The 84,513-nt window shown below is 39.4% G+C and carries 74 protein-coding genes and 1 tRNA gene; 41 read left to right on the top strand and 34 right to left on the bottom strand.

Annotated elements, in window-relative coordinates; genetic code table 11:
• Positions 1-688 precede the first annotated feature (688 nt).
• Positions 689-2,455: a S8 family peptidase gene (locus tag U859_RS0129795; protein ID WP_025146860.1), complete on the top strand. Its 1,767-nt coding sequence runs from the start codon at positions 689-691 to the stop codon at positions 2,453-2,455.
• Between the two features lie 109 nt (positions 2,456-2,564).
• Here the strand turns inward: U859_RS0129795 and U859_RS0129790 are convergent, their stop codons facing one another.
• The 3 genes from U859_RS0129790 to U859_RS0129780 are packed head-to-tail and all read right to left on the bottom strand — an operon-like array spanning position 2,565 to position 5,458.
• A complete protein-coding gene (locus tag U859_RS0129790) occupies positions 2,565-3,344 on the bottom strand; it encodes a polysaccharide deacetylase family protein (RefSeq protein WP_025146859.1) in 780 nt (259 codons plus the stop codon).
• Entirely contained in the window at positions 3,345-4,277 is a 933-nt protein-coding gene (locus tag U859_RS0129785) for a glycosyltransferase family 2 protein (RefSeq protein WP_025146858.1), read from the bottom strand.
• Positions 4,277-5,458, bottom strand: coding sequence for a glycosyltransferase family 87 protein (locus U859_RS0129780; protein ID WP_025146857.1), 1,182 nt, complete (start codon positions 5,456-5,458; stop codon positions 4,277-4,279). The genes U859_RS0129785 and U859_RS0129780 overlap by 1 nt, the downstream gene beginning before the upstream one ends.
• Positions 5,459-5,770: 312 nt before the next feature.
• Here U859_RS0129780 and U859_RS0129775 point away from each other — a divergent pair, with 312 nt between their 5' ends.
• A complete protein-coding gene (locus U859_RS0129775; protein WP_025146856.1) occupies positions 5,771-6,739 on the top strand; it encodes a phosphatidylinositol-specific phospholipase C in 969 nt (322 codons plus the stop codon).
• Between the two features lie 161 nt (positions 6,740-6,900).
• Positions 6,901-7,551, top strand: coding sequence for an HD domain-containing protein (locus U859_RS0129770; RefSeq protein WP_025146855.1), 651 nt, complete (start codon positions 6,901-6,903; stop codon positions 7,549-7,551).
• Positions 7,552-7,710: 159 nt separating this feature from the next.
• Here U859_RS0129770 and U859_RS0129765 read toward each other — a convergent pair whose 3' ends face one another.
• Both U859_RS0129765 and U859_RS0129760 read right to left on the bottom strand, forming a co-directional pair.
• Complete coding sequence (locus U859_RS0129765) at positions 7,711-8,571, bottom strand: helix-turn-helix domain-containing protein (protein WP_025146854.1); 861 nt, start codon at positions 8,569-8,571, stop codon at positions 7,711-7,713.
• 99 nt (positions 8,572-8,670) lie between these two features.
• Positions 8,671-9,297, bottom strand: a complete 627-nt coding sequence (locus U859_RS0129760) for a Crp/Fnr family transcriptional regulator (RefSeq protein WP_025146853.1) — start codon at positions 9,295-9,297, stop codon at positions 8,671-8,673.
• A gap of 354 nt (positions 9,298-9,651) precedes the next feature.
• On the opposite strand from U859_RS0129760, the gene U859_RS0129750 reads away from it, so the two are divergent.
• The 8 genes from U859_RS0129750 (at position 9,652) to U859_RS0129715 (ending at position 20,031) form a co-directional block, all read left to right on the top strand.
• Positions 9,652-10,257 carry an N-acetyltransferase gene (locus tag U859_RS0129750; RefSeq protein ID WP_025146852.1) on the top strand — a complete coding sequence of 202 codons (606 nt, stop codon included), beginning with the start codon at positions 9,652-9,654 and terminating at the stop codon, positions 10,255-10,257.
• 18 nt (positions 10,258-10,275) lie between these two features.
• The gene (locus U859_RS0129745; RefSeq protein ID WP_025146851.1) at positions 10,276-11,388 is read left to right on the top strand and encodes a M20/M25/M40 family metallo-hydrolase; all 1,113 of its coding nucleotides are present in this window, start codon (positions 10,276-10,278) and stop codon (positions 11,386-11,388) included.
• Between the two features lie 1,136 nt (positions 11,389-12,524).
• Entirely contained in the window at positions 12,525-12,602 is a 78-nt protein-coding gene (locus tag U859_RS31780) for a potassium-transporting ATPase subunit F (RefSeq protein WP_082035969.1), read from the top strand.
• A 39-nt stretch (positions 12,603-12,641) separates the two neighbouring features.
• A complete protein-coding gene (gene kdpA / locus U859_RS0129740) occupies positions 12,642-14,360 on the top strand; it encodes a potassium-transporting ATPase subunit KdpA (protein WP_025146850.1) in 1,719 nt (572 codons plus the stop codon).
• Positions 14,361-14,488: 128 nt separating this feature from the next.
• The gene (gene kdpB / locus U859_RS0129735) at positions 14,489-16,516 is read left to right on the top strand and encodes a potassium-transporting ATPase subunit KdpB (RefSeq protein ID WP_025146849.1); all 2,028 of its coding nucleotides are present in this window, start codon (positions 14,489-14,491) and stop codon (positions 16,514-16,516) included.
• A 134-nt stretch (positions 16,517-16,650) separates the two neighbouring features.
• On the top strand, positions 16,651-17,214 hold the full coding sequence (locus tag U859_RS0129730) for a K(+)-transporting ATPase subunit C (RefSeq protein ID WP_025146848.1): 564 nt from the start codon (positions 16,651-16,653) through the stop codon (positions 17,212-17,214).
• 212 nt (positions 17,215-17,426) lie between these two features.
• Positions 17,427-18,497, top strand: a complete 1,071-nt coding sequence (locus U859_RS0129725; protein ID WP_025146847.1) for a porin — start codon at positions 17,427-17,429, stop codon at positions 18,495-18,497.
• Positions 18,498-18,900: 403 nt separating this feature from the next.
• Positions 18,901-20,031 carry a histidine kinase gene (locus U859_RS0129715; RefSeq protein WP_025146845.1) on the top strand — a complete coding sequence of 377 codons (1,131 nt, stop codon included), beginning with the start codon at positions 18,901-18,903 and terminating at the stop codon, positions 20,029-20,031.
• A gap of 670 nt (positions 20,032-20,701) precedes the next feature.
• Here the strand turns inward: U859_RS0129715 and U859_RS0129710 are convergent.
• The gene (locus tag U859_RS0129710) at positions 20,702-21,496 is read right to left on the bottom strand and encodes an SDR family NAD(P)-dependent oxidoreductase (protein WP_025146844.1); all 795 of its coding nucleotides are present in this window, start codon (positions 21,494-21,496) and stop codon (positions 20,702-20,704) included.
• Between the two features lie 203 nt (positions 21,497-21,699).
• On the opposite strand from U859_RS0129710, the gene U859_RS0129705 reads away from it, so the two are divergent.
• Entirely contained in the window at positions 21,700-22,338 is a 639-nt protein-coding gene (locus tag U859_RS0129705) for a hypothetical protein (RefSeq protein ID WP_025146843.1), read from the top strand.
• Between the two features lie 70 nt (positions 22,339-22,408).
• Here the strand turns inward: U859_RS0129705 and U859_RS0129700 are convergent, their stop codons facing one another.
• Both U859_RS0129700 and U859_RS0129695 read right to left on the bottom strand, forming a co-directional pair.
• On the bottom strand, positions 22,409-22,777 hold the full coding sequence (locus U859_RS0129700; protein WP_025146842.1) for a PleD family two-component system response regulator: 369 nt from the start codon (positions 22,775-22,777) through the stop codon (positions 22,409-22,411).
• Positions 22,778-22,893: 116 nt separating this feature from the next.
• Positions 22,894-23,463, bottom strand: a complete 570-nt coding sequence (locus U859_RS0129695) for a Crp/Fnr family transcriptional regulator (protein ID WP_025146841.1) — start codon at positions 23,461-23,463, stop codon at positions 22,894-22,896.
• Positions 23,464-23,579: 116 nt separating this feature from the next.
• Here U859_RS0129695 and U859_RS0129690 point away from each other — a divergent pair, with 116 nt between their 5' ends.
• Positions 23,580-24,320: an SDR family oxidoreductase gene (locus tag U859_RS0129690; protein WP_025146840.1), complete on the top strand. Its 741-nt coding sequence runs from the start codon at positions 23,580-23,582 to the stop codon at positions 24,318-24,320.
• Between the two features lie 72 nt (positions 24,321-24,392).
• Here U859_RS0129690 and U859_RS0129685 read toward each other — a convergent pair whose 3' ends face one another.
• The 8 genes from U859_RS0129685 to U859_RS0129650 form a co-directional block, all read right to left on the bottom strand.
• The gene (locus U859_RS0129685) at positions 24,393-24,755 is read right to left on the bottom strand and encodes a hypothetical protein (RefSeq protein WP_025146839.1); all 363 of its coding nucleotides are present in this window, start codon (positions 24,753-24,755) and stop codon (positions 24,393-24,395) included.
• Between the two features lie 77 nt (positions 24,756-24,832).
• Entirely contained in the window at positions 24,833-27,322 is a 2,490-nt protein-coding gene (locus U859_RS0129680) for an outer membrane beta-barrel protein (RefSeq protein WP_025146838.1), read from the bottom strand.
• A gap of 3 nt (positions 27,323-27,325) precedes the next feature.
• A complete protein-coding gene (locus U859_RS0129675) occupies positions 27,326-28,456 on the bottom strand; it encodes a PepSY-associated TM helix domain-containing protein (RefSeq protein ID WP_037505971.1) in 1,131 nt (376 codons plus the stop codon).
• A gap of 10 nt (positions 28,457-28,466) precedes the next feature.
• Positions 28,467-29,666, bottom strand: coding sequence for a hypothetical protein (locus U859_RS0129670; RefSeq protein ID WP_162800093.1), 1,200 nt, complete (start codon positions 29,664-29,666; stop codon positions 28,467-28,469).
• 10 nt (positions 29,667-29,676) lie between these two features.
• Positions 29,677-32,061 (bottom strand): TonB-dependent receptor, encoded by a 2,385-nt coding sequence (locus tag U859_RS0129665; protein WP_029986297.1) that lies wholly within the window; start codon positions 32,059-32,061, stop codon positions 29,677-29,679.
• Positions 32,062-32,818: 757 nt separating this feature from the next.
• On the bottom strand, positions 32,819-34,036 hold the full coding sequence (locus U859_RS0129660; protein ID WP_025146834.1) for a DUF4374 domain-containing protein: 1,218 nt from the start codon (positions 34,034-34,036) through the stop codon (positions 32,819-32,821).
• 15 nt (positions 34,037-34,051) lie between these two features.
• Positions 34,052-34,702: a hypothetical protein gene (locus U859_RS0129655; protein WP_025146833.1), complete on the bottom strand. Its 651-nt coding sequence runs from the start codon at positions 34,700-34,702 to the stop codon at positions 34,052-34,054.
• Between the two features lie 112 nt (positions 34,703-34,814).
• A complete protein-coding gene (locus U859_RS0129650; RefSeq protein WP_025146832.1) occupies positions 34,815-35,351 on the bottom strand; it encodes a sigma-70 family RNA polymerase sigma factor in 537 nt (178 codons plus the stop codon).
• Between the two features lie 391 nt (positions 35,352-35,742).
• On the opposite strand from U859_RS0129650, the gene U859_RS0129645 reads away from it, so the two are divergent.
• From U859_RS0129645 to U859_RS0129615, 6 genes are all read left to right on the top strand, one after another.
• Positions 35,743-36,837, top strand: coding sequence for a hypothetical protein (locus U859_RS0129645; RefSeq protein ID WP_025146831.1), 1,095 nt, complete (start codon positions 35,743-35,745; stop codon positions 36,835-36,837).
• A gap of 123 nt (positions 36,838-36,960) precedes the next feature.
• Positions 36,961-37,545, top strand: a complete 585-nt coding sequence (locus tag U859_RS0129640; RefSeq protein WP_025146830.1) for an RNA polymerase sigma-70 factor — start codon at positions 36,961-36,963, stop codon at positions 37,543-37,545.
• A 13-nt stretch (positions 37,546-37,558) separates the two neighbouring features.
• A complete protein-coding gene (locus tag U859_RS0129635; protein WP_025146829.1) occupies positions 37,559-38,512 on the top strand; it encodes a FecR family protein in 954 nt (317 codons plus the stop codon).
• Positions 38,512-40,248: an STN and carboxypeptidase regulatory-like domain-containing protein gene (locus tag U859_RS0129630; RefSeq protein ID WP_025146828.1), complete on the top strand. Its 1,737-nt coding sequence runs from the start codon at positions 38,512-38,514 to the stop codon at positions 40,246-40,248. Before U859_RS0129635 ends, U859_RS0129630 begins: the two co-directional genes overlap by 1 nt.
• Before the next feature lie 1,178 nt (positions 40,249-41,426).
• Positions 41,427-41,588, top strand: coding sequence for a hypothetical protein (locus U859_RS32135; protein WP_162800092.1), 162 nt, complete (start codon positions 41,427-41,429; stop codon positions 41,586-41,588).
• Positions 41,589-41,606: 18 nt separating this feature from the next.
• Positions 41,607-42,113: a DinB family protein gene (locus U859_RS0129615; protein ID WP_025146826.1), complete on the top strand. Its 507-nt coding sequence runs from the start codon at positions 41,607-41,609 to the stop codon at positions 42,111-42,113.
• A 155-nt stretch (positions 42,114-42,268) separates the two neighbouring features.
• Here the strand turns inward: U859_RS0129615 and U859_RS0129610 are convergent, their stop codons facing one another.
• The 3 genes from U859_RS0129610 to U859_RS0129590 form a co-directional block, all read right to left on the bottom strand.
• On the bottom strand, positions 42,269-43,159 hold the full coding sequence (locus U859_RS0129610) for an SDR family oxidoreductase (RefSeq protein ID WP_025146825.1): 891 nt from the start codon (positions 43,157-43,159) through the stop codon (positions 42,269-42,271).
• A gap of 759 nt (positions 43,160-43,918) precedes the next feature.
• Positions 43,919-45,877 carry an ATP-binding protein gene (locus U859_RS31440; protein WP_025146824.1) on the bottom strand — a complete coding sequence of 653 codons (1,959 nt, stop codon included), beginning with the start codon at positions 45,875-45,877 and terminating at the stop codon, positions 43,919-43,921.
• Positions 45,878-45,978: 101 nt separating this feature from the next.
• A complete protein-coding gene (locus U859_RS0129590; protein ID WP_025146823.1) occupies positions 45,979-46,368 on the bottom strand; it encodes a winged helix-turn-helix transcriptional regulator in 390 nt (129 codons plus the stop codon).
• Between the two features lie 90 nt (positions 46,369-46,458).
• On the opposite strand from U859_RS0129590, the gene U859_RS0129585 reads away from it, so the two are divergent.
• The gene (locus tag U859_RS0129585; protein WP_025146822.1) at positions 46,459-47,199 is read left to right on the top strand and encodes an SDR family NAD(P)-dependent oxidoreductase; all 741 of its coding nucleotides are present in this window, start codon (positions 46,459-46,461) and stop codon (positions 47,197-47,199) included.
• Between the two features lie 159 nt (positions 47,200-47,358).
• Here the strand turns inward: U859_RS0129585 and U859_RS0129580 are convergent, their stop codons facing one another.
• The 5 genes from U859_RS0129580 to U859_RS32750 all read right to left on the bottom strand — a co-directional run bounded on the left by U859_RS0129580 (position 47,359) and on the right by U859_RS32750 (position 51,683).
• Positions 47,359-48,942 carry an FAD-dependent monooxygenase gene (locus U859_RS0129580; RefSeq protein WP_025146821.1) on the bottom strand — a complete coding sequence of 528 codons (1,584 nt, stop codon included), beginning with the start codon at positions 48,940-48,942 and terminating at the stop codon, positions 47,359-47,361.
• Between the two features lie 456 nt (positions 48,943-49,398).
• On the bottom strand, positions 49,399-49,848 hold the full coding sequence (locus tag U859_RS0129575) for a GyrI-like domain-containing protein (protein WP_025146820.1): 450 nt from the start codon (positions 49,846-49,848) through the stop codon (positions 49,399-49,401).
• Between the two features lie 79 nt (positions 49,849-49,927).
• Positions 49,928-50,767 (bottom strand): helix-turn-helix domain-containing protein, encoded by an 840-nt coding sequence (locus tag U859_RS0129570; protein WP_029986293.1) that lies wholly within the window; start codon positions 50,765-50,767, stop codon positions 49,928-49,930.
• A gap of 10 nt (positions 50,768-50,777) precedes the next feature.
• On the bottom strand, positions 50,778-51,269 hold the full coding sequence (locus U859_RS0129565; RefSeq protein WP_025146818.1) for a cupin domain-containing protein: 492 nt from the start codon (positions 51,267-51,269) through the stop codon (positions 50,778-50,780).
• Between the two features lie 237 nt (positions 51,270-51,506).
• Positions 51,507-51,683 carry a helix-turn-helix domain-containing protein gene (locus U859_RS32750; RefSeq protein WP_410477237.1) on the bottom strand — a complete coding sequence of 59 codons (177 nt, stop codon included), beginning with the start codon at positions 51,681-51,683 and terminating at the stop codon, positions 51,507-51,509.
• Between the two features lie 336 nt (positions 51,684-52,019).
• Here U859_RS32750 and U859_RS0129555 point away from each other — a divergent pair, with 336 nt between their 5' ends.
• From U859_RS0129555 to U859_RS0129545, 3 genes are read left to right on the top strand one after another with little or no spacing between them, the layout of a single operon-like run.
• Positions 52,020-52,424, top strand: coding sequence for a hypothetical protein (locus U859_RS0129555; protein WP_025146816.1), 405 nt, complete (start codon positions 52,020-52,022; stop codon positions 52,422-52,424).
• A 59-nt stretch (positions 52,425-52,483) separates the two neighbouring features.
• Positions 52,484-53,245 (top strand): GLPGLI family protein, encoded by a 762-nt coding sequence (locus tag U859_RS0129550; RefSeq protein ID WP_025146815.1) that lies wholly within the window; start codon positions 52,484-52,486, stop codon positions 53,243-53,245.
• Entirely contained in the window at positions 53,214-55,949 is a 2,736-nt protein-coding gene (locus tag U859_RS0129545) for a TonB-dependent receptor (RefSeq protein ID WP_162800091.1), read from the top strand. Before U859_RS0129550 ends, U859_RS0129545 begins: the two co-directional genes overlap by 32 nt.
• Before the next feature lie 65 nt (positions 55,950-56,014).
• Here U859_RS0129545 and U859_RS0129540 read toward each other — a convergent pair whose 3' ends face one another.
• On the bottom strand, positions 56,015-56,266 hold the full coding sequence (locus tag U859_RS0129540) for a hypothetical protein (protein WP_025146813.1): 252 nt from the start codon (positions 56,264-56,266) through the stop codon (positions 56,015-56,017).
• A gap of 499 nt (positions 56,267-56,765) precedes the next feature.
• On the opposite strand from U859_RS0129540, the gene U859_RS0129535 reads away from it, so the two are divergent.
• From U859_RS0129535 to U859_RS0129520, 4 genes are all read left to right on the top strand, one after another.
• On the top strand, positions 56,766-57,641 hold the full coding sequence (locus U859_RS0129535) for an alpha/beta fold hydrolase (RefSeq protein WP_025146812.1): 876 nt from the start codon (positions 56,766-56,768) through the stop codon (positions 57,639-57,641).
• 91 nt (positions 57,642-57,732) lie between these two features.
• On the top strand, positions 57,733-58,704 hold the full coding sequence (locus tag U859_RS0129530) for an aldo/keto reductase (RefSeq protein WP_025146811.1): 972 nt from the start codon (positions 57,733-57,735) through the stop codon (positions 58,702-58,704).
• Positions 58,705-59,538, top strand: coding sequence for a helix-turn-helix domain-containing protein (locus tag U859_RS0129525; protein WP_025146810.1), 834 nt, complete (start codon positions 58,705-58,707; stop codon positions 59,536-59,538). It begins immediately after the preceding gene.
• A 398-nt stretch (positions 59,539-59,936) separates the two neighbouring features.
• Positions 59,937-60,314 (top strand): hypothetical protein, encoded by a 378-nt coding sequence (locus U859_RS0129520; RefSeq protein WP_025146809.1) that lies wholly within the window; start codon positions 59,937-59,939, stop codon positions 60,312-60,314.
• Positions 60,315-60,763: 449 nt separating this feature from the next.
• Here the strand turns inward: U859_RS0129520 and U859_RS0129515 are convergent, their stop codons facing one another.
• Entirely contained in the window at positions 60,764-61,660 is an 897-nt protein-coding gene (locus U859_RS0129515; RefSeq protein WP_025146808.1) for a helix-turn-helix domain-containing protein, read from the bottom strand.
• Positions 61,661-61,821: 161 nt separating this feature from the next.
• Between U859_RS0129515 and U859_RS0129510 the strand changes: the two genes are divergently transcribed.
• The 7 genes from U859_RS0129510 (at position 61,822) to U859_RS0129480 (ending at position 67,199) form a co-directional block, all read left to right on the top strand.
• Positions 61,822-62,673 carry an aldo/keto reductase gene (locus U859_RS0129510; protein ID WP_025146807.1) on the top strand — a complete coding sequence of 284 codons (852 nt, stop codon included), beginning with the start codon at positions 61,822-61,824 and terminating at the stop codon, positions 62,671-62,673.
• A 56-nt stretch (positions 62,674-62,729) separates the two neighbouring features.
• Complete coding sequence (locus U859_RS0129505; RefSeq protein WP_025146806.1) at positions 62,730-63,182, top strand: nuclear transport factor 2 family protein; 453 nt, start codon at positions 62,730-62,732, stop codon at positions 63,180-63,182.
• A 9-nt stretch (positions 63,183-63,191) separates the two neighbouring features.
• Positions 63,192-64,259, top strand: a complete 1,068-nt coding sequence (locus U859_RS0129500) for an alpha/beta hydrolase (RefSeq protein WP_025146805.1) — start codon at positions 63,192-63,194, stop codon at positions 64,257-64,259.
• 13 nt (positions 64,260-64,272) lie between these two features.
• Complete coding sequence (locus U859_RS0129495) at positions 64,273-64,995, top strand: carboxymuconolactone decarboxylase family protein (RefSeq protein WP_025146804.1); 723 nt, start codon at positions 64,273-64,275, stop codon at positions 64,993-64,995.
• Positions 64,996-65,012: 17 nt separating this feature from the next.
• Positions 65,013-66,074 carry an alpha/beta hydrolase gene (locus U859_RS0129490; protein ID WP_025146803.1) on the top strand — a complete coding sequence of 354 codons (1,062 nt, stop codon included), beginning with the start codon at positions 65,013-65,015 and terminating at the stop codon, positions 66,072-66,074.
• A gap of 11 nt (positions 66,075-66,085) precedes the next feature.
• A complete protein-coding gene (locus U859_RS0129485) occupies positions 66,086-66,574 on the top strand; it encodes a cupin domain-containing protein (RefSeq protein ID WP_025146802.1) in 489 nt (162 codons plus the stop codon).
• A gap of 151 nt (positions 66,575-66,725) precedes the next feature.
• A complete protein-coding gene (locus tag U859_RS0129480) occupies positions 66,726-67,199 on the top strand; it encodes a DinB family protein (protein WP_025146801.1) in 474 nt (157 codons plus the stop codon).
• Positions 67,200-67,416: 217 nt separating this feature from the next.
• On the opposite strand, the gene U859_RS0129475 is transcribed toward U859_RS0129480, so the two are convergent.
• From U859_RS0129475 to U859_RS0129460, 4 genes are all read right to left on the bottom strand, one after another.
• Positions 67,417-67,752: a hypothetical protein gene (locus U859_RS0129475; protein ID WP_025146800.1), complete on the bottom strand. Its 336-nt coding sequence runs from the start codon at positions 67,750-67,752 to the stop codon at positions 67,417-67,419.
• A gap of 84 nt (positions 67,753-67,836) precedes the next feature.
• On the bottom strand, positions 67,837-68,589 hold the full coding sequence (locus U859_RS0129470; protein WP_025146799.1) for a glucose 1-dehydrogenase: 753 nt from the start codon (positions 68,587-68,589) through the stop codon (positions 67,837-67,839).
• A 92-nt stretch (positions 68,590-68,681) separates the two neighbouring features.
• Positions 68,682-69,269 carry a Crp/Fnr family transcriptional regulator gene (locus U859_RS0129465; protein ID WP_025146798.1) on the bottom strand — a complete coding sequence of 196 codons (588 nt, stop codon included), beginning with the start codon at positions 69,267-69,269 and terminating at the stop codon, positions 68,682-68,684.
• Between the two features lie 209 nt (positions 69,270-69,478).
• Positions 69,479-69,552, bottom strand: a tRNA-Met gene (locus U859_RS0129460).
• An 811-nt stretch (positions 69,553-70,363) separates the two neighbouring features.
• On the opposite strand from U859_RS0129460, the gene U859_RS0129455 reads away from it, so the two are divergent.
• From U859_RS0129455 to U859_RS0129445, 3 genes are all read left to right on the top strand, one after another.
• Entirely contained in the window at positions 70,364-70,744 is a 381-nt protein-coding gene (locus tag U859_RS0129455) for an START-like domain-containing protein (RefSeq protein ID WP_025146797.1), read from the top strand.
• Positions 70,745-70,774: 30 nt separating this feature from the next.
• Positions 70,775-72,199: an LptF/LptG family permease gene (locus U859_RS0129450; RefSeq protein ID WP_025146796.1), complete on the top strand. Its 1,425-nt coding sequence runs from the start codon at positions 70,775-70,777 to the stop codon at positions 72,197-72,199.
• Positions 72,200-72,339: 140 nt separating this feature from the next.
• A complete protein-coding gene (locus U859_RS0129445) occupies positions 72,340-73,551 on the top strand; it encodes a bifunctional 3,4-dihydroxy-2-butanone-4-phosphate synthase/GTP cyclohydrolase II (RefSeq protein WP_025146795.1) in 1,212 nt (403 codons plus the stop codon).
• A gap of 387 nt (positions 73,552-73,938) precedes the next feature.
• On the opposite strand, the gene U859_RS0129440 is transcribed toward U859_RS0129445, so the two are convergent.
• Positions 73,939-78,222, bottom strand: a complete 4,284-nt coding sequence (locus U859_RS0129440) for a translocation/assembly module TamB domain-containing protein (protein ID WP_240183117.1) — start codon at positions 78,220-78,222, stop codon at positions 73,939-73,941.
• Positions 78,223-78,443: 221 nt separating this feature from the next.
• Here U859_RS0129440 and tsaD point away from each other — a divergent pair, with 221 nt between their 5' ends.
• Positions 78,444-79,445 (top strand): tRNA (adenosine(37)-N6)-threonylcarbamoyltransferase complex transferase subunit TsaD, encoded by a 1,002-nt coding sequence (gene tsaD, locus U859_RS0129435; protein WP_025146793.1) that lies wholly within the window; start codon positions 78,444-78,446, stop codon positions 79,443-79,445.
• Between the two features lie 179 nt (positions 79,446-79,624).
• On the top strand, positions 79,625-79,822 hold the full coding sequence (locus U859_RS0129430) for a hypothetical protein (protein ID WP_025146792.1): 198 nt from the start codon (positions 79,625-79,627) through the stop codon (positions 79,820-79,822).
• A gap of 115 nt (positions 79,823-79,937) precedes the next feature.
• Here the strand turns inward: U859_RS0129430 and recA are convergent, their stop codons facing one another.
• From recA to U859_RS0129415, 3 genes are all read right to left on the bottom strand, one after another.
• Positions 79,938-80,951 (bottom strand): recombinase RecA, encoded by a 1,014-nt coding sequence (gene recA / locus U859_RS0129425; protein WP_025146791.1) that lies wholly within the window; start codon positions 80,949-80,951, stop codon positions 79,938-79,940.
• Between the two features lie 135 nt (positions 80,952-81,086).
• Entirely contained in the window at positions 81,087-81,752 is a 666-nt protein-coding gene (gene nth / locus U859_RS0129420; RefSeq protein ID WP_025146790.1) for an endonuclease III, read from the bottom strand.
• A 193-nt stretch (positions 81,753-81,945) separates the two neighbouring features.
• Positions 81,946-82,899, bottom strand: a complete 954-nt coding sequence (locus U859_RS0129415; protein WP_025146789.1) for a hypothetical protein — start codon at positions 82,897-82,899, stop codon at positions 81,946-81,948.
• Between the two features lie 206 nt (positions 82,900-83,105).
• Here U859_RS0129415 and U859_RS0129410 point away from each other — a divergent pair, with 206 nt between their 5' ends.
• Together U859_RS0129410 and U859_RS0129405 are read left to right on the top strand one after the other, a co-directional pair.
• A complete protein-coding gene (locus U859_RS0129410; protein WP_025146788.1) occupies positions 83,106-83,750 on the top strand; it encodes a hypothetical protein in 645 nt (214 codons plus the stop codon).
• Position 83,751: 1 nt separating this feature from the next.
• Complete coding sequence (locus U859_RS0129405; protein WP_025146787.1) at positions 83,752-84,297, top strand: hypothetical protein; 546 nt, start codon at positions 83,752-83,754, stop codon at positions 84,295-84,297.
• The last annotated feature ends 216 nt before the right edge of the window (positions 84,298-84,513 follow it).

The raw sequence follows: 84,513 nt of genomic DNA, 5'->3' as shown, positions 1-84,513 counted from the left end.
ATAAGAAACCCTTTAACAACACTGTTAAAGGGTTTTCTTTGTTTATGGGCTTTTTGTATCTTCACGGAACATGGTATCTCCAGTCATTAAAATCTATATAGAAGTTAAGTCCACCAGGGCCGATGGTATTGTCCCGAAACTTCGGGATGGGAGAGTAGGTCGGTGCCAAATATTATAAGAAACCCTTTAACAACTTTGTTAAAGGGTTTTCTTTGTTTATGGGCTTTTTTCATATTTCTTACCATTAAGAAGTTAAGAAAAGTTAAGCCCACAAGGGCTAAGGTGATTCCCAGCTTATATTTCTCAATGTCCTTAATTTCTTAATGGTAAAAAGATCTATGTGTTATTCCCCACCATTAAGGAGTTAAAAGTTAAGGGTTTGATCCCGCAGATGCCGCTGATCACCGCAGAGCTTATTCCATTATCCGTTTTACATCTTCCATATTTTTTTCTTCTGCCCAGGTTAAATAGCCCTGATGGCAGCGTTATCCCTTTTGGGCAAGGTGTATTTGTTTAACAGATAGGTTTTCCCAAAAGGATTAAGCGTACAGCAGGACAGAACTTTTAATGTCTGTACTGCCAATGCGCTCCAAAAAATGATAAATCTTCTCTTGTTAAAAAATGTAAAATCTTACATTCTCAAAGTAATAAAACCGTATTATTGTAGCATTACGTACATAATACTATGATGAACGCTAACCTGAAGAAATTAACTTTTCTTGTTTTTATTTTCTGTGTAAGCCTGAGTGCTTTTGCCCAGAATAAAAATGTACAGCTCCCTGCCAACTGGTTTAATTTAGATTTACTTGAAAACGGATATTTTGGTATCAGTACCGAAAAGGCTTACCGTGAGCTGCTAAAAGATAAAAAGCCTAAACAAAACATTATTGTGGCCGTAATTGATGGGGGAGTAGATACCAATCACCCTGATTTACAACAGGTTTTATGGACAAATAAGAGAGAAATTCCTGGGAATGGAATAGATGATGACGGTAATGGCTATATAGATGATATACATGGCTGGAATTTCATAGGATCTAAAAAAGGTAATCTGGAGTTTGATAATTTAGAATTAGTACGCTTATTAAGAATTTATACCCCAAAATATCAGTCTACAACTAATTTAACGCCATTAGATAGTACACAGAAGGAAGAGTTTAGGCTTTATAAAAAAATGGTTAGCGATTTTGGGAAGAAATATGAAGACGCCAGCAATACTTTTTCAGTGCTGATCGCAATCAACAAAGTTTTAGATTCGGTAAGTAAAATAAATAAAAAGGAAATCCCAACATTAGAAGACATCGATCGATATAAAGCCGATGATGAGACAGAGGAACAAGTAAAAACAATTATTAGAAAAGGTTCTAAAGAGGATGGCGGTTTTGATAAGTTTTACAAAAATATAAAGGAAGGGTATAAGCAATATGATGCCATGCTGAAATATAACCTGAATCCTAAATATGATATACGTGCTGAATTAGTGGGCGACGATTATAGCAATTCTTACCAGAAAGATTATGGGAATAATGATGTGAAAGGGCCTGATGCTTTCCACGGTACTCATGTATCAGGTATTATTGGTGCCGACCGTACAAATTCTGTTGGTATTTTAGGCGTAGCCAATAATGTAAGTATTATGGCTATTCGGGTTGTACCTACTGGCGACGAGCGGGACAAAGATGTAGCCAATGGCATCCGTTATGCGGTTGATAATGGCGCGAAAGTTATTAATATGAGTTTCGGTAAGAGCTATAAATGGGATAAAAAGGCTGTAGATTCTGCAGTTAAATATGCCGAAAGCAAAGGTGTATTATTGGTGCATGCCGCAGGGAACGATAACCAGAACAATGATATAGAAGAAAATTTCCCCAACAAGTTTTTTGATAGCAAAGAAGCTGAAGCATATAAAGAAGCCAACAAAAAGCCTGTTAAGCCTGATTTTACCCCGCCTCGCCCCATGGGGCAGAATAATGGAATGGGAATGCGGCCTCCTTTTGAACGGTCAACGCTGGTTAAACCTATTGTTGTAGATTCTGCTAAATTTAATCTTCCACACGCCAGTAATTGGATCGAAGTTGGGGCAAGTGCCTACAAAGATGACGATAACCTGAAAGCTGATTTTTCTAATTATGGCAAATATAGTGTTGATGTTTTTGCTCCGGGTTTTTTAATTAAATCTACAGTGCCAGATAATAAGTATGAAGAAGCTGATGGAACAAGTATGGCTTCGCCGGTTGTGGCTGGTTTAGCCGGACTGATTTTAAGCTATTATCCGGAATTGAAACCTGCTCAGGTAAGAGAGATCATCATGAAATCGGTTTCGAAAGTAGCGCATAAGGTTAAATACAAAAATGAAAAAGGTGAAAATGTTAGGGTGCTTTTTAGCGAAATATGTGTGAGTGGAGGAATTGTTAATGCCTATAATGCACTTAAATTAGCAGAGACGTACAAATAAAGGAGATTTTAGTTTTTTGGAGCACAAGGACATTACAGCTATTTAAGTTTGTTCCCGTGCTCCGGTAACTACCCTGAATACTAAACGAAAAAATACATTTATTAAAAACCTAAGCATCCAGGGTTTTAATAAACTCCTGAAAAGTCCCAAACGGATAGTTTTTCGCCTTCATCCACGAAATAAGGGCTTCCATACGTTCGATCATTTTTCTACCTGTATTTTTCCTCACATAACCTGGGAAACCAAAACGTTCAAAATCGCTTAAATCAGTGAATTCCCAAGGGTGGAAATAAATATTCAGATATTTATCCTTTTTATACGTCCAGTTGGCCAGTGTTTTATAAACACTCAGCGGTAAATTATGAAATGACAACCAAAATAGCGGAAACCTTACAATTGGACTTACTGATGCCGGAATCTGTAATACATTATCTTTAACAAAATGTGTTCTCGAGATGTTAAAATTATTGTACCGTCCAGGTAAATAGGTTGGGTTTATCGAAGTATTATAAGTATATCCTGCCTTTTCAATTTCTTTTTCATCAACAGGCATCATCCTTGCCATGCGGTAACCGGTAATTTCTTTACCAGAAAGTTCTTCTAATTTGAGTTTAGATTGAAGCAGGTGTTCGGGTTTAAAATCCGAATGATAATACCCGTGCGAAGCCAGTTCGTGCCCCGTCTCTGTGATTCGCTTAATAAGATCGGGAATGTTTTCGGCAAAAGTTACCGTACAAAAAAATGTAGCTTTTACGTTGTATTTATCTAAAATATCCAAAATGGCGATGGTACCAGCTCTCGAAATGGCAATCTGATCTTCAAAAGAAATATCTTTTCCATACTCAAAAGGCATATCAAATTCTTCGATATCAAAACTTAACAATACCATTTATTTTTGCTGAATATTAGTTGAACGGATGATGTAATTGGGACGGTTTTTAGACTGCATGAACATTTTGCCTACATAAATACCTATAATACCTAAAATAATAAGCTGTAGCCCCCCAAAAAAGACAATGGTCATAATTACCGATGCCCAGCCAGAAACTTCTACATGGTTTACAAAGGCATAAATAATGTAAGGTATATAAAGTACAGATGCAAATGAAAGGATGAAACCCAGGTAAACAGCAGAATACAGCGGTTTTATACTAAAAGAAGTTACACCATGTAATGCTAACCTTAACATCTTTTTAAAGGTGTATTTGCTCTGTCCCGAAAAACGTGCAGCCGGATTATACCTGATGGCAAATTGTTTAAAACCCAACCATTTTACCAAGCCGCGTAAAAAAGGTTCATTTTCGTGGAAATTCCTGAAAACACTTACCACTTTTTGATCCAGTAACCGGAAATCGGCAGCTCCTGGCTCTAAATCGATATCAGATAGCCAGTTTAAGGTTTTATAAAACAGGTTTGATGAGCTTCTTTTGCCTTTTGACAGATTTTTATCTTCTTCCCTTATGGTATACACCACTTCAAATCCTTCCTGCCATTTCTGAAGCATTTCAGGGATAAGTTCTGGTGGATGCTGCATATCGCAATCCATAGAAATCACACAGTCTCCAAAAGCATGGTCCATTCCAGCTTTTACAGCCAGTTGATGGCCGAAATTTTTAGAAAATTCGAGAAAGAAGATATTATCACCTGTTGCCGCATAATCCTTTATTTTCTCAAGGGTATGATCGGCACTTCCATCATCTACCAGGATAATTTCGTAACGGTAATCGATCGTCGAAAAAACCTGCTTAATACTTTCGGCAATTACGAAAATATTATCGGCTTCATTGTAGGCAGGGATTACTATAGAAACTAATTTATTCATCAATCGGCAATCAGATAAGACTTAAAATCTTCTTTCATCATTTGATATATAATGGTTAACCAAATAATGACGCAAGGTAGGGCTTTAAGCGAATATAGACGAATAAATTCTTTAACAGCCCTGGGGAAAATATCGGTCGGCGATAGGCTGGTTAATACAAAAGCAAAGATAAACAAGGCAATTATCCAGCCTTTTTTAGGGTTTTGCTGCACCATAAACCAGATGGCTACACCAGCAAAAGCAATGATATAAGTTGGCGATTCTGACCCGCTGCTAAATATAACGGTAAAAATCAATGTTGAGGCCAGCAGCATTAGCCTAAAACCTAAATGTTTGTATTGATTGATACGGGTATAAGGTAAACCGAACAATATTAATCCACCTAATAAAAATGGGATATTCGGAATGTTGATGTTACCTGTTATCCGTCTCGCCATTCCCATTAAAGAAATATCCTGAAAAGAAGTTAACGAAGCATTTAATTCATTTTTATGCGCTAAAGAGTGGTACCAGTCGCTATAAGATTGTATAACGAATGCTGGTGAGGAAATGACCATCGGCAAAGCAAACAATATAGCAAATGCAATAAAACAGCCTAAAATAAATTTTAACTTGTTTTTGGTGAAAAAGAAAAAGGCGAGTCCAACTATACCATAAAGTTTTACCAATGTGCCAAAGGCAATAAAAAAGGCAGATTGTACTTCCTTTTTCTTAACCAGGTAAGAGAAACTGAGCAATATAATCCCCGTTAAGGCAATATTAAACTGAAAACTAAAAAGTGCCGTTAATGCCTCGTGCGCACAGATCCAGGCGATGATTGTTCTTTTTTTAAGTGAAACTGGTAAACTGTAGATGCCCCAAAGCAATATGCTTACATTGGCAATGTTCCACAATATACAGCCTAAGCTATCGGGTAACAAGGCAAAAGGTGCTATAAAAACCGAAAACACAGGTCCATAATGGTTGCTATCCCGATATTCAGCATAATTATTATATAAATTCTGAAGATCTGTGGTATGCCAATACACATATTTAAAGATCAGATAATTATTATACGAATGGTGATGATATTGTTTGAAACCAGCAACAATGGCTAGTATGAGGTAAATAGCGACGACACATTGCTTTTTTAAAAGAAATGAGAATACTTTGTTCAAAACGGCTTTTTTTGAAATGTTCATTATGATTAGTGCCGCTAATATAACTATTTTAACAGCTTGTATAATCATCTATTCTAATTGAGAATTGGTTATTTAATTCATCAGTATCCAAATTAAAGCGTTCTTTTCTGGCCACATAAGGCATCAAAGAATATATAGGTTAGGCGGTGAATAATTATTTGTTTTACTAGCTAAGCAACCTGAGATCTCCATTAGTGTTAGCGGGTAAATTAAACAATTATTATAAAATTGTTAAGTGTATCGATTTAGTAAAACCTTTTACTAACTTTAAGACACTGAACCAAATAGATCATCAATCTTCCTTAAAAAACTATGAAGAAACTACAACTGCCACTTTTCGTGGCCTTGGTGCTCACCTTTAGCGCCTGTAAAAAAGAACAACAAGAGACTGAAAAATTTTCCGGGCCAAAACTTAAAGAAAATGTAAATCCAAATGCGGCATTATTAAGTTTTTCGCTCAATAACTGGATGAGCGTACTTGCTGATCAAAACAGCATTGCTACAATTTCTATCCCAGGTACACACGATTCGGGTGCTACAGTTGAACCTGTTGCTGGTACGGCTAAATGTCAGAATCTAAGTATTGCCGATCAGTTAAACGCAGGTGTGCGTTACCTTGATATTCGCTGCAGGCACATCGATAATGCTTTTGCCATCCACCACGGAGCCATTTACCAAAACCTTAATTTTAGTGATGTGCTTAATGCCTGCATTAACTTTTTAAACAGTCACCCAACCGAAGCCATTATTATGAGTGTTAAAGAAGAGCATACGCCATCGAACAATACCCGTTCGTTTGAGCAAACTTTTGACTCTTATGTGCAGCAAAACCCTGGTAAATGGGATTTAGGAAATAACATCCCTACATTAGGTAGTATTCGCGGAAAAATCAGGTTATTGAGAAGATTTTCTGGTTCTTCGCCAAAAGGGATTGATGCAACTGCATGGGCAGATAATACCACCTTCGATATCAATAATGCTGCTGCCAATTTAAAAGTGCAGGATTTTTACAACGTTAATGATGTAAATACAAAATGGACAAGAATAGAAACCTTGTTAAATGAAGCAAAAAATGATACATCGAATAAACTTTACCTTAATTACGCAAGTGGATATAAAGCAGGTATATTCAGTATTCCGAGCATTACTACGGTTTCTAATTCTGTCAATCCAAAAATCACAACCTTTTTTACCAATAACACGCATGGTAAATTCGGTATTATTCCACTTGATTTTGTTGATTCAGGCCGAAGCCAATTAATTATAAACACAAATTTCTAAACCTAAAACACTTGATTTATTGGTTCAGTATTGGCGGTACATCTAAAAGGATGTACCGTTTTGTTTTACCCATCACTGCATAAATTAACATGCACTCGTCGGTTTTTAACAATAACAGACTTTTTTAGCGGTCTACCTTTGAGGTATAAAATTTAAAAGATATGTCAGTTATTAAACCAAAATCAGTTGCCGGGATTTCCATTCCTGATAGTGCCATTGCCAGCCAGGCAACAGAACTTTTATTGGAGCATGGAACAGAATTTATTTATAATCACTCCTTGCGTGTTTTTCTTTTCTCTTCCTTAAACGGAAAAAGAAATAACCTTAAATACGATGCAGAACTATTGTACGTAAGTTCGGTGTTTCATGATCTGGGTTTAACCAAAAAATACAGTAGTGCCGATCTTCGTTTTGAGGTTGACGGAGCAAATGCGGCAAGAGATTTTTTAAAAAGTCATGGCTTGCCTGCAGCATCACTACAATTGGTTTGGGATACCATTGCCCTGCACACTACTATTGGTATTGCCGAACATAAAGAACCAGAGGTGGCCTTGATGTATAGTGGTGTTGGCCTGGATGTAATGGGTGAGGGGTACGAAAACCTTACTGAATCCGATCGGTTAGCTATTGTTGAAGCCTTTCCACGAAATGATTTTAAAAAACAGATTATCCCAACGTTTTTCAGCGGTTTTGAGCATAAAACAGAAACCACTTTTGGCAATATTAAAGCAGATGTGTGCGCTTACATGATTCCTGATTTTCACCGTAAAAACTTTTGCGATTGTATATTGCACTCGCCCTGGAGCGAATAAATAAGTGTTGCCATCTCGACCGGAGTTTTTTAAGCAGACCATCATCTCGACTGAAGCGTAGCGGAATGGAGAGATCTATCTCAAGGCAGATTTCTCGACTTCGTTACACCCGATAGCTATCGGGTTCGCTCGAAATGAAGATACCCGGAATTAACATTCTTAAATCCCAAGATTAACAAAGCGCATTCTGTAATCCTGGGGAGAAATGGTGGTGTTCTTTTTAAAAAAGTGGCTAAAGTGATCTGGTGAACTAAAATTAAGCTGATAGGCAATTTCTTTAATCGGTTTTGACGAAAATTGAAGAGATCGTTTAGCTTCTGCGATCAATTGACCATTGATAAGGTCTTTAGCGCCTTTGCCACAACACTTTTTAGAAAGTTCGGTCAATTTTCTGGCTGATATACCCATTAAATCAGCATAATCGCCAACCTCATGCGAAGTTTGGTAATGCTGGCTGATCAATTCGATAAAATTACGGTAAAGCTTATTATCGTGCTTATCAATCCCAGCTGTTAAGGCTGCACTGGCATTGGCAATTTTAATCATAATGATTTTTAGATATGCCGCCAATGCATCTAATTTATTCACATATGCTGAAGCAGAAAACTCATGATATAAACTGCCGAAGAGTGTGCTTAGTTGATCGTAGTCATTTACATTTAATAATAGCTGCTGATTGTTTGCTGCATTATTGAATAGTACAGCCTTACAGTTATTGGCACTGGAAGGGCTTCTTTCCCAAAAGCAATCTCCAAAGCTCAATTCAAATCCGGAAAATTTGGTGCCTCCTTTGAAATCGACAACCTGTCCTTTTGCAATCAAAAAGATCTCCTGACCATTGATCAGAAAAGCTTGGTCATCAATATAAATTTCTCCCGATCCCTGTGATAGAAGTAAAATCCGGTGGTAAGTTAATCGATATGCCGATGGTTCAATACAAAAATCTTCCTTAAAATAACATATGGAAAAAGAATCCTTTAAATCCTTTTCGGTTTTTGCTTTAAGTCCCGTTTTCCTCATTATTTATATAGGTTAATCTGCACCACGATATATGCGAAAAGCATTCCATTAAGTCCATATGGGTATACACCATGCAAAGATAAAAAACTTCGATTTTATTTATACAGCAACATTCTGCTCAGGCACTTTTTGAAGTTCTTTACTTCTGATCCTGCTTAAAGTTTCTAATCTCATACCTAAATAACTGGCCAGGTAGCGTAGCGGTATTTTGTTTAGGTCTATTTTTTTGCTTTCTTCCAGTTTCTGATATCTGCGCAATGCATTTGGAATCCGGGCCAGGATTGATCTTTCAGATGCAGCATAATAGTGCAGTGCCAAAAGTTTTCGGCCAACAATATTGGCTTCCTCGAAATTGGAATAAGCATACTCGATCAGGCTATAGGGGATGCGGATCAGTTCGCAATCTTCGAGTGCCTGCAAATATTCAACAGAATGGTAGGGTTGGAGATCTGGATGGCGGATGGCGCCAACAATATTGTTTCCAAAGCAGAACCAGGTGGTTATATCTTTATTACTATCTTTTATAAAACCCCGCACAATACCGCTTACCACGAAATAAAGGGCTGCATTACTATCAACCGGTGAAACAATGTGTTTATTTTTTTTAACGGTTAACCGTGTACACTGCGTGGCATAATGTGCGGCAAGAAGCGGAGAAATGGGGTGATATTGCTCCATATATTCGATAAGTGGCTTAACAAAGGAGCTGCTGTTGATATTTGGCATGATACCATAAAGTTTAGTTCAAATAAAGGGATCTACGACATATATAATGTACAAAAAAAATTAAATAATTAACACATCTCTGTTAATCGTAATTAATCTAATCAAGATATTCCTGTTAGGTGTAAATCAACATACGTTAAATAACAGGAGAAGGTTTTCTGTTTATTATCAACAAAATTACATTATGCTTTACCAAAATGGAATTTAGCCTTTCATTTTGGTAGGGTATGGACAGCGGGCTATAATTTTTTGAATAAAAATAAAAGCTAATGGATTGTTTAAACCACAATTGCGGCCATAAGATGATTTACGGTATTCGATTTGTAATAGGCGCGGCATGAAATTTTAATCATCATGGATAACCAGATCATTTTTGTACGTATCGCCAATCATAACGATGCACCTTACGCAGAAGAAATTATAACAGAAACAGAACAATCGGCCATAGCACGTGGCTCAGGGATCGCTAAAAGAACGGCAGCATCAGTTATTGAAAAAATGACAGCAGGCAAGGCTGTTATTGCCTTAACCAATACCGGAGAGTGGGTAGGATTTTCTTACCTCGAGACCTGGGAAGACGGCCGTTTCGTTTCTAACTCAGGATTAATTGTAGCCCCAAAATTCAGGAACTCTGGCGTAGCCAGATCAATAAAAGACAGGATCTTCAAAATGTCGAGAAGATTGTACCCCAATTCAAAAATCTTTAGCATTACCTCTGGTCCGGCCATTATGCGGATGAATGCCAAACTCGGTTTTCTGCCGGTAAGTTTTGCAGAGATCACTCACGATGAACATTTCTGGGAAGGTTGCAAAAGCTGTGTGAACTACGATATTTTAGAACGCAAAAAAAAATGCAACTGTTTGTGTACCGCTATGCTTTTTGATCCCGAATATTTTATCGAAGCGCAACCTGTAGTGTACCAGCAGACAGAAATTTACCAGGAAGTTGCCCATTCTTAATCACCTAATCAAAACATCATGAATACCATTAGTAAAATACACCTTACCGAAGGTCCTGATCTTAACCATTTATATCAGGAATCGGTCGAACTCCTTTCTACATTAATTAATATTCCTTCATTCAGCGGCGAGGAAACGCTAACAGCCGATCATATCGAATCTTTCTTAAATCTGCATGGCGTTAATACCATGAGAAAACACAACAATGTGTGGTGCTACAATAAATATATGGATGCATCAAAACCAACCATCCTTTTAAACTCTCATCACGATACGGTGAAACCGAACGGGCAGTACTTGCGTGACCCTTTTAGTCCAACTATTGAAAATGAAAAGCTATACGGATTAGGCAGCAATGATGCGGGAGGACCGTTAGTATCATTAATAGCCACTTTTTTGTATTTTTTTGAACGGAAAGATTTGTCTTTCAACCTTTGTTTAGCTGCTACAGCTGAAGAAGAAACCTCAGGCGAACTAGGTATCCGCGATATATTGGGTGATGTTAAAGAAATTTCTTTTGCCATAGTTGGTGAGCCAACCTGTATGCAGATGGCTATTGCCGAAAAAGGTTCGATGGTGATTGATTGTATTGCTAAAGGCCGATCCGGTCATGCAGCCCGCGAAGAGGGCGATAATGCCATTTATCATGCCTTAAAAGATATTGAATGGTTTAAAAGTTACCTGTTCCCGATTATGGATGGCGAGCCTCAGCCCGTAAAAATGACCGTGACCGAAATCAGGGCTGGTATTCAGCATAATATTGTACCTGGTGAATGTAGTTTTACAGTTGATATCCGTTTCGATCACAACTATACTGAGAGGGAAATTGTAAACACCATCATCAACCATACTTCATGCGATTTTACGCTCCGACCGAATGTTTTAAAACCATCTTATATCGATATTCTTCATCCATTGGTGGTGGCCGGGCTTTCACTGGGCAGGCAAACCTATCTCTCGCCAACAAGTTCAGATCAGGGCTGGTTAGATATGCCATCGGTTAAAATGGGGCCGGGTAATTCTGCCCGTTCACATACCGCTGATGAATTTATTGGTATTGAAGAGATTGAAGAAGGCATTGATATTTATATTAGTTTATTAGAGTCGTTGGAATTGGAGCAAGGTAAGTAGGCTTCATTCAACACCATCTGTCATTCTGAACGCAGTGAAGACCTGCGTAGCAAGCATGAATGCCTTTTAAATCTTAAACACAGCATGAATAATCCCTAACCGATGAAAAACTGAACCCAAATCACGCTACGTTCAAAGCGGTAGGTTCATTTAAGCAATTGTTAATGCAAAACAGATTCTTCACAGCGTTCAGAATGATAATTAACTAGTCTTAGCGTCTCGCTAAGACTAATTTTTTGCCACGGAAACTCAGAAACACGGAATTAAATGGTAGGTCTTAGCGAGACGCTAAGACCAGAATAAGTTTGTCATCCTGAGCGTAGTCGAAGGATCTCTAACCGATGAAACACAGTATCTAATTACCCTACGTTCAAAGCTATAGGGTAATTTAAGCAATTGCTCATGCAAAACAGATTCTTCACTGCGTTCAGAATGACAATTGACTAGTCTTACCTAGTCTTAGCGTCTCGCTATGGCTAATTTTTTGCCACGGAAACTCAGAAACACGGAATTAAATGGTAGGTCTTAGCGAGACGCTAAGACCAGAATAAGTTTGTCATCCTGAGCGTAGTCGAAGGATCCCTAGCCGATGAAAAACTGAACCCAAATCACGCTACGTTCAAAGCGGTAGGTTCATTTAAGCCATTGTTCATGCAAAACAAGATTCTTCACTGCGTTCAGAATGACAGTTACCTAGTCTTAGCGTCTCGCTAAGGCTAATTTTTTGCCACGGAAACTCCCTCCAAAAGCGCCGTCATCTCGACTGTAGCGTAGCGGAATGGAGAGATCTATCTCGAGATAGATTTCTCGACTACATTGCACCCGATAGCTATCGGGGCCGCTCGAAATGACGGAACGAGGGGAGCTACATAAGTACATACCATTTTTCCCCACTATGAAAAAAACCTTTCCAAAATGGAAGGGTTTTTTTATGCCTGATTTTTATAAAAAAAATTAAATATAGTTTAAATAATTGATAATGAGGTTATTGAGTGTGTTTTTTCTTTTATGGTACAAGAGTTGGCTAATGGCATTCAAAATCATTAGAATCATGACAATACTACATTTTTTAATCCTCGTCCTGCTCTGCTGGGCAACTTACAAATCAATCGACTGGTTCGAAAAAATCTAACATTATGATCGCATTATTCATTATCGCCATCGCCGTATTTATCTATATGATCTACGTGCTGATCAAACCCGAAAAATTTTAATCTTTTCTCCTAAGTGGAGAGCAATTAACAAATCAAAAAATGAACACTGAATTAACAGGCATTATCGCCACCTTCCTGCTTACCCTGGTTATCGCAATACCATTGGGTAAATACCTGGCCAAGGTTTTTGCAGGAGAAAAAGTCTGGACAGACTTTTTAAAGCCATTGGAAACTGGCATATATAAGCTTTCCGGAATTAATGTAAAAGAACAAATGAACTGGAAGCAGCAGATGAAAGCACTGCTTACCATTAATATATTATGGTTGTTCTATGGTTTTTTCGTTCTTATTTTTCAGGATAAACTTCCTTTCAATCCGGATGGAAACCCTGGGATGACACCCGATCTGGCCTTTAATACCATTATCAGCTTTGTTGCCAACTGTAACCTTCAGCATTATTCGGGCGAGAGCGGCGTTAGCTACCTCACTCAGCAATATGTACTGATGTTTCTTCAGTTTGTTAGTGCGGCTACAGGTATCGCTGCTGCAGTGGTGTTTTTTAAAGCTTTTAGAGATAAAACAACCACTCAACTGGGCAATTTCTGGGAGTTCTTTGTTAAAGCGATTACCCGTTTATTGTTGCCTTTATCCGTTATAGTGGCTCTGATATTAACTTTTAACGGTACGCCTGCAAGTTACGATGGGAAAGACAAATTTATTTCTTTGCAGGGTGATACCGTAAATGTTTCGAGAGGTCCGGCAGCACAAATGATTGCCATTAAACACTTAGGTACAAACGGCGGAGGTTATTTTGGCGCCAATTCGGCACATCCATTTGAAAACCCAAGCTACCTTACTGATATGGTTGAGCTGATTGCACAGGTAATTATCCCGATTGCCATGGTAATTGCTTTCGGTTATTTTATCCGAAGGAAAAAATTGGCCTGGACCATTTTTGGGGTAATGACCATCGGTTTGTTTATGCTGCTCATCCCGATGCTTAACTCAGAATTGGGAGGAAATCCTGCCTTAGCGAAAATGGGTATTTCACAGACTACGGGAGCAATGGAAGGAAAAGAAGTCCGCTTCGGTCCGGCTGCCTCTGCTTATTGGGCAACGGTAACTACTATTATTTCTACGGGTTCTGTAAACAGTATGCACGATAGTACCATGCCGATGTCGGGTACCTGGCAGTTATTGGGCATGATGATCAACTCGTTTTATGGTGGTTGTGGTGTAGGTATATTGAACTATTTCATCTACCTGATTGTTGCCGTATTTATTTCGGGATTGATGGTGGGCAGAACGCCCGAGTTTCTTGGACATAAAGTAGAAGCAAGGGAAATTAAAATTGCCGCAATCATTACATTGTTAAGTCCCTTTCTGATCCTTGCTGGTACAGCCATTGCAAGTTATATATTTACCAGTCATGGAGATGCTGCCTGGGCCGTTCAGCCTAAAAACTGGCTCAATAACCCAAGTTTCCATGGATTCTCTGAGATGCTTTATGAAATGACTTCATCCAATGCCAATAACGGTTCGGGATTTGAAGGACTGGGTGATAACAATATCTTCTGGAATTTATCTACCGGTATTGTGATTTTCCTCGGCCGTTTCTTACCGATTATCGGTCCTGTTGCCATCGCTGGATTATTAGGTGCCAAAAAATTCATTCCTGAATCGGCCGGTACACTTAAAACAGATACTAAAACCTTTGCCCTGATGACTTTTGCCGTGATCATTGTACTGAACGCATTATCTTATTTCCCTGCATTGGCACTAGGTCCATTGGCAGAATACTTCACCATGCTTAAATAAACGAGAATTGTCACATTGAGCTTGTCGAAATGAAGTTATCAAAGTTCCTTCGACAAGCTCAGGATGACAAACCACAACATAATCTGTGAAATCAATTAAATCTGTGAAATCACATAACAAATAAAAAAATGAAACCCAATAATAAATTGTTCGAACCTGCCTTGGTGCAGACCGCACTAAAACAATCTTTCATTAAGCTAGATCCAAGGGCGATGGTCCGCAACCCGGTAATGTTTACCGTAGAGATCGGAACGCTGGTAATGGCTTACGTTACGATATATTCTTTCAGCCATAGCGGACAGGGATCACCATTATATAATTTCTTTATCTTTTTGGTACTGTTGCTTACGGTATTGTTTGCAAATTTTGCCGAAGCCATTGCAGAGGCAAGAGGTAAAGCACAGGCCGATAGTTTACGTAAAACAAGGGAAGAAACACCAGCTAAAGTACTTTTAGCAAACGGAACCATTGAAATCCGCTCATCCAACCAATTAAAAAAAGGCGATGTGTTCGTTTGTGAAACAGGCGATACCATCCCAACCGATGGAGAAATTATCGAAGGGATTGCAACTATTGACGAATCAGCCATAACAGGAGAATCTGCTCCGGTAATCCGTGAATCGGGTGGTGATAAATCTTCGGTAACAGGCGGTACAAAAGTTTTATCTGATGAGATTAAAGTTCAGGTGAGCACTGCTCCCGGCGAAAGCTTTTTGGATAAAATGATTGCCCTGGTTGAAGGTGCATCACGTCAGAAAACACCAAACGAAATTGCCTTAACCATTTTATTGGCCAGTTTTACCCTGGTATTTATCATTGTATGCGTAACCTTGAAACCTTTTGCCGATTACGCCAATACACCGATCACTATTGCGGCATTAATCTCCCTGTTTGTATGTTTAATCCCTACCACCATCGGCGGACTTTTATCAGCCATCGGTATCGCAGGGATGGACAGGGCATTAAGAGCCAACGTAATTACCAAATCGGGTAAAGCAGTAGAAACTGCCGGAGATATTGATGTGTTGCTTTTAGATAAAACCGGAACCATCACCATTGGTAACCGTAAAGCCACCAATTTTTATCCAACAGCTGGTGTAAATATTAAAGCTTTTACCGATGCCTGTGTGTTAAGCTCATTGGCTGATGAAACCCCTGAAGGAAAATCGATCATCGAACTGGCTGCAGAACAAGGTTTCAAATCTGCCGGAACGCCAAAGGGGTCAACATTTATCAAGTTTACGGCCGAAACCCGTTCAAGTGGATTGGATACTGCCGATGGAAGAAGAATCAGAAAAGGGGCTTTCGATTCGATCAGGAATATTGTACAAAAAGCCGGAAATAATTTTCCTTCTGATATCGAAAATCATGTAAAAAACATCGCCACTAATGGCGGTACCCCTTTAGTAGTATCCGAAAACGAAAAAGCCCTTGGCGTGATCGAATTGCAGGATATCATTAAACCAGGTATTAGCGAACGTTTCGAACGTCTACGTAAAATGGGTGTAAAAACAGTAATGGTTACCGGTGATAACCCTTTAACAGCTAAATATATCGCAGAAAAAGCAGGTGTTGATGATTTTATTGCAGAGGCTAAACCTGAGGATAAAATGAACTACATTAAAGATGAGCAAGCACTTGGTAAGCTGGTAGCCATGATGGGCGACGGGACTAATGATGCCCCTGCCTTAGCACAGGCCGATGTTGGTGTAGCCATGAATAGTGGAACACAGGCAGCAAAAGAAGCAGGTAATATGGTGGATTTGGATAACGACCCAACCAAACTGATCGAGATTGTAGAAATCGGTAAACAATTGTTGATTACCCGCGGTACATTAACCACTTTTTCCATCGCGAATGATGTGGCCAAATATTTTGCAATCGTTCCTGCCTTGTTTATCGCATCAATTCCTGCGCTGCAAAGCCTGAATATTATGGGCCTGCACTCACCAGAATCAGCAATTATGTCGGCGGTGATTTTCAACGCGATCATTATCCCGATCCTGATCCCATTGGCTTTAAAAGGTGTAGCCTACAAACCTATTGGTGCAACTGCTTTATTACGCCGTAACCTGTTTATATACGGTATCGGCGGTGTGGTAGCTCCATTTATAGGGATTAAAATAATCGATTTATTGGTCGGATTATTTGTGTAAAGAAAAATGTCATTCTGAGCGCAGCGAAGAATCTGTAAGCGATAAGGAAGTATCTAAAATCTGGCAATGCCTAATAAGTTAGAAATGCTTCGTTCCTCAGCATGACAGCAATTAAAATTTAAAAAAATAAAAAAATGAAAAAGTACATCATTCAATCCATCCGCTTAACACTTGTATTATTGGTACTGTTATGCGTAATATATCCTGTTACTGTTGCCTTTATCGGTAAAATGTCTAAAGGAAATGGGGGAGGAGAAAAAATCACCAAAAACGGTAAAACAGTAGGTTATGCATTATTGGGTCAGTCGTTTACCAAACCACAATATTTCTGGGGAAGACCATCAGCTGTGGCCTACAATGCAGCAGGTTCTGCAGGTTCTAATAAAGGTCCATCAAACCCTGATTATTTAAAAGAAGTACAAACCCGTATTGATACTTTATTGAAATACAACCCGGGCATCAAAAAATCTGATATCCCTGCGGATATGGTTACTGCATCAGGAAGCGGGCTCGACCCGAATATTTCTGAGCAAGGTGCTGCTATTCAGATCCAGAGGGTTGCAACTGCCCGTAAAATCGATGTGAAAAAGGTAAAAGAACTGGTTGCTATGAATACGCTTAAACCTTTTATGGGTGTATTTGGCCCTTCATCAGTAAATGTACTGAAATTGAACCTTGCCCTTGATGAACTTAATTAGTGGCTATAAGAAGTGTCGTCATCTCGACCGTAGTGGAGAGATCTATGAGATTTCATTAAAGTAGATCTCTCCATTCCGTTACACTTCAGTCGAGATGACGACCGCTTATTAACAAAAAAATTCCCCAAAACAGTAACAACGGTAATGCTTTAAGGCCTGGTACAAACGAGCCCGGGCTTTAGGCTTTGCCCAATACAAAACAATCAGATAAAATGAAAAAATTACTATTACTTGCCGCTACACTTACAACAGGATTCTTCGCTAAAGCACAGGAAGAACCAAAAATTAAAGTAAGCGGTTACCTTGAAGCTTATTACGGATACGATTTTAACAAACCTGCTGACCATAACCGCCCTGGCTTTATTTATTCCCACAATCGTGCTAACGAAGTGAACCTGAACCTTGGTTTTATCAAGGCAGCTTATGATAGCGGAATGATCAGGGCTAATTTAGCAGTAATGGCCGGCACTTATGCCAATGCCAATCTTGCCGCGGAGCCAGGGGTTTTGAAAAATATCTTTGAGGCCAATGCTGGTGTGAAATTATCCAAAACAGAAAATCTTTGGATTGATGCCGGAATTTTTTCTTCGCACATCGGTTTCGAAAGTGCGGTTTCGAAAGATTGTTGGGTACTAACCAGAAATATTTCTTCAGAAAATACACCTTATTACGAATCGGGTGCGAAAATTACTTATGGTACCAAAGATGGCAAATTTACGGCTACTGCATTGTACTTAAACGGATGGCAGCGTATTACCCGCCAGAATGGAAACGATAAACCTGCCGGTGGGCTTCAGCTAACCTGGAAACCAACAGATAAAATTACCGTAAACTATAGCAATTATTTTGGAACAGAAGGTGCAGATTCTGTACGCGTAAACAGGTTTTACCACAATGTTTATGGGATTTTTCAGCTTACCGATAAATTTGGTGTAACCCTAGGTTTTGATTACGGAACCCAGCAAAAGCAAAAAGGCAGTAGCGATAAAAGCGAAGTCATTTCTCCGGTAGCCATTGCCCAATATAAATTTGCACCAAAATGGGCACTTGCGGGTAGGTTCGAATATTATGAAGATAAAAACGGAATTTTTATTGCCACCGGAACACCGCAAGGCTTTAAAACCAAAGGTTACTCTTTAAACCTTGATTACTCGCCAATCGCCAATGCTGTAGTAAGGTTGGAAGGAAAAGCCTACGATAGTAAAGACAAAATATTTGCCAGGGAAGGCGCTGCGGTTAATGCCAATGCAAGTTTAACAGCAAGTATTGCGGTATCGTTTTAAGTAAACGGCTCGTCATTCCCAACCCGATAGCTATCGGGTTGATTGGGAATCTTAATGCTAATGCATGATGCATTAAGATTCCCGCATGCGCGGGAATGACGGCCATTTTTAAAATGAAATTAACTTTTATAACAATTTCTTAAAAAACAATGCATCCCTACATAGAAATCATATTCAGCCTGTTCTTAGCGTTCTTAGGAATATTAATGATGCGAAAATTGAATTCTTTAAAAAGGAATAAAATAGGTGCAAAAAAAAGAAGTTATGCCACAGAAAAATACTTTAAGCTGCTTTATCATAAGATTTCCTTTAGATTTATAGTGGTATTATTTACGCTGGTTGTGATTATTGCAATTACTATACTGATCGAAAACGGTATCATGAGCGTTAACTGGTAAATATCATGGAAGAAGAACAAAAAGAAGAATCGGTAAGGCACTTTTTGGATCTGGTAAAGAAATCCAGGCGCGGAAAACTGAAAATCTACATTGGTATGAGTGCGGGTGTGGGTAAAACTTACCGGATGCTCCAGGAATCGCATGCTTTGCTGCGTAATGGGGTAGATGTTTGCATTGGTTATGTAGAAACTCATAAAAGGGCAGAAACTGAAGCGCTTGTTGCGGGTTTACCCATGGTTGCAAGGCGCAAAATCTTCTATCGTGGTAAAGAAATAGAAGAAATGGATCTTAACGGGATTTTGAACCGCCATCCCGAAATTGTAATTGTAGACGAACTTGCGCATACCAATGCCGAAGGCAGTAAGAACGGCAAACGCTGGCAGGATGTTTTCGATTTGCTCGAGGCTGGCATTAGCGTAATTTCGGCCGTAAACATCCAGCATTTAGAAAGCATTAACGAAGAAATCGAGCAGATTACTGGCATAGCAGTTACCGAACGCATCCCTGATAAAATACTGGAGCTTGCCGATGAAATCGTAAACATCGATCTTACTGCCGATGAACTGGTTACCCGTTTAAAGGAAGGGAAAATCTACGATCAATCGAAGATCGAAAGGGCACTGGGTAATTTTTTTCAGTCGGATAAAATCCTCCAGCTGCGTGAGCTGGCCCTTAAAGAGGTGGTGCACCAGGTAGAGCGGAAAATCCAGACCGAAATTCCCAAATCGATTAAACTCAGGCCCGAACGTTTTTTGGCCTGTATTTCGTCGAATGCAGAAACCGCAGGTGTGGTAATCCGCAAAACCGCCAGATTGGCTTCTTATTATCGTTCGCCATGGATGGTATTGTATGTGCAAAGCGATAGCGAAAGCATGGAGCGCATTAAACTGGATAAACAACGCCACCTGATCAATCATTTTAAACTGGCTACCGAATTGGGTGCAGAAGTGATCAAAATAAAAAGCAACGCCATAACCAAAACCATTATCGATATCGCTACTGAAAAAGAAGTTACCACGATATGCATCGGCAAACCACACCTCAATATTTTTCAGGTAATCTTGCGTACCGCAGTTTTTAACGGACTGTTAAAAAACCTGGCAATGAAAGATATTGATTTGGTGATACTTTCTTAAAGGAGAAATCGTCATTGCGAGAAGGCTTTTTCAGCCGACGAAGCAATCTTACTACTATGGGTTATAGCGATAGTTGTAAGATTGCTTCCCTGAGAAATCGGGACAAGCTGTCGTTCCTCCTCGCAATTGACGACTTTTCTTAGATATTAATCAACAAGAGCGCAATCGAAGGTATAGCGATTATTTTTAGCCACGGAAGCACTGAAAACACGGAAAATAATTCGAGCAATTATCATCCTTAGAGATAATTTATTGTATAAAATCAATATAAATAAAAGTTTTTTTGTGTTTTGGAGGCTACAAGGAATTATCATTTCCATAGGTCAATTATTTGTGATACAGGTATAGTCGGATCGTCATTTCGACCGCAGTAGAGAAATCTTTAAACTATGTTAAAAGATTTCTCCATTTCGCTGTGCTCCAGTCGAAATGACGACCATGCTATTCTAATAGTTTGTCATCCTGAGGGATAATTATTTCATAAAATCAATATAAAAGACAGATCTTTTTGGTAAAATGGGAGGCTGCGCGAGATCGTCATTCCCAACTTGATTGGGAATCGTAATGCTTTAGTATGGCTTGTAAATTGCATTAAGACTCCCGCCTGCGCGGGAATGACGGATCGTTTTAAAAGATTCTTCACTCCGTTCAGAATGACAATACAATCCCGCTATAATATCGATCTTATCAATCCTCCTTCTACCCTGATGGCTGCGCCATTTGTTCCAGAGGCTAAAGGACTTGAATAAAATGTTACTGCATTTGCAATTTCGCTTACATCCAAAAAGCGTTGTAATAATGAGGTAGGACGCATATTTTTAAAGAAATCTGTTTCTACTTCTGCTACGGTAATATTCCCTTTTTTTGCTAAATCTTCAATAAAAGCACCCACACCTTTTGATTTTGTAGGGCCAGGCAAAATGGAGTTAACGGTTACTTCTGTTCCTTTGCTTAGTTCGGCCAGGCCACGACTTACCGCCAATTGTGCTGTTTTAGTCATACCGTAGTGGATCATTTCATCAGGAATAAATACAGCCGATTCGCTCGAAATGAAGATAATGCGTCCCCAGTTTTTCTTTAGCATTTTCGGGAACAACTCTCGCGACAAACGAATGCCGCTCATTACATTTACTTCAAAAAACCTGAACCAGTCTTCATCACTGATTTCTTCAAAAGCTTTGGGTTCGAAAATACCTGCATTATTAATCAGGATATCTATTTCAGGAAGTTGAGCAATGAGCCTGCTTACTTCTTCCGCATTAGAAAAATCGGCGGCGATACCCGAAACAGTTCCACTCCCTCCAATATTTTTTAAATTTTTTACGGCCTCATCTATGCTGCCTTGTGATCGGCCATTGATGATTACATTTACACCTTCTTTTAATAAACTCTCGGCAATTGCGAATCCAATACCTGCGGTAGAACCACTTATAAAAGCTGTTTTATTCTTTAATTGTAAATCCATTTTTTGTTTTTTAAATCATGTTGAAGACCAAATACCCATTGCGCTATGGGATATACAAACTGAACAATTTTCTGATGAAAAAGTGTCATAAGAATATGCTAAAATCAATTATGGACGGTATAGAATCCGGGCATCATTTTTGAACAAACAGAGATCGGAAAACAAAAAATCATCCTAAAACGTAATCAACCCTAAAAGCCTCTATGAAAAAAACAGCAATTGCCCTCGTACTTGGAGTGGCCCTGGTTTCTTGTAACAACAAAGAAAAGAAAGCGGATGAAAATCCTAAAGACAGCATTTTAACCACAACTGTTGAGCAACCAAAAGCTAACGAAAGTGTTAACACTACAATTGTTGATTGGGAAAGCATTCCTGAAACAAAAGAAATAGGCAACTTTCCTTTTTTTAAACCTTCTAAAGAATTTAAAATTTTAGACGAAAAAGACGGCTTATCGGAAGTTTTTGAAAATGAAAAACTGGAGAACTATACCGGTAAAGATGTGTACACTACAGAAGGGAAACTTGGTGTACTGGTTTTTGAAAATGTAGATGGACAAAATTTCAGCCGAAGTTTATTCGAGAAAAATATTAACGATTATATCACCAAAATAGGTGCGAAGCAACTATACAAAGGAAATTATCCGGCTAATGAAACCGCTAACGAGGCCTTAAGGAATAAACTGAAAGAAAACTTATGGAACGGTAAACGCCGTACAATCGGTTTATCAGATGATGAACCTTTTTCCGTATATGCTTTTAAGAATAACGGTAAAAATTATGTGGTTAATGTGCAATTTAACTCTGCCCAAGGTTATATTTTTATTATGGAGCTGAAAGCTTAGGTAAATTCAGTATTAAATTTTTAATGGTCTGTGGAAACACAGGCCATAACAATGATTTATAAATCTGTTATTAATTGCCCTTACTTAACTGACGATCGACCTTTTTAAGCAAGTCGAAAATATCAAAAGGTTTGGCAATAAAATCTTCAGCCTTACAGTCCCGTCGCATTTCATTTAGTCCTGCATGAGCGCTCATCATCATAATCGGTATGCTTTTAGTGGCTTCATTGTTTTTCAGGTTGTCGCAAACGGCTAAACCATTACCATCAGGAAGCCTCACATCAAGTAAATATAAATCCTGTGATCCTTTATCTTCAAAGGCCATAAAATCCTTTACGTTAGAGAAGCCATATACTTCATATTGTTCATCGGTCAATATCATTTCGATAATCTCACGTATTCCCTCATCATCCTCCAATAAACATATTTTTTTCCCCATAGTACAAATTCCTTACCCATTAAGTGATTAGCAATAAAATTTAACACCAAAAGCGTGATAATGTTTTGTATTGTTGATGATTTACTAAATAAATAAAAATCCAGGGTTAATATCTGTTAAATCTGTTTTCTGATCCGGGACAAAGATTGTGGTGTTATGCCCAGGTATGATGCGGTATCTGTTAAGGAAACCCGTCGTGCAACATCAGCCTGTCGGTTCATAAATAAACGGTATCTATTGGCAGAATCCTGTCCTAAATAGATATTTCGGATATTGATTTTATCGATCAAAGCTTGTTGTGTAATCTGATCAATCAGCGTATGGAGATAGGGTACCTGCTTGTAAAGGTTTAAGAGTGCGTTTCTATTGACATATAATACTTCGCAATTACAGGCTGCCTGGATACATTCTTCTGCCGGTATCTGGTTATGAAAACTGTTTAGTATGGTACAAAACTGATTTTCTTTTAAAAAATAATGGGTTACTTCATTTCCTTTTTCATTCCGGATCATAATTCTGAGTATACCATTTACAATAAAAAAAAGTTCTTTATTGATACTGCCCGGAGCTGAGAGTTCTTCTCCTTCTTTAAAGGTTTTGGATATAAAAGCTGCTTCAATATATTTTTCTGCCGCGGCCGAAAATGGATGGTATTGGTTAAGGAAATAGGTGAGTGGATTAGACATTTGGGATTGTAATTCGTGGAATTGAATGGCACAAAAATATAAGCACTAATCGAATTTACCAATTGGTAAGTAGATTGGACACCGATATCCTAAAATTTGCATCAAATTACAACATCATGAAAATAAAAGCAAATGAATTTACACTGGAAGGCAAAACAGTGATCATATTGGGTGGAAGCTCAGGTTTAGGATTAGCAACAGCCCTGGCTGCGGCGCATGACGGCGCAAAAGTAATAATCGTTTCAGGTAATCAAAGTAGAATAGATGAGGCTATAGCATCATTACCTGAAAATTGCAGCGGTTTAACGGTTGACCTGAGTAAAGAGGAAAACATTAAAGATTTTTTTAATTCGATAGCGCCTTTCGATCATCTGGTGTATACCGCAGGCGAAAATCTGACTTTGCATACCATTGATGAAACCGATATTGAAACCGCCAGACAGTTTTTTAATTTAAGGTATTGGGGTGCTTTTGCTGCTGTTAAATATGGAGCGAAGAAAATTAAAGCAGGTGGTTCTATTAATTTAACAGGAGGAACGGCTAGTCCGAGGCCGGGAGCTGGCTGGGCTGTAGCAGCTAGTATCTGTGCAGCAATGGAAGGTTTTACACGTGCAATGGCCGTAGAACTGGCACCAGTAAGGGTAAACCTGGTAGCACCGGGTGTGGTTAAAACCAATTTATGGAACAGTATGAGCGAAGCGGACAGAAATAACCTGTATACCAATGTTGGCGAAAGCTTACCTGTAAAGCGTGTAGGCGAAGCGGGCGATATTGCGCAAACATTTTTATATACTATGAAGCAACAATATGGTACCGGGCAGGTAATTTATGTTGATGGTGGTTCGGTATTGGTTTAAATAAATGCGCATAGAAAAAATCTTCATTTCGATCCGATAGCGGATCAAAATGAAGATCTATTGCGATTTTAATTATCTGATCTGTTGTTTCACCGCTTTAAGCTGGGTAGCCAAAAGCACGCCTCCAAGTGCTGCGGTTAAAAATACCCCTTCAAAAATCCATAGGCGCTTTTTCTTTTTCAATCCGTTGTAAAAGGAATGTGCTGCAATAACACCAAGGCCAATAAATTCCATATTTCTTTGCGCCCGTTTTGAAGGATCTTTGCTTTTAATTAAAGCAATACGCAATAATTGATCAATTAAACTGAGGTTTTTAGAAACGCTTTTTCTAATTTGTTTTTTAGTTGCAGAAGCCCCTAATTTTTGAGCAGCGGTTTGTAGTCCGGTGGTGGTAATTTCATTAATTAAACGTGTTTTTGTTTCCCTTTTTTCCATACTTATTTTTCATTGGTTTCTATTATTTCAACTCAACTTAAGGGATATAGTTTTAACTAATGTAAGAAAATATTTGATTATCCACCACCCTTTATCCTGTTCTGGATATCATCATTGCCATTTTTTCGCTCCTTTATATTGAAGGGATTACCAAAGCGGTAAGAAAATGATAACATCACTCTTCTGCCATCAACATTTACGTGGCTGTTCATATCGATGTTCTGATAACGGGTAAACTGTTTGTACTGGCTCGATTGAAAAATGTCGTTTACCAACAGTTTAATACTGCCTTTATCTTTCAGCAGGTTTTTTTGAAATGCTGCAGATACAGCGTGATATGCTTTTTCTGTGGAGATGCCATAAACCGATTTCGAATTGAAATAGGCATTTAACTCAGCACTATAACCACCACCCAATTTAAATGAGTTCTGAGTGTTAATGGTAAAGCTAACCTGGCTGTTTTTAAACGTTCCCGATTCTTCGCCACCACGGTACACATTATTATAAATATTGGCGAAATTGGTTGCCGTCCACCAGCCGAAGTAATTGGTTTGTCCGGTAAAACTGATGCCATAATTCACCAGGCTTTTAAGGTTTTGCGGCCGCTCGTAAGTAGTGTTCAGGTTATCAATCTGGCCAGTTACCCAGGTAATTACATCAGTAGTACGACTATAGTTTAAAGAGGTGGTGTATTTACCTTTAAAAATGTGACTTAAAACAATGTTCTGAGTAAGTTCTGGTGTTAAATAAGGATTTCCTTCATAATATAAAAGCGGATCTCTGAATACCCTGAAAGGATTTAAATCGCCATAATCGGGCCGTTGGATCCTGCGGCTATAAGCCAGTTGAAACTGGTTGTTTTCTCCAGCACTTTTATTCAACGCCACATTAGGGAACAACTGAAAATAATCTCTTTTTATTACGGAACCTGTTGTTACCTGATTACCTAAAGTGTGGGTATATTCTCCCCTTAAACCCAATTGGATGGTAAAGGCTTTAAACTCACGGTTAAGGTTCAGGTAAGCCGCGTGGATCTGTTCTTCGTACTTGAAATAGTTACTGCTGGCAGGATCGTACACCCAGGCGCCTTCCGTTAAATTTTGATAAACGAGGTTGTTATCAGAAGTGATGAAAGAACTTTTTAAACCGCCATCTATTTTTATGACTTTACCCAATTGATCGGTATAATCTACCTTGGCCACATATACATTGGTTTTGGCAGGAACATAACCTTTTCTGTTGCTGGTTTGTACTGCGGCTGAGGCATTTGGCGCGGTATAAGTATCTAAATTTAATTTTGAAGTAAAGCTGTTGCTTGCAAAATCTACATCGGCACTGAGCGTTTGGGCTTCCTTTTTAAATTTGCGCAGGTAGTTAAGGTTGTAGGTGGTATTGCTCCAGTTTTGCTGATCGTAATTGGTCGTCGCCATTTCCGATTGAATCACGCCAGTTTGGTTCTGTAAGATATTGCTGGTTTTACTATCATGTAAATACTTGCCAATATTTCCGTTGATCAAAAATCCGATGATGTTTTTTTGATCTATATCCACATCCATCCCCACACGGAAATTGTTGGTATTTAAAGGTTCGTTGGTTTCGGTATGTTGATTGGAAATCCGGTCATAATTGCCTGCAACAATTCCATTGGTATAAAAACGCCTGCTAAAATCAAGGTATTCGGTTTCCCCACGGTAAGCATAATTGTAACTCCCGAAAACATTAAAACCTGCATTTTTATAGTTAAGGCTAAAACCCGAACCATACCTTGCTTTTCTGCCCGCACCACCATTAACACTAACCGAGCCATTCATGCCCTTCATCTGGTTTTTCTTCATCACGATGTTAATGATGCCCGCATTGCCCGCAGCGTCGTATTTGGCAGAGGGGTTGGCCATGATTTCTATTTTATATACTGATGCCGAATTTGTTCCCTTTAACAATACGCTGAGTTCTGCAGGCGAAAGGTAAGTGAGTTTTCCATTGATCATTACATTTACACCTGCTCTGCCTTTTAACGAAATCTTGCCTTCGTCATCAACCTTAACACCCGGTGCACGCTGTAACAATTCTAATGCGGTATTACCTTCTGATAATATACTGTTTTCTACATTAATAGTCATTTTATCGATACTTTGCTCAATCACTTTTTTCTGAACGGAAATATTAACCGAACCTAAGGTCTGGGCATCTTCCATTAGTTTTAATTTGCCCAAAAGTACTATTCTGTGCTGTGCAGTAACCTGGATAATATCGGTATGATGGGTAATATATCCCATATTCGAAATTTTAACACGGTATTTGCCATGTTGCAAGGCGGGGAAAGAAAAACGGCCCAAAGAATCGGTTAAGGTTCCTTTTATGCCTTTACCTTCTGCATCTTGCAGGGCTACGGAAGCAAATTCTACAGGGCTGCCATTTTCCATTACCACGATACCGTTAATTGCCGGATCGGACTGTGCGAAAACCTTCTTGCTGGATAAAAAGCAGAATAAAAGCAAAAAAATATAAGGCAATACTTTACTAACATCAGGTGTTTTACCTGAAGCAAAAAAATGGAATGTGTACATAAATTAAGCTTTTAAGGGGTTGAGAATGTTTTTACGCTTAGGTTTTTTCTTCTTTTTGCCCCACCAGATGTAAAATCCGGTAATGGGTAAACTGGCACAGATTAAGCTGGCAAAGAAGAAAACAACCTTGCTTGATAAACCGGCAAACGCACCTACGTGCAGGCTATAATTTAACTTCCTTACCTGATCGGCAAAGGCAAGTTGCGATAATGGTTTTCCGGCCGATTGCGTGAGCTGAAGGGTGGCAGGGTTAAAATATAAATCTCTCCAATATCCATTTATCATATCTGTACAGGCATAAATCGCTTCGTTAGCCTCATCAGGGAAAGAGACGATAATCTGATCTTTATTATAAAGTGCAATTGTATTCTGAACCTTTAGCCAAACCAGATCTACCTGCTGGAGCATGGTATTGGGTGCTGCATTAAAAACTTCGGTTTGTTGCTTACGCGGGTTACCAACACCGCCTGTTAACCAATAAATACCTTTGTTAAACCAGCTAAAACTCATAATCAGGCCAGTTATGGCCATTATTAATGCAAAAAGCAGGGAGTAAAAACCCAGTACATTGTGCAGGTCGTAATTAACCCTTTTAAAACGGGCCTTCCACTTTATTTTAAAACTTTGATCTTTCCCGGTTTTATTCCATTTTTTTGGCCACCACAAGATTAGTCCGGTGATTAATAAAATGAAGAATATAAAGGTAGACCAGCCGATTACCTGTTTGCCGATTTTATCTGGTAACCAGAGCCTCCGGTGACCATCGTCTATAAATTCAAAAAAATCCTCATGATGTACCATTGCAATTACTTTTGCCGTATATGGATTTACATAAACAGTAGAGTCCGAATTGATGGTAACCGCTGCCGATCTGTTTTCGCCGTGGTACCAAACAGAATGAATTTCTTTACCGGGCAACTGGTTTTTAACTGATCGGTAAATTTTAGAGGGTGGGAGTATAGCTCCCCCGGCCGGCTTTTCGGCAAACAACCAGGGAGAGCTTAAACTTTTTATTTCCTGCTCAAAAACCAATATGCAACCTGTAATTCCCAGGATAACGACTACAATGCCTGAGGCTAAACCAAGCCAGAGGTGAAGCCATGCATTTAATTTTTTGAGTGGTTTAATAATCATGATAAACTGACTATTTAAATTTAACCAACTTGCTTAATCCACTTACACCGTCTAGTTTAGTGCCTTTGGCAACAACTCCTGAGCTTAAGTTATAAGTGTAAACGTAATAACCTTCGGTAGTTAATACACCAATATAAGCTACATCACCATCTATTAATACGTTTGCTGAATAAGCATTTGGAGTACTTTTAGGAATATTAAGTTTTGTTTTTGTTTTATTCACTACATCGATTAAATAGTAGTCAGCAATGTATTTTCCACTATAGTCTTGCCAGGTAGAAATTTGTGATTTATCAAAAATCTTAACAATTGCTTTTCCGTTTCCGACATAAAATAAATCGGTTGCCTCTTCTTTTGTCCTATCTGTGAGTTCGTATTGATAATTTGGATCAATTACTGTTGCGCCATTTGCTACACGATAAATTGAAAATGAACCACCTGTTTCTCCTGCAATCCAGATTGTAGGCGCATTTATAAAATAAGCATAGTTACCATCGATAAATGTTCCCGGCGAATTTAGGGTATAATGTGCCGGTTGATTAAAACGGGTATCCTTGGTAATGGTAACTGCACTTACATTTGGAAAATCCATTGAGGCCAGGTAAACTTCGTTTAACGGAAGATTGGTATTCTCATTGGTAAGGTTATAACTGATGTAAAGTTTATTGCCCTGAAACACTGCAGAATTTCCCCAATAATAATATCCGGTAATTGGTTTTGGAATATTAATGTTCCCTGAAGCCGTGATGGTCATTGTTTCTACATTTAGTGTAGCATATTCGAACTGCAATGCTTCTTTCATGCTAAATAACACTAAGGTTTTATCATCTTTCCATGCATAAAAACTTGAATAATAGGCCCAGCTGATCTGCGTAAATGGGATTTCTTTTATGATCGTATTAACCTTGTTACTTGAAGTAAATTTAATCAGGTTTCCGGCATCATTTGTTCCATAAAAATATTCGCCGCGTTGAGTAATGATACTGGTAGTCGTTTCAGCACCGTTACCTGCAGTAGTTAATGTTCCTGAACCAAGTTGTGTGGTATTTAAGATATAGGTTGCTGCCGGTGTTCCCGCACGCACCACTAGTCCGTAATTTTTTTCGATAGGTTCCTCTGTTGGCGACGAACTTTTCTTGCATGATGAAAAAGCAATTATCGCGATCGCGACAAAAGATAATAAAGATTGTTTTTTACGTGTTGTAAGCATGATTGAAGATTTATTTAATGAAGTATCGAAGTTTGATAAAAGCTGAACGTCCGGGTTTTTGTAACCTGAAATTGTCATATAGCAGCTCATTAGTAAAGTTATTTACCTCCGCAGAGATGTTATACCGGCCATTTGCCATACTGTAGGCAAGTGCCACATTGTGAGAAAACTGGGTTGGAATCTGATTTTTGGATTCAATACTACCCCGGCTTTCCCAGTTTAGGTAAAACCAGTTTACAAATTGGCTCGAAAGACTAAGCTGTAAACGTGTTCCAGGTGCCCAAATATCATTTTGGCCGATTTCGAGATTTGCGTTAGCATATAACCAGGGCTGGTTTGGTACCCTGTCGCCATAAGTCATATCCGGCACGGTAGTATTTGGTTCGTAAAACTGTTGGCTTATGGCCTTTTGATAAGTGCCGTTTACACTAAAGTTCAATAATGTTGAATAACGATACCTCACCTCAAGCTCTACGCCATTAATTTTTGCTCCTGCGAGGTTATCGTAAACGGAATAAATGCCACCACTCGGAATAAAGTAAATAAAATCTTTTGCGTTTCGATAGAAATAAGAGCCTTCAATACCTACATGATGTTTTTCATTAATCTGGAAGTTATAATATGCTCCAAAATTGATATTATCACTGCTTTCGGGCTTAAGATTGATATTGGATGTGACATCTATTCCATTTCCGAATAATTCATCCCCTTCCTGCAAGCGATAAGCATGTTCGTAAGATAACTTTACACCTGCATTGTTGCTCATTCGGTATCTGCTCGCGATACCATATCCGAAATAGTTATTGGAAATTTCTGAATCGGTTTTAATATAAGTTTGGTTTTGCGAAAAAACTGCATTGCGGACCAGCGCATTCATGGCATAAAACTTACCAAATACGGACGTAGTTAACTGTTTATTGATGGCATTATTTTGATAAGCAAGTCCCACAACTTGTTTGGCTATGGTGTTCGGTTCATCAAAAGTATTTGTTTTTACTATTCCTAAATCTTCAGTTGCCTGCCTGGCGAAGTGGCTGTAGTTATAATTCAGATTTAAGCTGTTATTGGCATTGATTTCATAGCTAAAATTTGCCCTGGCCAAACCAGCGGTATTTCGATAGTGGTAAATGCTTTTTACACCATAAAGTTCTCCGGAAATGGGTTCGGCTCTTCCTCTTCCACTCCATGAGTATACATAATTTGCCGTATCAGGTACAGTAGATCTATTGATTGAGGTTGAAGCAAAAAAAGTTGCGGTTAAACCGTTTGTTAAAAAATTGCTTTTTTTGTATCTGATGGAAGGCATAAAAAATCTTTCGCGGTTTGTTACCTCTCCTATAACCTTATTTTGGTTTGCTCCGGTTTGTATTTCTTTGTACATGTCCGAATAAAGGAAGTTTACCTCAAACTGGTCGGCCCATGATTTATTGGCAACACCAATACCCACTTGCCCCATAGTGGAGCGATAAGCGCTGTGGAACCGCTTAACATCTTTTTCCACGAGTTCGTTGTTTTCAACCACTTTAATCGCAGCATCATACTTTGGATTACTTCTCATCAGATAATCATTATCTGATGAATTATGAAAGCCATTAAACGTAAATGTCAGGCCTGTTTTTTTATCTTTATATTTACCCGAAAGGGCAGCCCTTAAGGTATTGAATGAGCCATAACTTACACTGGCATCAAGATATTTTGATACAGACTGATTGGTAACGATGTTTACGGCACCTCCCAGCGCATCGGCTCCGAGCTCTACCGGAACTACGCCTTTATAAACCTCAATACGTTCAGCAAGATTCACCGGAATATTGTTTAACCCTATCGAACTTCCAAAAGATTCCATCGGTATACCGTCTATAAAAAAACGGATCTGGCGACCTGATAAGCCATTCAATGTAAAATTGAAATCAGATCCTAAGCCGCCCTGTTCTCTTACTTTAACACCTGTACTCTTGTTTAGGATTTGGTTAAGATCTGCACTGGTATTCTGAAACGCCTTCAGATCGATCACGTTTACGGTGAATCCTGATTGTTTAAGTTCTGTTACAGCAGTTCTGCCTTTTACTTCTACATTCTCTAAGTTGCTGTAATCGGGTTTAAGTGCAATTTTTAAAGTCAGGGGCTTTGTGGTAGTTAATGTAATTTCCTGACTGGCTTTTTGATAACCGACAAAAGATACCACGATGGTATAACGTCCAGGTTTGATAGCAGATATTTTAAAAAATCCGTTTGCATCTGTGGTTGCGCCCACCTTTGTACCCTTTAAAGAAATTGATGCACCACTTATGGCTGTTGTACTATCTGTTACATAACCATTTATTTCGGTGTTTTGCTGTGCGAAAACTGTTGTGGAAAGGACCAGTAAAAAGAGTAAAAAATTTAATCGATACATTATTTTAATATTGTGCATTTATAAGGGAGTAGCACAACTTTCATTTTCCCGAAGGTGGAAATGAAAAAAAATAAAATAAAAAGGGGGATGGAAAATGGAAAAGGTAAAATGGAATAGGGGTTCCCGCAGATCCAAGAAGAAACTGCAGATTAATATTTAGTTATTGTCAGTCTGAGCGTAGTTGAAAACCTGTTTGGTTAAAAATAGATTGCCACAGAGGCACAGATTTACACGGATTTGATTCAATCCTTTTGACATCACGTAGTGAAGAATCTTTAGTGATGGAAAATGGAAAAGGTAAAATGGAATAGGGGTTCCCGCAGATCTAAGAAGAAACCGCAGATTAATATTTAGTTATTGTCAGTCTGAGCGTAGTTGAAGACCTGTTTGGTTAAAAATAGATTGCCACGGAGGCACAGATTTACACGGATTTGATTCAATCCTTTTGACATCACGTAGTGAAGAATCTTTAGTGATGGAAAATGTAAGCGATAAAATGGAATAGGGGTTCCCGCAGATCCAAGAAGAAACCGCAGATCAATATTTAGTTATTGTCAGGCTGATGTTTAATTTGTTTTATGAAAATTAATATAAATGACAGGTTTTTTTGGCGAATAATAGGTTGCGAGGAATCGTAATGCAAGCGCTTTAAGATTCCCGCCTGCGCGGGAATGACGACAATACAACTGGACTATGTGAATGGTCGCTTAATCGAAGACCCAGTTTTGCATCCTTCTATTTGCGGTTAAAAATAGCCTTAATCCTTCAACCTATCTATCCGCATAATGAAATCGGTATCTCCACCAAGCTGAAGTCCTTTTTTTAGTGCGCCTGTTTTAATATTATACAGCCAGATGTAATTGCCTTCTCTGGTAGAATTAACAGAAATATAAGCGGTATTGCCCTCAACAATTACACATTCTCTTCTTGTTCCTTTATCTAAGGGGAGATTAAGTTTGGTAACCGATTGTGATAGCAGATCGAGCACATAAAATTCAAAATGTGCGGTACTGTAATGATCGCCCAGGCCTTTAAACAAATCTTTTCTCTCTGAACGGATGATGGCTTTATTACCGCCTAAATACCACATTCCATAAGCATGGTTCTGTATTTTTGAGGCAGAAATGTTAAAAAAATATTTCGGATCGATCTTTTTTTCACCTGCTTCAATCTTAAATATACCGGTTGGCAGATCAGGGTGATTACCTAAGGCAATGCCCGGGCACGATTGAAAGTAATAATCACCTTTTTCATCTTTAAAATTATAAGATTGAATGGTGTTGATTCCGCCCGGATAAGTAGAGCGGGTATCTTTTTGCGTGCCGATCAGTTTCATTTGCGGGTAACTGAGCTCCGAAACATATAACGTATCGCTGGTTAAATAATTAGAAACACCCTGCGCCAGGTGATAGGTATAACCAACCAGGAGTGTATTACCTTTTTTTTCTACAAAACCGATAGAAAGTGTTGTGTATTTACCTGATGGTGCGGGAATTTCCATATCACCCTGTGTTATGGTTTCCATTTTAGTGGTATTGATGAAACCGTATTTGCTATGATTATAACCCGAAAGATTTAATCCGGTTAGCAATAAACTATCTTTACCGATCCAGTTAAAATTTTCGATGCTAAAATCTTTAATGTCTACAAAACCAGCTGTGATCAATTTTCCGTTTTCCAGTTTAAATTTAGAGAAACGGTTGCTTTTGCGGTTAAGGTGATAAAAGAAGCCGTCTTTTACAAAAACATCCCTATCCATATCCTTTGGATCTAAGTATACGCCTGATATTTCCGGTTTCAATTCGCCACTATCCAATGTATTGCTGGTTAGCAGGTATTCCTTTCCATCTTTGGCCAGGATATACAAACTGTATTTAGCATCTTTTTGATTTGCAGATTTTCTTTCCTTGCAGCCAAAAAAGCAAAATGCAAAAATTGCAATGATGGAAAATTTAATGATACTATTGAAGTTCATGGCAGGGTGGAGCGGTTAAATATCAAACTGGGTAGAAAGCTGTTTCTGCATTACCGGGGGCAAATCCATTAAATTCCTTTCGCTGATTACGATGATACTTTTAACACCCGTTTTATTTTTAAGGATAATATAGGTTTGGCCTTTTAACAAGGTTACTTTCTTATCTGTTCCTTCGAAAACGAGGCTGATATCTTTCTTTGGTGAAATCATGATACTCCCTGTCAAATCAATCATGCCATCAATGTTATTTATTTTGGCCGTGGTATTTGGACCGAGGGCTACATCATATCCGGTGGCATCAATATATTTTACATGCAGTGCAGAAGGATTATTTAGCGCTAAATAATCAGCTTGTGCCACAGGCTTACTGGCAAATACGAAATAAACAATTGTACCGGCTATAGTGATGAGTACAGCAGCAGCAATGGCTCCTTTCCACATCAGGTAAGCATTGCTTCTTTTGGGTAATGGCTTAACTGCCTGTGGTAAAACTGTTTCAATTTCCTGCCAAATTTCTTGCTTAATGCTATTTTTATCCTGGGTAAGGATTGTGGTATCCAGATCACCAACATCAGTATTGAATAACCATTCTTCTACCATTCTGCGCTCTTCGGCAGTACAGGTATTTAAATGGTATTTTTCTAAAAGTTCGTTACTGATGTTCATTTTGGATAAATTGGTGCTAACAAGAATGCCCTACCTGCAAACTTAATAAATTATTGCTTTTAAATAGAAGTAGCTTAAACACCGGTTTTCCGTAAGTGTTAACAATAAAAATTTAATAATTGGCCAAACCCACTTTAAGCTTGCTCATGGCTTTGGTAATGTGGTATTCTACGGCACGTTCTGAAATATATAGCATATTGGCAATTTCTTTATTGCTCATTCCCTGTTCGCGGCTCATTTTGTAAACCCTTTTGCACTGGCAGGGCAAAGTATCAACCAGGAGGTTTACTTTTTCTTTTAAATTATTAAAAAGTACCTGTTCTTCGGTGCAGTTGCTTGATATCGAACAATCCATTACCTGAAACTCATTGTGTTTTTGCCGGTTTACCTTGTTGCGGATGTATTCGAAGGTTTTGAATTTAGCTGACCTGATGAGGTAATGTTCAATTTTTTCAATTTCAAGTTCGGCCCGGCGTTCCCAGAGCGATTTAAAAATCTCCTGAACCATGCCTTTCGCAGGCTCAACCTCTTTGATATTGTTATAGCAAACCGCAAATACCTTTTCCCAATATAACTCATAGGCCATTTCGAACGATTGTTTGTCGATTTTAATTAACCCGCCCGAGAAAGGATGACCTGTAGCTTCCAAATACTAATTTGATGATTGGTTGCAAATATAGCTATTTAGATCAATTAAAAATAAGAGGGTTTTGAATTTTATAATTGTAGACAGGAGCAGGGGGCATAGAGTTGAAAATATAGCAAGAGTGACGGCTTCTACCTACGCTTATCACCAGACTTCGTTCTCCCGACTTTCGAACTTCACTTATATTTTCTATGTTTTTTTAACCACAGAGCGTACAGAGGGTACCGGGCTAGGCGTGTAGTAACAGAATAATTGTTTGTGCTTATGCCACCTTATCATCAGACTTCGGTCTTCCGACTTTCGGACTTATTCCATCTTCCATCTAAAAAATATTTTTTCTTCCTGCGTAGGGGTAAGTCCATACTTCGCTGTCTCAGTTTAAAATTAGAAAGAAATGAACACATCTTTAACAAACATTAAAGAGGGCTTAAATGCCCATATCAACTTAAAAAAAGCGTTGCAGGCAACCTTATTGGGCCTGGCAATATTTTTAGGCACGGGTTTAAATGGTTTTGCACAGGAAGCCAGAAAGGATAAAGTAAATATTGGTATCGTATATCCTATAAGTACAAACGGAACACATGCCCTGCTCGATACCAATGTATTTTCTTTTAATCTGCTGGCCGGCGTTTCGGCTGCAGAAAAAGGACTTTCATTTGCCGGAATATCTAATATTGTACGTAAAGATGCAAGGGGTGCGCAGTTTGCAGGCTTTTCTAACCATATTGGCGGCAAAGCACAAGGAGCACAACTTGCGGGTTTTATCAATACTTATGGAAGTGGAAACGGAGTTGCAATAGCCGGTTTTACCAATATTGCGAAAGAAAACAGCGGTACGCAGGTATCCGGTTTTTTAAACTGGAGTGGTAAAAATGTTTCTGCATTACAGCTCAGTGGTTTTATGAACAAAGCTGCAAATGTAAAGGGATCGCAAATTGCAGGGTTTATCAATATTGCAAAAAAGGTTAAGGGCATTCAGCTTTCAGGCTTTATTAACGTGGCAGATAGCAGCGATTACCCTATTGGAATCATCAACATCGTAAAAAATGGCGAAAAGAGCATTGCTTTAACCACAAACCAGAACTTAACCACTATGGCCACTTTCCGTTCGGGCGGTAAAGTATTGTATGGCATTATCGGTGCCGGTTACAACTTTAAAAATAAAGATGAAGTTTATGCCTTCGAAGCAGGTTTAGGGGCACATTTTTTCCAATCAGAACATTTCAGGCTAAATGCTGAGCTTACCTCGGGCACTTTACAAAACTTTAAACGTGGCAATTATTTTAAATCCACCTTCCAGTTAATGCCTTCGTTAAGGATAGGCCCTCATTTGGAAATATTCGCAGGTCCGTCATTTAATTTCATATCAACCGATACTGAAGAGGGTAAAACCTTACAAAAACATTATGTAAAAACCTGGGATAGAAAAGATAACACCCTGCACGGCATGTTCTTTGGTTATACAGGCGGTTTGGCAATTAGTTTTTAAAGAAATGATTGAATGAGAAAATGAATGAATTAGTGAATGATGTATCCTCTCATTCAATCATTCTCTCAATCAAAACTCAGTCCTTCTCTCAATCAATCATTATATTTGACTACAATTAAACGAGTGGAATTAACAGCAGTAGCTTCCGGAAACAGACATCAGTATAATGATGAAACATCATTTGAGCAGTTGTTCAAAACGCATTATAATGCCCTGCATGCCTATGCCCAGGTAATTTTAAAAGATGAGGATGTTGCAGAAGAAATTGTACAGGGGATGTTTTTAAAGTTTTGGGAAAAAAGGGAAAGCCTGCAAATACAATCTGTTAAAGCCTACCTCTATAAATGTGTTTATAATGATAGCATCAATTACCTTAAGCAGGAAAAAACCAAAAGCAAATACCAGGAATTTACCGTACACACCATGAATACCGAACATGAGCCCGCAGCTGCAAAAGTAGAACTTAAAGAGTTGCAAAAGCATTTAAGGGAAGCCTTGAACCAACTGCCGGAGCAATGCCGTACCATTTTCCAGATGAGTAGGTTCGATGAGCTGAAATACCGTGAAATTGCCGATCAGTTGGGCCTATCCATTAAAACCGTAGAAAACCAGATGGGTAAGGCGTTAAAAATATTGAGGTTGAAACTCGCTGATTTCCTCGTGTTTGTTTTGCTTGGATTGTGGCATTATAAAGATTTTTTTAATTAGAAGAAGAAAGCGCATGAGTGATGAATTATTGATCAAATTTCTTCTAAAAGAAAGTACTGAGGAAGAAAACGAACAGGTAAGAAACTGGCTAAATGCTGATGAAGCCAATCAAAAATATTTTATACAGTTAGAAACCATCTGGCAGCTAAGCAACACCCTGAAAAATGAAAATAAAAGGGATGAGGAGAAGGCGTGGGAAAGTTTTAAAGCGAGAAGGGAAAATTTACAGGTTGATAGCATAAAAACCCTGAAAACCAGGGCAATTTGGTTAAGGGTGGCTGCGGTATTGTTTATTGCAGTTGGTGGCTGGCTGCTGTACAATTTATACTCAACCGGACATTACACCGAACTGATTGCCCGTAACGAGGTGCGTACCGAAAACTTGCCAGATGGATCGGAGCTGATCCTAAATAAGCACAGCAAGATTAGCTATGCGGGTAATTTTAAAAATAACAGAAAGCTGAAAATGGAAGAAGGCGATGTATTTTTTGAAGTGGCCAAAGATAAAACCCATCCCTTTATCATCGATATCGACCAGATAAGTGTAGAAGTAGTGGGTACTTCGTTTAACATCAGGCACCATAAAAAGGATACTGAGGTAAATGTAGAAACAGGCATTGTAAAAGTGCGGATCGCCAATGAAGAAATCAGGCTTTATAAAGGCGAGAAAATCCTCATCACAGGTAATACCGATAAACTGGTAAAAGAACAAAGTACCGATCAGTTGTATAATTATTATCGTACCAACCTGTTCCAGGCCAACAATATTGCCCTATCAAAATTGGTTAAAACTTTAAACGAAGCTTATGATACCAACATCATTTTAGACGAAAAAGTTAAGGGATTAACGATCAGCACTACGTTAAAATGGGGCTCTGTTAACGAAAATTTACAGATTATCTGCGAAACCTTAAATTTAAAATTATCGCGTAACAGCAACAACATTTTGCTGTCTTATAAAGATTAATGAAGACACAACTGGTTATTTTACTACTCTTTATTTCAGGTTTCTGTGCGGCTCAGGTTAGTACAGTAGATTATCGGCGGAATTTATCAAAAAGTATAACCTTAAACGTTAGGAAGGAGCGTGTGAGCAATGTTTTGCAGCTGATAAGCAAGGCAGGTGGATTCTATTTTTCTTACAATGGTGTTTTATTTCGGCAGGATAGTCTGGTAAGCCTGAATGTGAAAAATGTTCCGGTCCGGGAAGTTTTAGATCAGATTTTCGAAGGCAAGGTAGATTATAAAGAAAATGCGGAATACATTATACTGCGTTATGCAGTAAACCACCTGACTATTGAGGCCGAGCACATTGCAAACGGAGACAATGAATATGCCATAAGCGGTTATGTGATCGATACCCGAACGGGCGCTAAGGTTAAGCAAGCCAGTGTTTATGAAAAACGGTTGCTTCAGGCGGCACTTACCGATAACAATGGATATTTTACATTGCGCTTTAGGGGCGAGCACATTAGCGTAATTTTAACGGCAAGTAAAGAAACCTACCGGGATACTTCATTGGTTTTTTTGGCTGATGTAAATATAAAACCTGGAAAATATGAGGATCCGGATAAAGAACGGGGTGCTTTTTTCTCAAATACTTTTGGGGGTAGGGGTATCTGGCGCTTTTTGCTCTCTTCAAAACAAAGGATCCAGAACCTGAATATCCCCGATTTTTTTGCACAAACTCCTTTTCAAGTTTCGTTTATACCCGGTTTAAGTTCACATGGGAGCATGAGTTCGAGCGTCGTAAACAAAGTATCTTTAAATATCGTTGGAGGTTATACTGCCGGAACCGACGGTGTGGAATTTGCCAGTGTATTTAACTTAACCAAAGGTGATATCAAAAAGTTTCAGGCGGCAGGTGGCTTCAATGTAGTGGGTGGATCGGTAAAAGGCACGCAATTTTCGGGCATTTATAATGATGTAAACAGGAATATGGATGGTTTACAGGCGGCAGGTCTTTTAAATCGGGTAACAGAAAACGTAAGGGGTGTTCAATTGGCCGGGATGGGTAATATTGCTGGTAAGGATGTGAAAGGCGTACAGGTAGCAGGTTTGATCAACACCGGTAAAAACATTAGCGGGGTACAGGTGGCAGGAGTATTTAATAAAAGTGCAAGCCATTTAAAAGGCATGCAAATCTCAGGATTGATTAATTATGCCAAAAAGATGGATGGTTTTCAGTTTGGGTTGATCAACCTGGCCGATTCATCATCTGGAGTGAGTATCGGTTTAATTAATCTATCTAATAATGGCTACCGCAAAATAAGTGTTTATACCAACGAGGTAGCCAATACCAATATTGCCTTCAAAACAGGGAATGCTAAGTTATACACCTTGTTAATTGCAGGTAAAAACTTTTCAGAGAATGCTCAGGTATTTACTTATGGTTTAGGCCTTGGTCATGATTTTATATTGAATACACGTTTCGCTATTGCAGCAGAAGGAACCATCCAATCGATATATTTAGGTTCTTTTGAAGACGCAAATAAACTATACAGATTGCAGAGCCTGCTCCAGGTAAAAGCCTTGCCTCGGCTTAGCATTTTTGCGGGACCGGCTTATAATTATTATATAAAAAGGTTGTTTAGCCCAGCCAATCATTATAAAAAGGAACTGGCACCAAAGCAGCATCATAATTTTAGCAATGGCGCACAAGGATGGCTGGGCTGGAATTTGGGTGTTACAGTTTCGTTGTAGTGTGTGATCTAACCACAGAGCGCACAGAGAGAAGGGCGCAAAGGGCACAGAGCTGGGAGCATAGTTTGTATTAGTCGCATGGCTATTTGCACCTTATCTTCGGATCTCCGACCTCTGACTTTTGGACTTTCTTCCATTTTTAACCACAGAGCGCACAAAGAGAAAGGCGCAAAGGGCACAGAGCTGGAAAGCATAGTTTGTATTAGTTGCATGGCTATTTTCACCTTATCTTCGGACCTCCGACCTCTGACTTTTCGGACTTCTTCCATTTTTAACCACAGAGCGCACAAAGAGAAAGGCGCAAAACGCACAGAGCTGGGAGCATAGTTTGTATTAGCCGCGTGGCTATTTGCACCTTATCTTCGGACCTCCGACCTCTGACTTTTCGGACTTCTTCCATTTTTAACCACAGAGCGCACAAAGAGAAGGCGCAGAGTGCACAGAGCTGGGAGCATAGCAATTATTATAAGCGCTTGCCTATTGCACCTTATCTTCGGACCTCCGACCTCTGACTTTTCGGACTTCTTCCATTTTAACCACAGAGCGCACAAAGAGAAAGGCGCAAAGGGCACAGAGCTGGGAGCATAGCAATTATTATAAGCGCTTGCCTATTGCACCTTATCTTCGGACCTCCGACCTCTGACTTTTCGGACTTCTTCCATTTTAACCACAGAGCGCACAAAGAGAAAGGCGCAGAGAGAACAGAGCTGGGAGCATAGTTTGTATTAGTCGCATGGCTATTTGCCTTATCTTCGGACCTCCGACCTCTGACTTTTCGGACTTCTTCCATTTTTAACCACAGAGCGCAGGGAGCATAGTTTGTATTAGTCGCATGGCTATTTGCACCTTATCTTCGGACCTCCGACTTCTGACTTTTGGACTTTCTTCCATTTTAACCACAGAGCGCACAAAGAGAAAGGCGCAAAGCGCACAGAGCTGGGAGCATAGTTTGTATTAGTCGCATGGCTATTTGCACCTTATCTTCGGACCTCCGACTTCTGACTTTTCGGACTTCTTCCATTTTTAACCACAGAGCGCACAAAGAGAAAGGCGCAAAGGGCACAGAGCTGGGAGCATAGTTCGTATTAGTCGCATGGCTATTTGCACCTTATCTTCGGACCTCTGACTTCTGACTTTTCGGACTATTTAATTATATTTGATTACCAATCTCTAATACTATGTTGTTATTTGCAGTTCCACTATATTTTATTGTCTTTTTTAGCTGGATTATTTATGCCGCTTTTGTAAAGAAAAACCTTAAGCAGAATATGCCCATGGTTTATTTTGGCGGTGTATTTAGCCTGATCTGGGTGGTGATTGTAACGATTGCTTATCTTTAATTTATCGGCAATTCGAATATGTCGCAAAAATTGGAAGTTTGGCAAAGAGGACCAATACCTGATGTTGATCCGTTGTTACAACCAGTGGCTCATGCACTTTTACAGGCTCGGGAAGAAATTAATGAATACATGCATGAATTTCCGATAGCACTACTTTGGGAACGCCCTGCAGGCATGGCATCTACAGGTTTTCACCTTCAGCATTTAAGTGGAGTACTCGATCGGGTATTTACTTATGCCAGGGCTGAAGGATTATCCGAATTTCAGTTTTCACAACTGGCAGAAGAAGGCTCCGATAGTGCTGAAGGATATGCTGTAGCCGATCTGGTAGGTCGTTTTAATCGCCAGGTAGATTTTGCTTTACAACAATTAAAAAATACAGATATAAACACACTGTCTGATTTTAGGGGCATCGGTCGCGCCAAACTTCCTTCAACAGTTATTGGCCTGCTCTTCCATGCTGCAGAACATACCATGCGCCACGTAGGTCAGCTGATGGTTACTGCTGCGGTGGTAAGAAAATGATGAGTTTTAACCATAGAGCACGCGAAGAGAAAGGCGCAGAGGTCACAGAGCGGGTGGCCGAGTAAAAAATTAATACTCTTTATCTTACCACCTTATCTTCTAACCTCCGACCTCCGACTTTTCGGACTTACTCCATCATCCTTACATTTTATATCTTATTTAAAATAATGTCCTTTTTCCATATCTGCAATCAAATTTATCTGAGTTGGCTGCCAGTTTAAACTTTCGCGGGTAATTTTATTCGATGCCGGACAATCTATGCAGGCAAAACCGCTAAGCCATCCAAAATGTTCAGCTGCCTCTGCTGCGGGTACTGATACCACTGGAATATTAAGCTGTTTGCCAATGGTTTCAGCAATGGTTTTAAAGGTAATCGCTTCTTCGGCCACACCATGATACCTGGCGCGTGGTGTCGCATTTTCTAAAGCCAGCCTGTAAAGTACGGCTGCATCTAAACGGTGTACCGCTGTCCAGCAGTTAAGGCCTTCGCCGATGTAGGCCGAAATGCCTTTTTCGCGGGCAATGTTTATCAGCATAGGCACAAAACCATAATCTCCTTCATCATGCACTGATGGCGATAAACGTACCACGGCCGAACGCACCCCAAGCGTTGCAACAGCGTCGGCAGTTTGTTCTGATACACGGGGGTGGACCGAGGCGCCTGGAGCGGGAATAATAGCTTCGGTAGCCAATTTCCCCGGACTTACTAAAGCGGTACCTGAAGTTACAATAAAAGGACGGTTGGAACCAGCCAACTCCGCTCCAATAGCTTCGATGGCAAGTTTATCAACCTCGCACATTTCTTTATAACGGGTAAAATCGTGGATAAAACCCGTATGGATTACGCCATCAGTAGCCGCTGCTCCACTGCGCAGGCTATTTAAATCGGTAAGGTCGCCGCGATGTACCTCCGCGCCAGCCGCAATTAACGCATTGGCTGAGGCATCTGAGCGGGCTAAACCTAAAACCTGATGGCCAGCATTGATTAATTCTTTAACGATTGCGGAACCTACAAAACCTGTGGCTCCTGTTACAAATACACGCATGATTGAATTTTTATTTAAACAATAATTTAACTTTTTGATGAAGCAAATATCGGGGGAGTGCAGAAGATTGATTTAGCCAAATCAGTTGATGTTGTAGCCAAAAACCATAGACAGAACTACTTTAAGCTTTAGTTTTTATGCTTTTTTTGGGAAATCAATAACAGAAGCTTTTAGGAGATTGCAGTCCCGCTTTGAGCAGTTTTAGGTGGCACGGTTGCAAAATGTAGAAGAAATTATTATTGGGCATTATGCTATTCAATAGCAGCAGAAACCTAACTACTTAAACCTGATTGCAGTGGTAGCTCCCGATTTTTTTAATCGGGACTACAAGCGCAAAGCAGGACTAACATTAAAAAGAACTACTGTTCCTGCTTTCCAAACCGAAGGAAATGTATCCTTTAGTTTCTGTTGCTTTTTTTTGAAAATCAATAACAGAAGCTTTTAGTGAATTGGAGCCCCCGCTCCCGTTTCTGCTCCCCGATTTAGAAAAAATCGGTGGCATCTCACTTTGATCGGGTTTAGATGGCAGAGTAAGTGGTACTATTTAGGGTTGCATTGTGCAGATTGAAGATTTAATCACACCATGCCAGGTAACCCCTAATAGCAGCATAGACCTTAATTTACAACCTGATTTAAATGAAAGCCCGCAAGCGAGGCATGCCGATTTACAGGAACGGGCTTATAATGAAAAGCAGGACTAACATTAAAAAGAACTACTGTTCCTGCTTTCCAAATCAAATGAAACATTATTTATTTTTGTCATCCTAACGGAACAGAAAAAATAAATGTAGAACCCTCATTCAGGCTACTATTTACCTCGATGGTACCGTGGTGTCTTTTTACAATTTCGGCGCTGAGATAGAGGCCTATGCCAAAGCCCGAAATGGTTTTGGTATTCCTGTTATCGGCCCTGAAAAAGCGTTCAAAAAGCCTTTGAGTATCTTCCTTTTTTATCCCTATCCCTTCATCTTTGATACTTACAGTTGCCATATTGCCCTCTTTTGCACAACGGATTTCAATTTTACTCCCTGATGGCGAGTATTTAATGGCATTGCCGATGAGGTTGGTAATTACCGAGCCCAGTTTATCCCTATCCGCCTTAACTTCAAAAGCTGTGCAGGGATGGTGAATGATCTGATGGGTGGCCATTAACATTTCAAAATCTGCGATCATTTCATCAATCAGATCGGAGAGGACAAAATGGCTCATCTCAAGCGAAATTTTACCGGATTCTAAACGCGAAACATCCAGAAAACCATTAATAAGTGTAGACATTTTCCTGATCTGGCTTTCTACCTTGGTGATGATCGTTTTGGCTACCCCAATATCCTGTATTTTAAGCGGTAGGAGTTGCATGTAGGCTTTAAGCGAGGTAAGTGGGGTTTTAAGCTCGTGACTCACCATGCCGATAAAATCATTTTTCCTCAGCTCATCATGTTTTTGCTCCGTAATATCCAATACCGAACCGATAAAACGGATCGGTTTGGCTTCGGCATCAAAATAGGCCTTTCCCTGCGCTTTTACCCATCTGATCTGGCCATCTTCTGCGCCTACCGTACGGTATTCGATATCATAATCGCCATTGGTTTTTGCTTTGTTATATACGTCTTTGATACACTCAATAACCCGTTCACGGTCATCTGGATAAAGACCCCGCAAGAAATCGTGTTCGTAAGAAACAGTATTGTGGTGGCTAATGCCAAAAAGTATGCGGCAGCGTTCATCCCATTCTAAAGTACCTAGTTTGAGGTCCATATCAAATGTGCCCATTTTGGCCGCCATTTTTGAGAGGCGCGCCTGTTCGAGGGCAAGTTCCAAGCGGTGGTTACTATCCTTTACTTCCGATAATGCATTGTGTTCTCCGGTAATATCCTGTAAAGTGCCACTAAAGCGGGTAACCTGTCTGTTTTCGTTAAAAAGGGCTTTTCCTTTGGCCCTTACCAGCCTGGATTGATCATCTTTAGGGTTAATGATATGGTACTCTATAGAATAGTGCCCTCCTGAGTCGTAATCCATTGCCTTTGCAATGGCATCAAGCACCTTTTGGCGGTCATGATCGGCAATTACATCAGTAGCTTTAGAAAGGTCGATTTCGGCAGCTGCATCTAAACCAAACCACGATTTAAGCCTGTCGTTACCAATAAATTTACGGGTAAGCGGATTGAGGTCCCAGGTGCCTAGTTCGGCCGCTTCGATAGCGAAATCAAGCTCTGCTTTGGCCTCGCTAATGCTATTGATGGCTTTAACCTGTGCAGTTGTTTCTTTGCAGATTACCAGAATACCTTCTGCAATACCCTTACTGCTTTTGATAGGGCTATAAGAAAAATCGAAGTAACACTGCTCAATATAACCGTTGCGGTTTAAGGGAACAATAAAGTTGGGAAAGCCATAAGTTTCGCCCTTTCTTACTTTTTTAAACATAGGCCCAATGGTATCCCATATTTCGGCATATGTATCTTTTGCGCTTCCACCTAAAGCCTGTGGATGTTTGTTTGTGCCGTTTATCGGTCTGAAAGCATCATTATAAAGCTGTATATATTCAGTTCCCCAGCAGATCAGGATAGGGAAATGCGTACTAAGCATCATGCTCACCATCGACTTTAATGCCGAATCCCATTGGTCAGGATTTCCTAAGGGACTGCTCTCCCAGTTATATGCCCTAATCAGGCTGCCCATTTCTCCACCGCCCTGCAAAAAGTCTGTTTGATCTCTGTTCATAGGTATAATTAAGCCATCAAAGCCAGGTATTTATTTGAAAGCCGTTGTTAAAGGTAGTAAAATGCAATATTTTATATTAGCCCGGTCATCAATTAAATGAGCTAATCGATAGTTGTTTCAGCCAGTTCTTTCTGGCTTTGGTTGATGTGATTACGATACATGTTCCCCCAATCAGACATGGTGCTGAGCATGGTTTTCATGGTGCGGCCCAAATCGGTTAACTGATATTCTACCCTCGGCGGTACTTCAGGGAAAACCATGCGGGTAATGATCTGGTCTTTCTCCAATTCTCTTAATTGTGCTACCAGCATGCGTTCCGATATTCCTTCAATATCCTTTTTAAGTTCACCATAGCGCATGGTGCCGTAAGATAGGCGGCACAATATGGCGGGCTTCCATCTTCCGCCAATTACCGCAAGTGACGACGACATGCCACAACTGTCGATCATCTTTTTTTCGTTCAATGCATTGGTTGATGTTTCTTTTCTCATTTCTAACTTTTTTGTTAGTACCTAACAATTTGTTGCTTACTCCCAAATGTACAGCATCTGTTTTAATTTAGCAGAAAATTTAGAAATCAGATGAAAAAATTAACAGATAAAATAGCCCTGGTAACCGGAGGAAGCAGGGGTATAGGTGCCGCAATTGTGAAAAAACTGGCTGCCGAAGGTGCAAAAGTTGTATTTACTTATGCCAGTTCGCCCGAAAAGGCGCAGGCAGTTGTAGCCGATGTTGAAGCAGCTGGCGGTGCAGCCCTTGCTTTAAAAGCCAATAGTGCCGTACCTGCTGAAGTAACCGCAGCAGTAGCCAAAACCATTGCCGATTTTGGCCGTATTGATATCCTGATCAACAACGCTGGGATCTACATCGGTAAGGCTTTCGAAGAGCATACGCTTGAAGATTATAACAACATTATGGCTATTAACGTTCAAGCGGTTTTTGTAGCGGCTTTGGCTGCGGTAAAAGGCATGCCAGAAGGTGGCCGGATTATTACTATCGGTAGTAATATGGGCGATAACGCTGTTGGACCTGAAACCACCTTATATACCATGAGCAAATCGGCACTCCAAGGTTTTACCCGTGGTTTGGCCCGCGACCTGGGTGCGCGTAAGATAACAGTAAACCTGGTTCAGCCTGGACCAACCAATACGGATATGAACCCGGCAGATGCACCTTTGGCAGATTTCTTAAGAACACGTATGGCATTGCCGGAATATGGTACGGTAGAGGATATCGCAGCTTTTGTAAATTTTATAGCAAGTGATGAAGCTAAATACATTACCGGTTCGTTTTTAACCATTGATGGTGGATTGAACGCTTAAGTTAATAGAAGTTAGGGACTGAAGAGAAAAGTCGTCATTACGAGGAGGAACGACAGCCAACCCCGGCTTTTCGGGGAAGCAATTTTAATGCGCACGCTAGTAGCGATCGTTTTAAGATTGCTTCGTACCTCGCAATGACGATTCCTCGGAACTTAGGAATTAAAACGATCCCTTTACCGAAACGGATATTTGTTCGCTCGACACAAACCATTTATCTGCTTCTTCCTGAAGTTTATTATAATCTGCTTCACTTTCCGAAACCCAGGCAACAATACCATCGGGGCGTATCAACAGTGCGTTTAAGCCCAAACTGTTTTTTACATTTCCAGAAGTGTACTTTAACTGATCGTACTTTGCAGCAAAATTCTTAAGTGTGGCATTGTTCTCAAAATCAAGCAAAATACCTTTACCATCGTGCATCAAATCGCCAATGGTATTACCGTTTTCAAATTCGAAATTGGGCACGCTATAACCTAATAAGGGATGATGATCGCCAAGATCATAATGTGTAGAAATGCCCCAAACCCTTTCAGCCATATAGGTGGCGCCATCACGGGTGTTCATTAAGTCGCTTACAATGGCATGCAGTGCCTTGGCCTGTGGCGTAGGTTTCATAATTTCTACCTGTGCCCGCGACCAATCTAGCACCTTTATGCCGATGGGATGTCTTTCAGTACAATAACTATCGAGCAAACCTTCAGGTGCTGTGTTATTAATGGTGGCGGCAAGTTTCCAGCCCAGGTTCATGGCATCGCCCAGGCCGAGGTTTAAGCCTTGGCCGCCCAAAGGTGCGTGAATGTGCGCCGCATCGCCAGCTAAAAGTACACGCCCGTTACGGTAGGTAGTGGCCTGCCTTGCCCTATCGGTCCAGGTGGTGGCAATATGTAACTTGGTAAGGGTTACGTCAGTTCCTGAAACACGGCGCAATACTTCTTGTACATGTTCGAGCGTAATGGGTTGCTCCGAACCATGAAAAGCACCACCATCAAAATCCTGTATGGCCATATAACCCGGTTGCGATTGCATATACATGCCTTTTTCGGTTACATTACGGCCGGGGCGGAGTTTTTCGGGATCTAAAATATCCACTTTGGCGGTATAACCGGTAAATTCCGGCTCGGTACCGGCAAATTCGAAACCACCAACTTTACGCACTGCGCTGCGGGCACCATCGCAACCCACCAACCATTTGGCAGTAAAAGTTTCACCACCCGATTGAACGGTTACGTCATCAGCATGTTGATCGAAGTGACTAATGGCATCACCACGTTTAATGGTTACGCCCAAAGTTTCGGCACGGCGCGAAAGTATGTTTTCCAGTTCAGCCATTTCAGAGATCAAACTGGTTTCAGTGGAGCTGGGCAAACGGTATTTCCATTGTGACCTGTCGATATTGCCTTCTAAAAATGGAATGCCGGCAAAATGGCCCGCTTGTCTTTGTGCACCTTGTTTATGAGTTTGATGCTGATGTGGATTTTTTAGCTGTTTGTGTATTTCGAGTTCATGGAACATCCCACGACGGTAAAGTGCCTCAATAGAAGGTGCTGAAAGTCCGCGGATACCAAAAGGAAGTTGTTTTAGCACGGAGTGTGGGTCTGTTGCTTTTTCGAGGATCAATACTGAGCATTTTGCTAAGGTCAGTTCGCAGGCGAGAAATAGCCCCACAGGTCCTGCACCGGATATGATAACATCGTAATTGGTATTATTTTGTGCGGAATTTCCGCTTTTAATTGTCGTATTCATAATTGAAATGATTATGATACAAAATTCAGCAATGAAGCTAAGTTAGGCTTGTATAAACACGACAATCTTTGTGTAACTCGATTTGAAACATTAATTGATAATCCTCATTGAAACGAAAATGATGAAATTTATTACCTTGAAAAATAAATTAACTTTGAAATCTCCCTTCCCTAATCTACATTAAATCATGAGGATTATGAAACCTTCCTGCTATGGGCAGCACAGAATCATGAAAGTCATTAAACATTACTGCCATTAGTTTTATGGTAAATCATATGGCATTTTGGATGTTGAGCTTTAATGATCTTCAATGTCTTATATGGTTTATAAACTTGGATGATAGTGTATAGATTTCTCGGCTGCGTTGCACTCCACTCGAAATGACGTAACTTGAGGGAAGATATATAAATTAATTGCTGTTATTTATGCAGTAAATTAAAACTCGAAATAACGGATCTATTTTATTGCTATAAAAATCTCCACCTCTGCATTTTCACCATCCTGCGATTTCTCTCCATAAATTTCCAGATCGTAAGTATATTTTCTGTTCAGTTCGACATCGCGATTCCAGATATCCATCCATGTATTTACCACGGCATTGGGCATTGCTCCCTTTGCGGTGAACTTTTGGAAATTTTCAGCCTCAAATTCACGGCCGATCATTCCATCAGGAATTTGATCAAGTGCAGAAACCGGAACACCAATAATGGTGGTGTAAGCATCAGTATAATTGCTTACATAATCCGTATAAATGGTAATGATATCATTGGAAACCTTGTTTGGGATTTTGTCGAAAATGCCTTCTGTGTAAAATTGCGACCAGAGTTTGCCTAAATCTTCTGCTGATTGATTGTTTTGGTTGGTGGTGCGGGTAGCAATACCAATAATTTTGAAAGCCTTTGTCATAAAACAGGTGTTGGTTTTAGATATTTATCCAGGCCAAAATTAATAAGGAATTGCACTATCTTTTATGAAACAGGCGTTTTTATTTTTTATCCGTTTTGGCAAAGGCAAGTACATCACGAGCGGCAGCTTGTTTGCCTTTTTTGGCGTTGCGGGCAAATGCAGCAGGAGTAGTGCCGCTATAGCGTTTAAATTCCCTGCTGAGGTGCGGTTGATCGGTATAGCCCATCTCATGAGCTAAACCAGTCAGGTTCACATCAGGCTCAGTCCATAAGCGGTTACGCACCTGTTCAAAGCGCATCAGGCCCGATACATCTTTAACGGTATAACCAGATGATTGCTTAAAGTTTCTTTCAAGTGTACGTACTGTGGCATGGGCCGCTTCGGCTACCTGTCTTACAGGAAGATTGCCTTTTGCTTTCTGCATGGCAATACCTGCTTTATGCAACATGCTATCGGTAGCAACACCCGAACGTGCATCAAGGAAATATTGTTTTACTTCTGCAATTGCTTCTTCTATGTTACCTGCACTAATTAATTGATTCAGATTGGTTTGTAGTTTTGCGATGGGATGTTCGAATACCTGTACACCCGATTTACCAGCAGGTAAACCCAGCAGATCAAAAACTGTCCAGGGGAAACACCTGATGCCAATAATTTCCAATTGGCCATTGGTGTAAAAATGAACCGGCTGGTTGAGCAGACCCATCATAAAAGGGGAAGGTAAAGGTTGCAGGTTCGCACCTTGTTCCATAGAGATATTCCCAAAATAAAAGATAATCTCTGCATAACCATCGGGAATCACCTCATAGCTGGATGGAGTTTCACCAGATATTCTTTTGTTATACCAAAAACACTTGATGGTATCCCGAAGGTCTTCGGGAGCATCAAATTCCTGGTGCAACATGTTAAGTGGTGGCATAATAAAAGGTTTATCCCAAAAAGTTTGGCGGATATGTTTTTTGATTGTATTTCAGGTCCATTTCTTTTAAAAATGCCTTTCGCTCCTCTGTTAACTCAGGAACTGCGGGCATTTCGCCCGGATGAACAGGGATACCTATTTCCTGAAAGAGGTTTTCGAGGCCGGCCGGCACTACGGTACAGAGCAAACGTGCATTTTTTTCGGAGGTATTCTTAAAACAATGGATCGCTCCACCAAGAGGGATGTTTACAAAGCCATCTTTTGTAACGGTTTGTTTGCCCGCTTCTGTTTTAAATTCAACTTCCCCCTCTAATATATGGAACATCTCTTGCGTATCGGGGTGGGCATGTGGTGGTGGGCCACCTCCCGGCGGAACCGTCATTTCAATAACGGCGTAATTGCCATTGGTCTGCTCACCAGAGATGATGATCCGGTAATTACCTCCTGCTATACCTAATAACTCGCCTTCGTTTTCGTTGATGATACTGATGTTGGATTCCATATTATGTTTAATGTCCACTGAATACCTTTTTTGTAAATTTCAACTGATGCATGGTGTTATAAATAATACTTCTTCACCATGTTTAAAGGTATGAAATGTTTGATTAACATAAATGAAATCAATATTGGACTGAGTCTTTTTAAGACAATTTGAACATCAAAAATAAATCGATTTATTCTTTAACTGGCCATTAATGATAATTTTATCATAACGGTTTATCAGCATACAACCATAGCGCTAATGTTCAAGTAATTGGGAAATAGACATTTCAAGGATTTCTGCAATCCGGAAAACTCGTCCGAGAGGAACATTTTGAATATCACGCTCATTCTTAGAATATACATTTTGAGATATACCTAATAATTTGGCCATGTTTTCTTGGCTAAAGCCATATTCCGATCTGCGTGCACGCATCCTTTTACTTATCAAAGTAAACTTTTTATTATTATGATCCATAAGCAACTAAATAAAAAAATATTGCAGTTAGGGATCATCGCAACATTGTTTGTAATACAATAATATGTAATAGTTTTCATTTAAACAATCTGAAATATTACGTATAAATACAGTAAAGGAACAACTACAATTAACATGGTTACTCATATTAAACATATAAAGGATATTTTAAGCTTCTCGCCTATAATTTAAACATATAGTGGTTAGGGATTTTCGTTATCATGCAGTATTTTACATTGCGTAAGTATATAATAACAAATAAATTCTTTAACTATAGACTAACAACAAAACAACATGAAAAAATTTTTTTTAGCGCTTCCATTTATTTTTAGCCTGCCAGCTGTGGCCGCTGTGACTTTAGAAAGTCCAATTTTGACCAAAGGGACTGATTGTACAATGAGCTATACCAGTTCGGCAACTTCTTTTTTAATTTGTGCAAATGGAGAAAGAATGAGCACCACAGTTACCATTACAAGTACCGCTACAGCCGGAGATTGTGAAACAGCAAAGACTATAGCAGCAGTAATATCCAGCTTAAAAGCAGATGCGGTTTCTAAACAGGCAATGCCAATTATGGCCGCAGCTTGTGATCCTAAACCACATGGAGAAGAGTTGCCTGTAATATTACTAGGTGGTGATGAGCCTGCAATTCCAGGTGATGATGCTCCAATTCCTGTGCCTGTACCAGTGCAGCCATAATTACCAAATCATTTAAGATTGAGGATCAAATTTTAAACACCAGAATAAGTTAGTTTATAATGAAAATAATATTTATCGTTATAGCGGCAGTGCTGCTACCTTTTTATTCAATCTCTCAAACATTCGAAGCTCAATATAAGGTAAGCGAAGATATATATGCTAATTTAGGTAATGGAGAGTTAAAAAAAGCACTCACTCTGGATTATACTGGTTACTTTTATCGCAAAGGTGGCCGGTATATTTACTTTGAAAAGCCCAATTACCTTAACACTTATCCTAGCGGGAAGTTTGAGTTTAATACATCGGAATATAGTGTTTTTGGAATTTCTCTTGCAATGGATACGCTTCAGAGCTTGAGTTCCCGAGATATGGACAGTCTTATTTTCAGGATGAGACCCCATATGAGTGGAAAAGGGCAGGTTAGCTATAATTATATGCAGAAATTTGATAGCAACTTTTTCCAATGGGATTTATTTCCCGAAACAAAAATTGTAAATGGGCTTAAATGCCAAAAGGCAACACTTACCCTCAGGGGGAAGCCTCAATGGTCTGTATGGTTCACTTCGGATATACCGATGCAGGCAGGAATTGATGCAATAATGGGATTGCCTGGTTTGGTTGTTGAAGCAGACTGTATTCCACTAAAAAAACATTATTCCTTAGTGAAGTATTCCGCAAATACGCCAATTGCCGATAAGGTATTCTGGCCTGCAGAATTTAACCAACGCTTCGAGAAACTTAGTGATATGAAAGCTGCAGTACCATCAGGCCCGGTAAAAAAAACGAAGCTTGAACAACAGACTGAACTATCCAACCAGTAATATTTTGCGTTCCTGTTTAACAATTGCCTTTCTCTTTTTTGTATTGTTTGCATACGGCCAGCAATCAACAATACGCGTAGTTGGAGAAATATTAGATAAAGAGGGGATAGGCGTCATAAATTGTTCAGTAAAGATTTCGGGTACTAATGGTATTGTACTTAACTATTTTAGTACAGGAGATAAAAATTCATTTAATGCCAATGTTGGCATTTCGGGAATAGACTCTGTCGAAATTACAGTTTCTAATATAGCTTACGCTAATTTTCAGATACGCAAGTCTCTTGCTGGTAATAATGGGGTGTTGAAGCTTGACATTACCATGTCACCCAAATCAAATCAGTTGAATGCTGTGGATATAAAAGCTCCGGCGATTTGGACAAGAGGGGATACGACATTCTATCAAACTGATGCATTTAAGGATGGCGACGAAAAAAAATTAAAAGATATTATCGTTAAGGTTCCCAATTTTGAAATTGATGATAAGGGATTGCTTCTTTATAAAAAAAGGCCAGTAGATAAAATAACCATTGATGGGCAGGAGTTATTTACCGATAAGCTTGATCTTATCCTCAATAATTTCCCAACTCATGTGCTGAGCACTATACAGGCTATAGAAAACCAGAGCCAGAACCGTTTGTTAAAGGGGATTGGTGGTGAACAAAAGATTTTTGTAAACCTCGGCCTCAAAAAGAATGCGAAATTAAAGGCCGCTTTTGGTGATGGTGAAGTTGGTTTAGGAAGTCAATGGCGTTATAATTTTAATCCCGTTATTTTCTCCCTATACGGAAAACTGAAAATGGGACTTATTGCGAATTGGAATGCTATTGGAAACGGTGTAACATTCCAACTGGAGAACGAGCTTAAGAATGTTCCTGAACGTACGGTTTCCGGAATATTAATGCAAACTAATCAGTTGGCACTGATTAATAATTTCGATAACAGCAGGTACATCAAGAACCGTCAATGGGATAACAGATTGCAGATCAATTCATCTTACAATAAGAAGCTGACTAGCCAGACTGAAATCGCTTACATCTTAGATCGCCAAAACCAGCAAACATTTTACAATTCTTCTATTTACGATGGCGAGCAATATAGAAGTAGGATTGCCTCAAATCATAATCAGTACACCCCTAAAATTATTAATGTTAGGCAATTATACACATGGGCGCCGGATAGCCTCAGTGAGCTTAAATTTGAGCTTAAATTTTATAAAGATATGTCATCTGGTGTACAAGAATCCAGCTACCAGGGCTTTGGCATTAAAAGTGGCTTGCGAAAGCATACAACAGCAGATTGGAACAGCTACACCGTAAAGGCAGATTATACGCATAGGCTATCACCAAACAGCGCTAATGTATGGCAGTTACAGTATAATAGCGAAAATATAGCGCAGCAAAGTGTAGGCGTTTCAGGAGACTTTGCATTTAACTTTATTGCTCCTGATTCAGATTATACATTTTTAAAAAACCAGTATGGCCTGAAGTACGATCAGTTGCTAACAAGCTGGAGGCATCTGAAAAAATTAAAGAGTGGAGAGTTACTTAGCTTAGGCATTTATTATGGCTATTCACATCTCCCTTTAACGAACAGTACTACACTTTCCAATGAACAGGAAAATGTACCCCCAGTATATCCATTAAATTCACTGAGACAATATAATGAGCTTTCGCAACATAGGTTTGGCATTAGCATAAATAAAAGTTTTAAATTTATATTGAAGCAGTCTTTTACTGCTAGTATGGATTTGGGTTGGGTAAATAGCTCCACAAGAAATCAACAAGATAGTATTTCCTTTAGTACGCCAACCTTAAATATCAATTTGGTTCAGTCACACAAGCTTTTGAAAATCTTTACAGGGAGATTAGAAGCTTCTTTTATCCAATCGCCGTTACAACCAGAGGATTTTTATCAAGAGTATTTTCCATCTTCTCTCACTTCATTTCAGAAGAATGTGAACATAAATAAGTCTGTTAAAAGAATCAACTTCAATTATGGCCTCGCATGGAGATGGTCGGGAGATTTGAGCTTTGGCTCATTTTATGGATATGCATCCCGACAGGTAGGCAATAATCTCATAACAAACAGGTATGTTGGATTAATTTCTTATTCCATTGACAGTATGAGTAATAGAGGAATAAATACCATCGGGGTTTTACTAGACAGCCAAATACCTTCTCTTTTACTCGGTGCACTCATCAACATTGGGGCAGGATACCACCAATACACAACACTCCTTGTGTCAAAAGGAAATGTTAATGTTATCGACAATAGTTTTTTATCGTTCGATTTTTCTATCAAAAAGAACTGGAATAAAAAATACTTTATTAAACTAAACTCTAGCTTAATCGGCTACGGATCTAGACTGCCTGGTAACATCAGTGGTTCAGCAAATAGTAAGGTAGCATATATATTGTATAGGTTTAATCAACGTTTCGTTTTCAATGAACAACTAAACTTAGCGGCTAATCTAAATTTTTATCAAAATGATTTTTTTGGTGTTAGTAATGAAAACATCTTGCTATGCGACCTTGAAGGGAACTACAAGTTTGGGAAACATCCTATTTTCCTAACTTTAAAAGTTGATAATATAACAAATGAAAAAACGTATTTTCGTTTTAATCGGGGTAATCAATCGCAGAGCTTTGATGCGATTCCTTTAATTAAAAGAAATGTTTTTATAAGTTTGCGGTATAATTTCTAGTAGGTAAGCATATAGTAAAGAATCGATTGAGGATCAATTTGCTTTTCTAATCAATGCTACGTTTTCTATCTCAAATTTCTTTCTTTTAAAAGATCTTCCAATTCCTGATTATTATATTTCGAGCTATTAATCAGTTTGTAGGCAAAAAATAAAGGAATAAGTGTCAGAAATCCGAAACTGCTTTTCATTACACTATAAAATATCACACCAATCAGAAATCCTATGATTGCAGCATTCATAATCTTCGCTGATTTCATTTTTTTGGCTTCCTGCAGTAATTCTTCATTTGTTAATTGCGCTAATTCTTTTTGGTTCATTTGTCCGGGTTTTTGAAAATAATGGATTTGTCAATATCCAAATATATGCAATAGCCACTTTACTAAAAACCGTAAATGGTGTTTAATGATTTGAACAGGCTGATTGATCTTAACTTAATCAGGAAAGAAAAAAAGCCCATCTATTGATGAGCCTGGTGGAAATTATGATTTGTCAATGCTTTTCCGGATTCTGCTTAACGACGACTGGGTGATGCCGATAAAAGAGGCGAGGTAAGATAGCGGGATCCTGTTGGCCAGGGAGGGGAAATTGGTCAGGAATTTTAAGTAACGTTCTTTTGCATCGCTAGACAAAGGTCAGCGAACGCGTCAAAATAACATTTGTCATTTGCCAAAAAGTGAATGCTTGTTTTGTAGAAGAATTGGTGAATTTTTAATGTCGCAATTTGCCGCTAAAGTTGTCGTTTTTACGCCGTCTCAAATCCTGAAATGAACGTCATATTTGTATGGTCAATACAGATCAAAAAAACTAAATCGCCTGATGAAAAATTTATTCAAAACGGGAAATTCCCTTAAATCAATACTGGTTATGGTAATCATGTTATTTGCTACAGCTCAATCAAAAGGGCAACAGCTTAAACCTGCACAGAGTGGTTATGCACCTGTTAAGGATACTAAAGTTTATTATGAAGTGTATGGTGAGGGCAAACCGCTTGTATTATTGCACGGTGCTTTTATGACCATTGAAACGAACTGGGGACAATTAATACCTGAACTATCTAAAACAAGAAAAGTAATTGCCATTGAATTGCAGGGACACGGACACACACCATATTCAGACCGAAAATTAAACCTGACTACCCTGGCAAGTGATGTGGAAGCTGTAATGAATTATTTAAAAATAGATAGTGCTGATGTTGCAGGATATAGCATGGGTGGTTCTGTGGCTTATCAACTGATTGTACAAAGCCCTAAGCGGGTAAAAAAATTAGTGATCATTTCTTCTACTTATAAAACAAGTGGCTGGATGCCTGCCGTTAGCAATGCGTTTAAAGGAATGAAACCTGAATTTTTGGAGAATACACCAATGAAAACGGCATATGACGCCATAGCACCCGACAAAACCAAATGGACTTCGTTTTTAACCCAGATGATTGATTTTATTAAGGTACCATTCGACATGGGAGATGCCAATATTGCGAAAATTACTTCGCCGGTATTGCTTATTGCAGGCGACAATGATGGCCTGGATAAAACAGAGCTGATTAAAACCTACCAGCTGTTGGGCGGCGCTGTATTTGCTGATATGGGCAAGATGCCAAAATCGCAATTGGCCGTTGTGCCTGCGCAGGGGCATGTAAGCCTGATGATGCAGTCCAAAACCATATTGGGTTATCTGGATGGCTTTTTAAAGTAAAAAACGATATCAGTTAATGTTGAGCCGTACAGACAAAATATTTGAGCCGTAGAAGAAAGTCCTGACTGTTTGGATTGCTCATCTTTGTATCATGGAAAACATCACAAAAATTCAGTTAGGCCAAAATGGCCCGCTCGTATCTAAACTTGGTTTAGGCTGTATGCGCATGTCGTCTGTTTGGGGCAGTCCTACACCCAACGAAACGGAAAGCATTGCGACCATCCACGAAGCCTTAGATAACGGCATTAATTTTTTAAACACAGGCGACTTTTATGGTGCCGGTCATAACGAAATGCTCATTGGCAAAGCCATTAAAGACAGGAGGGATGATGCCTTCATCAGCGTAAAATTCGGAGCCATCTTCCACAACGGTCAGTGGCTGGGATTGGATCTTCGGCCCATCGCCATCAAGAATTTTATCAATTACTCGCTCACCCGTTTGGGTATCGAAACCATTGATCTTTACCAGCCTAGTCGCATGGATGGAAGTGTACCGGTAGAAGACATCATCGGAACCGTTGCCGACCTGATTCAAGAAGGTAAAGTACGTCACATCGGTGTATCCGAAATTACGGCCGATCAGCTTCGTCAGGCCAATAGCATTCACCCGATAAGCGCACTGGAGATTGGTTATTCGCTGGCCGATCGACAAATAGAAAATGATCTTTTGCCAGTCGCAAAAGAATTGGGCATTGCCGTAGTGGCCTTCGCCAATACTGCTGAAGGTTTATTAACCGGCGAAATGAAAGCCCCGCTTGCAGCAAATGATTACCATAACCATTTCTCCCGTTTTCAGGGCGAAAACCTCATTCACAACCTCGAAAAAGTAGAAGTATTAAAGCAATTGGCCCATAATAAAGGCTGTACACCTACGCAGGTGGCCATTGCCTGGGTAAAAGAGCAAGGCGATCATATTATGCCATTGGTAAGTATGAGCCGTAGATCGCGTCTGCCTGAAAATATGAAAGCGCTCGATATTGTGTTTACGCCCGAAGAAATGAACACTTTAAATACTACTTTTGCAATAGGTGCTATACGTGGTGGCACTTATTTACAACGCTAAATGACCAGTCCAGCAGAAATTCTCCCCGGTGTAATCTTTTATTCTTACCTCTCTACTGAGCGTAAAGAGAAAGTGTGTTTCTGGAACCACCATACCCTGGTGTTGCAGGTTTCGGGACAGTTTATCTTAGAAACCTCCGGACAAAACGTTTCGATGACCGGAGGAGAATTGTTGTTGATTGGCAAAAACCAACTGGGTACGCTCACCAAAACACCGCTACCCGGAGGAAACTATGAAACCATCGTAATATCCCTGCAAGAAGACCTTTTGCGCAAGATTGTATTGGAAGAAAAACTCGAAGCAGACCGGAAATATATTGGTCCGCCGAATATTTTGATTCCTTCAAACGAATTTTTGCAGGGATATTTTCAATCGATTATTCCATACGCCCGAAGCTCGGGTGCGAGCATGACAGACGAAATGGGCATTTTAAAAGTGAAAGAAGGCATTAAATTACTGTTATTGGCCATGCCTTCACTGCGTAACTTTCTGTTCGACTTTTCAGAACCTTATAAAATCGATCTGGAAAAGTTTATGCTCAGCAACTTCCATTTCAACGTTCCTATTGAAAAATTTGCGCAGCTCACCGGTCGTAGCCTGGCGGGTTTTAAACGCGATTTCCTGAAAACATTCGGTGCGCCACCCCGTCATTGGTTGCAGGATAAACGACTGACTGAAGCTAAACACCTTATCGAAACCAAACATCAAAAGCCTTCTTCCATTTATCTCGACCTGGGCTTCGAAAGCCTGTCGCATTTCTCCCATTCTTTTAAGAAAAAGTTCGGCATGGCACCGACTACGTTAAATGACGGACTTTCTTCCAAGCCTCACTAGTGTAAGTTTCTATAGAAGCTCTTTTCTTCAAAGCATTTTAGTAATTCATAGAGAAAGTATGCCCATTTATGGAGTTAATGTTGCTTTCTGCATAATAATAAACTTTTAGTTACACAATCAAATATATTTGTTATTGTAGTGGTTATGTAAATATAGCTAGTATAAAAGGTCTGTCCCGCCTAATAATATTGACCCATTCCTTGGCTTATTACAAATGTAAACTATACTAATTCTCTTTACAGCTATGGGATGATCTTCGCTTTTGTATCTTGCTAAAAATCAACATCTTGCTTAATACGCCAAGACCTTTTGGTCAAGTGCTAAGGAAAATGCCCGGAGTTGATGTAAATATTAAAAAGGGAATATTTGGAAAAGGTGCTTGTAATTAATAAACTGATATGAAAAACTTGAATATTAGATTGCTTTTAATAATTATGATATTATTAAGTTTCTTTTCTGGATTTCCACTCAATGGAGGCTGGAATTTGGTATATCGATTTGAATTCCAGGGTTATCCGGAAATAATAAAAAGCTATCCAATAGTGTATAGAGACGTTTTTTTTTGGGGAATAATTGTTTTATCCCATATTGGAATTGTACTGCTTCCTTTTGTTGTTGAACAAAAATATTTCAAAAAAATGCTTTTGTGTTGCCCTTTGACCTACTTACTTGGTTATATCGTTTTGGTTACTCCATATTTTATTATTTTAATTCCATTTATGATTATTTGGATTGTTACGATGTCTGTAACAAAAAAGCGAATGCTAAGAGAATGAAAAATCAGGCATAAGATTATACCACAAATGTAAATATAGCAAGAGTGGAAGTATTGGGATATTTAAGTTTGAATAGTTGCGGATTTTGGATCAAATTAAAGTTATGAAACATATCGAAGTTACCCACTTTATCTGGCAAATCTTGGCATTAAAGATCTTGCTCTCTATTGTTCTTATCATTATCATATATTTTGTGATAAAAGCCTTGAAAAGATATTTGAGAGGCTAAAAATCTTGATAGTAGAATCGGACAATCTCGCTAAGACCAAAAGCCAAACAAATTACAGAACAAATCTAGAATAAAAATGCCCATCTTTTAATTAGTAGCCTTAAGGAAATAATTTCCAAACGATTTTGTCGAAGATTTGCGCCATCTGGCTAATATGAGTAGGATTTCCGATGATTCGTAATTCTTCGAAAAGTTATTAATTTATCAGGTGAACTACTTGTCAGTTCATACTGCGGTATTCATTGGGCGTACTCCCAACCCTTTTTTTAAATAACCGGATAAAATGTTGTGGATATTTAAAACCAAGCTCGTAAGCGATCTCACTCACCGTTTTACTGCTGTCGAAGATTTTATTTTTAGCTACATCAATAATTTTGGCCTGGATAAATTCCTGGGCTGATTTTCCGGTTTCCTTTTTGATCAGGTCTCCAAAATAATTTGCCGAAAAATGAAGTTCCTCTGCACAGTAGGCAACCGAAGGGAGTCCAATCGAATAAGGCTTTTCTGATCTGAAATAACCATTGAGCAATTCTTCAAAGTTCTCCAGCACGCCTTTGTTTACAGCATCACGCGTAATAAACTGGCGGTCGTAAAAACGGTCGCAGTAATTCAGGAGTAGTTCAATATTAGAAGCAATGAGCTTTTTGCTGTGTTTGTCAATTGATTGCTGAAGTTCCGTATCAATTTTGGCAAACAGATCCAGTACCAGTTGCCTTTCCTTGCCTGACAGATGCAAAGCTTCACTGGCATTATAGCTAAAGAAGTTGTACTCACTTAAGGTTTTTCCCAATGAAGTTCCACGGATCAGATCGGGATGAAATACCAGGCCATGCCCCACAGGCTGGTAGTAGTCTGTTTTATTTTCCACATCAATGGTTTGTCCCGGAGAAATGAAAACCAAAGTTCCAGCCTGATAGTCGTAATTGTGACGCCCATACTTTAAGTCACCACATTTTACGTCCTTCAGGAAAACGCAATAAAGTTCAAAGTTCATTTTGGAGCCTGTGCGTTCGTGAGCTTTTGAAAAGTCGAGTACGCTCACCAATGGGTGAAACGTTTCGTGGTTATTAAAAGCATTGTATTCACTGATCGTATCAAAATTAAATTCCTTTTCCATAGCGTTATGTCTTTGCTTATACAAACTTAATCAATTCGGTGGGCTTGCAAACCTATCTGTCATGTGATCAGTAATATTGGTAGTAAAAGCAGGAATCTGTCTACTCAGGTCTTGGATATAGAGCGGATATTTGTAATACAATCAGAGGAGATCATCAAGATATGGAAACAGTTAAATTAAATAACGGCATAGAAATGCCATTACTAGGTTTCGGGGTATTTCAGGTAACCGATCTGAAAGAATGCGAACGCAGTGTATCCGATGCAATTGATACCGGATACCGTTTAATTGATACTGCAGCTTCTTATATGAATGAAGAAGCAGTAGGTAAGGCGATTAAAAATAGTCATATAGCACGGGAAGAGCTGTTTATTACCACTAAACTTTGGATACAATCAGAAGGGTATGCCGGTACAAAAAGGGCTTTTGAAGCATCACTAAAGAAGTTGCAACTGGATTACCTAGATCTTTACCTCATCCACCAGCCTTTTGGTGATATTTATGGAGAATGGCGGGCTATAGAAGAACTGTATAAAGAAGGCAGGGTAAGGGCAATTGGTGTCAGTAATTTTCATCCAGACCGGCTCATGGACCTGATCGTTCATCATGAAGTCGTTCCGGCGGTTAATCAGGTAGAAACGCATCCCTTTCATCAGCAACTGGAGGCGCAACGCTTCTTAAATGAAAACAAGGTGCAGATCGAATCCTGGGGACCTTTTGCGGAAGGAAAGAACAATATTTTTAAAGATGAGCTGTTGCAGGCCATTGGTACACAATACAACAAATCTGTGGCTCAGGTTGTGCTTCGCTGGCTCATTCAGCGCGGCGTAGTGGCTATTCCAAAGTCGGTTCGTAAAGAACGCATGGCTGAAAACCTCGATATTTTTGATTTTAAGCTCAGCGATGAGGATATGAACTCCATCAAGAGCATGGATACGCTTACCAGCAGCTTTTTTGATCACCGCGACCCGGCCATGGTAAAATGGCTTGGAGAAAGAAAACTGGAGCTGTAACCAGGTATAATCAGCATGTAAATCAGATAAAAAACATAAACCCTAAAAACAAGATTATGAAAACCTCAATTATCGGACTATTCTTCTTCATCATGAGTATCGCATCGGTGAACGCACAAACAAGTACGCCTACAAAAGTGGAACAGGAAATCATCAAGCTATCTAAAACCAAATGGGATTGGATGGCCGACAAAAATGTTGATTCTTTAAGCGTATTATTTGACGAAAAAGCGGTTTTCGTGCACATGGGTGGAAGCTGGGGAAAAGAAAGGGAAATAGCGGTGATAAAAAGCGGTGGCATTCATTATAAAAAGGCCGATATCCATTCAGTTTCTGTAAATATTATCGGGAATACAGCCATACTGCTTAATAACATCACGCTGCTCGCAGTGGTTGGTGGCAACGAAGTAAGCAATCCGTTTATTGTAACCGAAGTTTATGTTAAAGAAGGCAATGGCTGGAAAATGGGTTCATTATCATTCACCAAAATAAATGTGCCTGCAAAATAAATAACAATTATGAGAGAATCAAGGAATTATGTGAGCGCAATACTCTTGCTCACAATAAGTTATACATCGCTTCAGGCACAGAACAAGCTTAATCCAACACCTTTAATCATTGCAGCACAAGGTACTTTTTCTGCCGGTGGTACGGTTGTTAAAAGCGAAGGCGTATTCGACCCGCTTAAACCGTGGAATGTACAACAGGGTGGACAAACAAGGCATGGCGATCACGCTGATGTTTTTTATCAGATCCCGCAGAAAGCAAAACGCAATTCGATGGTTTTCCTTCACGGTTATGGCCAGACCAGAAGGAGCTGGCAAACCACTGCCGATGGCAGGGAAGGATTTTCTGACCTGTTTTTAAGGAAAGGTTACGGCGTATATCTTGTCGATCAGCCCGGACGTGGCGAAGCAGGACAAACGACAAAACCGGGGCAGATTACTGCAACACCTGATGATCAGACCTGGTTTACCCAGTTCCGCATTGGTTTGTATCCGGCCTTTAACGAAGGAGTACAATTCCCTAAAGACAGTTTATCGCTGGACCGGTTTTTCCGGATGATGGTACCAAATACCGGCAGTGTGGATGAATCAACGATAGTGAATGCCATGTCGGCTGTTTTTGAAAAATCCGGAGATGGTATCTTATTTACACATTCTGCAGGCGGTGCCCCCGGGTGGAAAACAGCGGTTAAAAATGATCATGTGAAGGCAATTGTGGCCATCGAACCCGGAGGATTTGCTTTTCCTGAGGGCGAAGTACCCGAAGGAAATCGTGGTGGCAAGGGATTACCCCTTAACGAATTTATGAAGTTGACAAAAATCCCTATAGTGGTATATTTCGGAGACTTTATTCCAAAAGAGGAAACCAATGCCGCATCCTTAAACTTCTGGCGTAACGTACTGGCCACGGGCAGGCAATGGGCCAAAGTGGTAAACGCACATGGGGGTGATGTTACAATTGTTCACCTGCCCGAAATTGGCATTAAAGGGAATACGCACTTCATCATGTCGGATTTGAACAGTAATGAAATAGCAGAGGTAATTACGAAATGGCTTAAAGAGAAAAAGCTGGATAAATAACAGGCGCAATAAAATGAAGAAACTGATTATAGCCCTGGCCATGGTATTTGGATTAAGCCCAGATAGTTATGCCAGTGAAGCGCCAAAAGATGGCCAGACCTTAACGATTAAGCAGCAAAAACTGATTGTCATCTCATCATTAACAGCAAAAGGAGATCTCAGTCAGTTAAAAACAGCGCTTGATGCGGCATTAGCATCGGGCCTCACGGTAAACGAAATTAAAGAAGCCATCGTTCAGCTCTATGCTTATTGTGGCTTTCCGCGCAGTATCCGTGGGCTTCAAACCTTTATGGAAGTGCTAAACGCACGCAAGGCCCGGGGGATCACCGATAAATGGGGCCCGGAAGCCACGCCAGTCAATAACGAAGGCAGCAAGTATGACAGGGGTAAAGCTACACTGGAAAAATTAACCGGTTCACTTGAAACAGGACCGAAAACAGGTTATGCCGCATTTGCACCCGAAATAGAAGTATTTCTGAAGGAGCATTTGTTTGCTGATATTTTTGAGCGGGACGTGTTGAGTTATGCAGCGCGCGAACTGGTAACGGTAGCCGTACTGGCAAGTATTGGTGGTGTAGAACCGATGTTGCGGTCGCATTTAAATATCTGCCTGAATGTTGGTTTATCGCCTGGCGAGTTGCAACAGTTTGTGGGCTTGATTAATCAGTCAATTGGCAAAAAAGAAGCTGATGCAGCACAGATCGTGTTAAACGAGGTGCTGCAAAGCAAAAAGTAATATACAACAGTTAAGAAATGAAAAAAATAACATCAATAATAGCATTAAGCATCACAATGGCGGGTTTCGATAGTGCTGAAGCACAAAGCAAAAAAGAAGCTGTTTCGCAAAATCCTTATACTTTAGTGTATGGGGGAGCCATTACCAAAAATGAGAAAGGAAAAGTGAACATTCATCCGGTGAAATATAAATTAAACGGGATTGATATCGCTGCGAATGTATATACGCCTGCAGATTACGATGCTTCAAAAAAATATCCGGCGGTTGCCATAGCGCATCCTAACGGTGGTATAAAGGAACAAACGGCAGGATTATACGCACAGCGTTTGGCAGAAGCGGGTTATATCACCATTGCTGCCGATGCAGCCTATCAGGGCGCAAGCGGTGGTGAGCCCCGTCATACCGATAAACCGGCAAACAGAATCGAAGACATTCATGGTATGGCCGACTTTATTACGCAATTCGCCGGGGTTGATGTGAACCGTTTAGGTGTTTTAGGTATCTGCGGAGGTGGCGGTTATACTTTAAAAGCAGTACAGTCTGATAAAAGGTTTAAAGCCGTGGCGACTTTGAGCATGTTCAACTCGGGTGAGGTAAGGCGCAATGGTTTTCAGAATGCCCAGCTTGCAACCATCCAGGAACGTTTAAAACAGGCTTCAGCTGCCCGTGCAAATGAAGTCGCTGGTGGTAAAATCATTTATGCCGGTGTAGCAAGCATCACAGATGAAGAGATTGCTAAAACTTCAACCGATCTGTACCGTGAAGGTTATGAATACTATTACAGAAGCCATGCACATCCAAATTCGACCTTCTTATACACCACGAGCAGCTTGTTCGACTTAATGACCTGGGATGCCACAACCAATATGGATTTAATTGAACAACCGCTATTGATGATGGCCGGAAGCAAGGCCGATACAAAATACATGACCGATGAAGCATTCCCCAAAGCCACCAGGGCAAACAATAAGGAATTATTCCTGATCGATGGCGCAACTCATATTCAAACCTATTGGAAACCTGAATATGTATTACAGGCCGTAAATAAATTAGTGGACTTTTATCAAACCAACCTTTAAAAACCAGCATCATGAAAAATTATTTTAGCTATACGGTAGTGGTACTGGTTTTGCTTTTTGCAGCCTGCCGTAACGATCAAAAATTGGAAAGTATACAATCACAACATAAGGGGCTTATTTTTCCGCAGGGTGATAAAAATACCAGTGATAATTTTAAAGGTGAAGTATGGGTAAAATCGCTGGTTGATGCCGACAGTTTAAATAAAAACGCCGTTGGTAATGTTACTTTTGCTCCGGGAGCCAGGAGTAAATGGCATTCGCATCCAGCCGGACAAATTCTATTGGTAACAGATGGGGTAGGCTATTATCAGGAAAAAGGACAGCCCAGAAAAATACTACGCAAAGGAGATGTGATTAAATGCCCGCCAAATGTGCCGCACTGGCATGGTGCAAGTCAGGATACGATGTTTGTTCAGGTGGCAGTTACTGGCAGGCAAAAAGGACCTACGGTTTGGCTGGAAGCCGTGAGTGATCGTATCTATCTTTCGAAAGGCAAATGATGTATTTTGACCTGAAGAAATCTAATTGTTTAATTATGCGGTAATGTTGACCTCTTATATACGTAAATGATAAACTTTGAACTTTAATGTGAAAAAGTTACTTTAGAGAACATTACGGATCCTTCTGTTCCTGAAGACTTAAACCAAATAAATGATTAATGTACATTTCGAATGTGAAATTTTAAGAGCGAGCAGGAACAGGCTATTGCAATTAATTGAAACAACTAATCACGAAATATTATTTAAAATTCCAGCGGGTTTCAACAATAATATCATCTGGCAAATAGGTCATTGTATCACTTCTCAACAGCGGCATATGTATATGCGTAGTGGCTTACCCATGTATATCTCTAAAGCATTTATGGAATCCTTCAAAATTGGATCGTCTCCGCGTTCCTGGGAAATTAATCCGGATGTGAATGAGGTGAAACATTTATTGATTGATACCGTGGACCACCTTGAATCAGATCTGGAATCTGGATTATTTGTAAACTATGAGCCCTTTGAGTTGCCCCTCGGGTTTAAAGTGAAAAATCATGTCGAGGCACTACAAGCTGCTAACTATCACGAAGCGGAGCACAGCGGGAGGATTTTTACTTATTTGAAACTGTTAGGCAAAGAATGAAGTAACCTCATTAGCGTAAGTTTTCCGTGAATAGGGCGATAGAATGGATGGCCGGTGCGATTCAGTGTTTGATTCATTATATTTTCCCCCATCTAGTCTTAGCGTCTCGCTAAGACAAAAGCCAAATAATTATGGATAGATCTTAAAAAAAGCCCATCTTTCGATGAGCTTTTAATCAGTAGCAGGGCAGCAGAATCGAATTACCGATCCTTAAGCCCTATAGCTGTTTAAACCAATAAATAGCCTGACTGATCGAAAATAATATTAATACAATATAAAATGCATTTAAGAAAAACCTGTAGTTTTTTGGTGTTAACACGCCTTCTCCAAGCAGAGAAGATTTAACTTTTGTTTTCCAAAAAGGAGTGAACATTAATAGGATCGTTAAAACAAAGACGATCAATTGAAAATTAGTGGCTCTTTTATTAAAGTTAAAAAAAGTTACAGATCCTGCATTTATAAACAGAAGAAGTTGCAGGAAATAAAATAGCCATAATTTCATTTCTTGTTCCTTTCTAATTTCCCATTCTTCGTCTGAATAATTTTCTTTCATATTTTATTGATTACAATTTACTCCTGTTCTGTTTATGATGCTCCAACAATATACGCGTTTGAACCCGTACCAGTGAATAAGAAATTACTTCGCTAAATAAGTCATGCCACCATCAACAAGGATTTCGGCGCCAAGCAAGAACGAAGAATCTTCAGAAGCAAGAAAAACCGCTGTTTTACCAATGTCAGACGGTTGCCCGATCCGGCCGATTGGCATCACATCCGCAAACTGTGCTTTCACCGCTTCAATGTGTTCTGCAGGAACGAACTTATCAAATGCAGGCGTATCTGTTGTACCCGGCGTGATTACATTTACCCTGATCTTTCTTGCTAACAAATCGTTCGAAAAACTTTTTGCCAGAAAGATCACCGCAGCTTTTGCGGCGCCGTAAAGCCCAAACGATGGATATGCCCGATGTGCGGCATTTGAGCCGATCAGAATTATAGAGGCTCCATCATTTAGATAAGGGAGTGCTTTTTGTACCGTGAAGTAAACGCTTTTCAGGTTAAGGTCCATGGTTTTGTTATAGTCAGCTTCGCTCGTATCTGCTACAGTTCCGGTTGTTCCTGCACCGGCGTTGGCTACCAGTACATCTATTTTGCCGAATTTTTCGGCTGTATCTTTAAAAACGCTTTCTAAATCGGCAAGATTCGTTACATCTGCATTAACGGCTATAAAATCTTGGCCTAGCTGAGCAACAGCATGGGCTAATGTTTGATGATTTCTGCCTACAATGGTTCCGGTAGCGCCTTCATTTTTAAATGCTTCAGCAATGCCAAATCCAATACCGCTATTGCCGCCTGTAATTACAGCTACTTTATTTTTTAATTTACTCATGATCTTTACGATTTAATGTTAATCCAAAGATGCACCAGCGTAACGAACTGCATCTTATCAAAAGTCATTAAATACGCTTGATAAAGATCAATCTATTTTAAAGCGTTCTTCCTGATCCTGCTTAAGGTTTCGGGGGTTAAACCCAGGTAGGAAGCAATTAAATTTTGCGGGAAACGCTGTATAAAATGAGGATAATCGTTAACGAGTTCCTGAAACCGTTCTTCGCCAGTGAGGCTAATGGAAGACTGCATTCTTTTCTGGGCAGCGATGGTATTATTTTGACTAAGCACGTTTTGCATCGCTGAAAAAGCAGGAATGGGTTTAATGAATTCCTCTACCAGGTTATGGGTGATTTGCAAGATCTCCATATCCTCCAGTGCTTCGATGTTAAAGCGGCTTGGCGTGAGTTTGTAAAAACTTTCAAAATCGGCTAACCACCAGTCTTCAATACTTAACTTTAAGATATGCTCGTGTCCTTTTTCATCTACGGTGAAGGTCTTGGCAGCACCTTTCACAATAAATCCGGTATATTTACATACATCGCCTTCCTGTAAAAAGTATTGTCGTTTCCGGATTTTTTTAGGTTTGAAATGTGCTATCAATATTTGCTTATCATCCGCTGAAAGCGTTTTGCCGGAAAGTCTTTGAACGTAATCGAACAGCGCTTCAAAATTATGCATGTTTAATTTCTTAAGGAGAAGCTTCAAAAATAAAACTTTCAACTTATTTTTTTGCTGCTTTTTTACCTGAATTGGTTCTTACTGAGTTGAAGGAAAACGCAATCAAACTAATCTTCATCTGGTCTTAGCGTCCCGCTTAGACAGAGCCAAACCATTATAAATATAGATTTAAACAAAAAAAGCCCATCTTTCGATGAGCTTTTAATCAGTAGCGGGGAGCAGGATCGAACTGCCGACCTCAGGGTTATGAATCCTGCGCTCTAACCATCTGAGCTACCCCGCCGGGTCAAATATTTACTGATAACGTAAATACCGATGTGGTTATTTTTAAGAGTTGCAAATATAGAATAAATATACATTTTAATAAAAAGAAATGTAAAAAATACTTTAAGGCCTTAATGCTCAGTAAATTTAATTGTTTTTGGGGTGTTTTAAAATTGAAATTGGTGCTTCAAATGAGTTGGGTGATTTGGTTTATAGCAGGATAAAACGTCGCTTTTCTGCAATGGGCTAAATTAAACTATTTGAAAACGTTTAAATTATAGATTGGTCATTGCAACAAGGTTATCAGGCTAAATAAGATCAAAATATTGATAAACAAGGTCATTTGATGTCGAAAAGCGTGCTTAATCAGGCTAATTTAGTTTGAGTTCTGGCAAAAAAGACTTGATTTTGATCTTTAAAAATTAGGCGAATTTAGAAGATGGTGGACTCGAAGTATCGTCATTTCGATCCCGAATATTCGGGATTACACTCCTCCGATAGCTATCGGATCGAAATGACGGATTTTCTATTGGAATTTGTCAGTGGAAACATAGTTGAAGGGTAGTCGGTCCAAAGTTCATAGTCTATAGTCTTGAGTCGGTTTCAGTAATTAACCAGTTTAAACAATTAACCGATTAACCAATGAACCAATGACCAATAACCAATTGAACAATCAAACTATGAACCATTGACTAATGAACCAATGACGAATGAACTAACAAACCAAACTATGAACCAAATTCACTAACTGTTGCAGATGTAGAATAAATTACCTTTCTTTAGAAAAATAATATTAAAAAATTCCGGAATTATCCTGGTAGTGTACTAACATGGCAGAAAAGAAAAAATTTACACTCGAGTACGAAGTTAGATCGTCGCCAAGAATATTGTATAGTTTTATTAGCGAACCTAATGGCTTATCGCAATGGTTTGCAGATGATGTAAATTTCCGCGATCAGGTATATACCTTTACCTGGGATGATGAGCAGTTAAAGGCAAAACTGGTTTCGGTAAAAGAAAATAAACTGGTTAAGTTTAAATGGCTGGATGATGAACCTCAATGTTATTTTGAGATGGAAATTGTACAGGACGAATTAACCAATGATGTAGCCCTCTCGATCACTGATTTTACTACTGATGAGCTCCTTGCAGAGAAAAAATTAATCTGGGACAACCAGATCGATTATCTGATTAGCGTTTTGGGTGCATAATATTCTCGTCGTATTGTTTACCTTTGTAGGGTGAAAAAAATACATCTTCTATTAATAAAAGCATTCGTGAAACCCTTCATAGCAACTTTTTTTGTTATGATGTTTATCCTGTTGATGTTTTTTCTATTTAAATGGATTGATGATTTAATAGGAAAGGGCTTTGAATGGTACACCATTTTGGAGCTGATGTATTATGCTTCGGCCGCCAATGTTTCGATGGCGCTGCCCCTCTCGGTATTGCTTTCTTCCATCATGACTTTTGGTACACTTGGCGAAAATTATGAGCTGGTGGCCATTAAATCAGCTGGTATTTCCTTGCAAAAGGCCATGCGTCCATTATTTGTGGTGATCCTGATCCTTACTGTAGCCTCCTTCTTTTTCTCCAATTACATGTTGCCCAAAGCCAATTTAAAATTTGGCTCGCTGCTGTACGATATCCGGAACAAAAAACTTTCTTTCCTCATTAAACCTGGGGTTTTTAACAATGCCATTCCGGGTTATGCCATCCGTGTCGATTCGAAAGAAGAAGATGGTACCCTGCACAACATCATGATTTATGATCACCGGGAGAATAATGGTATTCCAAAAATCATCCTGGCCAAAGAAGGTAAAATGAGCAAAACCTCCGATGGGAAATTCCTGCAGCTTAACCTCAAAAATGGCATCCAGTACGAGGAGCAATCCTCAAAAAATGGGATGTACAACCCGAGGCAGGTTTTTACGCGGAACCGTTTTAAAGAAACCTGGCCGCGTTTCGATATGTCGTCTTTCGATCCGAATACAACCGACCCTAATGCATTTGGTAACAGTACCCCGATGCTCAACTTAAAAGGCATTGTGAAAAAGCGCGATTCGCTTACCAAACAGCTCGATACTTTACAGATTAAAACCATTGCCAACCTCACCAGTAACTTTAAACAGTTTAACACCACTAAAGGTTATACCAAAATAAAAGCGGTACCCCGCGAAATTAATGATGTGGTATTGAAGAGCATCCCGAACGGATCGCGGAAACTGGCGCTCGATAATGCCACCAACGTAGTGGCCAATATTATGCAGCATGTACCCAATTGGGGGCCACGCCAAACCGATTTAAAGGGCGAAATTATTTTTGCTACCGTAGAATACCAGCGCAAGTTTACACTTGCCGCTTCCTGTATCCTGCTTTTCTTTATCGGCGCACCATTAGGGGCGATTATCAGAAAAGGTGGAATGGGTTTACCTGTTGTGGTGGCCATCTGTTTCTTCCTGGTATACCACATCATTACCACTGTTGCCGAAAAATCGGCACGAGAAGGAAACCTGAACCCGATATTCGGGATGTGGATTGCGGTGATTGTACTGTCGCCACTGGCCGCATTTTTAACCTATAAAGCCACGGTAGATTCGGCACTTTTTGATGTAAATTACTACAAACAGCTCATCGTTAAAGTGTTTAAAAAGAAGGGGAAATAAAGGCCTTTTCCTTTACTTACAAATGATATTTTAATCCAAATAATGCGCCATAAGGTTGTACATTTGTACGGGTTATTGCCCTGGTGTAAAAGTGGTTTTAATTGGTCTTACACGAGCTTTGCCCCATAATGCTATATAAAATGCAAACGAAATTAAACACAATAGAAGAAGCCATCGCAGATATAAAAGCTGGTAAAGTTATTATTGTTGTAGATGATGAGAATAGAGAGAACGAAGGTGATTTCTTAACGGCTGCCGAAAATGCAACGCCCGAGATCATCAACTTTATGGCCACTTATGGTCGCGGTTTAATCTGTGCGCCCTTAACAGAAGAGCGTTGTAAGGAATTAAACCTGAATCTGATGGTGGGCAAAAACACGGCAGCTTACGAAACCAATTTTACTGTTTCGGTAGATCTTGTGGGCCATGGCTGTACTACCGGTATTTCAGCAAGCGACCGTTCTAAAACGATGCTGGCTTTGGTTGATCCTAAAACGGATCCTGAAGAGCTGGGCAGACCAGGACATATTTTCCCTTTGATTGCCAAAGATGGTGGTGTAATCCGCCGTGCAGGTCATACCGAAGCCGCTGTAGATTTAGCGCGTTTGGCTGGAATGAAACCAGCAGGTTTATTGGTGGAGATTTTAAAAGAAGATGGTGAAATGGCCAGACTTCCTGATCTGTTTAAAATTGCCGAACAACATCAGTTAAAAATCATATCGATTGAAGACCTGATTGCTTACCGTTTAAGGATTGATAGCTTGATTAAACAGGAAGTAAGCATTGACTTGCCTACAGCATGGGGCGATTTTAAAATGACAGCCTATACCCAGTTGGATAACAATGCAACACACCTTGCAATTTCTAAAGGTACATGGAATGCAGACGAACCGATTTTAGCCCGCGTACACAGTTCATGCGTAACAGGCGATATTTTCGGTTCATGCCGCTGCGATTGCGGACCTCAGCTGCACAAAGCTTTGGAAATGATCGAGAAAGAAGGTAAAGGTATTGTGGTGTACATGAACCAGGAGGGCAGGGGTATTGGGCTGATTAATAAATTACGTTCGTACAACTTACAGGATGCCGGTTTCGATACGGTAGAAGCCAATATTAAGTTAGGCTTTAAAGGTGATGAACGCGATTACGGTGTGGGTGCACAGATCCTTCGTTCAGAAGGTGTATCCAAAATGCGCCTCATGAGCAACAATCCAACCAAACGAGCCGGCCTGATCGGTTATGGTTTAGAGGTTGTGGAAAACATCCCGATTGAGATTGCCAGTAACATACATAACGAACGTTATTTAACCACCAAAAGAGATAAAATGGGGCACTCGATTATGAAAGGATAGCCCAGTTGGCAGTTAGCAATTAGCAGTTGGGAATTGCAAACTGAAAACTTAAAAAAAAAGCCAGTATCGAACTTCAGTCTGATATTGGCTTTTTTTTAGTCTGAAGTCCTTTTACGAGTCCGAAATCGATTAATTAATTGAGTCATCCCCCTGCGGTCGTCATTTCCACTGGAGCATAGCGGAATGGAGAAATCTGTTTTGTTAACCTCTAAGTCAGTTAATCCAAAAGCAAATTTTGTCATTCTGATCCGATAGCTATTGGATCAAAATGACAGGAGCAATTCAGCAATCGAACCACTGAACAATTGATCAATAAACAGTTAAGCAATTTCAACAATTACCGATTAACCCCTTAACAATTCAGCAATCAAACAATGCAACAACAACTTACCTTCTCTCTTTCCCTTTGCTTTGATTTATAATCGCATCCTTACTAAGCGATTTATTCGTTTTAACAGGAGCTTCGCTTTGTTTTCGTTTTAAATTACGGCGGTAGGCACCAGAAATTTTCTGGATAAACTCTTTAAACGTATCAAACTGCTGGGTATATAATAAACCAAAAGAGGTTACATTCGCCGTCGGACTAATTCCGCTGTTTAAGAAAATACTCTGTTGTGTAGGTGGTTTGTTGGCTGCTTTAATGGTTAAACTACCATCTTTCCTCAGTAAAAACAAGGCCTCAACTTCTCTACCCACATTGTTATCGGCGAAATTGATCAAGGTAAAATCGTTTACACTGTTCCGGTCTACAATACCTGCATTGATAATTAAACGGTCGTTGAAAAATTTGAACGATGCATTGGCTTCACTTAACGAACGCACGTTTAGATCCACAAAATTTAAGTTTAACGAAGAGAGCACATTGTTAAACTGGTTAAATACGAGTTCTGTTGCCGTACTGGTTGCCGTAGAGCTCAATTGGTTCCCGATAGATTCGCCACCATTACCTGGCGCAAAACTCCTTCTGATAATCAAACTGAATGCCTGTAAATTCAGGTTGTTCTGGTCGCTGAAATATGTCTGCAATTCTTCCTTGATAGAAGGCTGTGAAGGAAAATTGATATCCAGTTTAATATCCGGTTTTAACAATAAACCTGTTAATCCCATTTCTACCTCGGTATTTACCCTTTGGTTGGCATTACTACTCGCATCGCGGTTGGCTGCTTTATACAGGTCATTTAAACTTGCTCTTAAAGCGTATACAGCCTTTAAGTTAATCTGTGCTGCCGTAGGATTACCCGTCCAGCGGATCGTTCCTCCCTGCCTGATGTCAAATTTCTTATTGATGACCTCCTGCGCCGTAAAATCGAAACTTCCGGTTTCAATAATGTAATCTCCTGACATCTCGAAATCGCCAAAACTATTGATGTTCAGGTTTAATTCTGCATTACCTTTACCACTCAGGTTACCCAGTGTAGTGTAAATATTGGCAGTAGTATTTGGATCAATGGTTAGTTTAAAGCTAAGCGTAATACCATCGAAGTTTGTTTTTTTCTTTACCACAACCGAAGAATCGCGGCTTACAAAGTTAATGAAGTCTTTGTCTGATATCGTTTCAGAACTGTTTAAAGGCAGGTTGAAAATCGTTCCTTTTTCAGTTTTAGCCTTAATATCGATTTTCATCTTATTTGTTGGCCCCTTAAAACTGAATACCCCTGTACCATAAGCGCGGCCATAATAAACCGAGTTGTCTTTTGCGGTGGTATTTAAGGCCATTAAACTGTTTGCATTAACGGTTACATCTAAGGTAGGATAGTTAATGTTGTTTAAATCAACCGAGCCATTCGCAGTAGCTTCGTGCCCTTCCAGATCGTTCAGCGTAAAATTGTCCAGTTTAATGATGCTGTTGTTCACCTCTACTTTGTCGGTAATTACATAAGTGGCTTTCAGGTAATTTACCATCAGCTGCCCCTTGTCAAGTGCTAAACTTCCGTTAATCTCCGGTTTATCAAATTTTCCTTTTACAGTTAAATCTGCGGAAATATTGCCTTTTAAATTCGATACCAGCTCTTTAACAAATGGCTCTAATATGGTCAGCTTGCTCTCACTCATTTTCAGTCCGAGGTCTATTTCTTTCTCTTTCAGATCAAGATTTCCCGTCAGTTTAAAAGTCTCCGAATCGTCTGCCACCACACGGGTAAACACATTTATTTTTTTGCTTTCATTGTTGTACGATGAGGTATCGGTTAACGTTCCGATGTAGATGTCGTTAAAATTTAGCGAATCGATCTTTAAATCGTCGGTTACCCTTGGCGCTTTTAATATGCCATAGAGATCCGTTTTTCCATTGGCATTTCCGCCAAGCTTAACGCCAAATCCTTTAGTAAAAGGGTTGAGGGTTTTGAGGTTAAAATCTTTAAGTCCAACACTAATCAGGTCTTTCGGATCTTCAGAAATCAATCCATCAATGGTTAACTGCTGTTTTCCATTGGTCAGGTCGAAATTGGTGATTTCCGTTTTACCATTGTTCAATACAATACGCACCTTCTCCTGGATACGCCATTCTTCACTGTTTATTTTCAAAATAGAAGGCAATACGCTTAGCCTTGCCGTCGTATCCTGGTTTTTGGTAAACTCTACCAATCCGTTCAAATCGAGCTGATTTGCTTCATCAGAATTCGACATTTTTACGTTGAAAGCCAAACTATCGTTCCTCAGGATGTTCGAAATGTTTACATCTTTAATAAATAAACTGTCGTTAATCTGCACACGATCGGATGTTACAATCAGTTGCAACTGTTGCGTGGTGGTATTTTCATCAAGGATGATGTTGTTCACCACAATGCCATTATACTTCAGTTTCTTCACGAAACCGTTTAAGGTAGCCTTATTGTTCCTCGAATCGAAATCGCCCGTTAGGGTTGCGCCTTCTTCCAGTTCTAAACCCGGGGCAAAGAGCTGCGCCAGCGGTTCGAACTTTTTAACCTTGAGGTTGAACTCGAAAATCTGGTTTCTATACTTGAAGATATCAGCCTTTAGTGATGGAATATAGGTTTTGGCAATGGCCTTGTAATAGGATACAATAGAATTTAAATCGTACTCGCCTTTAATGTTTGCGTCTAAAATGTCCGACCGGATATCAAGTACGCGAGTTGCACCCGTACCGTTGGCCGTTAGCTGCACCGAATCTACACTGTAAATGCCTTTAGGATTCTGGAGCCTTACCTCCTGTATCAGTAATTTACCCGATATGTTATTCAGGTTAGTGCCCGAAAAGTTGGTGGTAAATTTCGCATCAACCATCAGCGAATCTTTTAACAGTTTTAAAGCTTTTAACTTTGCCTTAGAAATGGTTGCATTAAAATTGAATACCGGCAATTTGGGATTCAGGTTTACCCCACCATCAAATACCAGTTTAACATTACGATCGTTAATGCTCAGTTTACCGTCGAAATACTTTTTATCAAAAGTACCGTCAATCTTCACATTATGGTAACGGTAGTTGTTAAAGTCGATATAATCTACATCGCCGTTAATTTTTTCAGTTAACTCTTTCAGCTCCGTTCCTCGGCCTTTTACATATAGCGAAGAACTGATGCGGCCCAGGCTTTTTTCATCAAGCAGGTTGCCGATGTTGAAATCGTAAGTTTTTACATTTCCTGTGTAAGAGGGTACATCGTTTTTATCGAGCTTCATGTTTACATCCGAAACAATGCGGCCAAGTTTGGTTTTAAATTCGCCATAAGCGATAAAATCGTTCTGGAAACCTGTAAAACTCCCGTTAAAGTTAATGTTGCCAAACTTGTTAACAATTACCGGGATCATTTTCTTTTTGCTGTTGGTAATGCCCATCAACACTTCATCAAGATCGGTTTTGTTGGTGCCTGCCATCTCGATGTTCAGGTCCATAAAAGTTTCCCTCCATTTTGGCAGCCCCTTTAAAATAAAATCACCTTTAATGTGGGTAGCTTTTCCTGTCCTTAATGAGAGTTTTTTAGCTTTAAGGTTATTCACCAGTCCGGTAATCTGTCCGTCTACATCCAGATCGAGTTTCATCGTATTCAGCTCAGGTGCAAAGAAGGCAACATCACGCGAAGTAATGTGGCTGTCTTTAAAGTTGGCTTTCATCCGCACATTATCAACATAGTGATTAAAATCCCGATAGCTTTTAAACTTCATCTGGTAATAATCGGTTAAACGGCTCTGGTTGGTTTCCAGCAAGAGGTTTTTTAACTCTATGGCATTGCTGTCAATGGTAGTTTGCGCCGTAAGGTTTTTTAAATAAAATCCACTGCGCTCCCTAAAAGTTAAGTTCTTGATATTGGTTTTAACCAAATGGTTTTTCATATCAAGGCCTTCAAAAATCCCGCTCAGTTGTTTTACATCTACATTATCGAAGTTAACACTGCTGCCCTGCGTGGTGTCCTTTGCTGCGAAATTTTTATACCTGAAAGCAAATTTGTTTAAAATAAGGCGGCCGAGTTTTACATCAAAAGGCTTGCTCTTTTTTTTCTTTACCGTAGGTTTACCAGAATCGAAGTAGTTGATGATGAAATCGAGGTTAGAAGACTTATCTTTGAAATCCTTTAGGAAAAAATGCCCGTTATTGATCTGTACGGTATTGATATCAATAATCTTTTTATCAATGGATAATTGATTGATATCGATCATAAATTGAGGCGTGCTCAATAAAGTGTCTTTTTGTAGATCAAGCACCAGTAAATCTTCCAATACGATAGATTTAAAGGGTTTGATATACAGGCTTTTGATTGATATAGTGGTTTTAAGCTCTTTTGATAAATATGCCGCCGCTTTCTGAGCAAAGTAAGTTTGAACAGGCTTAAATTGCAGAGAAAAAATAACAAGCGCGAGCAGCAAAATTATTGATGCGATTACCCAAAGGAGTATTTTAAATAGTTTTTTAATAATTTTGCAGCTTAAATATTAATAATTTGTCTGTTATACTTGCTATTGAGTCCTCTTGCGATGATACTTCCGTTGCTATTTGTAACAACGGCAAAATTACTGCCAATGTTATTGCAAACCAAACAATTCATCAAAATTATGGTGGTGTAATCCCTGAATTGGCATCAAGGGTACATCAACAGAATATTGTGCCCGCCGTACAGCAGGCTTTAATTGATGCCAATGTAACAAAACAGGACATTAATGCCGTTGCTTTTACACGCGGACCAGGCCTTTTGGGATCATTATTGGTTGGTGTTTCTTTTGCAAAGTCTTTTGCATTAGCCTTAAATATACCTTTAATTTCTGTCAATCACATGCATGCGCATATTTTGGCGCATTTTATTGATGATCCAAAACCTAACTTCCCTTTCTTATGCCTTACCGTTTCGGGAGGACATACACAGATTGTTCTGGTAAAAGATTATTTCGATATGGAAATTGTGGGCGAAACTTTAGATGATGCCGCCGGTGAAGCTTTTGATAAAACGGCTAAATTGTTAAATCTGCCTTATCCCGGGGGACCCTTAGTAGACAAACATGCAAAGCTTGGAAATCCTTTGGCTTTTAAATTTGCTGAACCGCAGATCGCTGACCTGAATTTTAGCTTTAGTGGTTTTAAAACTTCTATTCTGTATTTTATCAGGAAACAGGAAAAAGATAATCCGAATTTTATTGCCGAAAATTTAGATGATATTTGTGCGTCAGTTCAGCATAGCATTGTTCAGATTTTGATGAACAAATTAAAGAAAGCGGCAAAGCAATATAATATTAAAGAAGTGGCCATTGCCGGAGGCGTTTCGGCTAACTCTGGTTTAAGAAACGGATTACAGCAGGCTGCAGATGAGCTGGGTTGGAACATTTATATTCCCGCCTTTCAATACTGCACAGATAATGCCGGTATGATTGCCATTGCAGGCTACCAGAAATACCTGAAAAAGGATTTTGTAGGACAGGATGTTTCGCCAATGGCAAGGATGGAGTTTTAAGCGAATGGTTAATCGGTTAATTGTTGAAATTGGTTATTCGACCGTGATTCCGTGACCGAATAATAATGCGACGTGGCAACTGAAAACTGTGTACTGAAAACTGAAAAGGATTATAGCCTCTTGAAATGGATTAAGGCCTTCACTTCCGACCTCGGACTAAAAAAATTAAATTAAACTATATGACTGGAGCATCGTTAATATTTTGGATTGTTTGTGCGATACCGCTTATTGCCATCATTTACTGGTTGATCAGGAAAGATAAAAATAAACTTAAAGGAAGCTGGGGGGTGATTATTTTAGGTGCCCTGGTTATTGCTGCACTTTTGGTAATTGTATATGTGACCAAAGATTTTGATGCTGTTTTCAGTCAGAATTAAAATGCCTCTTTTTTAAAGGAAATGTTTAAATTCCTAAAGAATGATTCATTAAGTAAAACGCCCTGTTAAATTATCTTTAACAGAGCGTTTTTATTATGGTAAGTTAATCTTTGGCTTATTTTTCAGCCAGTTTATCACCTGTTACTTCAGCTTTGATTTTCACTTCCAGTTCTTCAGCAAGTTCAGGATTGTCGCTCAACAATTGTTTTACGGCATCTCTACCTTGTCCAAGTTTGGTATCTCCGTAAGAGTACCAGGATCCTGCTTTTTTAATAATTCCGAAGTCAACACCTAAATCTACAATCTCTCCGTTTTTAGAAATACCTTCACCAAACATCACATCAAATTCTGCAATACGGAAAGGCGGAGCTACTTTATTTTTAACGATTTTTACTTTAACGCGGTTACCGGAAACTTCGTCAGAATCTTTGATCTGCGAAATACGACGGATATCCAAACGTACGGATGCGTAGAATTTTAAAGCGTTACCACCGGTTGTAGTTTCAGGGTTACCGAACATTACGCCGATTTTATCACGCAACTGGTTAATGAAAATACAGCAACATCCGGTTTTTGAAATTGTTCCGGTTAATTTACGTAGTGCCTGACTCATTAAACGGGCATGTAAGCCCATTTTACTGTCGCCCATTTCGCCTTCAATCTCACTTTTAGGAACCAGTGCCGCAACAGAGTCAATTACAATTACATCAATAGCACCAGAACGGATCAGATTATCCGCAATTTCTAAAGCCTGCTCACCATTATCTGGCTGAGAGATTAGCAGGTTATCGGTATCTACACCTAATTTCTTTGCATAAAACTGATCAAAAGCATGCTCTGCATCTATAAACGCTGCAATACCGCCTTTTTTCTGTGCTTCAGCAATAATGTGTGTAGCTAAAGTTGTCTTACCAGAAGATTCAGGGCCATAAATTTCGATTACACGGCCTTTTGGAATACCGCCAATGCCTAAAGCGATATCTAAACTGATTGATCCTGTAGAAATAAAATCTATAGGTTCGATGGCAGAATCGCCAAGTTTCATGATGGTACCTTTACCGTATGATTTCTCTAGTTTATCTAAAGTTAGCTGTAAAGCTTTTAATTTATCTGGATTTGCAGTGCTCATTTCTTTTTTCATTGATTGCGTAAATATAATTGATTCTCGGCTAATATGTTAAAATGTTGATATTTATAATGCTAATATATTTAGCTAAGTTAAATGTTTTTTAGCTAATGTCAATAGTAAAGTGAAAATATTTTTTTAAGCTTTTAATTTATCACGCTCGTTTTGTGCGGTTAAGCGTTCAAAGTACCTGCACATATAGGTAATTTCGCAAACATCACATTTAGGATTTCTGGCTACACAAACATAACGTCCATGCAAAATAAGCCAATGGTGTGCAATGTGGATATCATGCTCGGGCAGATGTTTAACTAAATCTTTTTCTACAGCAAGTGGGGTTTTGCCGTTGGTTAAGCCCAAACGATTAGCTACGCGAAACACATGGGTATCTACAGCCATTGCGGGTGCATTATAAATTACCGAGGCAATTACATTGGCAGTTTTCCGGCCAACTCCCGGCATTTTCTGCAGATCGTCTATGTCAGAAGGCACTACGTCATTAAATTCGTTCAGCAGGATATTGGCCATGCCTACGAGGTGTTTAGCCTTATTGTTGGGATAGCTGATGCTCCGGATGTAATCGAAAACAATATCTGGTGTAACCTCTGCCAAAGCTTTTGCATTTGGGAAACGCTGAAAAAGGGCAGGGGTAACCATATTCACCCTTTTATCGGTGCACTGTGCAGAAAGGATTACAGCAACTAATAGCTGATAGGGGTTATTATAATGTAACTCGGTTTCTGCATCAGGCTGCTTGGCCGAAAAATGTTCTACAAAAAGTTTGTAGCGTTCTTTTTTAAGCATGCGCAAATATAGGGGAAAGATGTAAAATGGAAGAGGGAAAATGTATGATGGGCCATTTGCTATTAGTTTATTGCTCAATAGTTCATTAGTACATATTTCATGGTCTGATTGCTCATTGGTTCTTGATTTATTGGTGATTGATCATTGTTTGCATCGGTTAATCCACTCCAGGCCCCAAACGCCCAACTCCAAACTAACCGATCTCGCTCAATAATCTATCGCATTCTGCAAAAGCATGATACAGGTATTTGTTACGGTGTTTTTCGCCCTGGCCGCTAAAGGAAACCGATTTCATAATCAGTCCCTGCATCCATTGTTTGGTTTGTTTGCAATAAGCCTGATCTTCGGTTCTTAAATAGTTAAAGGTATTAAACCTGTTGTAGCAGGCCATGCGGTCTTTAAAATCAACTAAGTAGGAAATGCTCCCTAAAACATCGCAGTTATACCAGTTGAAGGTGTGCGCCGGATCGATGGTTTTTTTGCTGCTGATGGCGTACATATTCATATCGGTTAAGCAGTATTTTACCTGCTCAACAATTTTTATGGCTAGTTCAGTATCGGTAAGGTGCCCGGCTTCAAATGCATACCTGATCTGTTCTAATGTACCTGTTATGGTATCTTTCGACCATATTTCGGTACTGGGTATTTCTAAATAAGCGGCATGCAACGCTTTCGAAATTTCAATAATTTCATCAGAAAGAAAGGAAGAATTAAAGGGTATCTCCAGGTTGTTGGCGCTGTTTGCCCAGAAAAACAATTTAAAACTGGTGAGTTCAGGGTATTTGAAAAAATGAAATACAGGAATATCATCAGTAGTAATGGTAATGTGTTTCTCCTTACTGTTTTTAATCGCCTTAATGTTATCCAAAAGATTGCGCAGGTAGTTTACCATATCTAAATCTTCATTTACACTGAGGTAGCTAAATGTAACTGATAATGATTGTTTCGGACTATATAAAAAAGGTACATCAAAACAATCAGACAATTTGATAATCTGCTGGAAAGTGAGGTTGCTATCGCCCCTTATTTTTTTATAAGCTTCATTGGTGCTGATCCCTAATTCTTCCGCAACGCTGAGTGCCAGGTTTTGATAATCGGGTAAGGCCGATTTAATTGCCTGAAAAAATAAAGCCTGTTGGTTATCCATAAAGATTAATTTTTGAATTCAATATTGTAATTTTTAATAACTGAGTGGATTATTTTATGATGTTAAATTAAGAATTATAATCTTTTATCAAGATTTTTTATATATATTTTATTTATAAGATAATTTTTTATTATGATATAATCTTTAAGGTTAATTCGTGTTTTTTTAGTGTTATAGATTTGATCAATAATTTAAACTATATCAAAATGAACATGCAAATCTCAACATTCTTTAAACCTTGTGACTATGTTGCAGGGGTTAATCCAAAAACAACGGTAGCTGCTTTAGCTGTTTCTTTTTGTTTTTTCTTTTCAGGCTGTGCTTCTTTTTCGGATAAGATGATTAGTCGTCACAAAATCGACTTATTAAAGGAGGACTTACCGCAACTCTCGGGTATCTATCAGCTGAAACCAGATTTGGAGTATAATAAAGATGGAGAAGCTAAACTGGCACAAGGCAAATATTTAATTGAAAACATTCATAGGTCCATCAGTCAAAAGAAGATCGATATCGATACTTCTGCCAATTTATTGCTAACAGTTAAAGTGCTCGATAGCAATAATGTCAATTTTCTTTTTAAAAACGATAAAATCGTTCTCGATAGCGTGACGTTGTCGACAGAATTACAGTCAACCGGATTGCTGTATTTAGGTAATCATTATGTAAAAGCTATTGGTGTACCATATTTATGGGGAGGCACAATGAGTGAGAAAACAAGGATCGGTTTGGCGAGTGACGGTGGTCTCATTCTGAATCATGTAATTGATCGCTCGGGTGGGATCTTGTTAGTGTTTTTGGGTGGACATTCTTCTCAATCGGCCTATCATTTTAAAAGAATAAACTCGAAATAATATGAAAAAGCTTTTTTTACTTTTTGTTTTAGCCCTGCCAGGCAATATGGCTAAAGCACAGACCGATTATGGAAATTTTTTTAGCGCTTTAAATGTTGGAATAGAGTTTGGTGCGGCAACGTTACGTGAACCTTTAATGTCAGGTTTTATCGGTTATAACAAGCCCAAATCTTATATCAAGTTTAAGTTCTCTTCTGTAATGCAGAATACATATGAGGTAAATGTAAATGGGGAGAACAATAAGGTGCCCGGTTTTTCGGAAGCGGCACTAATGATCGGCAAAAAGGTTAAAATTAACGCTAACAGCCGTTTTGAATTTGGTGTGGGTGCTGCGGTGAACAGTGATCTAAAAAAATATGATCAATCGAATAGTGATACCACGCGGGATAAAATTATACAGAAAAATGCTGCAGGACTTGTTGCTGAAGTACGGTATGTTTTTCGTTTTATTGATGATGTCGGGGTTTCTATATCCATCAATGGGAATGCAAATAATCAAAAAACTTTTGCTACCGGAGGTTTAGGTTTAGTGTTGGGCTTAAAATAACATGAGTTTTGGGTCTTAATTTTGTCATCCGATAGCTATCGGATGCGAACTGAAGAAGGGACTTTGCATTGCTTCCGCTCGCTCATATGCAGCCTCGCAATGACGAAATATTTTACTAGGGGTTTTGTTAACGGCACAGACCCTTCATTATAAACCTGATGGGAGCGACAGCCCGAGCTTTTTCAGTGAGGCTACAGCGTACAGGTACTGTCTTCA

The sequence above is a fragment of the Pedobacter jeongneungensis genome (assembly GCF_000633455.1).
Lineage (GTDB): Bacteria > Bacteroidota > Bacteroidia > Sphingobacteriales > Sphingobacteriaceae > Pedobacter > Pedobacter jeongneungensis_A.
The sequence above is the reverse complement of the archived record's forward strand: the minus strand, read 5'-3'. Positions and strand labels throughout refer to the sequence as shown.

Excerpts from the sequence above, each read along its gene's own strand:
- U859_RS0129465 (WP_025146798.1), bottom strand. The coding sequence starts at position 69,269 with ATGCATAATTTTGAAGCGCTGTTCGATTACGTTCAAAGACTTTCCGGC.
- U859_RS0129490 (WP_025146803.1), top strand. The coding sequence starts at position 65,013 with ATGAAAAAAATAACATCAATAATAGCATTAAGCATCACAATGGCGGGT.
- U859_RS0129660 (WP_025146834.1), bottom strand. The coding sequence starts at position 34,036 with ATGAACTTCAATAGTATCATTAAATTTTCCATCATTGCAATTTTTGCA.
- U859_RS0129680 (WP_025146838.1), bottom strand. The coding sequence starts at position 27,322 with ATGTACACATTCCATTTTTTTGCTTCAGGTAAAACACCTGATGTTAGT.
- U859_RS0129780 (WP_025146857.1), bottom strand. The coding sequence starts at position 5,458 with ATGAACATTTCAAAAAAAGCCGTTTTGAACAAAGTATTCTCATTTCTT.
- U859_RS0129690 (WP_025146840.1), top strand. The coding sequence starts at position 23,580 with ATGAAAATAAAAGCAAATGAATTTACACTGGAAGGCAAAACAGTGATC.
- U859_RS0129570 (WP_029986293.1), bottom strand. The coding sequence starts at position 50,767 with ATGCCACCACTTAACATGTTGCACCAGGAATTTGATGCTCCCGAAGAC.
- U859_RS0129470 (WP_025146799.1), bottom strand. The coding sequence starts at position 68,589 with ATGAGTAAATTAAAAAATAAAGTAGCTGTAATTACAGGCGGCAATAGC.
- U859_RS0129700 (WP_025146842.1), bottom strand. The coding sequence starts at position 22,777 with ATGGGGAAAAAAATATGTTTATTGGAGGATGATGAGGGAATACGTGAG.
- kdpB (WP_025146849.1), top strand. The coding sequence starts at position 14,489 with ATGAAACCCAATAATAAATTGTTCGAACCTGCCTTGGTGCAGACCGCA.
- U859_RS0129705 (WP_025146843.1), top strand. The coding sequence starts at position 21,700 with ATGAAAAAAACAGCAATTGCCCTCGTACTTGGAGTGGCCCTGGTTTCT.
- U859_RS0129495 (WP_025146804.1), top strand. The coding sequence starts at position 64,273 with ATGAAGAAACTGATTATAGCCCTGGCCATGGTATTTGGATTAAGCCCA.
- U859_RS0129790 (WP_025146859.1), bottom strand. The coding sequence starts at position 3,344 with ATGGTATTGTTAAGTTTTGATATCGAAGAATTTGATATGCCTTTTGAG.
- U859_RS0129555 (WP_025146816.1), top strand. The coding sequence starts at position 52,020 with ATGAAAAAATTTTTTTTAGCGCTTCCATTTATTTTTAGCCTGCCAGCT.
- U859_RS0129670 (WP_162800093.1), bottom strand. The coding sequence starts at position 29,666 with ATGCTTACAACACGTAAAAAACAATCTTTATTATCTTTTGTCGCGATC.
- U859_RS0129675 (WP_037505971.1), bottom strand. The coding sequence starts at position 28,456 with ATGATTATTAAACCACTCAAAAAATTAAATGCATGGCTTCACCTCTGG.
- U859_RS0129745 (WP_025146851.1), top strand. The coding sequence starts at position 10,276 with ATGAATACCATTAGTAAAATACACCTTACCGAAGGTCCTGATCTTAAC.
- U859_RS0129765 (WP_025146854.1), bottom strand. The coding sequence starts at position 8,571 with ATGAGGAAAACGGGACTTAAAGCAAAAACCGAAAAGGATTTAAAGGAT.
- U859_RS0129610 (WP_025146825.1), bottom strand. The coding sequence starts at position 43,159 with ATGCGTGTATTTGTAACAGGAGCCACAGGTTTTGTAGGTTCCGCAATC.
- U859_RS31440 (WP_025146824.1), bottom strand. The coding sequence starts at position 45,877 with ATGAACAGAGATCAAACAGACTTTTTGCAGGGCGGTGGAGAAATGGGC.
- U859_RS0129725 (WP_025146847.1), top strand. The coding sequence starts at position 17,427 with ATGAAAAAATTACTATTACTTGCCGCTACACTTACAACAGGATTCTTC.
- U859_RS0129730 (WP_025146848.1), top strand. The coding sequence starts at position 16,651 with ATGAAAAAGTACATCATTCAATCCATCCGCTTAACACTTGTATTATTG.
- U859_RS0129665 (WP_029986297.1), bottom strand. The coding sequence starts at position 32,061 with ATGTATCGATTAAATTTTTTACTCTTTTTACTGGTCCTTTCCACAACA.
- U859_RS0129635 (WP_025146829.1), top strand. The coding sequence starts at position 37,559 with ATGAGTGATGAATTATTGATCAAATTTCTTCTAAAAGAAAGTACTGAG.
- U859_RS0129785 (WP_025146858.1), bottom strand. The coding sequence starts at position 4,277 with ATGAATAAATTAGTTTCTATAGTAATCCCTGCCTACAATGAAGCCGAT.
- U859_RS0129510 (WP_025146807.1), top strand. The coding sequence starts at position 61,822 with ATGGAAACAGTTAAATTAAATAACGGCATAGAAATGCCATTACTAGGT.
- U859_RS0129525 (WP_025146810.1), top strand. The coding sequence starts at position 58,705 with ATGACCAGTCCAGCAGAAATTCTCCCCGGTGTAATCTTTTATTCTTAC.
- U859_RS0129580 (WP_025146821.1), bottom strand. The coding sequence starts at position 48,942 with ATGAATACGACAATTAAAAGCGGAAATTCCGCACAAAATAATACCAAT.
- U859_RS0129540 (WP_025146813.1), bottom strand. The coding sequence starts at position 56,266 with ATGAACCAAAAAGAATTAGCGCAATTAACAAATGAAGAATTACTGCAG.
- U859_RS0129550 (WP_025146815.1), top strand. The coding sequence starts at position 52,484 with ATGAAAATAATATTTATCGTTATAGCGGCAGTGCTGCTACCTTTTTAT.
- U859_RS32750 (WP_410477237.1), bottom strand. The coding sequence starts at position 51,683 with ATGCGTGCACGCAGATCGGAATATGGCTTTAGCCAAGAAAACATGGCC.
- U859_RS0129750 (WP_025146852.1), top strand. The coding sequence starts at position 9,652 with ATGGATAACCAGATCATTTTTGTACGTATCGCCAATCATAACGATGCA.
- U859_RS0129645 (WP_025146831.1), top strand. The coding sequence starts at position 35,743 with ATGAACACATCTTTAACAAACATTAAAGAGGGCTTAAATGCCCATATC.
- U859_RS0129710 (WP_025146844.1), bottom strand. The coding sequence starts at position 21,496 with ATGGATTTACAATTAAAGAATAAAACAGCTTTTATAAGTGGTTCTACC.
- U859_RS32135 (WP_162800092.1), top strand. The coding sequence starts at position 41,427 with ATGTTGTTATTTGCAGTTCCACTATATTTTATTGTCTTTTTTAGCTGG.
- U859_RS0129480 (WP_025146801.1), top strand. The coding sequence starts at position 66,726 with ATGATTAATGTACATTTCGAATGTGAAATTTTAAGAGCGAGCAGGAAC.
- U859_RS0129590 (WP_025146823.1), bottom strand. The coding sequence starts at position 46,368 with ATGAGAAAAGAAACATCAACCAATGCATTGAACGAAAAAAAGATGATC.
- U859_RS0129475 (WP_025146800.1), bottom strand. The coding sequence starts at position 67,752 with ATGAAAGAAAATTATTCAGACGAAGAATGGGAAATTAGAAAGGAACAA.
- U859_RS0129515 (WP_025146808.1), bottom strand. The coding sequence starts at position 61,660 with ATGGAAAAGGAATTTAATTTTGATACGATCAGTGAATACAATGCTTTT.
- kdpA (WP_025146850.1), top strand. The coding sequence starts at position 12,642 with ATGAACACTGAATTAACAGGCATTATCGCCACCTTCCTGCTTACCCTG.
- U859_RS31780 (WP_082035969.1), top strand. The coding sequence starts at position 12,525 with ATGATCGCATTATTCATTATCGCCATCGCCGTATTTATCTATATGATC.
- U859_RS0129405 (WP_025146787.1), top strand. The coding sequence starts at position 83,752 with ATGAAAAAGCTTTTTTTACTTTTTGTTTTAGCCCTGCCAGGCAATATG.
- nth (WP_025146790.1), bottom strand. The coding sequence starts at position 81,752 with ATGCTTAAAAAAGAACGCTACAAACTTTTTGTAGAACATTTTTCGGCC.
- U859_RS0129775 (WP_025146856.1), top strand. The coding sequence starts at position 5,771 with ATGAAGAAACTACAACTGCCACTTTTCGTGGCCTTGGTGCTCACCTTT.
- U859_RS0129585 (WP_025146822.1), top strand. The coding sequence starts at position 46,459 with ATGAAAAAATTAACAGATAAAATAGCCCTGGTAACCGGAGGAAGCAGG.
- U859_RS0129500 (WP_025146805.1), top strand. The coding sequence starts at position 63,192 with ATGAGAGAATCAAGGAATTATGTGAGCGCAATACTCTTGCTCACAATA.
- U859_RS0129535 (WP_025146812.1), top strand. The coding sequence starts at position 56,766 with ATGAAAAATTTATTCAAAACGGGAAATTCCCTTAAATCAATACTGGTT.
- U859_RS0129485 (WP_025146802.1), top strand. The coding sequence starts at position 66,086 with ATGAAAAATTATTTTAGCTATACGGTAGTGGTACTGGTTTTGCTTTTT.
- U859_RS0129565 (WP_025146818.1), bottom strand. The coding sequence starts at position 51,269 with ATGGAATCCAACATCAGTATCATCAACGAAAACGAAGGCGAGTTATTA.
- U859_RS0129445 (WP_025146795.1), top strand. The coding sequence starts at position 72,340 with ATGCAAACGAAATTAAACACAATAGAAGAAGCCATCGCAGATATAAAA.
- U859_RS0129505 (WP_025146806.1), top strand. The coding sequence starts at position 62,730 with ATGAAAACCTCAATTATCGGACTATTCTTCTTCATCATGAGTATCGCA.
- U859_RS0129410 (WP_025146788.1), top strand. The coding sequence starts at position 83,106 with ATGAACATGCAAATCTCAACATTCTTTAAACCTTGTGACTATGTTGCA.
- U859_RS0129695 (WP_025146841.1), bottom strand. The coding sequence starts at position 23,463 with ATGTCTAATCCACTCACCTATTTCCTTAACCAATACCATCCATTTTCG.
- U859_RS0129760 (WP_025146853.1), bottom strand. The coding sequence starts at position 9,297 with ATGCCAAATATCAACAGCAGCTCCTTTGTTAAGCCACTTATCGAATAT.
- U859_RS0129770 (WP_025146855.1), top strand. The coding sequence starts at position 6,901 with ATGTCAGTTATTAAACCAAAATCAGTTGCCGGGATTTCCATTCCTGAT.
- U859_RS0129520 (WP_025146809.1), top strand. The coding sequence starts at position 59,937 with ATGAAAAACTTGAATATTAGATTGCTTTTAATAATTATGATATTATTA.
- recA (WP_025146791.1), bottom strand. The coding sequence starts at position 80,951 with ATGAGCACTGCAAATCCAGATAAATTAAAAGCTTTACAGCTAACTTTA.
- U859_RS0129430 (WP_025146792.1), top strand. The coding sequence starts at position 79,625 with ATGACTGGAGCATCGTTAATATTTTGGATTGTTTGTGCGATACCGCTT.
- U859_RS0129530 (WP_025146811.1), top strand. The coding sequence starts at position 57,733 with ATGGAAAACATCACAAAAATTCAGTTAGGCCAAAATGGCCCGCTCGTA.
- U859_RS0129795 (WP_025146860.1), top strand. The coding sequence starts at position 689 with ATGAACGCTAACCTGAAGAAATTAACTTTTCTTGTTTTTATTTTCTGT.
- U859_RS0129715 (WP_025146845.1), top strand. The coding sequence starts at position 18,901 with ATGGAAGAAGAACAAAAAGAAGAATCGGTAAGGCACTTTTTGGATCTG.
- U859_RS0129615 (WP_025146826.1), top strand. The coding sequence starts at position 41,607 with ATGTCGCAAAAATTGGAAGTTTGGCAAAGAGGACCAATACCTGATGTT.
- U859_RS0129415 (WP_025146789.1), bottom strand. The coding sequence starts at position 82,899 with ATGGATAACCAACAGGCTTTATTTTTTCAGGCAATTAAATCGGCCTTA.
- U859_RS0129575 (WP_025146820.1), bottom strand. The coding sequence starts at position 49,848 with ATGACAAAGGCTTTCAAAATTATTGGTATTGCTACCCGCACCACCAAC.
- U859_RS0129630 (WP_025146828.1), top strand. The coding sequence starts at position 38,512 with ATGAAGACACAACTGGTTATTTTACTACTCTTTATTTCAGGTTTCTGT.
- U859_RS0129455 (WP_025146797.1), top strand. The coding sequence starts at position 70,364 with ATGGCAGAAAAGAAAAAATTTACACTCGAGTACGAAGTTAGATCGTCG.
- U859_RS0129685 (WP_025146839.1), bottom strand. The coding sequence starts at position 24,755 with ATGGAAAAAAGGGAAACAAAAACACGTTTAATTAATGAAATTACCACC.
- U859_RS0129655 (WP_025146833.1), bottom strand. The coding sequence starts at position 34,702 with ATGAACATCAGTAACGAACTTTTAGAAAAATACCATTTAAATACCTGT.